This window comes from Paraburkholderia sp. J12 (assembly GCF_905220215.1).
In the GTDB taxonomy this organism is placed as follows: Bacteria; Pseudomonadota; Gammaproteobacteria; order Burkholderiales; family Burkholderiaceae; genus Paraburkholderia.
Genome location: NZ_CAJMZC010000019.1, coordinates 1 through 97,153, shown reverse-complemented (window position 1 = coordinate 97,153; position 97,153 = coordinate 1). Strand labels below are relative to the sequence as shown.

At 64.6% G+C, this 97,153-nt stretch carries 95 protein-coding genes and 3 pseudogenes; 38 read left to right on the top strand and 60 right to left on the bottom strand.

Translation table 11 applies throughout. From position 1 onward, the window contains the following. Positions 1–57: 57 nt before the first annotated feature. The gene (locus U5760_RS28480; protein ID WP_322015653.1) at positions 58–1,494 is read right to left on the bottom strand and encodes a cytochrome-c peroxidase; all 1,437 of its coding nucleotides are present in this window, start codon (positions 1,492–1,494) and stop codon (positions 58–60) included. A gap of 120 nt (positions 1,495–1,614) precedes the next feature. Then, a complete protein-coding gene (locus U5760_RS28475) occupies positions 1,615–3,294 on the bottom strand; it encodes an alkaline phosphatase family protein (protein WP_322015652.1) in 1,680 nt (559 codons plus the stop codon). A gap of 503 nt (positions 3,295–3,797) precedes the next feature. Here U5760_RS28475 and U5760_RS28470 point away from each other — a divergent pair. Next, positions 3,798–4,061, top strand: coding sequence for a hypothetical protein (locus U5760_RS28470; RefSeq protein WP_322015651.1), 264 nt, complete (start codon positions 3,798–3,800; stop codon positions 4,059–4,061). Positions 4,062–4,215: 154 nt separating this feature from the next. Here U5760_RS28470 and U5760_RS28465 read toward each other — a convergent pair whose 3' ends face one another. Further along, positions 4,216–4,620 (bottom strand): DUF302 domain-containing protein, encoded by a 405-nt coding sequence (locus U5760_RS28465; protein WP_322015650.1) that lies wholly within the window; start codon positions 4,618–4,620, stop codon positions 4,216–4,218. A gap of 120 nt (positions 4,621–4,740) precedes the next feature. Next, positions 4,741–5,280: a spermidine N1-acetyltransferase gene (speG, locus tag U5760_RS28460; protein ID WP_322015649.1), complete on the bottom strand. Its 540-nt coding sequence runs from the start codon at positions 5,278–5,280 to the stop codon at positions 4,741–4,743. Between the two features lie 256 nt (positions 5,281–5,536). On the opposite strand from speG, the gene U5760_RS28455 reads away from it, so the two are divergent. Then, positions 5,537–6,154 (top strand): LysE family translocator, encoded by a 618-nt coding sequence (locus U5760_RS28455; protein ID WP_322015648.1) that lies wholly within the window; start codon positions 5,537–5,539, stop codon positions 6,152–6,154. Positions 6,155–6,198: 44 nt separating this feature from the next. Here the strand turns inward: U5760_RS28455 and U5760_RS28450 are convergent, their stop codons facing one another. After that, positions 6,199–7,602, bottom strand: coding sequence for a PLP-dependent aminotransferase family protein (locus U5760_RS28450; RefSeq protein WP_322015647.1), 1,404 nt, complete (start codon positions 7,600–7,602; stop codon positions 6,199–6,201). A 150-nt stretch (positions 7,603–7,752) separates the two neighbouring features. Between U5760_RS28450 and U5760_RS28445 the strand changes: the two genes are divergently transcribed. Together U5760_RS28445 and U5760_RS28440 are read left to right on the top strand one after the other, a co-directional pair. Then, complete coding sequence (locus tag U5760_RS28445; RefSeq protein WP_322015646.1) at positions 7,753–9,081, top strand: aspartate aminotransferase family protein; 1,329 nt, start codon at positions 7,753–7,755, stop codon at positions 9,079–9,081. A gap of 229 nt (positions 9,082–9,310) precedes the next feature. Continuing rightward, on the top strand, positions 9,311–9,559 hold the full coding sequence (locus tag U5760_RS28440) for a hypothetical protein (RefSeq protein WP_322015645.1): 249 nt from the start codon (positions 9,311–9,313) through the stop codon (positions 9,557–9,559). A gap of 18 nt (positions 9,560–9,577) precedes the next feature. On the opposite strand, the gene pcaC is transcribed toward U5760_RS28440, so the two are convergent. From pcaC to U5760_RS28415, 5 genes are all read right to left on the bottom strand, one after another. Next, the gene (gene pcaC / locus U5760_RS28435; RefSeq protein ID WP_322015644.1) at positions 9,578–9,970 is read right to left on the bottom strand and encodes a 4-carboxymuconolactone decarboxylase; all 393 of its coding nucleotides are present in this window, start codon (positions 9,968–9,970) and stop codon (positions 9,578–9,580) included. Next, the gene (gene pcaD, locus U5760_RS28430) at positions 9,967–10,758 is read right to left on the bottom strand and encodes a 3-oxoadipate enol-lactonase (protein WP_322015643.1); all 792 of its coding nucleotides are present in this window, start codon (positions 10,756–10,758) and stop codon (positions 9,967–9,969) included. The genes pcaC and pcaD overlap by 4 nt, the downstream gene beginning before the upstream one ends. Before the next feature lie 5 nt (positions 10,759–10,763). Next, the gene (locus tag U5760_RS28425; protein ID WP_322015642.1) at positions 10,764–12,143 is read right to left on the bottom strand and encodes a 3-carboxy-cis,cis-muconate cycloisomerase; all 1,380 of its coding nucleotides are present in this window, start codon (positions 12,141–12,143) and stop codon (positions 10,764–10,766) included. Positions 12,144–12,233: 90 nt separating this feature from the next. After that, a complete protein-coding gene (locus U5760_RS28420; protein ID WP_322015641.1) occupies positions 12,234–12,893 on the bottom strand; it encodes a 3-oxoacid CoA-transferase subunit B in 660 nt (219 codons plus the stop codon). A gap of 11 nt (positions 12,894–12,904) precedes the next feature. Then, entirely contained in the window at positions 12,905–13,606 is a 702-nt protein-coding gene (locus U5760_RS28415) for a 3-oxoacid CoA-transferase subunit A (protein ID WP_322015640.1), read from the bottom strand. 315 nt (positions 13,607–13,921) lie between these two features. On the opposite strand from U5760_RS28415, the gene U5760_RS28410 reads away from it, so the two are divergent. Further along, positions 13,922–14,875 carry a LysR family transcriptional regulator gene (locus U5760_RS28410; protein ID WP_322015639.1) on the top strand — a complete coding sequence of 318 codons (954 nt, stop codon included), beginning with the start codon at positions 13,922–13,924 and terminating at the stop codon, positions 14,873–14,875. Positions 14,876–14,942: 67 nt separating this feature from the next. Continuing rightward, the gene (folE, locus tag U5760_RS28405) at positions 14,943–15,629 is read left to right on the top strand and encodes a GTP cyclohydrolase I FolE (RefSeq protein WP_322015638.1); all 687 of its coding nucleotides are present in this window, start codon (positions 14,943–14,945) and stop codon (positions 15,627–15,629) included. 52 nt (positions 15,630–15,681) lie between these two features. Here folE and epsC read toward each other — a convergent pair whose 3' ends face one another. Together epsC and U5760_RS28395 are read right to left on the bottom strand one after the other, a co-directional pair. Next, positions 15,682–16,605 carry a serine O-acetyltransferase EpsC gene (gene epsC, locus U5760_RS28400; protein ID WP_322015637.1) on the bottom strand — a complete coding sequence of 308 codons (924 nt, stop codon included), beginning with the start codon at positions 16,603–16,605 and terminating at the stop codon, positions 15,682–15,684. Between the two features lie 194 nt (positions 16,606–16,799). Beyond that, on the bottom strand, positions 16,800–17,033 hold the full coding sequence (locus U5760_RS28395; RefSeq protein WP_322015636.1) for a hypothetical protein: 234 nt from the start codon (positions 17,031–17,033) through the stop codon (positions 16,800–16,802). A 319-nt stretch (positions 17,034–17,352) separates the two neighbouring features. Here U5760_RS28395 and U5760_RS28390 point away from each other — a divergent pair, with 319 nt between their 5' ends. Both U5760_RS28390 and U5760_RS28385 read left to right on the top strand, forming a co-directional pair. After that, complete coding sequence (locus U5760_RS28390) at positions 17,353–17,715, top strand: DUF3005 domain-containing protein (RefSeq protein WP_322015635.1); 363 nt, start codon at positions 17,353–17,355, stop codon at positions 17,713–17,715. Positions 17,716–18,155: 440 nt separating this feature from the next. After that, a complete protein-coding gene (locus U5760_RS28385) occupies positions 18,156–18,860 on the top strand; it encodes a LuxR family transcriptional regulator (RefSeq protein ID WP_322015658.1) in 705 nt (234 codons plus the stop codon). On the opposite strand, the gene U5760_RS28380 is transcribed toward U5760_RS28385, so the two are convergent. Further along, entirely contained in the window at positions 18,844–19,167 is a 324-nt protein-coding gene (locus tag U5760_RS28380; protein WP_322015657.1) for a helix-turn-helix transcriptional regulator, read from the bottom strand. The two genes, U5760_RS28385 and U5760_RS28380, sit on opposite strands and share 17 nt — an antisense overlap. A gap of 174 nt (positions 19,168–19,341) precedes the next feature. Between U5760_RS28380 and U5760_RS28375 the strand changes: the two genes are divergently transcribed. Beyond that, entirely contained in the window at positions 19,342–19,932 is a 591-nt protein-coding gene (locus U5760_RS28375; RefSeq protein WP_322015633.1) for an acyl-homoserine-lactone synthase, read from the top strand. Positions 19,933–20,075: 143 nt separating this feature from the next. On the opposite strand, the gene U5760_RS28370 is transcribed toward U5760_RS28375, so the two are convergent. Beyond that, on the bottom strand, positions 20,076–21,602 hold the full coding sequence (locus U5760_RS28370; RefSeq protein ID WP_322015656.1) for an MFS transporter: 1,527 nt from the start codon (positions 21,600–21,602) through the stop codon (positions 20,076–20,078). A gap of 314 nt (positions 21,603–21,916) precedes the next feature. On the opposite strand from U5760_RS28370, the gene U5760_RS28365 reads away from it, so the two are divergent. The 3 genes from U5760_RS28365 (at position 21,917) to U5760_RS28355 (ending at position 24,779) form a co-directional block, all read left to right on the top strand. Then, a complete protein-coding gene (locus tag U5760_RS28365; protein ID WP_322015631.1) occupies positions 21,917–22,381 on the top strand; it encodes a universal stress protein in 465 nt (154 codons plus the stop codon). A 292-nt stretch (positions 22,382–22,673) separates the two neighbouring features. Continuing rightward, entirely contained in the window at positions 22,674–23,330 is a 657-nt protein-coding gene (locus U5760_RS28360) for a helix-turn-helix domain-containing protein (protein ID WP_322015629.1), read from the top strand. Positions 23,331–23,498: 168 nt separating this feature from the next. After that, positions 23,499–24,779: an SUMF1/EgtB/PvdO family nonheme iron enzyme gene (locus U5760_RS28355; RefSeq protein ID WP_322015627.1), complete on the top strand. Its 1,281-nt coding sequence runs from the start codon at positions 23,499–23,501 to the stop codon at positions 24,777–24,779. 37 nt (positions 24,780–24,816) lie between these two features. Here the strand turns inward: U5760_RS28355 and U5760_RS28350 are convergent, their stop codons facing one another. Beyond that, on the bottom strand, positions 24,817–25,023 hold the full coding sequence (locus U5760_RS28350; protein WP_322015625.1) for a hypothetical protein: 207 nt from the start codon (positions 25,021–25,023) through the stop codon (positions 24,817–24,819). Positions 25,024–25,469: 446 nt separating this feature from the next. Between U5760_RS28350 and U5760_RS28345 the strand changes: the two are divergent. From U5760_RS28345 to U5760_RS28335, 3 genes and pseudogenes are all read left to right on the top strand, one after another. Further along, positions 25,470–25,729, top strand: a pseudogene (locus U5760_RS28345) (RidA family protein). A 199-nt stretch (positions 25,730–25,928) separates the two neighbouring features. Then, positions 25,929–26,162 (top strand): hypothetical protein, encoded by a 234-nt coding sequence (locus tag U5760_RS28340; protein WP_322015623.1) that lies wholly within the window; start codon positions 25,929–25,931, stop codon positions 26,160–26,162. A 287-nt stretch (positions 26,163–26,449) separates the two neighbouring features. Then, positions 26,450–26,803 (top strand): BON domain-containing protein, encoded by a 354-nt coding sequence (locus U5760_RS28335; RefSeq protein WP_322015621.1) that lies wholly within the window; start codon positions 26,450–26,452, stop codon positions 26,801–26,803. 77 nt (positions 26,804–26,880) lie between these two features. Here U5760_RS28335 and U5760_RS28330 read toward each other — a convergent pair whose 3' ends face one another. Then, positions 26,881–28,206, bottom strand: coding sequence for an MFS transporter (locus U5760_RS28330; RefSeq protein WP_322015620.1), 1,326 nt, complete (start codon positions 28,204–28,206; stop codon positions 26,881–26,883). Positions 28,207–28,244: 38 nt separating this feature from the next. Then, a complete protein-coding gene (locus tag U5760_RS28325; protein WP_322015619.1) occupies positions 28,245–29,129 on the bottom strand; it encodes an oxaloacetate decarboxylase in 885 nt (294 codons plus the stop codon). A 190-nt stretch (positions 29,130–29,319) separates the two neighbouring features. Here U5760_RS28325 and prpR point away from each other — a divergent pair, with 190 nt between their 5' ends. Continuing rightward, a complete protein-coding gene (prpR, locus tag U5760_RS28320; RefSeq protein WP_322015618.1) occupies positions 29,320–31,299 on the top strand; it encodes a propionate catabolism operon regulatory protein PrpR in 1,980 nt (659 codons plus the stop codon). 79 nt (positions 31,300–31,378) lie between these two features. Here the strand turns inward: prpR and U5760_RS28315 are convergent, their stop codons facing one another. Both U5760_RS28315 and U5760_RS28310 read right to left on the bottom strand, forming a co-directional pair. Further along, a complete protein-coding gene (locus U5760_RS28315) occupies positions 31,379–33,025 on the bottom strand; it encodes an AMP-binding protein (RefSeq protein WP_322015617.1) in 1,647 nt (548 codons plus the stop codon). Positions 33,026–33,067: 42 nt separating this feature from the next. Further along, positions 33,068–33,664 (bottom strand): 2-hydroxychromene-2-carboxylate isomerase, encoded by a 597-nt coding sequence (locus tag U5760_RS28310; RefSeq protein ID WP_322015616.1) that lies wholly within the window; start codon positions 33,662–33,664, stop codon positions 33,068–33,070. 156 nt (positions 33,665–33,820) lie between these two features. On the opposite strand from U5760_RS28310, the gene U5760_RS28305 reads away from it, so the two are divergent. Continuing rightward, positions 33,821–34,390, top strand: a complete 570-nt coding sequence (locus U5760_RS28305) for a TetR/AcrR family transcriptional regulator (protein ID WP_322015615.1) — start codon at positions 33,821–33,823, stop codon at positions 34,388–34,390. 40 nt (positions 34,391–34,430) lie between these two features. On the opposite strand, the gene U5760_RS28300 is transcribed toward U5760_RS28305, so the two are convergent. The 3 genes from U5760_RS28300 to ampC all read right to left on the bottom strand — a co-directional run bounded on the left by U5760_RS28300 (position 34,431) and on the right by ampC (position 37,695). Then, on the bottom strand, positions 34,431–35,183 hold the full coding sequence (locus U5760_RS28300) for an SDR family oxidoreductase (RefSeq protein ID WP_322015613.1): 753 nt from the start codon (positions 35,181–35,183) through the stop codon (positions 34,431–34,433). A gap of 213 nt (positions 35,184–35,396) precedes the next feature. Continuing rightward, the gene (tehA, locus tag U5760_RS28295; RefSeq protein ID WP_322015612.1) at positions 35,397–36,392 is read right to left on the bottom strand and encodes a dicarboxylate transporter/tellurite-resistance protein TehA; all 996 of its coding nucleotides are present in this window, start codon (positions 36,390–36,392) and stop codon (positions 35,397–35,399) included. Positions 36,393–36,522: 130 nt separating this feature from the next. Beyond that, positions 36,523–37,695, bottom strand: coding sequence for a class C beta-lactamase (gene ampC / locus U5760_RS28290; protein WP_415914193.1), 1,173 nt, complete (start codon positions 37,693–37,695; stop codon positions 36,523–36,525). Between the two features lie 114 nt (positions 37,696–37,809). On the opposite strand from ampC, the gene U5760_RS28285 reads away from it, so the two are divergent. From U5760_RS28285 to U5760_RS28275, 3 genes are all read left to right on the top strand, one after another. Beyond that, complete coding sequence (locus U5760_RS28285) at positions 37,810–38,715, top strand: LysR family transcriptional regulator (protein ID WP_322015610.1); 906 nt, start codon at positions 37,810–37,812, stop codon at positions 38,713–38,715. 152 nt (positions 38,716–38,867) lie between these two features. Continuing rightward, positions 38,868–39,494 carry an SGNH/GDSL hydrolase family protein gene (locus U5760_RS28280; protein ID WP_322015608.1) on the top strand — a complete coding sequence of 209 codons (627 nt, stop codon included), beginning with the start codon at positions 38,868–38,870 and terminating at the stop codon, positions 39,492–39,494. 70 nt (positions 39,495–39,564) lie between these two features. Then, positions 39,565–40,050, top strand: a complete 486-nt coding sequence (locus U5760_RS28275; protein ID WP_322015607.1) for a MerR family transcriptional regulator — start codon at positions 39,565–39,567, stop codon at positions 40,048–40,050. Here the strand turns inward: U5760_RS28275 and U5760_RS28270 are convergent, their stop codons facing one another. Next, positions 40,051–41,382: an MFS transporter gene (locus tag U5760_RS28270; RefSeq protein WP_322015606.1), complete on the bottom strand. Its 1,332-nt coding sequence runs from the start codon at positions 41,380–41,382 to the stop codon at positions 40,051–40,053. A 575-nt stretch (positions 41,383–41,957) separates the two neighbouring features. Between U5760_RS28270 and U5760_RS28260 the strand changes: the two genes are divergently transcribed. Next, positions 41,958–42,368, top strand: a complete 411-nt coding sequence (locus tag U5760_RS28260; protein WP_322015605.1) for a carboxymuconolactone decarboxylase family protein — start codon at positions 41,958–41,960, stop codon at positions 42,366–42,368. On the opposite strand, the gene U5760_RS28255 is transcribed toward U5760_RS28260, so the two are convergent. Both U5760_RS28255 and U5760_RS28250 read right to left on the bottom strand, forming a co-directional pair. Next, positions 42,359–43,258, bottom strand: a complete 900-nt coding sequence (locus tag U5760_RS28255) for a LysR family transcriptional regulator (RefSeq protein WP_322015604.1) — start codon at positions 43,256–43,258, stop codon at positions 42,359–42,361. The genes U5760_RS28260 and U5760_RS28255 overlap by 10 nt on opposite strands. A 66-nt stretch (positions 43,259–43,324) precedes the next feature. After that, positions 43,325–43,810, bottom strand: a complete 486-nt coding sequence (locus tag U5760_RS28250) for a helix-turn-helix domain-containing protein (RefSeq protein WP_322015603.1) — start codon at positions 43,808–43,810, stop codon at positions 43,325–43,327. 183 nt (positions 43,811–43,993) lie between these two features. On the opposite strand from U5760_RS28250, the gene U5760_RS28245 reads away from it, so the two are divergent. Together U5760_RS28245 and U5760_RS28240 are read left to right on the top strand one after the other, a co-directional pair. Next, on the top strand, positions 43,994–44,782 hold the full coding sequence (locus U5760_RS28245; RefSeq protein WP_322015602.1) for an SDR family NAD(P)-dependent oxidoreductase: 789 nt from the start codon (positions 43,994–43,996) through the stop codon (positions 44,780–44,782). A 41-nt stretch (positions 44,783–44,823) separates the two neighbouring features. Then, positions 44,824–45,243, top strand: coding sequence for a tautomerase family protein (locus U5760_RS28240; RefSeq protein WP_322015601.1), 420 nt, complete (start codon positions 44,824–44,826; stop codon positions 45,241–45,243). Positions 45,244–45,276: 33 nt separating this feature from the next. On the opposite strand, the gene U5760_RS28235 is transcribed toward U5760_RS28240, so the two are convergent. Further along, positions 45,277–46,176 (bottom strand): DMT family transporter, encoded by a 900-nt coding sequence (locus U5760_RS28235; RefSeq protein WP_322015600.1) that lies wholly within the window; start codon positions 46,174–46,176, stop codon positions 45,277–45,279. 170 nt (positions 46,177–46,346) lie between these two features. Between U5760_RS28235 and U5760_RS28230 the strand changes: the two genes are divergently transcribed. Continuing rightward, complete coding sequence (locus U5760_RS28230; protein ID WP_322015599.1) at positions 46,347–47,273, top strand: AraC family transcriptional regulator; 927 nt, start codon at positions 46,347–46,349, stop codon at positions 47,271–47,273. Between the two features lie 53 nt (positions 47,274–47,326). On the opposite strand, the gene U5760_RS28225 is transcribed toward U5760_RS28230, so the two are convergent. From U5760_RS28225 to U5760_RS28215, 3 genes are read right to left on the bottom strand one after another with little or no spacing between them, the layout of a single operon-like run. Beyond that, the gene (locus U5760_RS28225) at positions 47,327–48,121 is read right to left on the bottom strand and encodes an ABC transporter ATP-binding protein (RefSeq protein WP_322015598.1); all 795 of its coding nucleotides are present in this window, start codon (positions 48,119–48,121) and stop codon (positions 47,327–47,329) included. Continuing rightward, positions 48,118–48,966, bottom strand: coding sequence for an ABC transporter permease (locus tag U5760_RS28220; RefSeq protein WP_322015597.1), 849 nt, complete (start codon positions 48,964–48,966; stop codon positions 48,118–48,120). Before U5760_RS28220 ends, U5760_RS28225 begins: the two co-directional genes overlap by 4 nt. An 11-nt stretch (positions 48,967–48,977) precedes the next feature. Beyond that, positions 48,978–49,994, bottom strand: coding sequence for an aliphatic sulfonate ABC transporter substrate-binding protein (locus tag U5760_RS28215; RefSeq protein WP_322015596.1), 1,017 nt, complete (start codon positions 49,992–49,994; stop codon positions 48,978–48,980). A gap of 271 nt (positions 49,995–50,265) precedes the next feature. On the opposite strand from U5760_RS28215, the gene U5760_RS28210 reads away from it, so the two are divergent. The 6 genes from U5760_RS28210 to U5760_RS28185 all read left to right on the top strand — a co-directional run bounded on the left by U5760_RS28210 (position 50,266) and on the right by U5760_RS28185 (position 58,159). Further along, the gene (locus tag U5760_RS28210) at positions 50,266–51,036 is read left to right on the top strand and encodes an SDR family NAD(P)-dependent oxidoreductase (RefSeq protein WP_415914192.1); all 771 of its coding nucleotides are present in this window, start codon (positions 50,266–50,268) and stop codon (positions 51,034–51,036) included. 10 nt (positions 51,037–51,046) lie between these two features. After that, positions 51,047–51,907 (top strand): CmcJ/NvfI family oxidoreductase, encoded by an 861-nt coding sequence (locus tag U5760_RS28205; protein ID WP_322015595.1) that lies wholly within the window; start codon positions 51,047–51,049, stop codon positions 51,905–51,907. A 631-nt stretch (positions 51,908–52,538) separates the two neighbouring features. Then, positions 52,539–54,857: a sigma 54-interacting transcriptional regulator gene (locus U5760_RS28200; RefSeq protein ID WP_322015594.1), complete on the top strand. Its 2,319-nt coding sequence runs from the start codon at positions 52,539–52,541 to the stop codon at positions 54,855–54,857. Then, positions 54,847–56,061: a DUF917 domain-containing protein gene (locus U5760_RS28195; RefSeq protein WP_322015593.1), complete on the top strand. Its 1,215-nt coding sequence runs from the start codon at positions 54,847–54,849 to the stop codon at positions 56,059–56,061. The genes U5760_RS28200 and U5760_RS28195 overlap by 11 nt, the downstream gene beginning before the upstream one ends. A gap of 8 nt (positions 56,062–56,069) precedes the next feature. Next, positions 56,070–56,795: an aspartate/glutamate racemase family protein gene (locus U5760_RS28190; RefSeq protein WP_322015654.1), complete on the top strand. Its 726-nt coding sequence runs from the start codon at positions 56,070–56,072 to the stop codon at positions 56,793–56,795. 1,058 nt (positions 56,796–57,853) lie between these two features. After that, positions 57,854–58,159, top strand: a complete 306-nt coding sequence (locus U5760_RS28185) for a hypothetical protein (protein ID WP_322015592.1) — start codon at positions 57,854–57,856, stop codon at positions 58,157–58,159. Between the two features lie 54 nt (positions 58,160–58,213). On the opposite strand, the gene U5760_RS28180 is transcribed toward U5760_RS28185, so the two are convergent. Together U5760_RS28180 and U5760_RS28175 are read right to left on the bottom strand one after the other, a co-directional pair. Then, positions 58,214–59,386 carry an MFS transporter gene (locus U5760_RS28180; RefSeq protein ID WP_322015591.1) on the bottom strand — a complete coding sequence of 391 codons (1,173 nt, stop codon included), beginning with the start codon at positions 59,384–59,386 and terminating at the stop codon, positions 58,214–58,216. Then, positions 59,383–59,580: pseudogene (locus tag U5760_RS28175) on the bottom strand (serine hydrolase); the annotation flags it as partial. The pseudogene U5760_RS28175 and the gene U5760_RS28180, both read right to left, overlap by 4 nt. A 263-nt stretch (positions 59,581–59,843) precedes the next feature. On the opposite strand from U5760_RS28175, the gene U5760_RS28170 reads away from it, so the two are divergent. Then, positions 59,844–60,770 (top strand): LysR family transcriptional regulator, encoded by a 927-nt coding sequence (locus U5760_RS28170; protein WP_322015590.1) that lies wholly within the window; start codon positions 59,844–59,846, stop codon positions 60,768–60,770. Here U5760_RS28170 and U5760_RS28165 read toward each other — a convergent pair. Then, positions 60,743–61,447: an SDR family NAD(P)-dependent oxidoreductase gene (locus U5760_RS28165; RefSeq protein WP_322015589.1), complete on the bottom strand. Its 705-nt coding sequence runs from the start codon at positions 61,445–61,447 to the stop codon at positions 60,743–60,745. The two genes, U5760_RS28170 and U5760_RS28165, sit on opposite strands and share 28 nt — an antisense overlap. Before the next feature lie 156 nt (positions 61,448–61,603). Between U5760_RS28165 and U5760_RS28160 the strand changes: the two genes are divergently transcribed. Together U5760_RS28160 and U5760_RS28155 are read left to right on the top strand one after the other, a co-directional pair. Next, entirely contained in the window at positions 61,604–62,533 is a 930-nt protein-coding gene (locus U5760_RS28160) for a LysR family transcriptional regulator (RefSeq protein WP_322015588.1), read from the top strand. Continuing rightward, a complete protein-coding gene (locus U5760_RS28155) occupies positions 62,530–63,120 on the top strand; it encodes a hypothetical protein (protein WP_322015587.1) in 591 nt (196 codons plus the stop codon). The genes U5760_RS28160 and U5760_RS28155 overlap by 4 nt, the downstream gene beginning before the upstream one ends. Before the next feature lie 46 nt (positions 63,121–63,166). On the opposite strand, the gene U5760_RS28150 is transcribed toward U5760_RS28155, so the two are convergent. The 8 genes from U5760_RS28150 to U5760_RS28115 form a co-directional block, all read right to left on the bottom strand. Further along, positions 63,167–63,718: a glutathione peroxidase gene (locus U5760_RS28150; protein ID WP_322015586.1), complete on the bottom strand. Its 552-nt coding sequence runs from the start codon at positions 63,716–63,718 to the stop codon at positions 63,167–63,169. Between the two features lie 63 nt (positions 63,719–63,781). After that, on the bottom strand, positions 63,782–64,585 hold the full coding sequence (locus U5760_RS28145; RefSeq protein WP_322015585.1) for a Crp/Fnr family transcriptional regulator: 804 nt from the start codon (positions 64,583–64,585) through the stop codon (positions 63,782–63,784). A gap of 142 nt (positions 64,586–64,727) precedes the next feature. Further along, entirely contained in the window at positions 64,728–66,389 is a 1,662-nt protein-coding gene (locus U5760_RS28140) for an arylsulfatase (protein WP_322015584.1), read from the bottom strand. Positions 66,390–66,440: 51 nt separating this feature from the next. Then, on the bottom strand, positions 66,441–68,075 hold the full coding sequence (locus U5760_RS28135) for an ABC transporter permease (protein WP_322015583.1): 1,635 nt from the start codon (positions 68,073–68,075) through the stop codon (positions 66,441–66,443). Between the two features lie 21 nt (positions 68,076–68,096). Further along, positions 68,097–70,514 (bottom strand): TonB-dependent receptor, encoded by a 2,418-nt coding sequence (locus tag U5760_RS28130; protein WP_322015582.1) that lies wholly within the window; start codon positions 70,512–70,514, stop codon positions 68,097–68,099. Between the two features lie 19 nt (positions 70,515–70,533). After that, positions 70,534–71,556 (bottom strand): ABC transporter substrate-binding protein, encoded by a 1,023-nt coding sequence (locus tag U5760_RS28125; protein ID WP_322015581.1) that lies wholly within the window; start codon positions 71,554–71,556, stop codon positions 70,534–70,536. Between the two features lie 163 nt (positions 71,557–71,719). Next, the gene (locus U5760_RS28120) at positions 71,720–72,655 is read right to left on the bottom strand and encodes a TauD/TfdA family dioxygenase (protein WP_322015580.1); all 936 of its coding nucleotides are present in this window, start codon (positions 72,653–72,655) and stop codon (positions 71,720–71,722) included. A gap of 142 nt (positions 72,656–72,797) precedes the next feature. Next, positions 72,798–73,598: an ABC transporter ATP-binding protein gene (locus U5760_RS28115; RefSeq protein WP_322015579.1), complete on the bottom strand. Its 801-nt coding sequence runs from the start codon at positions 73,596–73,598 to the stop codon at positions 72,798–72,800. Between the two features lie 361 nt (positions 73,599–73,959). Between U5760_RS28115 and U5760_RS28110 the strand changes: the two genes are divergently transcribed. Next, positions 73,960–74,901, top strand: coding sequence for a DMT family transporter (locus tag U5760_RS28110; protein ID WP_322015578.1), 942 nt, complete (start codon positions 73,960–73,962; stop codon positions 74,899–74,901). 57 nt (positions 74,902–74,958) lie between these two features. Beyond that, a complete protein-coding gene (locus U5760_RS28105) occupies positions 74,959–76,095 on the top strand; it encodes a glycosyltransferase family 9 protein (protein ID WP_322015577.1) in 1,137 nt (378 codons plus the stop codon). 62 nt (positions 76,096–76,157) lie between these two features. Here U5760_RS28105 and U5760_RS28100 read toward each other — a convergent pair whose 3' ends face one another. The 15 genes from U5760_RS28100 to U5760_RS28030 form a co-directional block, all read right to left on the bottom strand. Then, on the bottom strand, positions 76,158–76,502 hold the full coding sequence (locus U5760_RS28100; RefSeq protein ID WP_322015576.1) for a DUF3088 domain-containing protein: 345 nt from the start codon (positions 76,500–76,502) through the stop codon (positions 76,158–76,160). Between the two features lie 63 nt (positions 76,503–76,565). Further along, positions 76,566–77,606, bottom strand: a complete 1,041-nt coding sequence (locus tag U5760_RS28095; protein WP_322015575.1) for an LLM class flavin-dependent oxidoreductase — start codon at positions 77,604–77,606, stop codon at positions 76,566–76,568. A gap of 53 nt (positions 77,607–77,659) precedes the next feature. Further along, positions 77,660–78,631, bottom strand: a complete 972-nt coding sequence (locus U5760_RS28090; protein WP_322015574.1) for an ABC transporter substrate-binding protein — start codon at positions 78,629–78,631, stop codon at positions 77,660–77,662. Then, the gene (locus U5760_RS28085) at positions 78,631–80,388 is read right to left on the bottom strand and encodes an amino acid ABC transporter permease/ATP-binding protein (RefSeq protein WP_322015573.1); all 1,758 of its coding nucleotides are present in this window, start codon (positions 80,386–80,388) and stop codon (positions 78,631–78,633) included. The genes U5760_RS28090 and U5760_RS28085 overlap by 1 nt, the downstream gene beginning before the upstream one ends. A gap of 47 nt (positions 80,389–80,435) precedes the next feature. After that, complete coding sequence (locus U5760_RS28080; RefSeq protein ID WP_322015572.1) at positions 80,436–81,758, bottom strand: LLM class flavin-dependent oxidoreductase; 1,323 nt, start codon at positions 81,756–81,758, stop codon at positions 80,436–80,438. Between the two features lie 35 nt (positions 81,759–81,793). Further along, positions 81,794–82,795, bottom strand: a complete 1,002-nt coding sequence (locus U5760_RS28075; RefSeq protein ID WP_322015571.1) for an LLM class flavin-dependent oxidoreductase — start codon at positions 82,793–82,795, stop codon at positions 81,794–81,796. 131 nt (positions 82,796–82,926) lie between these two features. After that, positions 82,927–85,410 carry a TonB-dependent receptor gene (locus tag U5760_RS28070; RefSeq protein WP_322015570.1) on the bottom strand — a complete coding sequence of 828 codons (2,484 nt, stop codon included), beginning with the start codon at positions 85,408–85,410 and terminating at the stop codon, positions 82,927–82,929. 357 nt (positions 85,411–85,767) lie between these two features. After that, on the bottom strand, positions 85,768–86,196 hold the full coding sequence (locus tag U5760_RS28065; RefSeq protein WP_322015569.1) for a biopolymer transporter ExbD: 429 nt from the start codon (positions 86,194–86,196) through the stop codon (positions 85,768–85,770). A gap of 27 nt (positions 86,197–86,223) precedes the next feature. Then, a complete protein-coding gene (locus U5760_RS28060; RefSeq protein ID WP_322015568.1) occupies positions 86,224–86,649 on the bottom strand; it encodes a biopolymer transporter ExbD in 426 nt (141 codons plus the stop codon). A gap of 41 nt (positions 86,650–86,690) precedes the next feature. Next, a complete protein-coding gene (locus U5760_RS28055) occupies positions 86,691–87,470 on the bottom strand; it encodes a MotA/TolQ/ExbB proton channel family protein (protein ID WP_322015567.1) in 780 nt (259 codons plus the stop codon). Between the two features lie 99 nt (positions 87,471–87,569). Beyond that, on the bottom strand, positions 87,570–88,256 hold the full coding sequence (locus tag U5760_RS28050; RefSeq protein ID WP_322015566.1) for an energy transducer TonB: 687 nt from the start codon (positions 88,254–88,256) through the stop codon (positions 87,570–87,572). A 2-nt stretch (positions 88,257–88,258) separates the two neighbouring features. After that, positions 88,259–89,188: an ABC transporter substrate-binding protein gene (locus U5760_RS28045; protein ID WP_322015565.1), complete on the bottom strand. Its 930-nt coding sequence runs from the start codon at positions 89,186–89,188 to the stop codon at positions 88,259–88,261. Positions 89,189–89,235: 47 nt separating this feature from the next. Next, entirely contained in the window at positions 89,236–89,787 is a 552-nt protein-coding gene (locus U5760_RS28040) for a GNAT family N-acetyltransferase (RefSeq protein ID WP_322015564.1), read from the bottom strand. A 248-nt stretch (positions 89,788–90,035) separates the two neighbouring features. After that, positions 90,036–91,037, bottom strand: a complete 1,002-nt coding sequence (locus U5760_RS28035) for a succinylglutamate desuccinylase/aspartoacylase family protein (RefSeq protein ID WP_322015563.1) — start codon at positions 91,035–91,037, stop codon at positions 90,036–90,038. A gap of 150 nt (positions 91,038–91,187) precedes the next feature. Next, positions 91,188–91,652: a Dabb family protein gene (locus U5760_RS28030; protein ID WP_322015562.1), complete on the bottom strand. Its 465-nt coding sequence runs from the start codon at positions 91,650–91,652 to the stop codon at positions 91,188–91,190. 140 nt (positions 91,653–91,792) lie between these two features. Between U5760_RS28030 and U5760_RS28025 the strand changes: the two genes are divergently transcribed. Next, a complete protein-coding gene (locus U5760_RS28025; RefSeq protein WP_322015560.1) occupies positions 91,793–92,011 on the top strand; it encodes a hypothetical protein in 219 nt (72 codons plus the stop codon). A 246-nt stretch (positions 92,012–92,257) separates the two neighbouring features. Here U5760_RS28025 and U5760_RS28020 read toward each other — a convergent pair whose 3' ends face one another. Beyond that, on the bottom strand, positions 92,258–92,920 hold the full coding sequence (locus U5760_RS28020) for an HAD family hydrolase (protein ID WP_322015559.1): 663 nt from the start codon (positions 92,918–92,920) through the stop codon (positions 92,258–92,260). Between the two features lie 92 nt (positions 92,921–93,012). Continuing rightward, complete coding sequence (locus U5760_RS28015; RefSeq protein ID WP_322015558.1) at positions 93,013–93,372, bottom strand: winged helix-turn-helix transcriptional regulator; 360 nt, start codon at positions 93,370–93,372, stop codon at positions 93,013–93,015. Between the two features lie 84 nt (positions 93,373–93,456). Between U5760_RS28015 and U5760_RS28010 the strand changes: the two genes are divergently transcribed. Next, a complete protein-coding gene (locus tag U5760_RS28010; RefSeq protein WP_322015557.1) occupies positions 93,457–93,999 on the top strand; it encodes a carboxymuconolactone decarboxylase family protein in 543 nt (180 codons plus the stop codon). 46 nt (positions 94,000–94,045) lie between these two features. Next, a pseudogene (locus U5760_RS28005) lies at positions 94,046–94,252 on the top strand (mandelate racemase); the annotation flags it as partial. Positions 94,253–94,336: 84 nt separating this feature from the next. Here U5760_RS28005 and U5760_RS28000 read toward each other — a convergent pair. From U5760_RS28000 to U5760_RS27990, 3 genes are all read right to left on the bottom strand, one after another. Further along, positions 94,337–95,188, bottom strand: a complete 852-nt coding sequence (locus tag U5760_RS28000) for a 3-hydroxybutyryl-CoA dehydrogenase (RefSeq protein ID WP_322015556.1) — start codon at positions 95,186–95,188, stop codon at positions 94,337–94,339. A gap of 29 nt (positions 95,189–95,217) precedes the next feature. Next, entirely contained in the window at positions 95,218–96,414 is a 1,197-nt protein-coding gene (gene bktB / locus U5760_RS27995) for a beta-ketothiolase BktB (RefSeq protein ID WP_322015555.1), read from the bottom strand. Between the two features lie 42 nt (positions 96,415–96,456). Continuing rightward, on the bottom strand, positions 96,457–97,153 hold a 697-nt coding region (locus U5760_RS27990), incomplete at its 5' end, for an electron transfer flavoprotein-ubiquinone oxidoreductase (protein WP_322015554.1).

The window sequence follows — 97,153 nt, the reverse complement described above, 5'->3', positions numbered from 1 at the left end:
GGATTCGATGCGGCCTTTTTCGTGCCTGCTGGGGAAAAGTACGAAAAAGCGCGCCGTTTACTTCGTCGTCACCGGATCGTCGTTGAGCGTCTTGAGGAACGCGATGATGTCGCGGATATCGTCGTTCGTCATCGCCGGACGGTCGCCGAACTTGCGGTCGAACGGCGCATCGGTGATATCGACGTTCTTCTGCAGCGACACCGGAATGTCGTCGTACTTTTGCACCTTGCCGTCCGGGCCGCGCGGGTAGAACTTTCCCGGATCCGTGTTGCGATCGTTGTAGAACGCCATCACGTGGTCGAGGTCGTGGTAGATGCCGTTGTGGAAGAACACGGTGCGCGTGGCCGAGTTACGCAGCGTCGGCGTGAGGAACATCGCGCAGTATTGCGTCTGGTCCTTCAGGTCCTGGCGGAACGGCCCGCACACACCCAGATCGAAGAACTTCGGATCCTGGTTCTGCGCGAGCTTGCGATTGCGCGGCACGCCCAGCGCCTCGTACTGATAGTCGGTGAACATCGGCGGCAGACCGTCCTTGCCCGGCTTCGAAAGGTGGCAGCCCGCGCAGTTCGCCTTGTCCGGGTCGTTGAAGAGGCGCAGCCCGTGCAGTTCGGCCTGGCTCAGACGCGCGTGCCCTTCGAGCCAGCGGTCGTACTTGCTGTTGTACGGGTGGAACGACGGATCTTCCACCTGATAGCGCGAGATCGCGAACATCGCTTCGGAAACGGCGAGCTTCTTGTCGCTGAAGATGCGCGGGCCGAAGAGTTCGGTGAAACGCTTCGCGTACGGCAGTTTTTCGAGCTTCGCAGCCACGCTGTCGATGCTCGTGTTCGCCATTTCCACCGGGTTCAGCAGCGGACCATAGGCCTGCTGCTGGAGCGTGTCCACGCGGCCGTCCCAGAAAAGGCCGCCCTGCGGCACCATTTCGACCGAGGTCGAGGGGCCGCCCGCCGTCTTCTGCGACTTGACCACGTCGGCCGACGAAGCGGCGAGCTGCGCGACCGTGGGCGCGTCGTCGTTTTCGCCGGCGTCCGGCCCGATGCTGAAGTTGGGCTGGCGATACAGGTACATGAGCGAGGGCGGCGGACGATAGCCTTGCTGGCTCATCGCGAGGCCGCCCGACTGCACATCGAGGCCGTTCGGCGGACCGTATGCACGATCGGGGCTATGGCACGAGGCGCACGACTGCTGGCCGGAACCCGAGAGCGATTTGTCGTAAAAGAGCTCTTTGCCGAGCTGCGCCATGGCGGAAAGCGGCGCGACGGGCGGACGCTGGAGCACGACCGGGTGCGGATTCGCGCCGGTGAGATTTTCGACGATGAGGCCGACGGAATCGGGCACGTCGGCCGGATACGCGAGCGCGAAGGCGCCGAAGCCGAGCGCGGCCACGATGGCCACGAGCACGGCGCGCACCGCGATGCGCGCAGCCGAAGGCGTGCGGCGCGGCGCGGGGGAAGACGGAGAAGACGAAGAGGACGACGCGGAAAGCTCAGTCATGATGCGATCTTCTTGTGCGGAACGATATATGCAAAAAAGCCGTGCGAGCTACGCACGGCGTGAACCATCGCGGCGAGCCAGCCGGCGGCATGGCCAGCCGGTTCGCCATTTCAAGCAAGATCAGGTCGACGGCGGCGAGCTGACCTGCGTACCCTGGGTCGGGTCGAGGAACAGCACCGGGTTGTTGCCCGAGCCGCTGAAGTTGAAGAGCGCGCGCATGTCGCCTGCCGTGGCGTCGAACGAACCGCCGCCAAGACGCGAGCTGCCGAGCCAGTTGTCTTCGATGAAGCGCACGACCGAAGCCTGGTTGATGAACGTGTGGTCCACGTAGTTCGGCTTCGCCCACGGCGAGATCACGATGAACGGAATCCGCGTACCCGGGCCGCAACGGCCGTTGACCGGCGCGCCGGCAACACCCGTCGGCTGCGTGCCGCTGCCGCACACGCCGTTGCCGTTGAGCTGGTCGATCGTGTTCGACGACGACGTGACCGGTGCCATGTACTGGTGGTCGTACCAGCCGTCCGAATCGTCATAGGTCACGACGACGGCCGTGTTCTTCCAGTCCGGCTGCTGCATCAGGAAGTTCACCACCTTCGTCACGAACTGCTGCTCGTCGAGCGGATCCGAGTAGCCGGCGTGCGCGTCCTGAGCGGCCGGGGCCTTCAGGAAGCTGACCGACGGGAAGTTGCCGGCCTGCACGGCTGCGAAGAAGTCATCCGTGTCGTACTGGTGGTTCGCCGGTTCTGCCGTCTTGCCGTCCGATTCGAGGCTCGAGCCGATCGCGGCCGTCGAGCTCGGACGCGTGTGCTGCGGGTTCGCCGTGGACTTGAAGTACTGGAACCAGTTGTGGTGCGGCACGTAGTCGGCCGTCGCGGCGTTCACGGCCGTGGCGATCGTGCTGCGCTTGCAACCCGTCGTGCCGTTGCTGTTCACGGTCTGCAGGTTGAAGCCGCCCATGAAGCCGCCCCACGTGACGTTCTGCGCGTTAAGCAGGTCGCCGATGTTCTTGGCATTGATCATGCCCGTATCGGTCGTGCTCGAGCACAGGTCGTAACCCGGATCGACGTCGCCGATCAGGCCCAGACCGCCGGCGCCGTCTTCGATGAAGTACGACGCATTGGCGAGCGTCGAGATCTGCTTCGACGTGTTGACGATTTCGAAGCCGTTGGTCTGACCCGAGACCACTTCGAGCGCGCCCGGCGTGGACGGGCCGTAGGTGGCCGTCCAGGCGTTGTCGCTCATGGCGAACTTCTGCGCGTAGTTCCACAGCGCCGTCACGGTGTTGCCGTCGAAGTAGCCCATCACCTGGCCCTTCGTGCCGAACGCGCCTGCGCCGCCCGACGTGCCGCTACCCGTGAACTTCGGGAAGAGGTCGAGCGCGCCGTTGTCGCCTGCCTGCTGCTCCGCCGTGTACGCGTGGTTCTGGTCGGCGGTGGCGGCCTGGGTGCGGTCGAGACGGAACGGATTGGCTGCGCCCGTGCCGTTGGCCGTGTTGGTGAAGTTCGGGTTGGACGTGAGGAGCGAGCCCGAGAGACCATTCGGCGCTGCCGTGCCCGCAGCGGCCGTGAAGACCGGCTCGCCCGACGGATTCGTGGCGTTCGGGTAGGTCGCGAAGTAGTGGTCGAACGAGACGTTCTCGTTGTAGATCACGACGAGGTGCTTGATCGGCGTGGCGGTGGTCAGCGCGTCCTGCGCGGACACCTGAGCGGTGCTCGACCCCGAGTTCGAACTGCTTCCGCACGCGAAGAGCGCGGCGGCAAGGCCAGCGCACGGCACGGCGAGTAACACACGGCGATTCATGTTAAGTGGGCTCCATCGATTCTTCGAGTTGGTTTTTAGAGTCCTGCAAGACGCGACGAAAACGCGTGATCCATGTGGCCGCGTCAATCAGGGATTGCGCCAGACATCAGAGCGAGCGCATTACAGCATCGCAAGATGACTACATGGCGACCGTTTAATTTCTATTTCCTTTCTTAATATTTCGGTGGCAGAAAGGAAAAAAACTGATAGTGGCCGTTGCGCCCGCGAACGGGCGAGCTATAACGAAAATTGCAGTGCGGTCGTTCTCTGCGCGCTCCGCTCTCCTGCCCTCTTGCGACGCGCCGCACTGTGCCGCCCCCATTTGCGTGGGCGCGCAGCCCGTGAAGCCGTTTGCTAACACGTTCGGCAGCCTGGCCCTGCAGCCGGCATCCCGACTTTTCTTTCGAATGCGCGAGGCGCGGTGGCGCGCGCCTCGCGTGCGGCCGCCCATGCCGCGGACGACGCGCGCCATGCGGGCGGCGCTGGGAAGAAGGAGTGTTGAAATGAAGATCCGATTGGCGTTGACCGCCGTCTGCCTCGCGGCCGTGGCCGGCAGCATGCCCGGCACGGCGCAGGCGAAGGACGACACGTCCGTGCAGCAACGCGGGCATCAGAGCATGACCGACGATGCGAATGCGTCGGCCCAGGCCGAAACCGATATGTCGTATGGCGGGGTGCCCGATACGGGCAGCATGTCGGGCGGGCGCATGCACACGGGCAAGATGTGCTGGCCGCGCTCGCAATGCGAAGCGCCCGCTGGGCAGTGAGGTGGAGGTGTAGGTCGTCGACGGTGCTGTCTAAGCGTTTCTGACCGTTTCCAGGCGTTTCCGGCGGCTGTCATGCATCAGGGCATGCGGCCGCCGGACATTTCCATGGCGGCGAGTGAGCGGACTAAGCCTCGCTATACCCGGCCATAGCGAGCTATTCCAGCGCCCCCTGCAGCAACGGCGGCACGAGTCTGAGCGGTGCAAGCACATCGGCCTCGATGCCGTAGAGCGGCCCGAGCGTCTGCGCAACGTCGCGATAGTCCACGTGCGTGCCGCCCTCGTCGTCCTCCCACACCACGAGACGCAGCGGCAATTCGAGTGCCGCATGGGGGTTCGCGACCATCACCGGCGTGCCCGCTTTCGGATTGCCGAACAGGATGAGCCGCGTGCGGCGCAGTTCGAGCCCGGCGAGCGCGGCGGCCTCGCGCTGGTCCACGTCCGCGAACACGATGGCGCCGGCCGTGGCCAGCGCGGTCTTGAGCCGGGCGACGGTCGTGTCCATATCGTGGACGCTCACGAGCGTCAGCACGGATGAGGGGTGTTGCGGATGTCCGGTCATGGCGGAACTCCTTCGCAAGACGCCAGCGCCGGGCAGGCAGCCGTCGCGGCGCGCTGGATGCGTTGAGCGCGCATCCATCCCAACTGTAGCTCACGCGCGCCGCAATGCAACGCGCCGTCGTCACCCTGCCTTGCGGCGCTCGAAGAAGTCTCGCTGAAACAGGCACATGCGCAGCGCGTTGTGATACTTGCCGTTACCGAAGAATTCCTCGATCAGCTCGGCCTCGTGCTGGAAGCCGCACTTCTCGTAGACGTGGATCGCGGCCACGTTCGTGGTATCGACGATCAGATAGAGCTTGCGCAGGTTCAGCACCGCAAACGCGTAGTCGATCGCGAGCTGCGTGGCGCTTGTTGCATAGCCGCGGCCCTGCGCATGCGGCGCGATGATGATCTGGAATTCGCCGCGCCGATGGATGTAGTCGAGCTCGATCAGTTCGACGAGGCCGACGAGTTCATCCGCGCTGTCCACCGCAACGAAGCGGCGTTCGCGCTGGTCGTGCACGTGGCGGTCGTAGAGCTGCGAGAGCTCGGTGAAGGTTTCGTACGGTTCCTCGAACCAGTAGCGCATGATCTTGGCGTCGTTGTTCAGTTCATGCACGAATTTCAGGTCTTGCCGCTCGAGCGGGCGCAAGGTGAGGCGATTATCGCGTTCGACGGTCATAGCGGTTTCTCCTTTTGATTTTGCGCGTGCTCGTTGCCGAGCCGGTCGCCGGGCGCATCGTCGTTAGTCCCCGCGGGCGGCCCCGAGGTTCACGCCTGTCGCGCCGCTGCGGCGATACACCACGGCCGCCTAGACACTTCCCGCAAACCTTCCCCCAATCCGTACCGCTACACACCTCCATATCTGTACCGGTACTGTACAGTCACACCCCGCTACACTGACCCGGCATTCAACGTCTAACCGGAGTTTCCGCGCCATGCTGCCCGAACTGTTCAGCGCCCTGCCCGCCGGCATGCTTTTCGTCGTGGTCACGACCATCACGCCCGGCCCCAACAACACCATGCTGCTCGCCTCCGGCGTCAACTTCGGTTTTCGCCGCACGGTGCCGCACATTCTCGGCATCAGCTCGGGGGTGTTCGCGCTCATGCTCTGCGTAGGGTTCGGTCTTGGCGAAGCCTTCCGGCAGGTTCCGGTGCTCTTCACCGTGCTGGAAGCGGCGAGCGTCGCATATCTGCTCTATCTCGCCTGGAAGATCGGCACGTCGGGCGAACTGAAAATGAAGAAAGGCGAACACCGGCCCATGCGCTTTCACGAGGCCATAGCCTTCCAGTGGGTCAATCCGAAAGCCTGGATGATGGTGCTCACGGCCGCCACGACCATTCGCCTTTCCGCCGATTTCGGCGTCAACACCCTGGCCATGGCCGTGCTGTTCTATGTGATCGGGCTGCCCTGCATCTGCCTGTGGGCCGCTTTCGGCACCGGCGTGCGGCGCTTTCTCTCCAATCCGCAGCGGCTGCGCGCGTTCAACGTTGCGATGGCGCTCGCGCTCGTCGCCTCGATGTATCCGCTGGTCGCGCATCGGATCGCGCGCTGAGGCGCGGGCGCGGGCCTGCTCTGCCGGTCGCGTCTCTATCGCATCTATCGCACGCGGGCGATGAAGCGCCAGAGCGCGTCGTCCGTCGCGTACGGCGCGTTGAAGCGGAACCATGCGCTGGCCGCGTCGTCGGGCCGGAAGTAGGAGCCCGGCGCAAGCCAGATGCCGTCGGCGAGCGCCGCCGTGGCGATTTCTCCCGCACGGGCAGCCTCGAGCGGTAGCCTCGCCCAGATGAACAAGCCCGCCCGCGGCCGGTGGAAGACCTCGAGGCCGAGCGTATCGAGCCGGTCCTCGACGAGCGCATGCGCCGTCTTCAGGCGTTCGTTCACGAGTTCGACGTGGCGCGCGTAGCGCCCCTCCAGCAGCACCTTGTCGACGATGCGCTCGATCGTCTCCGACGAAGTGAGCCCCACGGCCATCTTCGCGCGCGCGAGTTCGCGCAGCACGTCGCGCTCCGCGACCACGTAGCCGCAGCGCAGCGAAGGCGTTACCGTCTTCGAGAATCCGCCCACGTACAGCACGCGCGAAAGCCCCTCCATTGCCGCGAAAAGCGGCGCGCCGGCGGGGGCGAGTTCGCGGCTCACGTCGTCTTCCACTACCCACATGCGCTGGCGCTCCGCGATCTGCAGGAGGCGAAACGCGTTCGCCATCGTGAAGGTGGCGCCCGTGGGGTTCTGCAGCGTCGTGTTCACGAAGATCGCTTTCGGCTGATGCGCGGCGGCCTGCTGTTCCAGCGCCTCGATGTCGAGTCCCGCCGCCGTGCGCGGCACGCCGTGCACCGTGAGGCCCGCGAGCTTGAGGATCTGCAGCAGGTTGCAGTAGCCGGGATCTTCCACCAGCACGGCGTCGCCGGGCCGCAGCAGGGTGCGCACGATCAGGTCGAGCGCCTGGGTCGCGCCCTGTGTGAGCAGCACGTTCGACATCTCCACCGGCAGCCCCTGGCGGTCGAGCTGCGCGGCAATGCGCTCGCGCAGCGGCGCGAAGCCATAGGGGTGGCCATAGTCGCCGAGGCGCACGGCCGGCACCCGGCTCGTCGCCCGCAGCGCGTGGTGGAGCCCGGTTTCGTTCACCCACTCGGCCGGCATCCAGCCGCAGCCTGCCTTGATGGGCACCGAGTGATCGGCGAACACGTCCGAGAGCAGCCAGGTAGCCGTGAGCGTGGGCGGTTGCCAGTGCGCCGGGCTCGCATTCGGGGCGGCCGCGCGCGGCGCCACCCGGTAGCCCGAACCGCGCCGCGCCACCACGAGTCCCATCGACACCAGCCGGTTATAGGCTTCCGTGACCGTATAGGTCGAAAGGCCGTGCTTCTGCGCCAGCTGCCGCACCGAGGGCAGCAGCGCGCCGCCGCGCAGCGACTGCCCCTCGATAGCCCGCGTGAAAGCGTTCACGAGCTGTTCAACGAGGGTAGACGCGGCGCGGCGGTCGCGCTCCAGTTCGAGTTCGATCATGGGAAACGGCGGCGCCCCGGGCGCCTGGTGGCCAATACAGTTGGAGGAGATCGTCCAGCACAGTTATCAGCGCAGTATAGAGACTGTCTATGCCGCCGTTCAAGTCGGAGCGCTACAGTTCCACTCAACCACTTGAGGAGGAGAACCCGTATGACTTCGCGCCCCGTCATCGACGATCTGTCGTCGTTCTGGATGCCGTTCACGGCCAACCGTCAGTTCAAGGCGGCGCCGCGCCTGCTCGAATCGGCCAAGGGCATGTATTACCGCACCTCCGACGGCCGCGAAGTGCTCGACGGCAGCGCGGGGCTCTGGTGCGTGAACGCGGGCCATGCACGCGACGAGATCGTTGCCGCCATCACCCAGCAAGCCGCCACGCTCGACTTCGCGCCCACCTTCCAGATGGCCCATCCGCTCGCCTTCGAAGCGGCCGCCAAAGTGGCCGAGCTGATGCCCGCCGGCCTCGATCGCATCTTCTTCACGAATTCGGGCTCGGAGTCGGTCGACACTGCGCTCAAGATCGCCCTCGCGTATCACCGCGCGCGCGGCGAAGGCCAGCGCACCAAACTGATCGGCCGCGAGCGCGGTTATCACGGCGTGGGCTTCGGCGGCATTTCGGTGGGCGGCATCGTATCCAACCGCAAGGCGTTCTCGGGCCAGCTGCTGCCGGCCATCGACCACCTCCCGCACACCCACAACCTCGAGCACAACGCCTTCACGAAGGGCCAGCCCGCCTGGGGCGCCCATCTGGCCGACGAACTCGAGCGTATCGTCGCGCTGCACGACGCTTCGACCATCGCCGCCGTGATCGTCGAGCCGGTGGCCGGCTCGACCGGCGTGCTGGTTCCGCCGCAGGGCTACCTGCAGCGCCTGCGCGAAATCTGCACGAAGCACGGCATCCTGCTGATTTTCGACGAAGTCATCACGGGCTTCGGCCGCCTCGGCAAGGCTACGGCGAGCGAGTACTTCGGCGTCACGCCCGACCTCATCACCATGGCCAAGGCGATCAACAACGCCGCCGTGCCGATGGGCGGCGTGGCGGCGAGCCGCACGATCCACGACACGATCGTGAACAGCGGCGTGCCGGGCGCCATCGAGCTGTTCCACGGCTACACCTATTCGGCTCACCCGCTTGCCGCGGCGGCCTGCGTGGCCACGCTCGACCTCTATCGCCGCGAAGGCCTGTTCGAGCGGGCGGCCAGCCTCGCGCCGAAGTTCGAAGCGGCAGCCCACGGCCTGCGCGACGCGAAGCACGTGAAGGACATCCGCAACCTCGGCCTCGTGGCTGGCGTCGAGCTCGAATCGCGCGACGGCGCACCGGGCGCGCGCGCCTACGAGGTGTTCCTCAAGTGCTTCGAGGCCGGCGTGCTGGTGCGCTTCACGGGCGACATCCTGGCCTTCTCGCCACCGCTCATCGTCAAGGAAGAGGAAATCGAGCGCCTCTTCGGCACCGTGCGCGACGCGCTCGCCACCGTGCAATAACGCCGCTGCGCGCCGGCTCCGGCGCGCCACGGTTGCGCTTGACCCACATGGCCCGGCAACGGGCCATTTTCTTTTTTGTGCGCCTGCAAAGCGCTAACCTCGGCGCGCGAAACGCCCCGTGAATGAACGCAACAGATGAGCACAACGAGCCTCAAGGGGGTATCTTTCGTCTATCGACGGATGCAATGTCGCCAAACGCCGCCCTCGCGCGGCTCGTGGAGAGAGTCCGATGAAAACGCCGATCCGCGTGGGGACGCATATCGAAGGCGTCCACTGGGTAGCCGAATACTTCGAGAACACGCGTGAAATCCGCGTGTTTCGCGAAGGCCAGGAAGTCGAGACATTCGATGCGCCCGCTTCGATGTTCGGCGAGGAACGCGAAGCGGGGTCCGCCAGCGACGCCGCACACCGCGCCGAAGAAGCCGCGCTCCTTGCCACGCTGCGCCGTTACGTCGCCGAAGGCGAGCCCGAAGAGTAAGCCGGCCGCGGGCGGCGCTCAGCCTTGCGCCGTGCCGTCTTCTTCGTGGAAGATGCGCTCGGCCAGATGGAACGCCGAGTTCGCCGCAGGCACGCCGCAGTAAATCGCGGTCTGCAGCAGCACTTCCTTGATTTCCTCGCGCGTGACGCCGTTGTTCTTCGCGGCGCGCAGGTGCAGCGCGAGTTCCTCGCTGCGATTGAGCGCCACCATCATCGCAATGGTGAGGAGGCTGCGCGTATGGCGCGGCATGCCTTCGCGCGTCCAGATCTCGCCCCACGCGTAGCGCGTGATGAGCGCCTGGAATTCCTCGGTGAGCTCCGTGCGGTTCGCAATCGAGCGATCGACGTGGGCATCGCCCAGCACCGTGCGCCGCACGGAAAGACCGGCTTCGTAACGCTCGTCTTCGGTCATCGCGCCTCCTGCAGAAAGTCGGCCACGGTTTTCGTGAACCGATCCGCGAGTTCGACGTTCGAGATATGCGAGGCGTCCAGTTCCACGTAGCGTGCGCCCGGCACCGACTCCGCCAGCGCGCGGCCCTGTGCGGGCGTCGCGGCGAGGTCGTGCGTGCCCGAGATCACGAGCGTCGGCGCCGTGATTGAGCGCGCTTCGCCGCGCAGGTCCGCTGCGTTGATGGCGTCGCAGTTCGAGGCATAACCTTCGTTGTCGGTGTGCACGAACACGTCGCGCGCCTGGGCGATCACAAGCGGGTTGCGCGCCATGAAGTCCGCCGTATACCAGCGCGGCAGCACGGCGTCGGCGAGCGCGAGCATCCCTTCACCGCGGGCCTTGGCCGCGCGCGGCACCCACACCTCGGGGGAGCCGATCTTTGCGGCCGTATTGCAGAGCACGAGGCGATCGATACGGTTCGCGTAGCGCGCGCCGAGACCCACGCCGGTCAGGCCGCCCATCGAAACACCCGCGAAATGCGCGCGCGCGATGCCCAGATGGTCCATCAGGCCGATCACGTCGCCCGTGAGCTGCTCGATCGTGTACGGTCCCGGCGGCACGTCCGAATGGCCGTGGCCGCGCGTGTCGTAGCGCAGCACGCGGAAATGCTTCGAGAATTCAGCCAGTTGCGGCGTCCACATCGACACGTCGCTGCCGAGCGAATTCGACAGGATCAGCCACGGCGCCGTGCTGTTCTGCGCTCCGTCGATGCGGTAGAACAGCTGCGTGTCGTTGACGGCTGCGTAGGGCATGCGGATTACTCCTCGTGAGTCTGCAATGAAGAAGGGGCGGCGGCGCGCGCATACGATGCGAGCACCGCGTCGACGAACGCGTGCGCTTCGCCCGCGTAGTTGGCCGGATCGAGCAGCGCAGCGAGGCGCGCGGCATCCAGGTGGCGCGTCACGGCGGGGTTTTCCGCCAGCACGTCGTGGAGCGTGCGGCCGGTCTGCACCGCGGTTTTCGAGGCGGCCTCGACGAGATGATGAGCGTCGAGCCGGCCGATGGCGTCGCCGAGCGCGAGCATGACCGCTTCGCCGAGAATCAGGCCGTGAGTGGCGTCGAGGTTGGCCGCGAGGCGTTCGGGCCGGACTTCGAGGCCCCCCGCGATCTGGCCGATGTGCGCGAGCGCGCCGCCCGCGAGGCGCGCGAGATCGGGCAGCGCGTCCCATTCGGCCTGCCAGCCGCCGAGCGCGCGCTCGTGCTCCTGCACCATGCCGCCGAACACCGTCGCGACGAGGCCCGGCGCCCGCGCCGCAGCGGTCAGCACGGCGGCGCAGCCTACCGGGTTGCGCTTGTGCGGCATGGTCGAGGAACCGCCCTTGCCCGCCGCCGCCGGTTCGGCCAGCTCGCCGACCTCGGTCTGCATCTGCAGCGAGATATCGCGGGCGATCTTGCCGAGCGTGCCGATCAGCATGCCGAAGAACGCCGCGGCTTCGGCAATGCGGTCGCGCTGGGTGTGCCACGGCAAGGTGGGCTGCGCGAGCGCCAGTTCCTTCGCGAGCGAGGCGCTCACGTCGGCTGCCGCCGTGCGCAAGCTCGCGAGCGTGCCGGCCGCGCCGCCGAACTGCAGCACCAGCGCTCGCGCGCGCAATGCCGCGAGCCGCTCGCGATGACGCAGCATCGCGTCGAGCCATTGCGCGAATTTCAGGCCAAGCGTGATGGGCAGCGCCTGCTGGAGCCACGTGCGGCCCACGGCGGGCGTCGAGCGATGCGTGCGCGCAAGCTCCGCCAGCGTGGCGCACAGCGCGTCGAGTTCGTGGGCGATCAGATCCAGCGCGTCGCGCAGTTGCAGCACGGTCGCCGTATCGATGATGTCCTGGCTCGTGGCGCCCCAATGCACGTACTTCGACGCTTCGGGATCGAGGTCCTTCACGCGCGCCGTGAGCTGCTTGACGAGCGGAATGGCCAGATTGCCGCCCAGCGCGGCGTCGCGCGCGAGCGCCTCGGCGTCGAGCTGCTCGGCCCGGCACGCCGCGGCGATCGCAGTCACTGCCGTTGCCGGAATCACGCCGTGCGCCGCCGATGCGCGTGCGAGCGCGGCCTCCACGTCGAGCATCCGCTGCAGCGTCGCGCGCGGCGACCAGATGGCGTTCATCGGCTCGGTGCCGCAGATCAGGCTCGTCAGGCGTTCAGTCATGGGGCGTGGGTGAGGGAAAAGCATCGCAGGCGCGGCGCCGGCAGCGGTTGCCGCCCGGCGTCGCGCCATCGGATGACACACCTCGCAAGCTTACGCCGCGCGGCGCTGTTGTGTCGCGTCGATCAGCGGCACGCCGGCCAGCTTCTGCAGCGCGTCGAAGTCGATGTCCGAATAGATCTCGCGCACGGCGAGTCCTTCGGGCGTCACGTCGAACGTGGCGAGATCGGTATAGATCCGGTCCACGCACTGCACGCCCGTCACGGGATACGAGCACTCGGCCACGAGCTTGCTTTCGCCCTGCTTCGTCAGGAGTTCCATCATCACGAACACCTGCTTCGCGCCGATGGCGAGATCCATCGCGCCGCCCACGGCGGGGATCGCATCCGGCGCGCCGGTATGCCAGTTCGCGAGATCGCCCTTGGCCGAGACCTGGAACGCGCCGAGCACGCAATAGTCGAGATGGCCGCCGCGCATCATCGCGAACGAATCCGCGTGATGGAAGTAGGCGCCGCCGGTGAGCAGCGTGACGTGCTGCTTGCCCGCGTTGATGAGTTCGTCGTCTTCCTCGCCGGGCGCCGGTGCCGGACCCATGCCGAGCAGGCCGTTTTCGCTGTGCAGGAAGATTTCCTTCTGCGGATCGAGGTGGTTGGCCACCAGCGTCGGCACGCCGATGCCGAGATTCACATACGCGCCTTCGGGAATGTCCGCGGCCACGCGCTGGGCCATTTCATCGCGATTCAACCGTTTCATTGCTTGTCTCCTCAGGCTGCCTGTCGGGCCTTTTGCACGACGTGCGCCGCTTGCGGCACCTCGACGACACGCTGCACGAAGATGCCCGGCGTGACGATCACTTCGGGATCGAGATCGCCGAGCGGCACCACGTCCGACACCTGGGCGATGGCGACCTTCGCGGCGCTCGCCATGATCGGGCCGAAGTTGCGCGCGGTCTTGCGATAGACGAGGTTGCCCCAGCGGTCGCCCTTGTAGGCCTTGATGAGCGCGAAGTCGGCATGAAGCGGCGACTCCAGCACGTAGTGGCGGCCGTCGATCAGGCGCGTTTCCTTGCCTTCGGCGAGCTTCGTGCCGTAGCCCGTGGGCGTGAAGAAGCCGCCGATGCCGGCGCCGGCCGCGCGGATGCGCTCGGCGAGGTTGCCCTGCGGCACCAGTTCGAGCTCGATCTCGCCAGCGCGGTAGAGCGCATCGAAGACGTACGAATCGGTCTGGCGCGGGAACGAGCAGATGATCTTGCGCACGCGCTTTGCCTTGAGCAGCGCGGCCAGACCCGTGTCGCCGTTGCCGGCGTTGTTGTTGACGATGGTGAGATCGCGCGCGCCCTGCTCGATGAGCGCGTCGATCAGTTCCGCCGGCATGCCTGCCGTGCCGAAGCCGCCGATCATCACCGTGGCGCCGTCGTGCACGTCGGCTACGGCGGCCTGAAGCGAGTCGAAAATCTTGTTGATCATGCCTCTTCCTGAAGACGGTGCGTCCGGCAGCCTGTGCCTGCCACTCGATCGCGAAAAGTTCTTTATACGAACACTGATTCGTTTAGCGAACGTATGGCGCATTATCGGAGTCGTTCCCGGCGCTTGTCAAGGCGTGAGGCCGGGCGCAGACGCCGTTCCGCGCGGCGGGCGGGTCATCGTTTTCCCGTACGCAGGGGCGTGCAGGCGCTTGTGCGTAGCCCTCGGCGCAATGCAAGGTATCGTGGAACCCGGGTTCTGCATTACTCTTTATCCGAATTCGATATAGTTCGCCGCTCAAGCCGCCGCGCCTTCGCCATGCAGGACCTCGACCTCAACCTGATTCCCTATCTCGTCGCCATGGAAGAGGCGCGCAACGTGAGCCGCGCCGCCGAACGGCTCGGCGTCAGCCAGCCGCGCGTGAGCACCGCGCTCGGCAAGCTGCGCGAGTATTTCGGCGACCCGCTCTTCGTGCGCACCTCGCGCGGCATGGAACCCACGCCGCGTGCGCTCGCACTGATCCCCGCCGCGCGCGACGCGCTGATCCGCATCGAGAAAGGCATGCTCGATGCCCAGGAATTCGATCCGGCCACCAGCACGCACACGTTCTCGATCGCGCTTTCCGACGTCGGCGAAATCGTCTTCCTGCCGCGCCTCCTGCAGCTCTTCGCCGAACGTGCGCCCAACGCCAATCTGCGCTCGGTCTCGCTGCCGCCGGGCCAGGTCGAGCGCGGGCTCGAATCGGGCGATATCGATCTGGCCGTGGGCTACTTTCCCGACCTCGGCGGCAACAACTTCTTCCAGCAGCGGCTCTTCACGCACCGCTTCATCTGCATGATGCGCAGCGGCCATCCGCTCGCCGGCAAGCCGATCACGCTCGAGCAGTTCCTGACGATGGGGCATGCCGTGGTGCGCGCCGAGGGCCGCAGCCAGGAAGTGCTGGAGCAGTTCCTCGAGAAAAAGCGGCTGCGCCGGCGCGCCGTGCTCGAAACGCCCCACTTCATGAGCTTGCCGTTCATCCTCGCGCGCACTGACCTGATCGCGACCGTGCCGCACGCCATCGGCTATGCGTATGTGGCCGAGCACGCCTCGATCACGCTCGTCGAGCCGCCGCTCGCCTTGCCGCATTTCGATCTCAGGCAGCACTGGCATCGCAAGTATCACAACGGCGCGCGCGCCGCCTGGCTGCGCAGCGTGGTGGCCGAGCTTTTCAACGACGCCCTCGACGAGTGGCCGAAGCCCGCCGTGCCCGTGCCGCGCGGGCGCGTCTGAATCATGGAACAATGCGCATTCGTGGTACGTGGCGCGCGGCGCACGGCCACATGACAGGAGCCGATGCATGAGCGACGGGAAGCACGCTGGAAAAGCGAAGAAGATCAAATCTCAACCGGAACGGGCGGCCGCGAGCGAGCCGGCGCGTGTGACGCATCCGGCGCGCCCCTCGCGCGCCGAAGCCGAAGACGCCGTGCGCATACTGTTGCGCTGGGCCGGCGACAACCCTTCGCGCGAAGGCCTGATCGATACGCCGGCGCGCGTGGTGCGCGCCTATGAGGAATTCTTCGCGGGCTACGACGTGGATCCGCGCGAGATCCTCTCGCGCACGTTTTCGGAAGTGGACGGCTACGACGAAATGATCGTGCTGAAGGACATCCGCTTCGAGAGCTACTGCGAGCACCACATGGTGCCGATCATCGGCCGCGCGCACGTGGCGTATCTGCCCGAGCATCGCGTGGTGGGCATCTCCAAGCTCGCGCGGCTCGTGGATGCCTTCGCCAAGCGCCTGCAGATCCAGGAAAAGATGACGGCGCAGATCGCCGATACGCTCAACGAGGTGCTGCAACCGAAGGGGGTCGGCGTGATCCTCGAAGCGTCGCACCAATGCATGTCCACGCGCGGGGTGCACAAGGCGGGCGTGGAAATGGTCACCTCGCGCATGCTGGGCACGTTCCGCACGGACCCGTCCACGCGCCGCGAATTTCTCGCGATCGTCGGCAACCCGGTGGCGATGAGCATCGCCAACACCTGAGCGCGGCTACCGCAGGATGCCTTCTGCGGCATCCTGCGTTGCTGCCCTGACTTCAGGCCCCTTCGGCGCCACGCTCGATCTCGCGGATCTTGCCCTGGCGCACGCTGCTGCCCGGCGGCACGCTATGCGTGAGCCACACGTTGCCGCCGATCACCGAACCGCGCCCGATCGTCACGCGCCCGAGTATGGTTGCGCCCGCATAGATCACCACGTCGTCCTCGACGACCGGGTGGCGCGCATTGCCCTTCACCAGCGTACCGTCGAGATCGGCGGCGAAGCTCTTCGCGCCGAGCGTCACGGCCTGATAGACGCGCACGCGCTCGCCGATGATCGCCGTCTCGCCGATCACAACGCCCGTGCCGTGGTCGATGAAGAAACTCGAGCCGATCTGCGCGCCGGGGTGAATGTCGATACCGGTCAGCGAATGGGCGATCTCGTTGATGAAGCGCGCGAGCAGCGGCACGCCCAGCCGGTGCAGTGCGTGGGCGAGCCGGTGATGCGTCATAGCCCAGACGCCGGGATAGCACAGCAGGATCTCGGTGATGTGCTGGGCGGCCGGGTCGCCCGTGAAGGCGGCCTGAATGTCGCTTACGAGCAGCGCGCGGATGGCGGGCAACTGGCGGCCGAACTCGCGGGCCACCTCGAATGCGCGCGCACGCAACGTTTCGTCGCTGGCTTCGGCGTTCTCCGGCAAGAAGCGCAGCGCGCGGCGTATCTGCTCCGCCAGCAGGCGCAGCGTGCTTTCGAGCGTATGGCCGACGTAATAGTCGACGCTCTCGTCGGTGAGATCGGGCGCGCCGTAATGCGTGGGGAACAGCGCGGCGCGCAGGCCCGTCACGATGTTGACGACGGCATCGCGCGAAGGCAACTCGCGGATCCCGAGCGGATGGCGCGTGCGATGCAGTTCTTCGCGCGACGCGCGCAGGTCGGCAACGATCTGTTCGAGGCCCCAGTCGGGGGAAGCGGCATTGGACATGGTAAAGCGTGCGCAGCGGCGCGGGCCGCCGGTAAGGTGTACAGACCCCGGAGATTACCGCGTTTTGGGCGAGTTCGCCGAAGCCCCTCGGCACGCCGCACCACGCGCGAGCGCGGCTCGACGGCCGCCGGGCGGCGCGGCGGCATCTTGGACAACCGGATCAGGAAAATCGCACAGGGAAGCGGCCGCGGCCGCTAGAGAGGCACGCTGCTCGCGTCGATCCAGCGCACCGCCCAGTCGCGCGCGTGCGCGATGGCGGCTGCTTCGTCGGGAAAACGCAGGTCTGCGGGAAAAAACCGGTTGGCAACCAGCTCGCCGTCGCTCGAACGGGAAATCACCACATAAGGTTGCCAGCTGCCATCGCCCGCGCGCGCCGGCGCGCAATTGAGCAAATAGCCGCGATGCGTGAATGCAGCGTCGAAGTGCATGTGTGTCATCCGCCCCTGACTGCCTCGTCCGTTTTTCGGTGGGCGCGTCAAGGATCGTGCGGCAAAGCCACAGCGCGGCCGCTTCTTCGGGCCGTTGATTCATAGCGCGCCAACTCGTCGAAAGAGGATCATACTCCGAGGAAAAACCGCGCTCCAAAGAAAAAAAGGTTAAATCGCTGGAGCCGTTTCCCTGGGCGCTAAGCCTTGCTTTCCGGGCCGTTCTGAGGGTGGCGGCACGCTGGCGAGGAACCGGCAAAGCACAGGATGGCGGGCCCTGCCGCACCTGCGGCGCTCCCTCAACCTCCGAGGAGGACGCATCATGAGACGCACCGACCCAGCAGAGGAAAGGCGGCGCGAACTAGCCGCCCTTGCGGCCAATGCCAACATGAGCCCCGACGAGGTCACGACGACCGACGCCACGCTCGACAACAGCGTGCCCGAGGCCGGCGACGGCATTGCGGGATTCGACAGCCGCCCCGGCGGACACCGGCTGCTGTTCGCGCTGCAGCCGGGCTACGAGGTGCTCGACAAGGGCATGGCCAGTCCGCTCGCGCCCTACACCTCCGACTGGGAGTTCGTCGATTCGGGCTCCACCAGCACACGGCGCAGCCCCGGGCGCCTGCACTATTCGCTCAACCACCTGCGCCCCACGCGCATTGTCGAGTTGCAGCGCAAGGGCTGAGGAACCTGTGCCATTCGCCGATATTTTTCGGCAAAAGGCCGACAAATTCACGGGCGCCATTGCCAATTCATGGGCGAATTGATGCGCACGCGGATTGGCCCAAAAGTGCCCGGAATCGGCGAATTGTCACAAGCTTTTTTCGGCCGCGCCGTTAATCCCGGTATCGGCTGAACGCGAGTCCCGGCGCCCCGTAGCGGGCGCCGCCGGGAAACGTCGGCCGTATTTTCGTCGAATGCCCGATACGATTCGCCCGAATTGGCGGCTAATCGGCGTTAACTCCCATTCTTGTGCTCCGTAGAATGGTAGAGAAGAACAATCAGGGCGAGATTTAGTGATAAATTGTTACATCACAAGAAGCGGGGAAACTCGCCCGGGCCTGGCTGCGAACTGGCCCATCGCCGACGGAGAGTGTTGACGTGCCTCTACATTTCATAGAGCAGATGTCGCCCGTTCTCGACGCGCCGGGAGAGGCTGCGTGGTTCGAGGCGGTGGCTGAGCTCGCCAGTTCGTGGGGATTCAGCCAGCTGATGATGGCGATCCTGCCGCGTCCAGGAATGCGGCTCGAAGATGCGTTCATTCGCACGAACTACTCCGCCGCCTGGCGGCAGACGTACAACGACCACAACATGGCGTATTTCGATCCGACCGTCGCGCATTGCACGACACGCTCGGCGCCGCTTATCTGGTCGCCCGAGCTGTTCGCCACGGAGCAGCAGCAATCGATGTATGAGGAAGCCCGTTCCTACGGGCTGCGGGCGGGTATCACGCTGCCGATCCATGGTCCGCGCCAGGAAATCGGCATGCTGTGCTTCGTCAACGACGCCAATCCGTCCGACAACTTCTGGCACGACGTCAACCGTGCCCTGCCGAATCTCGTGCTGCTGCGCGATCTCGTGCTCGACACGAGCCAACGCCACCTGAACGATCACGTCCAGTCGCTGATCCCGAAGCTGACGCCGCGAGAGAAGGAATGCCTCAAGTGGACTGCCCTTGGCAAGTCCACCTGGGAGATTTCGCACATCCTGAACTGCTCGGAAGCCGTCGTGAACTTCCACATGAAGAACATTCGCGGGAAGTTCGGCGTCAACTCACGCCGCGCGGCGGCTGTGATCGCGACCCAGATGGGTCTTATTGACCCGGGCTGAGCATCAGCGGGCCGTCGGCGCGGCGCAGCACCCGCTCGGCACGGCCGAGATCGCCGTCCGAAATCGTCTTGTTGAAATACAGACCCAGCAGGATCGACACCGGCGGCGGAATCTCCGCGCCCGATTCGAAGCGGCTGCCGCGCGACTGGGTCACGCCGAAACGGGCCCAGAAACGACGCTGGCTTTCCTTCTTCTTCTTGCGATACGCAATGATCAGGACGCGGTCGATTACCGACGACAGCTCTCCTGACGGAAGGGATTGCACGTGCGTTCCCGCCTGCCAATGATGATTTTCCATAAGTTCCATGGTGTTCTCGCTCTCGCTGTCCGTTATGCCTGATGAGTGACTACCGCCGTGCCATTCTCCAGAACTGACCCTCTCTGCGCACCTACCTACGTGGATAGGTGTCTTTTTATATTCAAAACGCATAGCTTTCGATCCGTGCTGCTGCCTTTCCTACACGCAAACGGGAGAAATGCCATGCAAGCCGTTATCCGGATTGGTCAAAGACAGGATTTCGACAACGAGGACATCAACGAGATGTATCGCCTGCGAGCCCGCGTCTTCCGGGACCGCATGGGCTGGGACATTCCCACCATCGCGGGCATGGAAGTCGATGGATACGACGCGCTCGGGCCCCATTACATGCTGATCCAGGAGACGTCGGGGCGGGTGCGCGGATGCTGGCGCATGATGCCGACCGAGGGACCGAACATGCTGCGCGACACCTTCGCGCAACTGCTGCACGGCGAGACCGCACCCGCCGGCCGGCAGATCTGGGAACTGAGCCGCTTTGCGATCGAGTCGGACAACGAGCAGGCATTCGGCTTCGCTGAACTGACGACGCAGGCGATCCGTTCGGCCATTACTTTCGCCGACCGCATGGGCATCCAGCGCTACGTCACCGTGACGACCACGCCGATCGAGCGCATGCTGCGCCGCACCGGCATGGAGATCGCCCGCCTCGGGGCGCCGCAGCGCATTGGCGTGGAGAACGCGGTCGCGCTCGATATCGCCATGAGCCAGCAGACCCATACGGCCATGTTCGGCCAGATGGCGACGGCCGCCTGAGCGTCGCGTCGATCGTCGGAGGTTGCCGGCGCCGCGCCGAGAGGAGTTTACGCTATTTGTCTGATGATTGCGCCATGGGTGGCTACCGCACGCTCGCCGGGATGCAATAGAACCTTCGGAACAGTCAGAAAAACCGTTTTCTTTTAACGGGTTACAGCCGCCGCTCCCTTGCCGAAGCGGATATGTGAAATCCGCCGCACCAGCAGCGCCGCCGCCAGCGCCGCGACGCCGGTCAGCCCGATGCCCACGTGGATGGCATCCACCAGCACATGCCGCACCGCCTCGATGAGCCCCGCTCCGTCGAGGCCCGCGGCCTTGAGCTGCGAGACGAGCGCATCGCGCAGCGCCGGGTCGACGAGTACGCGCGGATCCGCCAGTTGCGGCGCCCAGCGCGCCTGCCGGGGCGCGCCGAGCACGGCCAGCGCGTCGCCGACGCCCGCCGCATAGCGGTGATTGACGATCGTCGCGACGATGCTGGTGCCGAGCATGCCGCCCACCATCCGCGTCGATTGCAGAAGCGCGGTGGTGATGCCGAAGCGCTCGCGCCCGGCAATCTCCTGGCCGAACACATTCAGATTGTTGAGGATGAAGCCGAGTCCGATGCCGACCGCCGACATCGCGAGTTCGAGCCACAGATGCCGCGTATCTTGCGTCGCGAACGCGAGCGACGTCGAAGCGATCACGAGCAGGCCGAAGCCGACGGTGAGGATGGCCGTTGGCTTCGGCAGGCGGATCACGATGCGCGTATTGATCAGGCTGCCGAGCGCGATGCAGGCGGCAATGGGCGTGGCGAGCAACCCCGCCTCCTGGGGCGAGAGGCCAAAACCGCCTTGCAGCAGCAGCGGCGCAAAAAAGATCAGCGAGAACATCACGAAGCCCGAGAGCGTCGAGAGCGTAAACAGGGTGACGAGCTGCGGATCGCGAAAGAGATCGAGCGGGATGATGGGATGCGTCGCCCGCCGCTCGCATAACAGGAGCGCCGCCGCGCCTGCGATCACGACGGCGCCCAGCGCCAGGCTCCACGCCGAGAGCCCGTCTCTGGGCACCGCCTCGATCAGCGTCTGGAAACTCCCCAGCACGATCGCGACGAGCGCGGCGCCCGTCCAGTCGATGCGCACTTCGCCCGTGCGCACCGGCCGGTAAGCGGGCAGGTGCACCTGGATGAAGTACAGCGCGAGCGCACCGACGGGCAGATTGACGAGAAACGTGGAGCGCCAGCCGAAGTGCTCGCTGAGCCACCCGCCGAGCGAAGGGCCGGCCGCCGTGCCGATGCCGTAGGCCGCCGCCATGACCACCTGCCAGCGCACCCGCGCGCGCGGATCGGGAAAGAGATCGGGGATCGACGCGAACGCCGTGCCCACCATCATCCCGCCGCCGATACCCTGCAGCGCGCGCGCCACGGCAAGAAAGCGCATGCCGGTCGCGAGCCCGCACAGCACCGAGGCGACGGTGAACACGATCACCGCGGCGATCACGAAACGCTTGCGCCCGAAGTAGTCGCCGAGCCGGCCGAACACCGGCACGGTCACAACCGAAGCCAGCAGATAGGCACTGGCAATCCAGGCATAAAACTCGAAGCCGTGCAGTTCGGCGACGATCGACGGCAAAGCGGTGCTGACGACGGTCTGGTCGAGCGCGACCAGCATGTTGACGAGGCCGATGCCGAGCATGGCAAGGAGCGCGTCGCGAAACGGCAGGGGCCTGGGGGCGGACGGTGCGTCGGAAATCACGGCGGAGGATGCGAGGGAAATCGGGCGGGGACGGCAGTAGCAAAGAGTCGCCACGATAGCGAGATGCCGGAGCGCGTGCAAGCCTGCGTCAGATGCACGATGTTTGATCGGCATTCGGGTCGCCTCTATTTTTAATACACCGGCGCTGCATCTTTTTCAGCGATCGTTTACGCTCTCTGTCAGAGTACGCACGACGCCCGTCCAGGCCGTATCACAAGCCGTGCGCGTCCCGGTTCTATCTCAGCGGAGGTTTCATGTACAAACGCATCCTCGTCGCGGTCGATGGCAGCGATACGTCGCGCCGCGCCTTCGAAGCCGCGCTCGAACTCGCGAAGGCAATGGACGCGAGTCTGCAGCCCTACTACGTGATCGAGAACACGCCGATGTATTTCGAGGCTCCCGGTTACGACCCGTCCATCCTGCGCAACCAGATGATCGCGCAGGGCAACGAACTCGCCGCGCAGATGGACAAGATCATGCGCGAGCGCGGGGTGGAAGGCGCCATGACGACCGGCGAGGCGTCGTCGATCGACGACGTGCCGACGCTCGTGCTGAATGCGGCAAAGACGGCCGGCGCCGACCTGATCGTGATGGGCACGCACGGGCGCCGCGGGTTCCAGCGGCTCATTCTGGGCAGCGTGGCGGAGCGCTGCGTGCGCCAGTCGATGCTGCCGGTCCTGCTGATCCCGTCGGCCGCCGGCGCCACCACGAGCGTCTAATAAAGAGATATCAGGCCAATCCTGAAAATTGACAAAACTCGATTTGCGCGTGTCCCTCGACACGCGCAGCTTCTGACGCCGCGCAAAGGCGGTACATCTCAAAAGCGCGTCACTTTGCCGCCAATCAAAGGCGGAACTGCGGTGGGACAATGCTCCAGCACAAATAAACAGGAGCAGGCAGATGCTGACCCCGACCGTCGTCTCTCATACCACGGTGCGCCGCACTCACCATTCAACTGCGCGTTCAACCGCGGCTAGTCCGCGCAGTTCGGCCCGCTGCTCCAGTTGTGCGATGCGTCACCTCTGCATGCCGCAGGGCCTCACCTCGGACGACATGCCCAAGATCGAAGCGCTCATCTGCACCGCGCGCAGCGTGCGCCGGGGTGAGGCGCTCTATCGCTCGGGCGACCCGTTCGACAATCTGTACGCCGTGCGCTCCGGCTCGCTCAAGACCATCATGACGCACCGCGACGGCCGGGAGCAGGTAACGGGCCTGCGCCTCGCCGGCGACCCGCTCGGTCTCGACGGCATCAACACCGATACCCATACGAGCTCCGCCGTCGCTCTCGAAGACAGTTCGGTATGCATCGTTCCCTACGCGGCGCTTAAGCACCTGTGCCGCGAGGCCGGCGCGATGCAGGACCGCCTGCACCGGCTGATGAGCGAGCAGTTGTACCGCGAATCGTCCCAGATGATGGTGCTCGGCTCGCTTTCCGCAGACGAACGCGTGGCGGCCTTCCTGCTCGACGTGTCCGAGCGCAACGGGCAGCGCGGCTATTCGCATACGGAATTCAACCTCCGCATGACGCGCGAAGACATGGGCAGCTATCTCGGCATGACGCTCGAGACCGTGAGCCGAACCTTGTCGAGATTTCAAAAGCGCGGCCTGATCGACGCACAAGGCAAGCTCATCCGGATCGTCGATTTCGAGGGCCTGCGCCAGATCTGAGCCTCGCGGCGCCCTGCCCGCGCGCCCGTCGGCCGGCGCGCGGCCGACCTTCCCCCCGGCTTTTCCACACTTCCCCTTTTCTGCTCAGGCGTTTGGCCGGGCGTTGGCACAACTTCTGCTGCGGCGGTAAAGTCTCGAACACTGCCCCAAGCACGGAGAAATGCCGAAATGCCTCTCCCGCCCACGCCCACTTTCGCCGAGCGCCTCGCCGCCGCCCGCGCAGCGAGCGACGCGGTCTTCGACATCGTCAAGCCGGAGTTCCTGTACGAACGCCCGATCCGCGAACGGCATCGGATCGTGTTCTATATCGGCCATCTCGAAGCCTTCGACCTCAATCTGTTCGACCGGCGCCTGTTCGACCTGCCCTCGACCGATCCGCAGCTCGACCGGCTGTTCGCCTTCGGCATCGATCCTGTCGACGGCGCCTTGCTGCCGACGGACGTGCCGGCCGACTGGCCCAGCCTCGGCGAAATACGCGCGTACGGACACCAAGGCCGCCAACGGATCGACGAGCAACTGGCGCGGCTCGATCTGCCCGACGGCACGTCCCGTCCCGGTTCGCCGGCGCAGTTGCTCAACGTTGCGATCGAACATCGGCTCATGCACGTCGAAACGCTCGCGTACATGCTCCACCAGTTGCCGCTCGACCAGAAGCAGGCGAACGGCATCCCGCGCAGCCTGCCCGACCATCTTTACGCTGTAACGCCCTCGATGGTGCCGGTGCCGGCGGGCCGCACCGAACTGGGCATGACCGCCGAGCGCGGCGTATTTGGTTGGGACAACGAATTCGGCGAGCAGCAGATCGACGTGCCGGCCTTCGAGATGGACCGTTATATGGTCACGAACGGAGCGTTTCTCGATTTCGTCGAGGACGGCGGCTACCGGGACCCATCGCTATGGACCGCCGCCGACTGGGCGTGGAAGGAAGCGCTGGGCGTCACGCATCCCGTGTTCTGGTCGAGGAGTGAAGCAGGCTGGCGGCTGCGGACCATGTTCGACGACATTCCGCTGCCGTTGTCCTGGCCCGCCTATGTGAGCCACGCGGAAGCGAGCGCCTTCGCGCGCTGGCGCGGCGCGCGCCTGCCGAGCGAGGCGCAGTGGCAGCGCGCCGCGCACGGGGCCCTGCCCGGCCACACCGATAACTTCGATTTTCGCGACTGGAATCCCGTTGCCGTCGATGCGACGCCGGACAGCGCCAGCACGTGGGGCGTGGAAGGCCTCTACGGCAACGGCTGGGAATGGACCTCGACGGTATTCGGTCCGCTGCCGGGCTTCTCGGCATTTCCGTTCTACGAAGGGTATTCGGCCAACTTTTTCGACGGCCAGCACTATGCGATGAAGGGCGGATCGGCGCGCACGGCGGCGTGCATGCTGCGGCCAACCTTTCGCAACTGGTTCCAGCCGCATTATCAGTATGTGTATGCGGGGTTTCGGTGTGTGAATGAGTGAGGCGACTTGCGGTGCCTTTTAACCCCAGGGCGCCGCTTCAACCAGCACACTCCGCCCCCTTGAGGGCATCGTAGATCTCGTCCATCGGCACCTCGCCCGCTTCGCTGCGGATATAGGCGTTGAACGCCCGCTCGTACAACTCGCGGCCGCGCACGGCATCCAGCGAGAGTTCGAAGCACCCGATAGCAAACTCCGCGATCCTGTCCGCGTCGACGAGCAGGCGCTCGGCTTTCTTCTGATCCATTTCCCCACCCAACGGCGACCTTGCCGAAAAACGTCAGGCGCGCATGTTACCGCAAGCGCGTCCTCGCCGCGCCACTTGTTCCTGCGACGCAAGACTGTTTGTCCATGGTGGGTGTTCGAGATCCCGAGGGATAGGCCTACAGTCAGTCCCCATCGGATCCGTCCATTCGATCGGCCGGCAGGCCGAGCCACCTACACTGCGAGACACATCGTGAGCCATTCCAAGGTCATCATCGTTACGGGCGCGTCGCAAGGCATTGGCGCCGAAACCGCGAGGGCGGCCAGAGCGCCGGCCGCTGAGCACAATTCGATGTCGGCAGATGCGCTGCGTCTCGTTCGTTTGCGCGCGGGGTGCGCGCGGCAGAGGGCCGCATTCACGTCCACGACATCGCGCTCAAGGAGCCCGCCACGACCGTCGAATAGAAACTCGCCGAACTCGGCCTCAGGCTGCCGGTGCCGCCGCAACCGCTCGGCAGTTATACGCCCGTTAGCGATGCAGGCAACCTCCTCTTCGTCTCAGGCCAGGTGCCACTCGCCGAAGGCAAGATGTCCTATGCGGGCCGCGTGCGCGATACGCTCAGCGTCGAAGGCCACGTCAGCTGCGCCGATGGTTTCTACGACCAGGCGGCGTGGTCGACAGCGCATCCGATTTCTTCGCGGCCGTGCCGGCCAACGCCGCTGTCGTGATCGTCGTCATCGCGCTTTGACTGCCATAAAATATTCATTAGCTATACGAAAATATGAAGCATTCATTTCACCTGGATCAGCATGTACGGTTAAACCTGAATTGGCCTGAGATGCCAGGCTCTTCTTTTCCCATGAAACCTGTGTCACACACCACAGAAGACGATCCTGGCGGATAATCCCTCCTGTCGTACCCGTTTGAGATCCAGAAAGGGAGCTGCCATGAGAGGCATCTTCGGCTTGTGCGGTGTAGCTGCATTCGGCGCGGCGCTCGGCCCGCTAGGTTGGTTAGTCTGGCTTGCCTACACGCAGGCGCTGACCACCATCCTGACCTATCAACTCGTGATTGCGATTCTGACCGCCTTGCTGATAGGGGCGTGTTGTCTCGCAGCCAATTGCTCTCTGAACCGGCGGCCTACCGTGGTCCGCACTGCGCAAACTTCGCGGGGCGGCTAGGCTCAGAGGCGCGGCAAGGCACCGGGGCCTAGAGGCGGCTGATTCACGAAACGCCTGGCGCCCGCCAACCGTCGATCGAGAAGGGGATGCGCTCTCGCGCAAACGATTGCCTGACTGGCGCCAGCACCGGCCGGCCTCTGTCCAGCCTTAGGTGCAACAACGACGCACGTTACCAGACGCTCATGTATCATCCTTCGCAAGCCGGTTCGCGCGCCTCATTTTCAGTCGTTCACCGGCGACGTCTCTCCCGGATGCGGGCCCAGGAATTCAACCCCATGGAGTCTGGCATGAAACCGATCGTTGGCCGTCTCGCAGCAGTCACCGCATTATCTGCAGTCCTTACATTTTCCATTCAGCCCTTGTCCTCCTTCGCTCAAACGCCGGCTTCGAGCACGCACGCCAGCCGGGCTGCTGCAAGAAAGGCGAATCATTTGCTGGAGCGTCAGGTAATCGATGCCCTGGCGAAAGGGAAAATCGATATCGCCGACGTTCGTGTGATCGCCAAGCACGGCGAGGTCGATCTGGCCGGCGAAGTACCTCATCAGGAAGACGTCGACAACGCAGCCACGATCGCGGGCCAGGTGTCGGGCGTCACTTCGGTCAAGAACTATCTTTCGCTTTATGAGGAAGGCGGTCGATAAAGCGAATACTGGCCATTAAGGTCTGGCTTCTCCCCCGGTTCGCCCGACCATGGGGAGAAGCAAACACGCACTGAAACTCAAACGCCGTCCACCACCCGTCCGCGCGTTTCCGGCATACGCAGATAAACAGCCAGCGAAATCGCGGCACACGCCGTCACGTACCAGTAAAAATACGGCTCGTGCCCGCTCGCCTTGAAGCGCAGCGCGACGAACTCCGTCGTGCCACCGAGGATCGCCGTGGTCAGCGCATACGGCAGGCCCACGGCAAGCGCGCGAATGCGCACAGGAAACAGTTCCGTTTTCGCGAGCATATGCACGGACGTAAAGCCGCTCAGCATGACGAGTCCCGCAAACGCGAGCAGGAACGCCACGAACGGATCATGCGTGTGGCTCAATGCATTGAAGAGCGGCACGGAGAACAGCGTGGTCGAAAGCCCGAAGGCAATCAGCACGGGGCGCCGCCCGAACACGTCGGAAGCAAGCCCGAACAACGGCTGTAGCGGCATATAGAGCAGAAGTGCGCCGGCGGAGACGAGCGTCGACATCTCTTTGGAGAGGCCCACCGTGTTCACCAGATACTTCTGCATATACACAGTGAACGTATAGAAGCCCACCGTGCCGCCCACGGTAATGCCGATGGCAAGCAGGATCTGACGCCAGTGCTGGCGCAGTTGCACGATCACCGACGGCCCCGGTGCGCGTGCGCCGCGCTCGAACGCTTCGCTTTCCGTCACGTTGCGGCGCATGTAGAGCGCGAAGAGCGCAAGCGCCCCACCGATCAGGAACGGCACGCGCCAGCCCCAGCGCTCGATCTGCTGCGCCGTCATCAGCAGGTTCTGCATGACGAGCATGAGCGCGAGCGCGACGAGTTGCCCAGCCACCACGCTCACCTGCAGGAAGCCCAGGTAGAACCCGCGCCGGTTGGCCGGCGAGATCTCGCTGAGGTAGGTCGCGCTGGTGCCGTACTCCCCGCCCATGCTCAAACCCTGCAGCAGGCGCGCGGCGATCAGCACGATCGGCGCAAGCACGCCGATGCTCGCGTAATCCGGCGTAAGCGCGATCATCAGCGAGCCGACGCACATGGCCGCGACCGACCACGTCAGCGCCGACTTGCGCCCGTGGCGGTCGGCATAAAAGCCCACCAGCCAGCTACCCAGCGGCCGCGCGACGTAGCCCACCGCCGCGATTGCCGCCGTGTTCATGAGCTGCACGGTGGGCTTGTCGCCGGGAAAAAACGACTTCGCGAAGTAGATCGAAAAAATGCTGTAAGCGAGAAAGTCGTACCACTCGATCAGATTGCCCGCGAGCCCGCCCACGATCGAGCGGATGCGGGGCCGCACTATCGCCTGCGTCCCCGCTGTTTCGCGGTCTCCTTGCACGCCCCACTCTGCTCCGCTCGACATTCAGGTTTCCTCTTTTTATTTTTTCAACGTGTTGCTACTCAGTCCTTTGCCGCATATTCGCGTTCGAGCCCGTCGTAGAACGGCTTGTTCACGAGGCGCTGGCGCTCGGCAAACGGCGCGACGATGCCGGGATCTTCGTCGAGGCGGCCATTCGCCCGCAGTGTTCCGAGCGCGCGCTGCATGCCCACCACCGCGCCCTGCAGCGCCGCATTCGCGTACAGCACCAGCGCGTAGCCGAGGCCCGCGAGCGCTTCGCGCGACTGCACGGGCGTCTTGCCGCCGATCACGATGTTGATGAGCTGAGGCGCGTCGATGAGCTTCGGCAGGCGCTCGATGTCCTCGAGCTTCTCGGTCGCCTCGATGAAGAGAATGTCCGCACCGGCCTCGATGAACGCATGGCCGCGCGCGATCGCTTCTTCAATGCCGTGCACGCCGGCCGCATCGGTGCGCGCCATGATGAGCAGATTGCCGTCCTCGCGCGCATCGACTGCCGCGCGAATCTTGCCGACCATTTCGCCCTTGCCGATCACTTCCTTGTTGTTGAAGTGGCCGCACTTCTTGGGCATCACCTGGTCTTCGAACTGGATCGCGTCGGCGCCGCTGCGCTCGAGCGTGCGCACGGTCTGGCGCACGTTCAGCGCGTTGCCGAAGCCGGTGTCGGCGTCCACGATCAACGGCAGGCTCACGGCGTCGCGCACGCGGGCCGTGTGTTCGGCGACGTCAGAGAGGCCGATGAAGCCGAGGTCCGGCAGACCGAACGACATATTCGTGACGCCGGCGCCCGTGAGATACAGCGCCTCGAAGCCCGCGTCCTCGATCACGCGGGCGCTCAGTGCGTTGAAGGCACCCGGAACGAGCAGGCCGCGGCGTTCGTTGACCTTGGCACGGAAAGCGGCGCGGCGCGCGGCGGTGGAAGTCGTCATGGTGATGGCTCCTGGTGTCTTGTTGTGAGATGGGCAGACTTCTGCATGAAACATGCCAGAGAACAGAAATCTTCATGAACTCTTATAAAACAAATAGTTAGGCCTAGTCCACTTACGCCAAGTGTTTCATGCCACAATCTCCAAAACGTTCCATGAAACGTTTCAAAAAACCGTTCGTCGGAATCCCGCCATGCCGCCGCCCAGCCTCTCTCAGCCCGCCAATCGCCCGAACATTGCACTCGTCAGCATCAGCCGCTTGCGCAATCTCTGCGAGACCGTCGCGCCGCGCTATGCCGAAGAGGCGCGCTTCTTCTACGTGCGCGAAGGCTACGGCGATGCCGTCACGGCGCTGCAACCCTATATCGAGGCGGGCACGGTGGACGTGGTGCTGGCCGCCGGCTCCAACGGCGCCTACCTGCGCGACAACCTGAGCGTGCCCGTCGTGATGGTGAAGGTGAACGGCTTCGACGTGCTGGCCGCCATCACGCATGCGAACGCCGCTTGGCCCGGCGCGCCGATCGGGTTGATCCTGCACGAAAGCGTTTCGCACGAACTAGCCGACCTCGGCGCGTGGCTAAACCTGCGTCTCACGCAGCGCGCCTATCGCTCCGTCGACGAAGTGCGCGCTGCCGTCACGACGCTCGCGGGCGAAGGTTGCCGCGTCATCATCGGCCCGGGCATGGCCTGCGATCTGGCCCAGGCGGCGGGGCTCGAAAGCGTGTTCCTCTATTCCGTGGGCGCGGTCCACGAGGCCTTCGAGCGCTCGGTCGAACTCGCGCGCGTGAGCCGCCAGAAGGAATCGAAGCGCGTGCGCCTGAACACGATCGTGGCGCACCTGCGCGACGGCGTGGCCGCTTTCGACGAAGCCGGGGCTCTCGAAGCCGTCAACCCCGCGATGCTCGAGTTGCTCGGCCTCGACCGCACGCGCGACGTGAACACGCAACTCGCGCGCACGGTGGGCCCGCTGCTGCGCGAAGTGGCCGGCAGCGATGCGCCCGTGGACGAGCGCATCGAGCAGTTCGGCGTCCGCTCGGTCATCGTGAGCTGTGTGCCCATCGTCGAGCAGGGGGCGCGCTCGGGCGCCGTCGTGACCGTGCAGGATGCGCTCGTCGCGCAGCGCATCGACCGGTCGCTGCGCACGACGCAGAGGCCGCGCCATCTGGTGGCGCGCTACGAGCTGGACGATCTGGTGGGAGAAGCACCCGCAGTGGCGCGCGTGCGGCGCCTCGCGACCATGAGCGCCGCGCACGACGCCACTGTCCTCCTCACGGGCGAAAGCGGCACGGGCAAGGAACTCGTCGCTCAGGGCATCCACAACGCGAGCCGGCGGCGCGGCAATCCGTTCGTCGCCTTCAATTGCGCGGCGCTGCCCGAGGGGCTGATCGAAAGCGAGCTGTTCGGCCACGAGGAAGGCGCGTTCACGGGCGCGCGGCGCGGCGGCAAGCCGGGACTCGTGGAGATCGCCCATACGGGCACGATCTTTCTCGACGAGATCGGCGAAATGCCGGCCGCACTGCAAAGCCGTCTGCTGCGCGTGCTTCAGGAACGCGAGGTGATGAAGCTCGGCGCGAGCCGCGCGACACCCGTGGATGTGCGCGTGATCGCCGCGACCCATCGCGATCTGCGCGAGCTGGTCCAGGAAGGCGCGTTTCGTGCCGACCTGTATTTCCGGCTCAACCTGCTGCACATTACGCTGCCGCCGCTACGCGAGCGCCGCGAGGATATCCCCACGCTCGCGCGTCATCTGCTCGAACGATTGGCCGACCGATACGGTTTGCGCGCCGCCGCGATCGAGCGCGTGCTCGCACGGTTCGCGCCGCACTTCGCGAGTTATGCGTGGCCCGGCAATGTCCGCGAACTGGAGAATCTGCTCGCGCGGGCGGCAATCTTTCTCGGCGACGATACCGACGGCACGGTCATTGCTTCGTTATCCGATATATTTCCGGAATTCGATGCAAGCAATATGGCGATCGAGGCACCACAGCGCCGTCGCCGCGCTGCAACCGACGCAGATGCCAAAGCCACAGCACACCACGAGAGCACCACCGTCACACGCGCCGACATCGAGTGCGCACTCGCCGCGCACGGCGGCAATCGCGCCGCCGCGAGCCGCGCGCTTGGCATCGGCCGCACGACCCTATGGCGGCTGATGAAAGGAGCAACCGACTGAATTACCTCTTGCGAATCAGCGGGATCTGCAAGGACCTTGCCAGCTGGATCCGTTCGAGGCGCATTCGAAGAATCCTTGACTATCGCAGTGCCCGGCGCAAGATTTTCCCCACCGTGGACTTCGGCAACGCGTCGAGGAATTCGAATTGCCGCGGCACCTTGTAGCCGGTCAGCCGCTCGCGGCAGTATCGCTGCAACGCATCGGCGGTCAAGCCGGTATTGCGGGCCACCACGAACACCTTGAGCGCTTCGCCGGTCCGCTCGTCCTGCACGCCGATACAGGCGCACTCACGAACGTCGGGATGGCCGGCGACCACCCCTTCGATCTCGTTCGGATAGACATTGAAGCCCGACACCAGCACCACGTCCTTCTTGCGATCGACGATCGTGACGTAGCCGTCGGCGTCCATGACCGCAACGTCGCCGGTCCGCAGAAAACCGTCCGGCGTGAAAGACGCCTGCGTCTCTTCCGGCCGGTTCCAGTAACCGCGCATGACCTGCGGCCCCTTCACGACGATCTCCCCCGGCGTGCCGGGCTTCACGTCATGACCGAGTTCGTCGAGCAGGCGCACCTGTGTGGAGGAAACGGGCACCCCCACGGTTTGCGTGCGGCCGGCCGCGGCCGGCGGGGTCATGCAGACCGTGGGGGACGTTTCCGTGAGACCGTATGCGCCTGAGAGGCGGCATCCCGTCAACTCGAGCCATCGCGAAGCGACGATGGGCTGCACCGCCGCCCCGGCTCCACACGTATAGAGGAGGCCATCGAAATCGAGCTCGCGAAAAGGCGCATAGTCGAGCAAGGCGCTAAACAGCGTGTTGACGCCGACGAAGAACGAGAAACGATGGCGACGCCACTGCTGCACGAGATTCGGAAGATCGCGCGGATCCGAAACCAGAACGTTCTTCCAGCCGCTCACGGTGGAAAGCAGGCAGTTTCCCGTCAAGGCCATGATGTGGTACATCGGCAGCACGGTCACCACGCACACGTCCGGCCCGTCCAGAACCGGCCTGCACCAGGCGAACAATTGCAGAACGTTCGCGATCACGTTCCGGTGCGTGAGGACAGCGGCTTTGGGGCTGCCCGTCGTGCCGCCTGTGTATTGAAGGAAGGCAATAGCGTCGGCTGATAGCGGAGTATGAGGTCTTGCCTGAAAGCGCCCTTCCCGGAGCGCATGCGCGAAGGTCGAGATTTTTCCTTCCCCGATCGCTGCGCCGCCGTCATTTGCAACACCATTCTGCTCGCACCACAGCCGAGGCAATTCCGGCATCTCGTCCCCGGATGCCAGAATCAGCCGGCAGCCGGCCTGATCTGCTGCCACGCGTGCAATCGCAGCGGCCCCTTCCCAGGCCACCAGCACCGCCGCCCCGCTGTCACCCAGATGAAACGACACTTCCCGTTCGGTGTACTGCGGATTCAGGTTGACCACGGTCATCCCGGCCCGCAGCACGCCAAAAAGTGCAATGGAATACTGGAGCACGTTGGGCATCATGAGCGCGACGCGGCTACCGGCCGGAAGACGCTCGACCACCTGGAGCCAGGCCGCGAACGCTTCGCTCAGTCCATCGAGCGTGGCGTAGTCGAGCTCCACCTCGCCGCAACACACGGCGGTCCGCGCCGGGTTGGCCGCTGCCGCCCGCGTCAGAAAGTCCGTGACCGATTCGTATCCGGACGGATCGATGTCCGCCGGCACACCCGACGGATACTGCCCCAGCCAGCTTCGCTCCATGCTTGTCTCCGTGTCATGTCTCTTGTTGATGCGGCCGAACCGTCATGCCTGCCCGAGCGCTTCCTCGACGAAATCGAGCCGGTCCTGCCCGAAAAACATTTCTTTGCCCACGAACATTGTGGGCGCGCCGAAGAGACCGCGCGCGACGGCCGCCTCCGTGTCCCGCTTCAGCTTCTCCTTCACGTCTGCGTCTTCGACGAACTGGAACAACTGTGCGGCATCGAGCCCGGCGCCTTCGACCACGGCGCGGATGGTAGCCGGATCGGCCATGTTGCAGGGGCGCTCCCACATGGCCCGATAGACCGCATCGACATAGCGCAGGAACAGCGATGCGTCGTGAATCTGGGCCCCGGTGGCCGCGCGCATCAGCATGAGCGTGTTGATCGGAAAATGCGGGTTGTACGCATACACCACACCGTAGCGCCGCGCAAAGCGCGCGAGGTCCACCTGCATCCAGGCACCCTTTGCAGGGATGACCGCAGGCGACGCATTGTTCGTCGCCTTGTGGATCCCGCCTAGCAGAACGGGCCGGTAGACGAGTTCCGCCCCATGCCGGGCCGCAATGCCCGGAAGCTGCGTCCACGCGAGATAACTCGCTGGACTGCCGAAGTCAAAATAAAACTCCACCGATTTCGTCATGCCTTCCTCCCTCGTCCTTTGTTGCGGCGCTCGTTGGCGCCCGTTCGTATCCGTTGCTCTAACGGAGTAAATTGCCGGAATCAATAGTGAACTTACGTTCAGTTAACGATAGTTATGCTATTCTCGGCTTCGACTCGATCCTGTCCGAAATCGACCATGCGCTATTCAAACGCTCACAAAGAGGAAACGCGACGCAAGCTGATGGAAAGCAGTCGCGCAATTGCGAAGGAAGACGGCTTTGCCTCCACCGGCATCGACGCACTGATGGCGTCGATCGGTCTCACGGGTGCCGCCTTCTACACTCATTTCCCCTCCAAGCAGGCGCTCTTCGACGCGCTGGTCAGCGAGGAAGCCTCCAATAGCGCCGACCTGCTTGCCGTCGACGAAAACGCTCCGGCGAGCGATCTTGCCGCGCGTCTGCGCAGCTATCTGAGCACCTACCATGTCCTGCACCCCGAATCGGGATGTGCGCTGCCCGCGCTCGGGCCGGAAATTGCCCGGGCCACGCCCGAAGCGCGCAGCGAGGTCGAAAAGTCGCTCAAGCGCATCCAGAAGAGCTGGAGCGCGCACCTCGACGACAAGGACGCGGCATGGGCCATCATGGCGCAGTGTGTCGGTGCGCTGCTGCTCGCCCGCACCGTCGAAAGCGAGCGCAGCCGCCGGGAGATTCTCGCTTCCAGCCGGCGTCTTCTCGCCGACGTACTGGGCATCGACACCCTGAAGTAGCGCGCGCATGATGCGTGTACGTCCGGGGGTAAGTGCCGCTTTACCAGCGCTCCATGTACGGACGCAGATCCAGTTCGAACGTCCACGCATCGCGCGGCTGCTGGTGCAGATACCAGTAGTTCTCCGCAATATGCTCAGGATTGAGGATGCCGTCCTGGTCCTTCAACGCATAGCGTTCGGGAAACGTCGTGCGGATAAAGTCCGTGTCGATCGCACCATCGACGATCACATGCGCAACGTGGATGTTTCGCGGCCCCAGTTCCCGCGCCATGCTCTGCGCGAGCGCGCGGAGCGCGTGCTTGGCGCCAGCGAACGCCGCGAAGCCCGCTGAGCCACGCACGCCCGCCGTGGCGCCGGTAAAGAGAAGGGTGCCCCGGCCGCGCGCCACCATGCGTTTGGCCACTTCGCGGGCATTGAGAAACGCGCTGAAGCAGGCCATCTCCCAGATCTTGAAGTACTTCCGGGCCGTCTCTTCCAGAATGCTGCACGGCACGTTCGCGCCGATGTTGAACACCATCACTTCGATCGGCCCGTGCTCGGCTTCGATGCGCTCGATCAGCGCGATTACGTCTTCCTCCTTGCGGGCGTCGCTGCCGTAGCCGAACGCCTGCCCGCCCGCCTCGCGAATGCGCGACACAAGCGGCTCGAGTTTGTCCGCCGACCGGCGGCTCACGCACGCGATATACCCCTCGCGGGCAAAGCGCTGTGCAATGGCTCCACCTGTCGCGTCGCCCGCACCGATGACCAGCGCGACTTTTTGCTGAGAATTGTGCTGCGGATCGCCTGAAACCATGTCGCCTCCTTTTATAGAACGATCGTTTAGTTAACGAAAGTTAATTAAAACGGCGACCCTTGTCAACACGGAATTTCGATCGCCTGCACGGCAGGTTTGTGCGACTGGCAGGGTGATCGGAGCGGCAAGGCCCACAACGAACCAAGCCGAAGCTGGAACCATTCCAGCTTCGGCTTCGGTGGCAAGACCTTCGAGGCCGGCTTTAACCCGCCATCATGATGCGGCGCGTACCGGGAAGAGCTTACCCGCCAGGAGCAAACCAACGGTCTTCACGACCAGCAGCCCGATCACCAGGTTCGACGCCGCGAACAGCGCGAAGGCCAGTTCATGGACCCAGCCGGGGGCGCCGCGTTGCGCCATCAGCATCGCAAGCGTCGGCAACGCAGCTACGCCGAAGCTGAACGCCCAGTACGAAGGCGTGAATCCGTTAGCCCGAATCCAGGGCAACAAACGCAGCAACAGTGCCGCCTGATAGAGCCCGTAGCCCAGCAGCGCGTAAGCCACGAGGTCGGCACCGCCGCTCAGGCCAGTGTAAAAACCGCTACCCGTGACGGCCATCCACGCAACACCGCCGACCACCGGGGGCGCCAGTTGCACGCCGAACGTCGGACGCAGCGCGGGGGCGGTAGGCGCACCGTGCGCGGCCCGGTTGAGCAGCATCGATTCGATCGCGAGCCACGAAAGCGCACCGGCGCCGAAGAACAAGGCGGCCAGTTCGGGAAAACCGAACGAAGCCGCCGTCGTCGCGGCGACGAAGCCAGGCGCCACGGTCGGCAGATAGATCGCCGGCGTGACGAACTCGGCGTTTCGCGCCCCCTGCCACAGCCGGCCATGCAGCATCACGCCCACCGCCAGTTGCCCGATGGCACCGACCGCGAACAACGCGAGCGCGAAATCGTATGACCAGAGCTTGACCGCCTGCGCGGCCAGCATCGTCGAAACCGGTACCAGCGCAACGAACGAGGATTGCACCTCGTGCTGCCACTCCTTGTGCGCCGCTTCGCGGTGCACGAGCCACTTCAGCGCGTACAGCGTCATGACCGCTACCCACACCATCACGGCCACCATCGTCATGAGCATGGCCGCCTGCTGCGGGACTTGCCAGAGCTTTGCCGCCACCCGCCAGGCACCGGCCAGCGCCAGCATACCGACTGCGATGCCGAAGAAACCCGCGGGCATCGGTTCATGTTTCGTGATCCAGGCATTCATCGCACCACTCCGAAAGAGGGGACGGCCCGTGCCGTCCTTCGATGGGTGTGACTTTAGGCGCAGGCGCCGGCCGTGCGAATGCCCGGGGACCTCAAGAATATGCTCGAACGTCTCACGCCCGCGCGGGCGTTCACGGATGCATGTTTGCAAGCGAAGTCAAGATCCGGTAGGCAACGGCCACGCGGTCTTCAATCGGGAAATTCCGGTTGGCGAGGATGACAATGCCCAACCTCTGCCCCGGAACAAAGGCCACGTACGAACCGAAACCGTTGGTGGAGCCGGTCTTGTTGATCCACACGTCGTTGCGCGGCGCCTCGGGCGGGCTGATTCGGGTTACGGGCGTCGCCTTGTAGGCCATATCCGGACCGTTGCCGACCCTGAGTGCATCCAGCGACACAGGCCAGGGATACTGCTCCCACACCAGGTCCTGCGTCATGGGTCCGGCCTTGAAGTAGCCGGTGTGCGTTGCCGTGATCGCGCGCTGCAGCGACGGGTCGAGTTCGATCAGCTGCATATTGCCTTGCATGAAGCGAACCAGGTCGGCCGCGGTCGATCGCACGCCATACGCTTGCGGCGCAATCACGCCGCCGGTCAGGCGGACTGGCTTACCGTCCTTCGCATACCCCTGCGCGTAGTCGACCGTGCGCGACGCCGGCACGTCGATGAAGCTGTTTTTCATGCCGAGCGTGGGAAAGAGGCGTTGCTCGACCAGCGCGGTGTAGTCCTGCCCCATGCTCTTCGAGGCGGCGAGACCCAACACCCCGATGCCGGGATTCGAGTAGGTGCGATAGGTGCCGGGCGCATAGGTGGGATGCCAGGCCGCGAGATAGTCGAGCAGTTGCGCATCGGAGTGAATCTCGTCCGGCACCTGGAGCGGCAGGACCCCCGGCGTATGCGTGCCGAGATTGAGCAGACTCAGACTGCCGAACGGCCGATGGCTCAGGGACGGCAGATACTTCGCCACGTTATCGGACAGGGACAGCTGATTGTTCTGCCCGGCCCAGGATGCGAGTGTGGCCGCAAACGTCTTGGACACCGACCCCAGCTCGAACAGCGTCGCGTTCGTCACGGGCCGGCCGGTTTCCTTCGACATCACGCCGTAGTTGAACACCCTCGGCTGCCCCGCCACGACAATCCCGACTGCCACACCCGGGATCTGGTCTTTCTGCATAAGCGGGGCTATTGCATCGTCGACCACGGACTGAACGCGGTCCGGCGCCGCTTCGGCGGCCTGCGTGCCGGCGAGCAGCGCAACCGTCGCGCAAAACGCCTTGGCCGAGTGAGACAGGGTGTTCCCGAGCATCATTGCCAGCTTCCTTCCTGAGAGAGTGGGAAAGCCAACACTGTCGCGTTTTCGGGGCGTTGTGGCAAACGATGATAAATTGCCCAATGGCCCAGATTAACTTATGGCTCACCTATGCGCCCCCATTTACCCCTGAATGCGCTGCGCGCCTTCGAATCGGCCGCCCGGCATCTGAGCTTCACGCGTGCGGCGCAGGAATTGAACGTCACGCAGGCCGCGGTGAGCCAGCAAGTGCGGGCGCTCGAAGAGCGGCTGGGTGTCGCGCTGTTCAAGCGCCTGCCGCGCGGGCTGGCGGTAACCGACGAAGGACTCGCGCTGCGCCCGGTGCTCAGCGACGCGTTCGACCGCATCGAAACCGTGTTGCGGCAGTTCGAGGGCGGCCATTTTCACGAGGTGTTGACGGTGGGCGCCGTGGGCACCTTTGCGGTGGGCTGGCTCATGCCGCGGCTGAAGTCATTTCACGCGCTCCATCCGTTCGTCGAATTGCGCATGCTGACGAACAACAATCTCGTCGATCTGGCCGCCGAGGGCCTCGACTTTGCGATCCGTTTCGGCGACGGCGCTTGGCCGGGCTCGCATACGCTGAAACTGTTCGACGCCCCGCTCTCGCTGCTCTGCACGCCGGAAATCGCGCAGAGGTTGCGCACGCCGGCTGATCTTGCCCGGGAAACGCTCTTGCGCTCCTATCGCACCGACGACTGGATGCACTGGTTCGCCAAGGCAGGAATGGCGCCGCGGCCCGCGCGCGGGCCGGTGTTCGACTCGTCGCGGCTGATGGTCGAAGCGGCCATTCAGAGCGCAGGCGTGGCGCTCGTGCCCGCTTCGATGTTCGCGCGCGATCTCGCTCTGGGGCGCCTCGTGAGTCCTTTCGATATCGAGGTGCAGGCGGGCAGCTATTGGCTCGCCTGGCAAAAGGGCAAGCCGGCCACACCCGCCATGCAGTTGTTCAATCAATGGATCGTGAAAGAAGCCAGTGAGGGATCGGCAAACTTCGACGAGGGCGATACTATCCGTGCATGACGGCAAAGCGTCGCCTCTTTCAACCCAGGGGATTCAGTTAACGAGTTGAGCTAAATAGATCAACTTGCAAATTCTGGCTTGCGGTCTGCACCATTTTAAATTTCCTGGCCTCCCTTTATATTCGACATCACCCTTTTCATCGGAGTCCCAATATGGTCCGCCATGCCCTGCCCGCTGCCTTGCTTGCCGTGGTTCTCATGGCACCTGCTGTGGCGAACGCCCAGCAGCCGGCTCAAGCTGCCGTGGAGATCGTCGCATTCGGCGCGAGCCAGACAGCCGGCAAGGGGGTCGCGCCCGAGGAAGCCTACCCGGCGCGACTGGAGGCCCTGCTCAAGCAGGACGGGTTCAACGTCACCGTTTCGAATCAGGGCGTAAGCGGCGACACGGTGGCCGATGAAATGGAACGCCTGGACGAGGCCCTGCCGCCTTCGACGCGGCTGGTGTTGTATCAGCCCGGCTCGAACGATTGCGGAAAGAAGCACCAGTCCAGCGAGTCCAGCTTCCGTGACGGTATCGATTCGACGCTGTCATGGATGCAGCAGCATCATTTCCAGGTCCTGACTCTCGACTCCAATTGCCACTTTGGCGTGCTCGAGGACGAAACGAAGAAGTTCGGCTTTACCTACTACGGGAAGATGACTCAGGGGGTGGGCGACTTGCGCCAGGCGGACGGCCAGCATCTGACGCCCGAGGGCTATCAGAAGCTCGCGCAACGGCTGCTGCCTTCGGTCGAGCAATTGCTCAAGGCCGGGGACGCCAACGCGCCGGCGAAACAGTAGACGCCATGATTCGCAAAAAAACTGCGACGCTGGAACCTTCGTGTAACCCGAAGCTTGCTAGTCTTTGCCCATGCAGATTTCCGAACTCGCACGGCGCGCGGGCATTTCCGTGCATACCATCCGGCACTACGAAAGTCTCGGACTGATCGAGGCAACGCGGCGCCCTTCCGGCTATCGCGAGTTCGACGACAGCATGATCCGCGAATTGCGATTCGTCGTCATGTCGCGGCAAACCGGCTTTTCGCTGAAGCGGATAGCCGAAGTGCTGCCGGCTTATCGCACCGGCTCGCTCACGATCGAGCAGATGATCGCCATGCTGGAAGACCGGATCGCCGAAGTCGATGCGGAAATCGCAAAGCGGCACACACTGCGCAAGCGCCTCGTTGCCCATATCGACTGGTTTCTCGAACGGCAGAAGCGGGCCGCAAACAAACAGGGAGTCAGTGTGACGAAAACGGGCAGCCGCCTAGCGTTTGCGAGCGCGCTGATGACTTCGGCCGGAGTGACGATTGCCAGCACCCAAGCGGTCTTCATGGTACTGAGCAGTCCTGCCTAGCTAGAAGAGATCGGCATCCGTCTTGCCCGGCGCTTCCCGTTGCGCCGGGAGCACGGAGCCCGCTGGCGTCGTTGTCGTGGGCGTGCCCACCTGCAGCGGCCGCTCGGGATGCACGAACAGCCACAAGAGCGCCCCGCCCGCCGCTGCCGTGCCGATCACGACCATGCCGCTTTCCCAGCTGTGGGTGATTTTCACGGCGAACGCCACCGTCATCGGGCCTGCGACGTTGGAGAGCGCGCCCCACACATTGGTCCAGCCCGACATGACCCCGGTGTACGCCCGCCCGAGATCCTGCGTGGTGGACCACACAACGACCTGCACGAATCCCACGGCCCCGAACGAAATGCACAGCAACGCCATGACGGCCACGATCGTCTGTGCCCGCGACGCCGCGATCAGCGCAAGCGCGCTCGCAATGAACCCCGCAATGGCCACCGGCGTGCGCGCCCAGTAGATCGAACCTGTGATCCGCAGCAGCCGGTCGCACAGTACCCCGGCCACGAATACCGCCACGAACACTGCTACCCACGGCAAGGACGCATACACGCCCACCGCCTTGAGCGAGAGACCGCGCGCACGCATCAGGTAGGTGGGCAGCCAGGTCGTGTAGAAACTCTGGATCAGCACGAGCAGAAAGTACTGGACGCCGAACACCCAGAAGCGCGGCAGCTTCAGGCACTTCAGGAATTCCCCCTTCACTTGCGGGTTTTCCGGCAACTGGCCCGCGGCAATGTGATCAGCCTCGGCCTTCGTGATGAGCGGATGCGCCTGTGGCGTGTCGCGATAGCCCAGCCACCAGATCGCGCCCAGCACGAGCCCCAGCGCGCCAAACCCATAGAAAGCGGCATGCCAGCCGAAGCGCAGCATGATCCAGGCCGTGAGCGGTGCGGAAACGATCGGGCCGAGGTAGAGACCCGCGAGCAGGATGGCGTTTCCCTTCGCGCGCTCGCTGTGCGGAAACCAGCGCTTGAGCGCGACGATACCGCTCGACCAGTCCGCCGATTGTGCACCGCCCAGCAGCAGCCGGCAGCCGAAGAGCCACGCGAACGACTTGCCGATGGGGGTAACGATCATCATGAGCGACCACAACACGCTCGTGCCGAACAGCACCTTGCGCGAGCCGAAGCGTTCCGCCGCGCGCCCTGCCGGCACCTGCCCGATCGAGTAGGTCCAGAAGTACACGGTCAGGATCATCGACATCTGGACGATCGACAGACCCAGTTCGCTCTGGATCGTCGGGGCGGCCACGGCCATGGCGGCGCGATCGAGCGTCATCACGAAGGTCATCGGCGCGACCAGAAAAGCGACGATTTTCCAGCGGAGATGGTTCATGGTGTTCGACATCGGAAAATTTTTTGACTCGCACATTCTGGCGCACATCACGCGGCCCGCGCGCCAAGGGTCTGCAATCGCCGCATCGGGGCCTATCATCGCATCCCCAGTGAAAATGCACTGGCGGCTCCCGTTCCGGTGAATTGCGTCTACGCGAGCGTATGCGATCGACTTCTGCTTTACTTTTTAAAGCATGCTACCTAAGCTGTCAACCCATACGCAGGAGCGCCACGATGAAACCCCGCACGCCATGCATTCTTTTGTTCTGATTTTCTATGCTGGGTTATTCGCGGGTGCGATCAACGCGCTGGTTGGCGGAGACTCGTTCGTCAGCCTACCTGCACTGATCGCCGGCGGGCAGCGTGCGTTTTCCGCCTTTAACGAACGAAGCGGGCATCCCTCGCGTTGACGCAAGTGCCCCCCGCGGGCGTTACGCCCCATTGCCCCTGCCTTACAAATCGATTCCCCACTCCGGGTGCGAAATGAACGTACTGAAACGGCCTTTTTCGCGGTCGAGTCTCGCCACACACTGCGAATGTTCGCCGGCTCCCTGGCGATTCATCACGAGGACCACCATGACGCGCCCCCTTCTTCCGAGAGACAATACTTACGCACGAGGCCTTGCGCTTTTCGAGCAATTGCATGGCAAGCACAGCGGCAAGCAACTGGCCGAATCACGCGAAGAATTGTGCCCCGACTTCCTCACGATGACCATGCAGTGGGCCTTCGCCGGCGTGCTGGATCGCCCGGGACTCGATCTGGCGACGCGTGAGCTGGTCGTGATCGCATGTTGCGTGACACAGGGATATCTGCTACCGCAACTGCGTGCGCATATCGAAGCGGCGCTCGTTGCTGGCGCCTCGCGTGAGCAGATCATCGAGTCGATCCTGCAAACGATGTTCTATGCCGGCGGCGCAGCGGTCAACAACGCGCTGGGAGTCGCTGCGGAAGTCTTTGCCGAATCCCCTGAAACCGCTCAACCCTGATCGGCGACACCAAACCGACCGAGCGCGAACTCGACGAAGGTCCGCAGTTTGGCGGGCGCAACCGTATCCCGTGCATAAAGCAGGTAGAGGTCGCGCCCGTGCGAACGGTAATCAGCCAGCAGAAGGTGCAGCCGGCCGGCTTCGAGGTCGGTCTTCACGAGGCTGAACGGCTGCCGGATGATGCCGCCGCCCGCCAGCGCGGCTTCCCGTAGCGCGGGGCCGTTGTCGATGCGCAGGCGGTAAGTCACGGGAACTTCAACCGGCCCATCCGGCCCGTCGAAGCGCCACGCATGGCCCGGTCCCCAACGCGTATGCCCGAGGCAGTCATGGCCCAGCAGATCCTGGGGCACGGCAGGCGTTCCGCGCCGTGCCAGATACTCGGGCGCTGCACACACGACCATGCGGTAATACGAAGGCAGCGGCCGGGCGATCAACGACGAATCGGCGAGCGGCCCGATACGGAAGGCAAGATCGACACCATCCCCCACCGGATCGACACTTGCATCGGTCAGCACCAGCTCGATGTCGATGCCGGGATATTGCGCGAGAAACTGGGAAACCGCCGGCGCGAGTTGGGTGACGCCAAACGAAACAGGCGCCGCGATACGCAACTGGCCAACCGGATTGCCATGCCATGCCGAGGCCTCGTCGTTGGCGGCCTTGACTCTTTCGAGAATGTCGCGGCATCGCTCCAGATAGAACGCGCCCGCTTCGGTCAGTTGATGGCGCCGCGTCGTGCGATGCAGCAGCTTCACCCCGAGGCGCGCTTCGAGTGCATTCAGATGCTTGCCGACCATGCTCGGCGAGAGACCCAGCCGCTCGGCGGTCATGGTCAGATTGCCGGCGGTCACGATCTCGACGAACACCGACATGCTCTCAAGACTATCCATTGCGTAATGGTGGAGCCCAAAGGGGTTATAACGAGGTCAGGCCGCGCAGGCGCTACCCGGCACCGGTCATTGCGCATCGCCGCGCCGCGAGCGCGTTTTCTCCAGCCGCCAGTGCATGAGATCGTCCGCACCAAGGCCCGCCTCCACTCTCAAGTCTGGCGACGCGAGCGGTTCGCCGCTCTCGGCATCGACCAGTGCGAGCCGCACCGCATGACCCGTTCGCGCATCGACGAACTTCAACGGCGGCCCATCCAGCTCCGCGAGATTCCAGACGTCCCCCACCTGCGCGAGCGCCATCAGAACGACGCCAATGTCCTTGCCGCGCGGCGTCAGGTGGTATTCGTAACGGTCGGGTCGAGACTGGTATAGCCGCCGCTCGATCAGCCCGTTGTCTTCCAGCGTTTTCAGCCGGCTGGACAGCGTGGCATGGGTCACGCCGGTGGACTGGCGAAAGTCGTCGTAGCGCCGCAGACCGAGCGCCAGATCGCGCACGATCAGCATGCCCCATCGATCGCCTAGCGCGTCTAGCACGTTGGCGATCGAACAGGTCATGCCATCAAAACTCTTGGATTTCATTGCATCTGGCCTGGTTTGAACGGGACACCTTGCGAATCGCCCGGCGCCGCGCCGCCATCGTAACGCATCTGGAGACGCTTGACGGCGCTTTACTCGTCATTTACTCTAATTATAAGAGTTACAAGCTTGCTGTCATTGATCCCTTTCGGAGATTCACGCATGAAGCCAGCTCGAAGTGGAGTTATCGTCACCGGTGCGTCGTCGGGCATCGGCGCCGTGTATGCCGACCGTCTTGCCGCGCGTGGGCACGACCTGATCCTGATCGCCCGCCGGGGCGAACGCCTCGATGCGCTCGCTACGCGGCTTGGTTCGAAGTACCGCAGCGACGTGCAAACCGTAGTTGCCGACCTTGCGAACGACAACGATCTGACACAAGTCGAAGCACTGATAGCAAGAACTGCGAATCTTGGCGGTGTCGTCAATGCCGCCGGTCTCGGTGCGCTCGGTCTCGCTTCATCGGTCGACCCGGAGGCCGTCGATTCCCTGATCCGGGTGAACGTGCTCGCACTCACCCGGCTTTCGCTTGCGGCGGCCCGCCGCTTCGGCGCGGAGGGACATGGCACGATCGTCAACATCGGCTCGATCGTCGCGCTGATGCCGGTTGCGGGTGCGGGCGCATACAGCGGATCGAAGGCCTACGTGCTCAACTTCACGCGCGCGCTGCATGCCGAACTCGCACCGGCGGGCGTCATCGTCCAGGCCGTCATGCCCGGGCCGGTGCGTACGGAGTTCTTCGGCGACGCCCCCGCTCCGTTCCCCGACGCGCTCTTCATGACGCCGGAAACGCTCGTCGATACCGCGCTGCGCGCGCTCGACCAGGGAGAGGCCGTGTGCTTCCCTACGCTCGACGATCCCGGCACGTGGCAGACCTTCGAAGGCGCACGCGGCCAGCTCGTCAAGGCCGTTATGCAGAGCGGCCAGCCCGCCGCACGCTATAGCCGCGGCTGACCCGCGGCGGCGACACCATCCTTTTACAACGAGGTTTGCCCATGCCGCTCTGGAATATTTACCACCCGGAAAACGCGTACACGGACGCCGACAAGCGGGAAATTGCCGATCGTATCGTCGGGTTCTACGACGGGTTTCTGCCGCGCTTCTATGTGAACGTGCTGTTCCAGCCGCTGCCCGCTGCATCGTTTCTGATCGGCGGCGAGCCCACCGACGATTTCGTCCGGATCCGGGTCGAGCACATCGCGCGGCAGATCGAGGATCCGGCCGAACAGGAACGGTTCATGAATCATGTCGCACAGCGCCTCGCGCCTTTCATCGGCGAGCGCGGATTGCGCTGGGAGATGCATATCGGCGAAACGCCGTTTGGGCTGTGGACGATCTCCGGCCTCAAGCCCCCACGGCCCGGTACAGCGGCGGACCTCAAATGGCGTACGGAGAACCGGCCCTCGCCCTATTGAAGCAACGACCCGCGCGCACGGCATCGATTCCCTTCACGCCGTCCGTGCGCGCCGCACGAACAAACGCCGCGTCAGATCGAACGCCACCAGATTGCCCGCCAGCACCAGCAGGAGACCCACGACAGTCAGCCACGTCCAGCGATAGCCCTCGAACACAGTCGAAACCGCCAGTGCGACGATCGGAAACAGGACCGTGCAATAGGCGGCCCGCTCGGGCCCGATCCGCCCCACCAGCATCAGATAAGCAGTAAAGCCGATCACCGAGCCCGCCACCGCGAGATACACGAGCGCGCCGAGATAGCGCGCATCCATCTCGAGGCGAAACGGCAAGCCCGCCAGCGCGCTGCCGGCGAGCAGCACAGCGGTGCCGATCAGCATGGCCCAGCCGTTCGTGACGAGCGGATGCAGGCCCATCGACTGCATGCGGCTCGACAGCAGGTTGCCAGCCGAGAAACACAGCGTGCCGAGAAACGCGACGGCGAGGCCCAGCCACACCGTCTGATTGCCGATATTCCCGGCCATCTGCTGCAGGAACAGGCAGACGATCCCGATCAGGCCCAGCATGGCGCCGCCCACGGCGGCAGGCTGGAGCGGGCGCCCCATGAACAGGCGGCCATTGATCGAGTTGAGCAGCGGCGCCGTCGAGAACACCACGGCCACGAGGCCGCTCGGCACGATGTTTTCGGCGTAGTAGAAGCACAGAAAGTTGAGGCAGAAGAGCGCGAGGCCCTGCGCCACCAGATATCGCCATGCCGCGCGCGGCGGCAAGATGGGGCGGCGCATGGCGAGCAGCAACGCGAACATCAGGATGGCCGCCAGCCCGAAGCGCCAGGCAATCGAAACGGGCGCCGCCACCACGCCGAGCTGCCACTTGATGGCGATCCAGGTGGTCCCCCAGATCAAAACGGTCAGCACGTAAAGGAAGAGATTCATGACTGGAAAATGGCCTGGATTCGATACGCTTACTATCGCGCGCCGCGGCGCCGTGCATTTGTCCAGGATTGCGCATTTATTGCCGATAGGAAACTCCGGTGCGGGCCTGAGCGTATACTCTGCGTTCCTGCCCGCCCACCGGTTCTCGCCCGCTGCCTGCCATCCCAGCCATGAACGCCCAGCCTTCCACCGCCATGCCCGACATCGCCGATACGCCCTTCGGGCTGCATTCGGTATGCCGCACGCTGAGCGAGGCCAACGCGACGCTGGAGCGGTTTGCCTGGCTCGGCGACCAGATCGCCGTGGCCGTCTGGACCCGCGAGACGCGCGAGGCCGAGACCATCTATGAGCGGCCGGGCCATCACACGCTGTCGTGCTACCTCGACGGCGGCTACCGCACGGAGCGGCAGAAACTACCGGGGGTGTACGGCGCGCCGAGCCGCTTGTGCGCGCTGCCGGGCGATCACGAATCGCGCTGGTGGGTGCGGGGCCACATGCACTTCATGCACCTGTATTTCCTGCCCGAGCACTTCACGCAGCGCGCCATTCGCGAGCTCGACCAGGAACCCCGCGAACTCACGCTGGCCGACCGCACCTATTTCGAAGACGAACAGATCGCCGCACTGTGCCAGACGATTGCCCGCGAGGATTGGGCCGATCCAGCAGGCCTTTTGCGCAGCAATGAAACGGCCCATGAAGTGCTGAGCTTGCTGCTGAAGAGTCAAGGCATACGCCGCCCCGGCATGCAGGTGAAAGGCGGCCTTTCGGTCGCCACGCGCCGGCGTCTGCGCGACTATATCGACGCCCATCTCGGCAATCCCATGACGCTCGGCGAACTGGCGGAGATCGCCTGCCTCTCCGAATACCATTTCGCCCGCATGTTTCGCGCCTCGTTCGGGCAATCGCCGCACGCCTGGATCGCGGCCCAGCGTCTCGAGCGGGCGCGCGCCCTGCTGCGCACAGGCGACCTGCCGCTCGCGAAGGTCGCGGCGGAGTGCGGCTACGCGAATGCGAGCCACTTCAGCCATCGCTTTCGCGACGCGCTCGGCGTTGCACCGAACGCCTACCGGCAGGCGCTACAGATTCAAGGCCGCTAACGCGGCCTACTGCCCCACACGAAATGCGATGCGGCGGGTGCGCGCCGGCCCTTCTAACATGAGGGGCAAGCAGGCACCGTTCTCGCCGCGCTGGTCGCTGCCCGATCCGATCGCGCAGCCAGACGATCCAGCAAAACCCGGCGCAGCGGCGCATCTTCCGCGGCGTGACGTTCGCGCGGGCGCGTCGTCGTCACGAGCAGTTCGTGAACGATGCCGCCTCCGGCACCTGCCTCGCCGGCCTGCATCACCAGCACGCGGTCGGACAGCAGCAGCGCCTCGTCGATATCGTGAGTGACGATCAACGCAGCCATGCCGTGCGCGCGGGTCACCGCCAGCAGCAGATCCTGCAGGCGCGTGCGCGTGATCGCATCGACGGCGCTGAACGGCTCGTCCAGCAGCAGCATGCAGGGCCGCGAAAACAACCCGCGCGCAATCGCAACGCGCTGTGCCATGCCGCCCGAAAGCGCCTTCGGCAAGCTTTCTTTTATGCCTGGCAGTCCTACCTCATCGAGCAATGCCGCAGCTTGCCGTGCAGCCTCGCCGCGTGCGCGTTGAGGAAAGCTGATATTGTTCGCGACATCGAGCCACGGCAAGAGACGCGGTTCCTGAAAAATTACGCCGAGCTCCGGCGAAGGACCATCGAGCCGGATGCCACGCAACGCGACCTCGCCATCGAAATCGCGGTCCAGACCGGCCACGATGCGCAGCAGCGTGCTTTTCCCGCAACCGCTCGGTCCGAGCAGACTGACGATCTCGCCCGGGTGGATCGTTAGCCGCGTATCCGCGAGGACCGTGCGGCCGTCGTACCGCTTCGCGCGCACCCGCACGTCGAGCAACGGCTCGCTCATGCCTGCCTCCCAGCGGCGCCCGTATCGCGCCATACCAGCACGCGCACTTCGAGCGCCTTCATCAAACCGTCGGTCAGTTTGCCCATCAGAGCCAGCAGGAGGATCGCGCCGAACACGATATCGGGTCGGCCCGTTTCCCGGCCATCGCTCAGCAAATAGCCAAGGCCGCGCGTCGCGGCAATCAGCTCGGCAGCAACCACGAACATCCAGGCAAGGCTCAGGCCCGTGCGCAAACCCGTGAAAAGTTGCGGCAGCGCAGCCGGCAACAGGATGCGCGCGAGCATGCGTACCGGACCGAGACGATGGACGGCGCCCAGTTCGATAAGCTTGCGATCGACGTTGCGAATACCGGCTACGACCGCGAGATGCACCGGGAAAAAAGCCCCGATGGCAACGAGGGCGATCTTGGGCGCCTCGTCGATACCCATCCACAGCAGCAGCACCGGCACCCAGGCAAGCGACGGAATCGCGCGCAGTGCCTGAAAAGAAGGGTCCAGCAGCGCATCGAGCCTGCGGCTCAAACCCATTGCGCCGCCTACGACGAGCGCGAGCACCGCGCCGATGGCAAAACCGGCGAGCACGCGCACGGTACTCGCTGCGACGTGGCGCAGCAATCGCTCTGTGCCCATCTGCATTAGCGTCTGCGCAATCGTGGAAGGCGCCGGCACCAGATTGTCCGGCAGCACGTGCAGCCGAACCAGTATTTCGACGACGCCAAGAAACAGCACAGGCAACGCGAGTCCGGCCCAATGCCAGCGGCGCAGGCTATGGCCGGTAGCAGCAACCTGCCGGGCGCCAGGCTTAGCCTCGCGCTCGCGCAGTATCAGGGACTCGTCGGTTGCCATCGCACGATCCGTCACTGCGCGCCGGTGGCCGCGATCACGGCTTTGCCGGGCTGCACGTCGATTAGCGCGTCGATCACCTGATCGAGATTCGTGCCCGGCTTCACGAGCTCCTCCTGCGTGAGGATCGGCGCGGCGGCCTTGAGCGCCGCGATCTGGCGCGGCCCTGGCTGCGGCTGGCTGAAATCGTTGCGGCTCAGTTGCAGCTTCGCGACCGCGAGCGAAACCTTCGATTCGTCAGCGATGATCTGCGCGGTCTCCTCGGGGTGTGCCGCGATCCACAGCCGTGCCTTTTCATAAACCTTCAGCACGCGAGCCAGTGCAGCCGGATACTGCGCAATGAAGTCCTCGCGCGCGTTGAGAAAGCCCCAGGTGTTGAAGTCCACGTTCCGGTACAGCAGGCGCGCGCCGTTGTCGATCTGTGCGGCGGCCATATGCGGATCCAGCCCCGCCCACGCATCGACCTGACCATTGATCAGCGCGGTGCGGCCGTCTGGATGCTGCAGATTGACGATCTCCACGTCATCGGCAGAGAGCCCCGCCGTGCGAAGCGCGCGCAACGTGAAGAGATACGGGTCGGTGCCCTTCGTCGCCGCAATTTTCTTGCCTTTGAGCTGCGCGAGCGACTGGATATTCGAATCCTTGCGCACGACGAGCGCGGTCCATTCGGGGCGCGAAAAGATATAAACGGTGCGGATGGGATTGCCGTTCGCCTTGCCGAGCACGGCGGCGAGCCCCGCGGTGGAGCCGATCTGGATCGCGCCGCTGTTCAGGTATTCGAGCGCGCGGTTGCTGCCGAGGCTCAGCACCCACGTGACCTTCGTGTGGTCCGGCGCGAACTCCTGTTCGAGCCAGCCATTGCGGCGGATCACGAGGCTTTCCGGCGAATAGTACGCGTAGTCGAGTTTCAGCTCCGCAGGCACCGCATCCGCGGCCTGCGCGCCTTGCGGCACGAAGGCCGCCAGCGTAAAGGCGAAGACGATGGCGAGAACGCTCGTGCAGGCGGCGAGAGTCCGTCTGAGGTGTTTCATGGTGTTTCCCCGGTCGGTCGTTGTCCCGCAACGGCAGTGCATGCCAGCGGCGGCGAAACAGATCATGCTAACGGCAGCCTGTCTGGCGGCGAACTGACGATTCGAGCAAAGCAAATGACGCAACGCGCATAAGGAGACCTCGCGCTGAAGCAAATAGCCGTGCCACCCGTGTGGGCATCGGTCAGGCTTCAGCAGATATGCGTATGCACGGATAACCTTATGGCGATTGCTTCGTTTTCCCTTGAACTATCACGGTATAGGGTTGACTATCATGACCAGCACTCCCTCCTCCCATTCCGCCCTTGCATGGATTGCAGGCGTGGGCGCCAGCGCCGGTCTTGGCGCGGCGCTGGCCCGGCGCTTCGCACGCGGCGGCTTTACGGTCATCCTCACTGGCCGCACCGCGGAACGCGTGGAAGCCGTCGCTGCGCAAATTCGCAAGCAAGGCGGCCATGTACACGCGCTTGCCGGCGATATCTCCAGCGAACAGGACGTTGCCCGCATCGCCAGCGAAGTGAAAAAGTTCGGACAACTACGTAGTGCCGTTTTCAACGCAGGCAACGCCGTGCGTGCGCCTACGCTCGAACTCACCGTCGAACAGATCGAATCGGCATGGCGCACTAACGTGCTGGGCGGCTTCGCTTTCGCGCGCGCCGCGATACCGCTGCTGCTCGAAGCACCGGACGCGCTGGAGGCACCGGCGGGCGCGGGCAGCTTGATATTCACTGGAGCAACGGCATCGTTGCGCGGGCGCCCGCCGTTCGCGGCGTTCGCTGCCGCAAAGGCGGGATTGCGCTCGCTCAGCCAGACGCTCGCGCGCGAGTTCGGCCCGCGCGGCGTGCATGTGGCCCATGTGGTGATCGATGGCGGCATCGACGGCGAACGGCTGCGTACGGCCGCACCGCAGCGCGCGGAACAGGCCAGCGCGGACGGCCTGCTGCAACCCGAAGCCATCGCCGAAAGCTACTGGCAACTACATCATCAACATCGCAGCGCCTGGACGCAGGAACTGGATCTGCGGCCGTATCGCGAGGCGTTCTAGGAGAAGATCGATGGCCACAGTACTCGATGAGGCGCCGCGGACCCAGGCGGGCGACGCCGTCGTCGCTGAACTCAACTATCTGGCGCACGGCGAGAGCCGCCCCGTTTCCTGGACGTTCGAGCCGCCTGCCGGCACGCCATGGACCACGGGCGAACTCGCGCCCACGCGCGTGACGATACGCGACGCTCGGCCACTCGCGGCAGCCGGCGAGTGGTCGCTGGATGCCAATGGCTTTCAGTTCGTCTCGCATCGCAGCGCCGTCACCCCCGAAGATTTCGGCGACGAGAGCGTGATCCGGCTCGTCTACTATCCCGAGGCCGAGGCGCTGTTGCGCGACGCAACGGGTGCCGCCAAGGTGGTGATCTTCGATCACACGCTGCGCGACAGCGAAAACGGCTCGCGGGCGAACAAGGCCCTGCGCGAACCCGTGCGCCGCGTGCACAACGACCAGACCTTCGTGTCCGGGCCGCGCCGCGTGCGCGACCATCTCGACGCCGGGGAGGCCGCACAGCGGCTCCAGCATCGCTTCGCGATCGTCAACCTGTGGCGTCCCTTGAACGTGGTCGAGCAATTGCCGCTCGCGCTCTGCGATGCACGCACGATCTCGCTTGACGATCTCGTGCCCTCGGATCTGGTCTATCGCGACAAGGTGGGCGAGACTTATTCGTTTACCGCGAACCCGGCGCACCGCTGGTACTACTTCCCGCGACTGCGGCCGGACGAAGCGCTGCTGCTGAAAATCTACGACTCGCTCGAAGACGGCACCGCGCGCCTCACAGCGCATACCGCATTCGAAGATCCGACCACGGCACCGGATGCACCGCCACGGCGCAGCATCGAACTGCGCGCATTACTGTTCTGGAATACTTAATATTATCCAGATCGCTGCGCCTCCAACCAAACCGTTCACGCGCGGTCCCGCCAGGGACCGCCGGATTCGCCAGACACGACATCCCTCCCCCGCCCCCAGGCAACGGCCCTTCTCTAGACGGGCCGTCAGCATTTCTTCGTGACAGATTCGCGTCACGGCTGCGTTAATCACCCGCTTAATTGGCAAAAAAAAGCCGTCCCAAAGGGACGGCTAAAAGATTCTAGCAATTCCGAGGGCCGTGCTAGAACCTGAGAGAACCGCATTATAGACATAACGAATTGTCGTGTATCCGATTTGTATGCATGGCGAGTCAAAATTTGCATTGACAACCATTTCTTCTTTCACGCCAAAGCTTTTGCTGCCGTAAACCCGTACAGGAAACCGGCTCGCGCATGCCAATCGCATCCGCTTCGGAACCTGGCTGGCGCCAGGCAAGCTGGCTAATTTTGAAAGATCATATCGGCAACATACCTGGGCTATGCTTGGGACGGCCCCGCCCTCGCACCGGCAACCGGAATGCATCGAAAGGATCGAAAGGCACAGGATCGATGTGCCGTCTCCGATCGCGCTTTTCCGGGGTAATGCTAATTGATAAAAGACCACACGCTGGTTATCTGGAGCCCACCCGGCAATGAGTTCTTCCCCCGTCGTTCCGTTCATCCGAGACAAAGCGGACCCCGGCGCATTCATCGGCACGGCGCCCGCGTTTCGTCAGTTGGTCAGGATGATCGACCGCGTTGCGCCCACCGATCACGCCCTGCTCGTCTTCGGGCCCACCGGATCGGGCAAGGAGCTCGTCGCGCGCCGCGTGCACCTGCGCAGCATGCGCCAGGACCAGCCGTTCGTCGACGTGAACTGCGGTGCCATTCCCGAACATCTTGTCGAAGCCGAATTGTTCGGTCACGTCAAAGGGGCCTTCACGGGTGCGGCCGAAACGCGCCCTGGACTTTTTCAGCAGGTGGGCAAAGGCACGCTGCTGCTCGATGAAATCGGCGAGTTGCCGCTCGCGCTGCAACCGAAACTGTTGCGCGTGCTCGAAACCCGCACCTTTCGCCCCGTGGGCTCCACCACCAACGTCCGCTTCGAAGGGCGCGTGGTGGCGGCCACGCACCGCGACCTGCGCCAGCTCGCGCGCGACGGCGAGTTTCGCGAAGACCTCTTCTACCGGCTCGCGGTGTTCGTGCTCGCCGTGCCCGGGCTCGACCAGCGGGTGGAAGACATTCCCGCGCTCGTCACGCATTTCGCTTCGCTCCAGACCCGGCGCCTCGAATTCTCGCCGGCCGCCATCCGGCGGCTCAGCCAGCACAGCTGGCCCGGGCATATTCGCCAGCTGCGCAACCTGATCAGCCAGTTGAGCGTGCTCTCCGAAGGCACGTTCATCGACCTCGACGCACTCGAACCCTTTCTCGTCAACGAAACGACCGGGGCGGTCTCGCGCGCGAGCCTCGCCGACATGCTGTTGCAGCTCGACGGCCGCGACAAGCTCGCCGCCGCCGAAGACCTGCTGATCGACCGCGCGCTCGAACGCACGAGCGGCAACAAAAGCGCGGCCGCCACGCTGCTTGGCGTGGGCCGAAAGACCATCGAGCGCCGCCTGAAATCGCGCGAGGAGCACCACCGCGAGGCGCAAAAATGCCTCGAGCACGCCACGGCACTGGTCGAAGCGTCGAGTTTCTCCGACGCCGTCCCGCTCCTGCGCCGCTGCCTCGACGTGCTGCAGACGAGCCATGAACAGGACGCCGTGCGGCGCCTGCAGTTCGACGCTTACCGGCTGCTCGGCATGAGCCTGCGCAGCATGCACGGCTGGCTGCACGCGGAGGCCACTGCCTGTTATGCGGCCGCACTCGCCATCGGCGAAGGCATTTGCGAACAAACCGAAATCGCCGCGATCCAGTTCGGCATCTGGACCACCCAGCTCACCACGCTCCAGCTCAAGCAGGCGCGCGCGACCGCGCAGGACATGCTGCAGCGCGCGCAGAACAGCGGCGACCGGATCTCGCTCGACGAAGCCCACTTCGCCATGACCAATACGCTCTTCTGGCTGGGCGACAGCGAAGAAGCGCTCGCCTGCCTCGCGCGCGGCAATATGCTGGGCGTGACCCGCAGCGACGTGCGCACGGGCTCGCAGGGCATCGATCTGGCCAGTCTCGCATTGACCTTCGAAGGGCTCGCCGCTTACCAGATCGGCGCCTTCGTGCAAGCCCGGCGTGCGATGGAAATGCTGATCCTGCGCGCGTCCGAGCCCGGCACGCATGCCCTCGCTCACGCGGTCAACCTGCAGGGCGCCGCTTGGCTCGCCTGCCTGTTCGACGACCGCGAACGCCTCGGGCCGCTCGCCAGCGAGCTCGAATCGGTATCGATCGCCAATGGTTTCGCGTTCTATCGCGGCGTGGGTCAGATCATGCGCGGCTGCCACCTGAGTTCGGCCGGCAAGCCCGAAGAGGCCGAACTCGTCATGCTCGAAGGTTACGATACCCACTTGATGTCCAACGGCGGCGCCTTGTTCTATTCGTTCAAGACATGGCAGCACGGGGAACTGCTGCTGCGCGCCGGCCGCGCGGAAAAATGCGCGACGATACTCGCCACCGCCGTCGACGAAACCCTCGCCCGCCAGGAGCGCACCTACCTCGGCGAGCTGCTCGTCACCCGGGCCCGCGCACAGTGGGCGCTGGGCGACCTCACCGCCGCGGAGCAGGGTCTGCGCACGGCGCTCTCCACGGCGCTCGCCTTCGGTTCGGTGCCCGCACGCGTGGACGCCGCGCGCTACCTCGCGGACCTGCTCCGCCACACCGGCCGCCACGCCGAAGCGATCGACACGCTCGAACGCGGGTTGCGCGAGCTGCCACCAGGTTCCACCACCCGCATTGCCGATGCGGGCGCATTGCTGGACGAACTTCGGCACGACGTTTCCCTCGACCCAAACAAGAAAGGAACCGCAGATGGCCTATGAATTAAGCCGGGATGACCTCGAACCCCTGCTGCTCGGGGCAGCTTTTTTTGGCAGCGGAGGGGGCGGCACGATCGAATCCGCCCAGCATCTCGCAGAAAAATTCGTCGCTGGCGACTACTATCCGACCGACAAGGTCAAGGTCGTTTCGGTGGACGAAGCAACCGAAGGCGAAACCGTCATGGTCGCCTATCTCGGCGCCCCCGAAGCGATCAACAAGGCCACCCATCCGGAAGGCCCGGTGATTGCCGTGCAGAACGTGCAGGCGCGACTTGCTTCGCAGTCCAGAAAGCTTGCCTACGTGATGCCGCCCGAAAGCGGCGCGTTAGGCTTCACGGTGGCGGCGCTCGTTGCCGCGAAGCTCGGCCTCGCCGTGATCGACGCCGACGGCGCGGGCCGCGCCGTGCCCTCGCTGCCCATGCTGACCTTCGCAGCCGCGGAAATCGACCCGCGCCCCGCCTTCCTCGTGAGCCAGGGCGGCCTGTGCGTCGAACTCGACGTCACGCCGCGCCAGGGCAATCACGGCGGCAAGACGCACCAGCGCGACGTCTCGGCGATCGTCGAGCAGATGATGCGGCCCGTGGTGGCCGATCCCGAGTTCGGCCAGTTCGGCGGCCTCGCCATGTGGGTGATGACGCCGTCCAACCTCGGCCGCGCCACGCCCATTCGCGGCACGCTCAAGCGCGCGCTCGATCTTGGCCGCGCCCTGCAGGCCGGACACGTCCGCAGTGTCTCGCAGATGATCGGCTATCTCGCCGAGCGCTGCGGCATCGCTGCACGCGCGGTTTCCGATCCGGGCGAACTGGTCTCGGCGAAGGTCGACACGAGCGGCGGCTTCGACGTGGGCAAGGTGAGCATCGACGCGGGCGACCACACCTACACGGTGATCTACCAGAACGAATCGCTGCTCGCGTGGGACAGCCGGCGCGCCCAGCCCATCGTGCTGGCGCCGGACAGCATTACGTACTTCGTAGGCGGCGAAGGCCAGTCGATCTTCAGCAACGGCGACCTCGTACAGGACAACGGCAAGCTCAATCCCGCCATCGGCAAACGTCCCGTAACGCTGATCGCGTGGCGCGCCGAACCGGAACTGCAGAGCGGCCTGATCCTCGACAGTTTCATGGAACTACTCAACTCGCTCGGCTATCTGGGGCCGTACGTGCCGCTCGAGGCGAAGCACTCCGGCCGTGACGGAGGTGCCGCGTGAGCACGCCCGTGAGTTCCCCCCTGCGCATCTGCGTGCTCGTGCCGGTGAACACGTCGCAGTACAACGACCGCATCATGAAGGCCCTTGAGCCGGTGATGCCGGCGGACGTGCAGGTCGAGATCCGCAACATCACCTCGGGCCACCCCGACATCGAGAACCGCACGAACTGGCTGCAAAACGGCATGCCCGTGGTCGAACTGGCGCAGGCCATCGAAAAGGACGGCTTCGACGGCATCTGGCTGACCGACTTCGACATGTGCGGCGTCGAAGCGGCGCGGGAGGTGATCGACATCCCCATCATCGGCGGCTTCCCGGCGGCGGCCTTCGGCGCGCTGATGCTGAGCCAGCGCTTCTCGATCATCACGATCCTGCAGAGCACGCTCGCCATGCAACGCGCGCATCCGCAGACCTACGGCATCGTTGATACGTTCGCTTCGATCCACGCGATCGATTGCCCGGTGGCGCAGCTCGACAACGTGGACGTGGTCGTGGCCCGTACCTTCGAGGCCGCCATGAAAGCCATCAAGGACGATGCCGCACAGTCCATCCTGCTGGGCTGCACGGGCTTCGTGGATGTCGCGAGCCGGGTTTCGACGCTACTGACCGAAGCGCTGGGCAGCTACGTGCCGGTCATCGACCCGAACCAGGCCGGCTTCAGCTTCCTCGTCTCGCTCGTGCGCATGAAGGTGCGCCCGAGCCGCCTCACCTATAGCAAGGTCAGCCTCCAGTCCTAGCCTCGCGGCTGGCTTCCCCCTGCTCTCGCCGGTGCCTTTTTCGCGCGCCGGCGGGACCTGCCGGTTTTTCGCCGCGCGTCCCCCTCTTTCCCGCCCCTTTCCTGCCATCGCTGCCCGGTCAATTCTGCGACCTTGCCCGAATTTTGCATTCCCCGACTTTCGATATATTACGGCGGATACGGCGCCCCGTCCGTTCAGCCGCCACGCGATTGGGGCAGCGCAACATGGACGGATCGGGCACTCTCTTGATGCGCCGTGCGGCAATTGGACGAATTCGTCCAATTTCTGGAGTAACCCAGGTCGGAATCGTCCTATGGCACCTCCGCAGACCGCGCCAAGCCCCTGCTGTCGCGGCTTTCGGGTCGTTGGCACGATGATTGCTATATAGTCTCGGAATTCGGGGACGAGGAAGACCAACCCGCATCGATCGACAAGTTCAGGGTGTCGCCCATCGAGCACCAGCATCGCGTATTCAGCAAGGTGCCCGCGCGACGCCCACGAACCGGTCGCCGGGTCCGTCGAGCCTTGGCGGGCTTATGTTTGCAGCTTGATCGTTTGAAACCGGCCTGTTCGATTCGCTATCCTTACCATTAAATGACATCGAAGCCGGTTTCGTAAATTCAAAGAGGGCCGTGTTGTAGTCGTAGTACCCGTAGTGATGTGTCGATAGTTCGCGACCGGTTGCAACGATAAAGCCCGGCACGAACGCCTGACACTGAAATGGCGGCAATCGTCTGGCCACGTATCAGACGAGTCGCCCACTGGGCCGTCGCTGCTCGCATTCCGAGAGCCGGCGGCGTCGGCCCATTTTTACTGGCCTTAGCCAGTCCGTCTTCCGGGGTCGCTTTTTACTTCTCTCGAATCGCAAATCAAAACGCTGCTCCAGCCGCACGCGGTGCCTTGTTTCGTGCAGCGTCTCTTCAACTGTGTCACGCATTTTCGTCGCAACGCCCGCTGTGGCGGCACGCTCACAGGCAGCAGCATGGCTGCAGCGGCGAGCGATGTCAGGCATGGGACGTGCGCTGGACGAATGATTACGATCGCAAGGCGAAGCAACCATGATGGGCGAAATTGAACAGGACATGTATGGGCAGCCGAAATGCGCGAGCGCCGGGGGAAGACGTGCCGCAGCGGGCCGCAACACGAAAACTCCGCCTGCTGGCGAGAGCCCCTATACCGTGAAGAACCTCGACGGCGCCATTGCCCACCTCGAAGTCGCCATTGCCGTGGACGACAACATTGCCGTCTTCGGCCGGCGCTATTGGCTCGACCGCGTGCAGCAGATCGCACTGACGCCCGGCATCATGCAGAACCAGGCGCGCCGCCTCAAGCAGTTGCACGAACAACTGATGGGGAATCGATAACGCGCAGGACAGGGCCGCGCGCGACGCCGATCCCGCCATACAGACAGGCGAGCTTCACTCCACTTGTACGGGAAAGCCGCGATGCCTTGCAGACCATGCCGCGACGAACGTTGCCGTTAGCAGCAACAGCAGGATCGGAAAGAACGATCGCACACCCAGGTAGTCCAGCAATACCCCGCCCACGAGCCCGCCTCCCGCGATGGCCGTGTTCCAGGTGGTGACCAGCATGGCCTGCGCGACGTCGGCCGCCTCTCCCGCCGTCTTGGCGAGCGCGGTCTGAAACAGCGTCGCGGAACCGCCGAACGCAAGACCCCACGCCCCCACCGCCGCATAGACAAGCGCGTGCACGCTTCCCGCGACGCCCAGGGTCAGCGCGGCGATGGCGAACAGGACCGTGCTCGCGAGCGTCAACGCCCGCAGACGGCAGTCGATCAGCCTGCCGGTGATCGAGATGCCCAGCAGCGAAGTCACACCGAACATGAACAGCACGCGATCGGTCCAGTCGGCCATGCCGCTCGTGGCCAGAACGGGTGAGATATAGGTATAGAGCAGATTGTGCGCCAGCACGAAAGTCAGTACCACGAATAGAATGGAACGCACACCCGGCAAGGTGAACACGCAACGCAAGGTGAATCGCCTGCCCGCCGGCTGCCCCGGAAAATCCGGCACCGTCGCGCGCACCCAGACGAACAACAGGGCCGCCAGCACGCTCATGACGCAGAACGCCAAGCGCCAGCCTATCCAGTTGCCGAGGAACGTACCGGCCGGCACGCCCAGCGAGAGGGCCAGCGGTATGCCCGCCATCGCCACGGCGATGGCCCCGCCCTGGCGACGCTCCGGCACCATACGAGCCGCATAGCCCGCCAGCAGCGCCCAGATCAATCCCGCCGAGACGCCCGCAACGAGGCGTGCCGCCATCGTCAGCGCATAGCTGCCGGACAGCGTGGTTACGGCATTGGCCGCGACAAAACCGGAAATCGCGATGAGCAACAGCGGCCGGCGGCGCGCACGCTGCGTCATGAAGGTCAGCGGGATCGCGGCCACCAGCGACCCCATTGCGTAGATCGTGACCGTCTGACCGCTCAACGACTGCGAGACGTGCAGACTCTGCGCCATCTGCGGCAGCAGGCCCGCCGGCAGCGCTTCGGTCAGGATCGTGACGAATGCCGCCATGGCAAGCGGCAGCAATTTTGCGAGCGGCAGCCGCTCGTCGATATCCTGTGTCATTGTGTGGATTCCTGATCGTTATAGACAGCATCGCGCAGTTCGGTCACGAAGCGCCCGGACATGCCTTCGTACAGCGTATTGGTGAAGGTAACGACACTGAGCCGCTGCACCGGATCGACGAACCACGAATGGCCATACGCGCCGCCCCAGCGCCAGGTGTCGTTCGATTCGGGCGAGGCCGCCCGCACCCGGTCGCTTTCCCGGTCGGCCAGTCCGGCTGCCTGCTCGTGGATCACCTCGCCATTGTGCGCAACGAGCACGACGGCGCCAACGATACGCCGCTCCTGCAACGCTCGATGCACCGCCTCCTGAATACGCGTGGACATCATGGGTATTGTCATTAAAAGCCCCTCGTCTGAATGAACATGAACGTCAAGATAGAGGTGGCACGATCCGGGAAAAAGTGGGGTAAAGTTCCGCGTTGTGCGGAAACGAATGTCCGCAATGGAGGGAAACGGTGGACAGCCTCAATGGCTTTGTCGTGTTCGTGCAGGTGGCTCAAACGCGCAGCTTCGTGGCCGCGGGACGATTGCTGGGCGTTTCGGCATCCGCGGTCGGCAAGAGCGTTGCGCGCCTCGAAGACAAACTTGGCGTGCGGCTCTTCTATCGCAGCACGCGCAGCGTCACGCTCACGGCCGAAGGCACCCGCTTTCTCGAACGAAGCCGGCGCATCCTGGCCGAGATCGAAGCGGCCCAGACCGAGATTTCGGAGGCGACGGCCAGGCCACGTGGCCCGCTGCGCGTGAGCCTGCCGCTCGTGAGTTCGCTGCTGCTGCCGGTGCTGGGCGAATTCATGCGCGAGTATCCGGAGATCGAGCTCGATCTGGATTTCACCGACCGTGTGGTGGACGTGATCGAGGAAGGTTTCGATGCCGTGGTCAGAACCGGCGTGCCCACCGACTCGCGGCTCGCCGCCCGCAAGCTCGGCTCCTTCCGCTGGTGCGTGGTCGCCTCGCCCCAATACTTCGAGCGGCGCGGTACACCGCAGGTACCCGCCGATCTGCTCGACCATACCTGCCTGCACTACCGGGTTCCGAATACCGGCAAGCTCGAAACATGGGCGCTGCGCCGCGCTTCAGGGGAGCCGGAACTCACGCTGCCGGTCTCGATGATCTGCAACAACATCGATACGCGCGTGTGCTTCGCGCTGCAGGGAAGAGGCATTGCGTATCTGCCCGACTTCTCGATCAGGACGTTGCTGGAAGATGGGCAATTGCGTGTGGTGCTCTGCGATCACGTCGAGCGCGAGGGCGTCTTTCATGTGCTGTGGCCGGCCAGCAAGCATCCGTCGCCGAAAGTGCGGGTGCTCGTGGATTTTCTGGGCGAACACGTGTTTCCCGCGACGCAGGCGTGCGATCACCACGGCACGATGCGGCCCAGATAGTCCAGATAGTGCAAGCCCGATCGCCCTTCGTAAGTCTCGATCGTGCTCACCAGATTCGGAATGCTTTCTTCGATTCCCAGACGTGCCTCGGGACCGCCCATGTCGGTGCGAACCCATCCCGGCGCCATCAGCAGCAACGTTCTCGCATCGTCCCGGTGGCGGGCCGCAAAGCTGCGCATGAACATGTTGAGCGCGGCCTTGCTGCCGCGATACACCTCGTAGTTGCCATTCGTGTTGTTGGTCACGCTGCCCTGCCCCGACGACATCACGCCTATCGTTCCGGAGGACTGAACGATGTCCGAGAGCGCTTCGATCACGCGCATCGGACTCAAGGCGTTCGTCACCATGACACGCACGAACTCTTCGGTCGAGACATCGGCAATCGTTTCGCCGTCGTTGTTCTTGACACCGGCATTCACGAACAGCAAATCGACGCGACGGTTTTCAAGGCGGCCACGCAAAGCCGCAACCTGCCCGGGAACCGTGATATCGACCGTTTCCGTTTCGAGTGCACCGTGGGAAGACTGCGCGAGTCGCAGCAGTTTCTCCATCGAACCCGCCCTGCCGGTGGCGATCACGCGCCAGCCGCGCCTGAGGTATTCCTCGACCATGGCGAAGCCCAGTCCGCGCGACGCGCCGATCAGCAGCACGGTCTTTTGTTCAGAGGTGTCTTGCATGGGTCATGTCCTTTCAATGTTCAATGAAATGGATACCGGGGCCGAAATCCAGCATGGAAAATATATCGACCCACCCTCCACGGCGGAAGGCGCGCCAACCGCACTGATACCTTGCGTCCGACGCCATGCGTCAAGGTGGCCATGTTAGGATCGGGCATGTCCGAACCCGATTTGAATCTGCTGATTGCGCTCGACGTATTGCTCGCCGATGGCAGCGTGGTCGGCGCCGCACATCGACTGGGCCTGAGCACCTCGGCCATGAGCCGCACCCTGACCCGCTTGCGCGAAGTGACCGGCGACCCGTTGCTTGTTCGCGCGGGGCGCCACATGGTGCTGACGCCGCATGCAGAGGCCCTGCGCCAACGCACCCGCCATGCGGTCGACGAAGCGCGAGCCTTACTGCAACCTTCGGCAGCCGAGCCTGATTTTCCCGCCTTGCAGCGAACCTTCACGCTGCGCACCAACGAGGGTTTCGTCGAAGCCTTCGGCGCTGCGCTCATCGCCGCCGCAACGGCCATCGCGCCGCTCGTGCGCGTGCGTTTCGCACCCAAGACCGAAAAGACCGCCACGCATCTGCGCGACGGTTCGGCCGACCTCGAAATCGGTGTGCTGAGTGAAATGGGGCCGGAAATCCGCGTGCAGGCGCTATTCCGCGACCGTTTTCTCGGCGCGATCAGGAAAGGCCATCCGCTCGAGCAGGACGGCGAGATCACGGCCGAACGCTACGCTTCGTTCGGCCATGTGGTAGCGGCACGCCACGGCAACGGCAGCGGTCCCGTGGATGATGCATTGGCAACGCTGGGGCTGGAAAGAAGCATCGTCGCCGTGGTTCCGACCTTTCATACGGCGCTGGCCGTGGCCCGCGCTTCCGATCTGATTGCGCTCGTGCCCGCATCGTTTCTGGTCCATGCCCGCGAGGATCGGGAATCCGCGCTCTCCTCCGGCATTCGCACGTTCGAACTCCCCGTGGCGACCGAAAAAATTACCGTATCGCAGATGTGGCATCCACGCTTCGAGGCCGATCCCGTTCATCGCTGGCTCCGGCAACTCGTCCTGACCGTCTGCCGCCAAAGGGTGCCGCTGTGAGCGACTACGCGTACACGATCACGCTCACTGTCGCGGTCTTCGTGAGCGCGAGCATCGACGATTTCCTGTTTCTTGTCTGCCTGTTGACGGGAGCGAAGGCGCGGCCTTATGGCGTGATGCTGGCCAAGTTCGTGAATGCTTCCGTGGTCGTGGCGTTCGCCGCGGTGCTGGGCGCCGTACTGGCGAGCAGCGCGGCGAAGATCGGCAATGCGTTGCTCGTAGGCAGCCTGCCGCTTGCCCTGGGTCTCTACCGGCTCGTTCAGGCGAGGCTCAGCCCCAAGACCATCACCCCCGCGCCGCACGAGCAGGCGGCTGGCGAATCGTTCTGGCGCTGCTTTGTCGTTTTCGGCGCCGGCAGTCTCGACAACGCTGCCGCGTACACGTCGTTGTTCGCCGCCAGCGCCGCGTCCGTTGCGGCCACGAGCATGGCGACGATTCTTGCCCTGACTGTCGTGCTGTGCGGCGCGGCATGGCTCGTCGTCGCACAGCAGTGGCGCATCTTCCGGAATGCGTGGCGGCTGGACGGCTTCGTTCCGTATCTGCTGATCGGACTCGGCATTCGTTCGATCGCCGCCGCGCATTTGTAGGCTGCGTAGGCTGCGGGCCGGACGTGCTCCGGCCGCGCGCGGCGAACTACGCCGCTTTCGCCAGTTCCGCTTCGATGGCCGCCACGAGCGCCGGATCGTCCGCACCCACGTTCGGTGCGAAGCGCGCCACGACTTCGCCCTCGCGGTTCACGAGAAATTTCTCGAAGTTCCACAGCACGTCGGGTGCGGGATTGGGTGCGATGCCGTAGCCCTTGAGGCGCTCCCGGAACGGCCCGTCGCCCGTGGCCTGCGGCTGGGCATGCGTGAGCGCGTGATACAGCGGATGCTGGTCCTCGCCCACCACCGAGATCTTCGAGAAGAGCGGAAACTTCACGCCATAGTTAGCGGTGCAAAATTCCTCGATCTCGGCGTCCGACCCCGGCTCCTGGCCCTTGAAGTTGTTGGCCGGAAACGCCAGCACTTCGAACCCGCGCTCGCGCTTGTCTTCGTAGAGCGATTCGAGCCCTTCGTACTGCGGCGTCAGCCCGCACTTCGATGCCACGTTCACGACCAGCAACACCTTGCCCTCGAAACGCCGCAGCGTGGCAGGCGCGCCGTCGATTGCGTTCACCGGAATGTCGTAAATCGCCGTGCTCATGTTCGTCTCTCCTGTTGGATTCAAAGGGTGAAAACTGTCTTTGCTGCGCGCCCGGGTTCGTTATCACTCGCTCGCTTCGCGCACCATCAGCAACGCGGCGCTGTCGAGTATCGTGACCTGCCCATAGCGGATCTCGATCCATCCGCAGTCGGCAAACGCCCGCAGTTCCTTGTTGATGCTTTGCCGCGAGACGCCCAGCAGCGCGGCCAGGTCGTCCTGCGAGAGCTTGAGTCCGATCTCGACGCCCGCCTCGACGGGATTGCCGTAGCGATCGGCGAGGCTCAGCAGGCGCTCCGCCACGCGCGCGCGAAAATCCGCCAGGCGCGAAAACCGGAAGCGGTCGTTCAGTTCGCGGTTGCGCGAGCAGATCAGTTCGAAGAACCCGCGCATCAGCGCAGGTTGCCGCTCGAACAACTCTAACATGGCGGCGCGCGGGATGTGGAAGAGCTGTGTCGTGCCGTGCGCGTACATATCGCACAGCGATCCCTTCTGGTCGAGCGCCGGAATGATGTTGATGACCGTATCGGGCTGAATGTATTCGCCGATCACGCGCGCCCCCGAGGCGCTCACCCAGCCGGCTTCGAGCGCCCCCGCCAGCACGATATGAATCTCCTTGCATTCGGCCTGATACGGCAGCACCAGTTCGCCGTGCAGCCAGGTTTTCTCGTAGCCGGCATCGACGAGCGTGGCCGCCGCATCGGCCGACCAGTTGCTCAGGCACGGATGCTTCAGAAAAGCCTTGATGACGCGCTGACGCGTGAGCGGATCGAGCGCGCGGCGAAGCAGCGCGTCATGCGAAGGGTACGCGTACCCGGCACGACGTTCGGCGGCGAAAGTACGCGTCGGGGGCGTTGCGGTGGCAGACATGGCTCATGCTCCAGGGATCCAGGGTTCTCCGGAATTTGAGCATTCCATGCCCACTCGCCCAAACCTATTTTTTTTGCTATGCATATCACGAGGCCGCGCGAAACCCGGGTTCCGCGCGCCGGTTCATCCGTTCATCCCGCGTTCACGCGGGCCGGAATTCGAACGGCTGCACGCCGTTCTCTTCCACATAGGTCTCCCAGTGCTCGAGCAGCGCTTGCAGCCTCTCGGGTTCCGCCGGCGCCAGGTCCCGCGTTTCGCCGGGGTCGCGCGCGAGATCGTACAGCTGCCACACGCCGGAACCGACCGGCGCGGGAATGAACACGGCCTTCCAGTCGCCCTGGCGCACTGCGCGCCGGCCGAACAGCTCCCACCCCGTGACATGGCTCGCGTCGTGCACGGTTTCGGCGCGGCCCGAAAGATACGGAAGCAGCGAGCGCCCCTTCAAGGCGGCGATCTCCCTGCCGCGCCAGGCGGTTCCGGGATGCTCCACACCGGCCAGCTCCAGCAAGGTCGGCACGACGTCCATGACCGTGGCGAATGCCCCGCCGATGCTGCCGTTGCGTGCAAGGTGGGCGTAATGCGCCAGCGCCACCACGCGGATACCCCCTTCGGTCGTGAAGGCCTTGTAGAGCCGCGAAGGGGCCGTGGCAGCCTGAGCCCAGCGCGGCCCGTACCACACATACGAATTGCCCTGGCCGATATTGCCGAGACTGTTGTCGTAGTAGTCGCGAATGAAGCGTTGCAGGTCCGGGCCGAAGATCGGCAACGCTTCGAGCAGTGCCCCTTCCGCGCCATTGTCCGAGAGAAACAGCACAAAGGTGTTGTCGAATTCGCCCGTAGCCTTGAGGTGTTCGATCACGCGCCCGACGTTCCAGTCCAGCCGCTCGACCATCGCCGCGTACACCTCCATCGTGCGCGCCGAGAAGGCGCGCGCTTCGTCGCCCAGTGCATCCCATGACGGCGTGGGCGCTACCACCGGGTGCGCGGAGACGTCCGCGTCGAGCAGTCCCAGCTCCCGCTGGCGCGCGAGGCGCTGCGTGCGCAGTTCGTCCGGACCGGCGTCGTAGCGGCCCCGGTAGCGCTCGACGATCTCCGCCGGCGCCTGCAACGGCCAATGTGGCGCGGAGAACGGCAGGTAGGCGAAGAACGGACGGCCGTCGTCGGGACGCTCGTCCAGATACTGCAATAGTTTGTCCGTGAAGCTATCTGACGAGTAGAAGTCTTCGGGCAGTTGATCGACGAAGTGGTCGTCTTCCACGTACAGGGAGCGCGTCGAACGCAGGAGACGCGGCTGCTCGTCGTGCTCGCCCACGGGCTCGAATCCGTAGTGGTTCGCCGCACCCGGAAGCAGTGCGAACGATTTTTCGAAGCCGCGGGCCCACGGCGCGCGTTCGAGCGTCAGGCCCAGGTGCCACTTGCCCGCCATCGCAGTGAAGTAGCCGGCCTCGTGCAGCAGTTCCGGCAACGCCGCCACCCGCTCGTTCAGATACCCTTCGTAGCCCGGTTTGCCGGCCAGTTCGGGCGGCAACGTCTCCGCCATCGTGCCGATACCGGCCACATGGTGATCGGTGCCGCTCAGCAGCATGGCCCGCGTGGGCGAACACGCCGAGGCCGTGTGGAAATCGGTGAAGCGCACACCGGTATGGGCCAGGGCGTCGAGATGCGGTGTCGCAATCTCCCCGCCGAACGCGCCCAGATCCGAAAATCCCAGATCGTCCGCCACGATCACGAGGAAGTTGGGGCGCCTGGCCTGGCTTTTGGGCGGGCTTGCAGTCTTGTGTTGCGCAGCAGTCTGTTCCGACATTTCCTGTTTCTCTATTCCGTTGAAGGGGAGGATAAGACGTGAAGCATGGCCTCACTGCCGCGTGCGCCAGGACGTGGCCGCAGCTTCGAGCCGGGTGCCGAGCCAGGCGAAGAGCGCACCCAGCCCACCGATCAAGGCCGCCGCGCTCAGCAACCGGTCCATCCGGAACAGTTGCTGAGCATCGATCATGAAAGTGCCGAGCCCCACGCCGGAAGGCATCAGATATTCGGCGCCGATCGCGCCGAGCCACGCGTAGAGGAGCGCCAACCTCAATCCGGCGAACACGCCGGGCAGAATCGCGGGAACGACGAGCCAGCGCAGCCGCTGCCACGCATTCAACCGCAACGTGAGTGCGACTTCGTGCAGCGCGGGCGGTACCGCTTCGACGGCGCGGCTCGTTGCGAGCACAACGGGAAAGAACGCGGCCAGCGCTACGAAAATCACCTTGGCAAGATCGTCGATGCCGGCCCAAGCGGTCAGCACCGGAATCCACGCGAAGATCGCGACCTGGCGCAAGGCCGTGAGCGTGGGATTGAGCGCGCGGCCAATCCAGCGCACCGAGCCGAGCGCAAGGCCCAGGACGATCCCTGCCGCTGCCCCGCCGGCCAGACCCTCGCCCGCGCGCGCCAGCGTGTGCGCGAGCGGCACCGGCAGCGCGCCCATCCTCAAATCGTCGAGCGTGGAGGCCAGCACCGCGCCCGGCGCGGGCAGCAGGTTCGCATCGACCCAGTGCCGGTGCGCTACCACGCTCCACACCGCGAGAAGCAGCACGGGGAGCACCGCGCCGTTGAGGTAGCGCCGCCAGCCGCGCGAATGCGCGTGCCGCGCAGCACCAGGCGCTTCGTGCGGCCAGCGCACGATCCCGCTGTCGAGCAGTGCGACGCCCCGGTCGATGGCAAAGCCCGTCAAGCCGATCACCACGATGCAGACGAACACCACGTCGAGCTGGAACATCTGCCGGCCCCAGACCATGAGGTAGCCGATCCCCTCCGACGAAGCGAGCAGTTCCACGGCAATGAGCGTGAGCCACCCTTGCGCGAGCGCCTGACGCACGCCGGTCAGAAACGCCGGCAACGCCGCCGGCACGATGAGAAGACGCAAACGCTGCCACGCAGACAAACGCAGCACGCCCGCCACTTCACGCAAACGCTGGGACACGCCGCGCACGCCCACCTGAGTGTGGATTGCCACCGGCACGGCGACGGCCTTGAGGATGAGCACGATCTTCAGGGCCTCGCCGATACCGAGCACGAGCATCAGCAGCGGCAGCAACGCGAGCGGCGGTATCTGTGCAAACGCGTAGAACACGGGCGCGATGATCTCTTCGGCAATCGCACTCGTGCCCATCAGCGCGCCGAGCGCGGCGCCGCCCACCACGCCCGCGACAAAACCGATGGCGAGCCGCTCGAGACTGATGAGCAGATTCGATATCAATTGATCGTCGAACAACGCGTGCGCGGTCTGCCACACCAATTCAGGCGCCGGTAGAATCTGCGCGGACATCCAGCCGGCGTGCGAGGCCTTCCACCAGAGCAGAAACACGACTACCGGCACGATCCACGGCACTAGCGCCGACCATGAGAGCGCCCGCACGCGCACTTGACCCCTAAGCACTCCTCCTTGTTCGTCCACGCTCTCATCCGGAGCCTTGTCGTCGAGTACGGATGCTCCGGCCAGGTTTGCCATTTCGCCCTCTGCTTTTCGTGATCAATAAGTGAAGCGCAGCGTCGCGCCCACCACGCGCGGGTCGCCGGCCATCGCGGTATAGGTGTTCTGCACGCTCGCGAACGAAGCGAGGTAGTAGCGCTTGTTGAACACGTTGTGCGCCCAGATCGACAGGTCCCACTTGTGCTCGCCACTGTTCAGGCGCCAGCCGGTTGCGAGATTGAGAATGCCGTAGCCCGGCAGCTTGCCGTACTGCGAATCGTCGAGCGTGCCGAACTGGTTCGAGCGCAGCGACCACACGCCCGTGAGGTACTGGTCGATGTCGTGACCCAGGTAGAACTCGTATTGCGCGCTCAGGTTGGCGATCCAGCGCGGCGCACCCGATACCTGCTTGCCCGTGAGATTGCAGGTGGTGGCGCCGGTGGCCAGCGTGATTTCGGCGGCACACGGGCCGTCGGTGTACGAGCTGTACGTGGCATCCACATACGAAGCGTCGAAGCCCAACGTGAGTCCGCGCAGCGGCTTCGCCCGCAGATCGATTTCCGCGCCGCGCGAGCGCACGTCCGCGCCGTTCGCCAGCACCTGGGTCACGAGTCCGCTGGCCGGGACCGTGACGTAGGTCGTCGCCTGATAGCCGTTGATCTGCGTCCAGAACAGATTGGCGTTGAAGATCAGCCGGTGGTCGAACCAGTCGCTCTTGATGCCGAGCTCCGCGTCGTTCGCCCGCTCCGGGCCGAACAGCAGCGAATTCGCGCCCAGCGAAGGCGCGGAGCCCACGGCCATGTTGATGCCGCCGGACTTTTCGCCGTGCGAGAGCGTGGCGTAGGCGAGCACGTCGGACGTGAGCTTGTAGCTGAAATTGAGCATTGCCGACGGGCTCACGCCGTGCTGGCCGATCTGGCCGGACTGGTAGGGCCCCACCGCCGCGTTGCGCGCGGCCAGCAGCGCGCCCGTGAGCGGCGTGCCGCCAAACGGCGCATCGCGATTCACGTAGCCCGTCTTGTCCTCGTAGGTCCCGCGCAGGCCCGCCGTGAAGTCGGCACGCGAGGTGGCATGCCACGTGGCCTGGCCGAACAGCGCCGCGCTGTTGGTCTCGACCGAGGCCGGCGAGAGCGAGGTAACGCCGTCGAGAATCTTGCGATCCACGCCGAACTGGAACAGATCCGCGTCCGGGCCGAAATCGGTGAACGTGGTCGTGTTGGTCTGCTGGTAAAAATAGTACGCGCCCACCACCCAGTCGATCGGTCCGCCTGTGGGCGAAGCAAGACGCACCTCCTGCGAAATCTGGTGATCGTTGACGGCGACCCCGGCGTCGCTGAGGGCCGGCACCGGCAGCGAATCGCCGTCGTTCGTGGGGCTGAAATTCCAGAAGCGGGCCGCCGTGATGGAGGTCAGCGTGTAGCCGGCCGGCAGCTTGTAGTTCACCTCCGTCGAAACGCCGCCCTGGTGAACGTTCATGTGCGGCGTGGTATCGATATCCACCGCATAGCGCGACGGATCCGTGACGGGCGTGACACCGAAGAGCGCGGCGCGCGACAGGAACGTGCCGCCCGGCGGCAAGCCGTAGAGCAGCAGCGCGCCTGTATCGGCGTTTTCCGTGCTGTAATCGGCAATGAAGCGCACGCTCAGATCATTGTTCGGTTTCCATAGCAATTGTCCGCGCACCCCATAATTCGAGGTGCCGTTCAACTGGCTTCCGTTGTACAGGTTGGTGATGTCACCGTCGCTGTGCGTATGTTCGAGATCCAGCGTGCCCGCAAGCGTATCGGAGAGCGGGCCGGAGAGATGCGCCTTGGTCTGCGCGTAACCGTCCTGGCCCACCGACTGTTCGAGGTAGCCTTCGGTCTTGAACTGCGGAGGGCGTGTGGAAATATTGAGCACGCCCGCAGTGCTGTTCTTGCCGAACAGCGTGCCCTGCGGTCCGCGCAACAGATCGACCTGCTGGATGTCGAGCAGATCGAACACGGCCATGCCGGGGCGGCCGAGATACACGTTGTCGAGATAGACGCCGACGCTCGGCTCCAGATTGTCGCTGGCCGGATTGTTGCCGATACCGCGAATCGAAACGCTCGACTGGCGTGGATTGATGAACGCCACATTCAGGCTCGGCAAGGTCTGCTGCAGGTCCTGGATGCGGTAGAGCCGCTGGCGCTCCAGATCCTGTCCGCTCACGGTGGAAATGGGCGCCGGCACTTTCTGGGCGCTTTCGGAGCGGCGGCGTGCGGTCACCGTGAAGTCCTTCAGGCGCATCGAACCGTCACTCTTGACGCCGGCACTCGTGGCCGGATTGTCGTGCGCCCCGGTGTCTGCCTGCGTGTTCGACGTCGCTGCCGCGCCCGAGACGGCAACCGCTGCCGTGCTCCCCGAACCGGCGGTGTTTTCCTGCGCCCACGCAGGGGTCATGGAGAACACCGCCGCGGCGATCGCTGTCAGGCGGTAGAACGTGTGCTGTTCCATCATGTTGTTGTCGTTGTGTTTTTCAGTTCGTCTTTTCGGGCTGCCCAAACGCGCGGTAGGCTTGCCAGCGGCCCGCGAGCTTCGTGGTCTGCAACGCCTTGTCGAGCCAGGATGGGTCGACCCACTGATCGACGTCGAAGGTCTGGCGGATCATGCCGAGTTGTTTTGCCGTATCGACGTCGCGCTTGAACGCATTGACGAAATACGGATCGAGCAGCGGCGAGAAGAACGTGGCGGGATCGCTGTCGCCAATCTCGTTGCGCCAGACCGAAGCCGGAATCGCGGCGCGGTCCTGTTCGAGTTGCAGGTACGCGTCCAGATTCTTGCGGTCTGATAGCCAGTTCGAAGCCTCCAGCAGCGTTTCGACCACGCGCCCGGTCCAGTCGGGATGGGCGCGCAGGAAGGCGTTCGACGCGACGAGCCCCGCTTTGAACGTGCCTACGCCCTCGCGGCCGCGCGTGCTGACCGGGATATCGACGAGGCCCTTGTCCTTGAGAATGTAGAGCGAAGACGCACCCCAGACGGCGTCGATGCGGTGCGCGGCAATCGCTGCCGCGGCACTGTTCATGTCCAGGTTGACCACGCGGAAGTCGCGCTCGGTGAGGCCCTCTGTGCGCAGCACGCTATCGAACGACAGTTGCAGCGCGGTGCCCCGAAAGAGCGCGACCTGCTTGCCCTTGAGGTCCTTGAGATCCTTGATGCCCTGCCCCGGCGCAACCGCGAGATAGCCGTTGACGTCGCGTGCCAGCCCGGCGATCAGGCGCGTATCGAGCCCGTTCGCACGGCCGATGATGCCGGCGAGGTCGCCGAGAAACGCGAGATCGACCTGGTGGTTCGCCAGCGCTTCGTTGACGGCGGGGCCCGCGCCCTTGAAAAAGGTCCACTGGATCTGCACACCGTCCTTCTGGAATGCCTTCTCCAGCGCGTGGTTGGCATAGAGGACATCGACGACACCGCCGCCGGCAGGCTTCGGCCCCGCGCTGATATCGGGCACGGCGATCCGTATGACGTTCTGTGCGCGGGCACTGGCGGGCGCGAGAGCCATAACGGCGCACGCCATGAAAAAAAAGACGGACAGGTTGGCAAAAAGTCGGCGTCCCACTGAATCCCCCAGCACAATGCGCTTCATATGACTTCGTTCGTGCCCGGCGACTTCGGCGCCGGGCACGCCTCGCTTGCTTGTTTGCTCGACAGTTGCTTGCGGTGGCTTACGCGGCGGCGGCAAGTTTCGTGTTCTTCACCGCACTACGCGTCGTGCTCTTGCGCCCGTCCACGCTCACCGGCACGTCGCCCGCCAGCGTGACCCGACGCACGATGCGGCGTGCGTCGCCATAGTCGTTCACGGCGTAATGCTGGGTCGCGCGGTTGTCCCAGATCGCGACGTCGCCCGCCTGCCAGCGCCAGCGCACGATGTTCTCGAGACGTGTGATATAGCCCTGGAACACCTCGAACAGATGGCTCGAGACCGACGACGAGAGACCGACGAAGTTCTTGAAGAAGTGGCCGAGCACGAGCGTCTTCTCGCCGCTTTCCGGGTGCACGCGCACGAGCGGATGCTCGGTTTCGTAGCGCGTGGAAACGAACACCTCCTTGTAACGCTCGAACGCGGCCTGCGCGTCCTTGCTGCGATACTCGCGACCGGTCGCCGCATAGTCGAAGTCGTTGCTGTGCACCGCCCAGAGCTGCTCGGCCAGCGTCTTCAGTTCCTGCGGCAGGTCTTCATAGGCGCTCGCCGTATTGGCCCATACGGTGTCGCCGCCCACCTCCGGGTTAGTCACGCCGCGCAGGATCGAGGCCTTCGGATAGGCATCCACGAACGTCACGTCGGTATGCCAGGAATTCGCGCGGCCGCCGTGCAGCGAATCGAGTTCCAGCAAATATTCGGTGCCTTCCCGAACCGGCACGGTGGGATGCGCAATCGGATCGCCCAGCAGCTTCGCGAACGACTCTTGCTGCTGGTCCGTCAAATGCGTCTGGTCGCGAAAGAAGATCACCTTGTGCTTGAGGAGTGCGGCCTGGATAGCCTGAACGACCGCCGGCTGCAGATCGCCCGAAAGACGCACGCCGCGAATTTCCGCACCGACGCGCCCAGTAATGGGATGAACGGACAGTTCACCCGCTTCGACGACTTTAATATTCGACATGATGAGATCCTTGGTAATTAATCTGGAATACTTATTGTCTACGGTGGATAACGAGGTGAAAGCGATTCTGGAGTCAACCATGTTAGGGAATCCGCGCGGAAATATCTGTCTGTGGTTTGACACTCGATCGCCGACTTTTCTTCTATGCGAATTCCCTGAACGGGGAAGCACCGGGCACTACTGCAGCGTTGCTGCTCTCGCCGCCCCGGCTTTTCCCGAGGAGCCCATGCAGCCGTTCGCGTTCGCGCTGGAAGGCCGCCTCGCCCCGCACGCGCGGATGGGGCAGATCGACATCGACGATCTCGCGGATGCGCCCGGGCCTCGGCGACATAACGACAATGCGGTCCGCGAGACAGATTGCTTCTTCCACGTCGTGCGTGACGAGCAGCATGGTGAGATCCGCCGCCTCGCGCACGCGCAGCAACTGGTCGTGCATCTGCGAACGCGTGAGCGCGTCGAGCGCGCTGAACGGTTCGTCGAGCAGCAGGAAGCCGGGATGCGCGACAATCGCGCGCGCAAGCGCCACGCGCTGGGCCATGCCGCCTGAGAGCTGGTGCGGCAACGCGCGCTCGAAACCCGTCAGGCCCACGAGAGCGATGTGCTCCTGCACGCGGCGCGCAGCCTCGCGACGGTCCAGCCGGAAACGCGCAAGCCCGAGCGCAACGTTCTTCTCGACACTCAGCCACGGGAACAGCCGCGGGTCCTGGAAGACGATCCCGGCTTCGTCGTTGCCGATTCTGGGTGCGACGCCTTCTACGAGGATCTGCCCGTCGTACGTTTTGTCGAGCCCGATCAGAAGACGCAGCAATGTCGATTTCCCGCAGCCGCTCTCGCCCAGAATGGCGATGAACTCATGTCGGCGCACGTCGAGATTGAAGTCCGAAAGGATCGGCAAATCCTGGCCGCTCACGCGATACCGCTTGCTCACTGCCTGCAGTCGCACGAAGTGACTATCGCTTGCATTACCTGAATGCTGCTCGCTGGAAAGGCGGACCATGGGGACCTGATGTCTTGGGACGATGGCGCCGCGAGAGACCTACCCCGGTTGCGGCGAAGAACTTCGATTATCGGGAGGCGCCGCTGTGCTGTCTGTCAAACGGTGGTCAAATTACCCCCTGACCTGTGTCTATCGATATAACCGGCGCATGCAGTGTTACCCGACGATCGAACAGGCCAGCCCCCCCATCTCATTCGACGTTTCAGTGCACCCCGAAACGTTCTCAACCGTGTCACGCCCATACTGCGGCAGGTTCCTGCCTGAAAACCGCACGAACCTCATCCCGTTCCCCCACGCAGAGAAACCCATGAGCGGCAACCCCGGCACAACCTCCCCACGTCACAACGCCGTCGTCGATCTGCTTTTGCTGCTGACTTTATCGACCCTGTGGGGCGCTTCGTACACCTTCATACGGGTCGGTGTCGCGACGATTCCGCCCATTACGTTCATTGCGGCGCGAACCTTGATTGCAGGCCTGCTGCTTCTCGTCGGGATGAGCCTGTGCGGCGTAAAGTTGCCCCGCGAGCCGGCCATGTGGCGGCGCTTTCTCGTGCAGGCCCTGCTGAACAGCGTGGTGCCGTTTACGCTCATTGCCTGGGCCGAACGCTCGGTCGAGGCCGGTCTTGCCACCATCCTGAACTCGACGTCGCCGGTACTCGCGTTCCTCGGCACCTGGCTCGTCACCCACCACGAGAAAGTCACCGCACGCAAGCTGCTGGGCGTTATCGCGGGGCTAGCCGGAACCTGCCTCGTGGTGGGCGCCAGCGCCTTCGAAGGACTGGGGCAGCAACTCGTGCCGCAACTGGCCATTGTGGCCGCCACGGTCTGCTACGCGGGGGCAGCGCTCTATGGACGCGCCTTCAAGGGCCTGCCCGCCGCCGTACCGGCCACAGGTTCGCTGCTCGTGGGAACGGTGCTGCTCACGCCCATCAGCCTCCTCGTCGATCGTCCGTGGACACTGACCCCGTCGCTGCACTCCCTCATGGCGCTGCTGGGGTTGGCCGTTTTCTCGACCGCGCTGGCTTTCGTCGTCTATTTCCGGCTGATTCAAACCTTGGGATCCGTGGGCACTACTGCTCAGGCCTACTTAAGAGTTCCCATTGGCGTGGGAATCGGCATGGCCTTCCTGGGCGAAACGCTGTCGCCCTCGGCGTGGGCCGGACTCGCCTGCGTGGTTGCCGGCGTCGCGGCCATGACGATACCCGCATCGAGGCCGCGAACGGAGGCCGCCGCCCGATTGCGCACGTAATTTCGCGTAACCATTCAGCATGCTTTCCGTTAGCTCGGATGGGCAGAATCGTCCATCATGAGCAGACTTCACGGCCGGATCCACACCTTTGCGCGCGCCCTGCCACGGCTCGCCCTCAAGCCGCTGCGGCGCAAGCCCGTCGCGCAACCGGCACGCATTCTGATTGCGCAACACATGCTGCTGGGCGACGCGCTGCTTCTCGCCGCCTTGCTGGCGAAACTACGCGCACTGTATCCTCACGCGCAGATCGTGCTGGCCTGCCCGAAAGCGATGGCACCGCTCTATGCGAAACGCCCCTTCGGCGTCGATGCGCTCGCTTTCGACCCGCGCGACAGCGCTTCCGTAAAGCGCGTGCTGGCTTCGGGACCTTACGATCTGGGTATCGTGGCGGGCGACAATCGTTACAGCTGGCTTGCACTCGCGGCGGGTTGCCGCTGGATCGTCGCGCATGCGGGCGACCGCCCCGCGTGGAAGAACTGGCCGGTCGACGAGTCGATGCACTATCCCGCAGCGCCGGCCGCATGGGCGGATATGGCGGCGGAACTCGTGAAAGGTCCCGCACCGCGGCCGTATCACCCGACCGACTGGCCCGCGCCGCAGGCGAGCACACCGCTCCCGGCCGAATTGCGTGAAAGGCCCTATATCGTGCTGCATCCCGGCGCGAGCAGCGCGGTCAAGCGCTGGCCCGCCGAACGCTGGCGCGAGCTTGCGAAGCGTGTCGAGGCCGAAGGCTATCTGCCCGTATGGAGCGGCGGTCCGGGCGAGGCCGGACTCGTCGACGCAATCGCCCCCGATCCGGCACAACCCAATCTGGCGGGACGCTACGGCCTCGCCGATATGTGGCACGTACTGAGCGGCGCGCGCGCGGTGGTGTGCCCGGATACCGGCATCGCCCACCTCGCGCGTCTCGTGGGTGCGCCGACTGTCGCGCTGTTCGGCCCCGGCAATCCGCTGATTCACGGAGCGGGCCGTTATTGGCAAGACGCGCCGTTCGTGGCGCTGGCCGCGGACATGCCTTGCCGCGACCATGTCACGCTGTTCCGGCGCCCCGTTACGTGGGTGCGCCGGTGCAGTCGCAGCGAAGCGACCTGCCTAGACTGGCGCGACGGCCACGCCGGCTGCATGACCGGCAACTCCGTGGAGACGGTGTATCGTGCACTGCAGGACCTGCTGGTGCTCGCGACAGCACCCTGATCCAGCCGGCTCCGGTGCCGGCGCGGGGTCACTCCGCCCTCGTTACCCGTCGTTACCGTACTTCAGTGCAGTTTCGGAAACCCGTGGCGCTCGGCGAGCAGTTCGAGAATCCGCTTCGGGTCATTCACGAAGCGTTGCGCTCCCAACGTTTTGGCGTCGTCGGGAAACGGATGCTCGTCGCCCAGCACGAGTGCCGGCAGCCCCTGGTGTGCTTCGTCGAGCACCTCGATCACGACGGCACGCGGCCTGGCGAACGGCACGCGCTTGACGTCCAGCCGCGCGACGCGTTCCGGATCGCTCGCCAGCAGGCCTTCGATCGGCACGCCGTGCGGGCAGACGAAGCGTTCGCCCGGGTGGGCAGGATCGGTGAAACCGGGTTCGAGCAGCAACAGCAGATCGCGACTCATGATACGGACTATGCCTCCATAAAATTCAGGATTCTTGAATATTGAATGCAGCGCGCCGCGCGGTCAGGCTGCAACCGGCTCGCGCGTTCCCGCCGGACGCCAACCCAGTTCCGGTGCGATGCGTTCGATGAAATCCTCGAGAATCTGCCGATAGTGCTCGAACGGCAGATCGTAAGGCAGTTCAAGCCGCAGCTCGCTCACCTGGGCGACAACCGGGTCGGCCAGAAGCTGCGTCAGGATCTCGTCGGCAGTCCCGACCAGATCAGGCACGAACACCGTGCGCCGCTCGCCTTGCGGTGCCAGCGTACGCGCGCGGCGGCCTTCGTCAAACGCACGGTAGCGTTGCCGCGTGGGCGCGTCGGCGCCGTCCAGCGGCACGATTACGCGGCCGAGCGCGATCCGCGGCGGCCTGCGCTCGCTCCAGTGCGTGCAATACGCCTCCAGCTGGCGCAGTTGGGCCTCGCGATAGTCGTCGGTACCCTCGCCCGCCGTAATGTTGCCGATCAGCAAATTGAAGCCGTTGCGTCCGGCCCATTCCACCGAGCGCAGCGAGCCGCCGCCGTACCAGAGGCGGTCCGTGAGTCCTGGCGCATAGGGACTCACGCGGGGCCGCACGCGCCCGGCCGCCGATTCGACGAAACTTTCCTCGCCGCCCAGCCAGTCCCCCGCCAGGTTCCGGCGCAGACGGGCCACACGCGCCCACGAAAAATCGATCTGCCCGGGATCGACGTCGAAGAGACGCTCGCCCAGCAGGCCGCCGTGATTCGGTGCGCCTGCGCTCAAACCCACCTGTAACCGGCCACCCGATAGCACATCCACGCTCGCGAGATCCTCCGCGAGCCGGAAGGGATTCTCGTAACCCATCTGGATCACCGCCGCGCCGAGGCCGATGCGTGTCGTACGCTGGCTGGCTGCCGCAAGAAACGTCGTCGCGGAGGAAACCGCACGCTCCAGATGGCGTTGCCGCACCCAGGCACTGTCGTAACCCAGCGCTTCGCCGCTGCGAAAGAGTTCGAGCGATTGTTCGAGCCCGGCGCGCGGCGCCTCGTCGCGGTAGTTTCCCGGCGTCAGAAAAGCAATATGATCGATGTTCACCTTGCTCATTTTCTAATTATTTCGTTATCCATATTTTCTATCGGACCGCGCTATGCTCATCCTCAAGTATCGCGCAAGCCCGGCGGATTCGTTTGCGATGCGTCGAGCGCCTCCGATTGCAACCCCCATCTCGCGAGCGCCGCCCGGTACTGGCCGCCGTGTATCAATCCGTTCGTCGCCGCCGTCAAGGCGTCGGCGAGACCGCTGCCCTTGCGCGTCGCAATTGCTACGTCGGCCCGATTGGGCCAGCCGGCGTTGACCGTGCCCACCTGGCGTATACCACCCTGGGTCGCCGCCTCGTAGGCAAGCGGACCGCCGGGATCGAGAATCGCGTCGGCCCGCCCGCTGAGCAGCGCGAGCCGTTCCGAGGCGTGATCGTCGTAATACTGCAGCGTAACGGCCCGCAGTCCGTGCGCCTCGTTCTGCCGGCTCCATTCGAGCAGAATGCGCTCCTGCGCCGTGCCCGAGCCGGTGATGATGCGCAGCCCCGCGATATCGCGCGGCTCGCGAATCGCCTTGATCGCACTGCCGTTGGCCACATAGAACGCGTGCAGTCCGAGCCGATAGGTCGAGAAGTCGTACTTGCGCTTACGCGCTTCGGTAACGCCCACATTCGAAATGACCGCGTCGTACTTGCCGGAACTCAGCCCGAGCGGCCAGTCGGGCCACGCCACCGGCACGAGTTCTAGGCGCAGACCCATTGCGTCCGCCACGAGCTGCGCGTAGTCGGGATCGGCGCCCACCACGGTCCGCGCGTCGGTGGCATAAGTCGAAATGGGCGGCGAGAACGGCGCGATTGCCACCGTGAAGACGCCCGGCGCGACAAAACGATAGTTGCCGAGCGCGCGTATTGCCCCGGCATCCTTCGGCGCCCGCAGGCGCCCGGTCTGTTGCGGACTGAAATCGAATGCGCTCGCCGCCGCCCACGTAAGGCTGCCGGGCCACACCCATGCGGCCGCACCCAGCACGATCAGATTCGCGATGCCCCTTCGGCGTGTATCGGGTCGCTCGACGGCTCGCTTGCTCGAATCCATCACAGCACCTTCGAGAGGAACTCGCGCGTGCGTGGATGCGACGGTGCGCCCAGCACCTGCGCAGGCGGCCCCGATTCGACGATGCTACCGCCGTCCATGAACACGACCGTATCCGCCACTTCGCGCGCAAAACCGATCTCGTGCGTGACGACGATGAGCGTCGTCCCCGAGCGCGCGAGCTGACGTATCACGTCGAGCACTTCGTTCACGAGTTCGGGATCGAGGGCCGAGGTGGGTTCGTCGAACAGCAAGACCTTGGGTTTGAGTGCCAGCGCGCGGGCAATGGCCACACGCTGCTGCTGGCCGCCGGAGAGCTGGCGCGGCCACGCGTCGGCTTTGCCTTCGAGGCCCACGCGCGCGAGCAGCGCTCGCGCTTCGGCCTGTGCCTCGGCTCGCGGCACGCCGGCGGCGAGCGGGGCTTCGATGAGGTTATCCAGCACGCTCAAGTGCGGGAACAGGTTGAAGCTCTGGAACACCATCCCGACATCGGCGCGCCGGCGCAGCACCTCGCTTTCGTCCAGTTCGTAGAGCGTGCGCCCTTCGCGCCGATAGCCCACGAGTTCGCCGTCGATGTCGATGAAGCCGTCGTCCACACGCTCAAGATGGTTGATCGTGCGCAGCAGGGTCGATTTGCCCGACCCCGACTGGCCGAGTATGACCGTCACGCTGCCCGACGGCACGGTGAGCGAAACGTTGTCGAGCACCTTGAGGGTGCCGAAGCTCTTGGAAACGTTGTGGATCCCTACCCGGCCACCCACGCGGCGCTGCGCCCAGCCGGCGGTGGCTTCGGCTTCGGGGCCGTTCGCGGCAACCGTTCGTCGCGTGCGCCACCGGGCGGCCAGCCCGGCGAGCGGCGGACGCGCCGCCTGCTCGCGCGTGGCACCACGTGCATAGTGGCGCTCCACGTGAACCTGGATGGCCGACAAAACCGTCAGGATAACCAGGTACCAGACCGTGGCGACCAGCAGCAGCGGAATCACTTCCAGGTTGCGGTGATAGATGATCTGCACGGTGTAGAAGAGATCCGGCATCGCGAGGATATAGACCACCGAGGTTCCCTTCGCCAGCCCGATCACGTCGTTGAACGCAGTGGGCAGCACCGCGCGCATGGCTTGCGGCAAAACGATGCGCCTCGCCTGGCGCCCGCGCGGCAAGCCCAGCGCCGCAGCGGCTTCGCGCTGCCCATGATCGACGGACAAGATACCGCCGCGTATTGCCTCGGCGGCGAACGCCGCGTGATTGAGCGTGAGGCCGAGCACCGCCGCGAAGAAAGGTCCGATCAGATCCGTGGTCGGTTCGTTGAACAGCGTGATGTGCGTGAACGGCACGCCGATCCAGACGGTCTCGTACAGATAGCCGAGATTGTTCAGCAACAGGAGCAGCACGATGGGCGGAATCGAGCGAAAGAGCCAGATATACGCCCACGCGCAGCCGGATACCAGCGGCGAGCGGGAGAGCCGTGCGAGCGCGAGCGGCACCGCAAGCGCAAAACCGAACACGGCGCCGAGCGCCGTGAGTTCGAGTGTGCGCAGGAGTCCGGTGAGCACGGGCTCCGCGAAGAACCACTGCGCAAAGACGCCCCACTCCCAGCGCGGATTGCCCAGCACCGAATTGAGAACCAGGGCAATCAGCGCGATTGCCAGCACCGTTCCCACCGTGCGCGCGCGATGGCGCGCAGGCACGATACGGTAGTGCGCATAGTCGGGGACGTCCGCGTGCACCGCAGTGGCAGACGCGACGTGGGTGGTATCGCTCATGGTCTTGTGTTCCTGCTCGATCTATCGGCGGCTCGTTGCCGGGCCGCTCACTGCGCCTGGGCGAGCGCGTAGCGGCTTTCGCGTCGCGGCAGGCCCAGATGGTCGCGCAACGTCTTGCCTTCCAGGCGCCGGCTATAGCGGCCGCGCGCTTCGAGCACCGGAATCACGTGCTTCACGAAGTCGTCGAGGCCCTCCGCCTGCACCGGGAAACCCAGGATGAAGCCATCGGCAGCACCCGCGTCGAGCCAGCGGATCAGTTCGTCGGCCACCTGCTCGCCCGTGCCGAGGAACTGCGTCTTCGGCGTGGCGACTTCCAGCGCGACTTCGCGCAGCGTGGAGCCTTTGCGGCGTGCTTCGGTCTTGATGCGGTCGGTGGTCGAACGGAAGCTGTTCGTGCCCAGCTCGCCCAGTTCGGGAAACGGTGCGTCGAGCGGGTATTGCGAGAAGTCGTGATGCTCGAAGAAGCGGCCGAGATACGCCAGCGCTTCGTCGATGTCGAGCAGGTCGCGGATCGCACGATACTTCGCCTCGGCTTCGGCCTGCGTCGCTCCCACCACCGGCCCCACGCCCGGGAAAATCTTCACGTCCGTGGCATTGCGCCCGTGCGCGACGGCGCTGGTCCGCACGCGCTCGGCAAACGCGCGAGTTTCTTCGAGCGATGGCGAATGCGTGAAAACAGCGTCGGCGTATTTGCCGGCCAGATCGATACCGGAATCCGACGACCCCGCCTGAAAGATCACAGGCTGCCCCTGCGGCGAACGCTGGATGTTGAGCGGTCCCGCGACTTCGAAGAAGCGGCCCTTGTGATTCAGCGTATGCAGCTTGTCCCGATCGAAGAAGCGCCCGCTTGCGCGCTCGCGCACGAAGGCGCCATCGTCCCAGCTATCCCACAGTCCCTGCACGACGTCGAGATATTCGTCCGCGATTTCGTAGCGCAATTCGTGGTCCGGATGTTCGCCGCCATAGTTTTTTGCCGAGCCTTCGAGCGGCGATGTCACGACGTTCCAGCCTGCGCGCCCGCCGCTCAGCAGATCGAGCGAGGCGAACTGGCGGGCCACCGTGAACGGATGGCTATAGGAGGTCGAGAGCGTGCCCGCGAGGCCGATCTTCGAAGTCGCGGCGGCGAGCGCCGAGAGCACCGAAATAGGTTCAAAGCGGTTCAGAAAATGCGGAATCGACTTCTCGTTGATATAGAGGCCATCCGCGACAAAGGCGAAGGCAATGCCGTTGTCTTCGGCCTTCTGCGTGATGCCGGTCACGAAGTCGATATTGACGCTCGCATCCGCCGGCCCGGCCGGGTGCTTCCACGCGTTCATATGGCCGCCCGCGCCGTGCAGCATGATGCCGAAGGTGAGATTACGCTGGGTCATGATGGGGTTCCGTCAAGCAAAGGGAAAGAGAGAGGTCACGCGCGCGCAGTCTGCGCCGCGCCCGCGAGCCGTTCGAACGAGGCGAGCCGCAACGCGTAGTCGGCGACCGGCGTGTCGATCACGAATTCCTCCACGCCGAAGCGCTCGTGCAGCACATCGAGTTCCGCGCGCACTTCGTCGGCCGTGCCGGCGATCACGTGCGGGTGCAGTTCGTCGAGCCGGTAGTCGGAAACGCCCGTCTGCCGCGCGAATTCCGCGGCGGCCTCCGGACTCGGCAGATTGACGCTCTGCCCCGTCGCGAGCTGAAGCTTGAAGATGCGCAACGCGCCGACGTGGCGGCGCGCTTGCTCGCGCGTTTCGCCCACGAAGGCGTAGAGCGCGAGCAGCGGCGCATTGCCGGTGGCCTCGCAATAGGCTTCGATCGAACGCCCGATATTCGCTTCGTCGCCATTGAAGTGACCGGCATAGCAGAACTGCCAGCCGTGCTGCGCGGCCAGACGGGCGCTTTCGACACTGCCGCCCAGCAGTACGCGCTCGGGGGCCTCCGGCGGCGTGGGCAACGCAACGGCGCCCGCGAGCGGATGATCTTCCTCCACGCCCCACTTCAAAAATGCGTCGAGCTCCGCGAGCTGATGCGCGAAGTCGGGTTTCTTCGTCTTGTCGTGAAACCACTGAAGCGCGCGCGTGGTGAGCGGCAAGCCGCCGGGCGCCTTGCCCACGCCCAGATCGACGCGGCCCGGCGCGAGCGAGGCCAGCACGCGAAACGTTTCGGCGACCTTGAACGGACTGTAGTGCTGCAGCATCACGCCGCCGGAGCCGACGCGTATACGCAAAGTCCGTGCGAGCAGATGCGAAACCACGATCTCCGGCGCCGAACTGGCGAGGCCGGGCGCGCCATGATGCTCGGCGATCCAGTAGCGCCGGTAGCCCAGCGCTTCCGCGCGCTGCGCGAGTTTCACCGTGAATTGCAGTGCCTCGTGTGCGCTTGCGCCTTCGGCGATCGGGCTCTTGTCGAGAATCGAAAGGGACCAGGACATGTCACTCCCTTCCCGTGCGCCGGGTGCGCAGGGGAACAAGGGTTGCGGGATATACGCTCGAAGCTTCCCTCAGCATTATGTTCATGCGGCTGCGGGAACCGAACGAGCAATTTCTGCTATGCATAGCTCGATCAGAACTGATAGCGGGCGCGCAGGTAATAGAAGCCGCCGTTCACGCCGATGGTCGAGGCAAAGGCGTCGTACTGCGCGCCCTCCAGCTGCGCCGCGTAGGGCAGCTTGGTCGGATAGACATCGAACAGGTTGTTGGCGCCCGCCGCGATCTGGAATTGCTTCGTCACGTCGTAGCGCACTTCCACGTCGGTGACATAGCGTGCCGCGTTCTCGAAGTGAATAAACTGCGTGGTGGAAAACGCGTTGGGCCCGACAATGTAGGTCTCCTCGCCCGAGGTCGAGCCGAAGCGCGTTTCATGCACCGTCACGGCCCACTTGTCGCGATGCCAGGTGCCGCCGATGATGATCTTGTTCTTCGGCGTCGAGGTGGTAAGCCAGCCGATCTGCTGCGCATTCAGCTCGGGGGCGCCGTTCGTGCCGGTCGCCAGATGCGTCACGGAGGTCGTGTTGAGATTCACGCCGAAATCCCAGTCCACCTGCCCGTAGCCGCCGAAGCTCGTGTGATACGTGCCCGTGAGATCGAGGCCGCGCGTGCGGGTGCTGGCGCCGTTGGTGAAATAGCTCGCGGATACGGCCGAGGCCGGAATCGAGCTGGGCACCGAAAGCCCCGCCGCCTCCATCGCTGCAATCGCTTCGGCACCCGACGCCGTACCGCCCAATACGATGCGATTGCGGATGTCGATCTGATAGGCGTCGAGCGCGATATGCAGATTGGTTGCGGGCGTCAGCACGAAGCCGACGCTGTAGTTGGTCGATTGCTCGGACTTGAGCTGCTGGGCGCCGATCAGCCGCGCAGCCGCCGAGTTCGCGGCCAGCAGGCCGCTCGCCGAAGCGGGTGACTCGTTGATATTCGTGTAGTACTCCTCCGCGAGCGATGGCGCGCGGAAGCCCGTGCTCACGCTGCCGCGCACGGCTACGGCGGGCGTGAAGTCGTAGCGCGTCGAAATCTTGCCGTTGGTCGTGTCGCCCACGTCGTTGTAGTGCTCGTAGCGGCCGGCCAGATCGATCTGCCACTTCGGCGTGATATGCGTGGAAAGATCGATATATGTGCCGATCACATTGCGCGAGTTGTCGCTCGCGCTCACGGGCGCGAGGCCCGGCAGCGCCTGCGCACCGCCATAGACATACGAGGCCGGATCGCCCGCGCCCACCGTGTACGTCTCGCGCCGTTGCTCCACGCCGAACGACACGTGCAGCGGCGCCGGCAGCAGCGGCAGCTGGAATGCGCGCGAGAAGTCCAGGTTATTGGTGAGTTGCGTATTGCTCACCGTTGCGAGGTGAAACGCCGTGGGCGTATACCCCTCGGCTGCGTAAAGCCCTGTATTGGCCGAATCGACCATGCCGAGCACGTCGTGGTCGCCGCCATACGTTGTGCTGAGATCCCACGACCAGCCGAACAGGTTGTCGCCCTTGATCCCTGCCGTGACGGAATAGTCGTTCTCGTTCACCGTTTCCTGCGGAACGAAGCCGTTCGGATAGATCGACGGCAGAACTGAAGGCGGACGGTAGTTCTGGTACGCGCTTGCGTTGCGGTGGGCATAGGTGCCGAAACCGTAGAGCTGCACGTCGTCGCTGATGTCGTAGCCCGCGTTGAAGCCCACGGCCTCGCGCGTGCTCGACGGGTCGCCCTCGATGGGGTTGTAGAAACCGTGACCCGGCGAGAAGGTGCCGAAGTAATCGTCCGGTGCGGTTCGCACCGTGTGATTCTGGCGTGCATATTCGGCACTCAGATCGAGAAAGCCCCGGTCGCCGAGATTCAGGCCGATATTCGCCGACTCGGTGTTCTTGAGTCCGTCGCCGGCATAAGTCTGCCCCGTCGACGATTGCACTTCACCGCCATGCGACGCGCGCTTGAGAATGATGTTGATGACGCCCGCAATGGCGTCCGAGCCGTATTGCGCCGCCGCCCCGTCACGCAGAATTTCGATGTGATCGATCAGCGCGACCGGAATCATGTCGATATCGACGCCCGTCGAACCCTGATTCAGGCCGCCGTCCAACGCGATATTCGCCGTGGTGTGGCGACGCTTGCCGTTGACGAGCACCAGCACGTGGTCGGGACTCAGCCCGTGCAGCGAAAGTGCGTCGGTGAGCACGGCCGCATCGCCCGCGTAGGTCTCCTTCGCAATACTCGGCGAGAGCTGAACCAGTGCGTCGCGCAAGTTGCTCTGCCCGGTCGCCTGAAGGCGGGCCCCGCTGATTACATCGACAGGCGTGAGACTCTGGCTCGCCTTGGTGTCCGTGCGCGTGCCGGTCACGACCACCGTGTCCTGCTGCACCGTATTGTTTCCTGCACGCGGGCCTCCTGCGGCGCCCGACTGCTGCGCCGCGGGCGCGCTCGCATCGCTTGCGGAAACAGGCGGCGCTGCGCTTTGCGCCATTGCCGCGCCATTGCAGGCAATCGCCAGCACAGCGAGCGGCAATGCCTTCATGCGTACCCCGAGCACGGCCTGAACGGGCCGCTTGTTCTTGATTGCGTGCATCGATAGTTATCCGGTCGATTGTGGGTGTTGATGCGTCGTGGTGGAGTGCTTTGCGCGCGCGTCCGCCTGCTGGTCTGGCGGGACCGGCAGCCTCATCGTTGAAACGGGGAGTGAGGTATTGCGGCGCAGTAGATCAGCGCTGGGGCAGATCCAACGGCTCTCTTGCGGAAGCGGTTTTAAGGTTCGTTATTAAATTCGTATACATATGGATAACTAACCAAATTAAAGATGTTGTCGGCGCTCTAACTCCGGCTCCGCTTGGAGCGCATGCTTCAAAAGATAGCAGCCCCACCCCGCTCCGATGAACCAATCATTTTGCGCATCGTTATTCCAGATGATTCACGATGCATGCGCCGTTCACTGCATATATTGCTCGTTGCCAATCAGGCCGATCTTCGTCGCCCCTTCGCGCTGCGCCGCCGCGAGCACCTCCGCCACGGCCTTATATGGCGCGAGCCGGTTGGGCAGCAGATGAATCTCCGGCTGGTTGGCCTGCGCCCCGACCTCGGCCATATGGCGTTCGAGATCGGCATGGTTCGCGAGCGGCAAGCCGTTCCACTTCAGCGTGCCGTCGAAGTCGATATCCACTTGCACCACCGGCGGCGGCACCGCGGGCGGCGGCGGATTGCCCTCCGGCAGATTCATCTTGACCGCATGCATCTGGATCGGGATCGTAATGATCAGCATGATCAGAAGCACGAGCATCACGTCGATCAGCGGCGTCGTGTTGATGTCCACCATCACGTCCGGCTCGCTGCCTGCCCCGGAGGATCCATTGAGCGCCATCTTTCCGTTCCTTTCGACTGTCGTGGGTTAGGCGCCGCGCGCGGGCGGCTGCGTGATGAACGACACTTTGACGATCCCAGCGCGTTCGCATGCCGTCACCACGCGTCCGATGAACTCGTAGCGCGTGGTCTGATCGCCGCGCACGTGCACTTCGGGCTGGGGTGTCTGCTGCGACGCCGTCTTCAACCGTGTGAGCAGCGCGGGGCCTTCGATGGGCTGCGCATTCCAGTAAAAGCGCCCGTCCTTGTCCACGGCAATCTCGATGCTGTCCGGCTTCGTCTGCAACGGGTTCACCGTTTCCTTCGGCAACTGCACGGGCACGGTGTGCGTGACGACCGGTATCGTGATCAGAAAGATGATGAGCAGCACCAGCATCACGTCGACGAGCGGCGTGGTGTTGATCGCGGCGATGACTTCGTCGTCGTCACCGTCCTGCGCTATGTTCATGGCCATGGCATGAGCTTCCCGTTAGACTCGCCGCGCGGCGCGCAGGATCAGTTCGCGTTGACGACCGCGCGCACCGGGCGCTTGCGGGCCGAAAGCAGCACCGTATGCAACTGGGCCGCAAACGCGCGCACGCGCTCCATGAGCGACTTGTTGCGGCGCACGAGGAAGTTGTAGCCAAGCACCGCGGGCACGGCCACCGCGAGGCCGATGGCGGTCATGATGAGCGCCTCGCCCACCGGACCCGCCACCTTGTCGATCGAGGCCTGCCCGGCGATGCCGATGGCGGTCAGCGCGTGATAGATACCCCATACCGTGCCGAACAGGCCGACGAACGGTGCGGTCGATCCCACCGTCGCAAGAAATGCGAGGCCGTCCTGGAGCCGATTGGAAACGTTCGCGGTCGAGCGCTCGAGCGTCACCTGAATCCACGTGTTGCGGTCCACTTCTTCGAGCAGCGCCTCGTCGTGATGATTGGCGGCTTCGATGCCCGTCTGGGCAATGAAGCGGAACGGCGACGCGTCGTCCAGCGACTCGACGCCCGCTGCGAGCGAAGGCGCGCTCCAGAGCTGTTCGTCCGCAGATTTCGCGCGGCGGTTCGCGCGCCATTGTTCGAAGAACTTGGTGATCATGATGTACCAGCTACCCATGGACATGGCCACCAGCACCAGCAGCACGAAACGGGCGACGAAGTCACCATTCGCCCACAAGGCCCCAAGGCCATAGGGATTGGTGATGGCAGAGGCCGTATCGGCGCTGGCATACTGCGGCGCGGTCGCGGCCAGGATCAGCAACCCGGCGGCGCTAGCGGCAAACGAATGCTTCTTCATGAATGCTCCTGTGAGGCTCCGTCGCCTGTGCGACGGAGCCGATAACGTAATGCGTGTGGGGTCAAGCGCGGGGACGGCGCAAACAGTGCACGCCGCGGCTCAGTTCAGATTGAACGAGAACGGCACCTGCACGCGCACGGGTTGGCCCTGCGCAATGCAGTTGAACTTTTTCACGGCATTGAACGCCGCGCGGTCGAGTACCGGATCGGCAGACTTCTCGACTTTCTCATCCGTCACATGCCCCTCGGGATCGACCACGAACGAGATCAGCACATCACCCGTGATGTCGTTGTCCTGCGCCTCCTGCGGATACACCATGGCGCTGCGCACCTTGTCCGAATTCGGGCAGACCACGCCGGCTTCGTGGCTCACCGGCTTTGCGGGGGCCTCGACCGGTGCGGGCGCCGGCGGCGCGGGCGGTGGGGCCACCTGGGTCGGCACCGGCACGGTCTGGTGCGTGATCGTCGGCTCGGGCGGCGGTGCGACGTGCACTTCAGGCGGCGGCACGAAGGGCGGCGGCGGCGCCTTGATCTTCGGCGGCGGCAACTGGACCGTTTTCACCGGCGGAGGCGGCGGTGGCTTGACCGGCTCGATAATGCGCGTCTCTATGGGCTGCTCGACCACCTGCGCCACGCGCGTGGCGAGACCGTTGATCAGGGCCCAGACGAGCACGAGGTGAAGCAGCACCACGAAGCCGATGCCGGCATAACGCCTCAGCGCGCCTTGCTTGCGCCCGCCGTACCGGGTCTGCGGCCACGGCCGCCCCGCGAAGGCTCCGTCTGACATGATCAGCTCCTCGGCAGCCCGGGCGGATTGGTCGAGGCGTGCTCGATCGCCTCGGAGGTCAGATTCCAGCGATCGAGCACCTGGCGGTATTTGCCGTCGTCAATCAGGTCGTTGAGCGACTGCGTGAGCGGTGCGGCGAGACCACTGCCGCGCCGCGTGGTGATCGCCACTTCGGCCGTGCGCGGCCAGCCCCCGCTTACGGTACCGACAAGACGCGTCTTGCCCTGCAGCGCCGACTGGTAGGCGAGCACGGCGTTTACGCTAAAGATGGCGTCGGCGCGGCCCGACTGCAGCGCGACGGTGCTCACGGCAGGATCGTCGTAATACTGCACGGTGACGGGCTTGAGTCCGTGCGCGACGTTTTCCTTGTCCCATTCGAGCAGGATCTTTTCCTGGTTGGTGCCCGCATCCGTGATAATGCGCAGCCCCGCAACATCTTTCGGATCACGAATCGATTTAATCGGACTGTCCGAGCGAACATAGAAGCCGAGATTGTCGCGACGGTAAGTCGAGAAATCGAATTTCTCCTTGCGCTCCTCCGTCACGGTCACATTCGAAATCACCGCGTCGACTTTACCCGACTGCAAGGCGAGCGGCCAGTCCGGCCACGCGAGCGGCACCAGCTTGAGCTTGCGGCCGAGGCTGTCCGCCACCAGTTGCGAAAGGTCGGGATCGAAGCCCACGACGGTCTTCGCATCGGTCGCATAGGTGCTGATCGGCGGCAGCGCGGGGACGATGCCCACGGTCAGCGTGTCCTTCTCCGCGAAAGCGAAGTTTTGCGGAATCGCCTTGACGACAGACGGATCGGCGCTCGTGCGGATGCGTCCCTGCTGGTCGGGCGTCAGGTTGAACGAACTGGCGGCGAAGGCCATGGCGGCCACGCCCAGCGCGAGCGCGCCGGCAACCGGAATCAGTGTGCGTTTGAGTGTCATGATCGGTTCGGTGAGTTCAGTGAGCTCAGTGAGAGTAGGCAGCGCAATTAGCGCTGCAGACCGAGCGGTGCGCGCGGACGCAGGTCTTCGAGGGTGTGAACGGCGAGCGGATCGAGCAGATCCTTCGCGAACGGCAGATGCACATGAATCTCCGGCGCGATGGCGCGGTCGAAGAGCGGCGCATAGCCGGTATCGGTATAAAGGCCCCATGCCTCGGGCTGCTTGAAGCCCGTGGTCAGGTACACGCGGCGGTAGCCCTGGCGCAAAGCACGCGCTTCGAGTTCTTCCACCACCCGGCGCGCGAGCCCCTGGCGGCGCACGGCAGCGTGCGTCCAGATGCGCTTGAGTTCCGCCGTGTGCGCGTCGTAGCGTTTGAAGGCGCCGCCGGCTACGGTTTCGCCATCGCGCACGATCACGAGAAACGCGCCTTCGGGCGGCGCAAACAGTTCGGCGGGATAGCGTGCGAGCTCCTCGGCGGCCGAGGTGTCGCTATCGCGGCGGAATTCGCGGTAGCGCGTGGAATACTCGTATTGCAGCGCGTCGATCAACGGTTTCGCAACAGGATCGAGCGGCGAGGTATCGATAATGCTGTAGCTCATTTTTCTTGCATTCGGTGAGGGCTGCCAAAGCGGCTGCGTCTTTCGTTTTCCGAAAGCGCCGCGCTGATCGGGCTATCGCGGCGTCCTTGCCAACGCAAGTCCGCCGCGCATTGCCGCTAATTCGTCAGCAAGATTAGCCCTACACCGCATGCAAATTAACCAAGCATTTCGAATATCTTTATGGGCCTGATTAATTGTCTTTTAAAGCATCGATTCTGCTATTTCACCGGTTTTTATCGATGCCCGATTCAGCGTTCGTCGGGTTGCGCCAGATGGAACAGACAGTCCCCACGTTGCACGGCAGCCATCGCGCGCTGGCACACGACCTCGCCCGCCGCCGCGAAAGCGACCGTAATAGGCGGCTTCAATGGTGTGTCCGGAAAGTGAATACGGGCTGCGGGCTGGCCGGCGCTCACCTGCTCGCCCAGTTCGACGAGCGGCTCGTACACGCCACGCTCGCTCGCATAGACATAGTGAGGCGCGCCCGCCACGCGGTAAAAGTGCGTTTCGCCCGGAGGCCGCGCGGGCACGAGCGGACCGTGCAGCACGCCGATCGCGCCCAGCAAATGCAGCAAACCCTCGCGCGCTTCGCGCAAGAGCCTCGCCTGCACCACGCCGCCCCCGCCGAGTTCGGTGACGATGGACAGCGCCCCCTGGCGCCGCGCGGCGGTGGCGGAGTGAACCGGGTTCGGCGCGTGAAGAAACGCGCGGGGCAAGCCGAAGGCCGCGAGCAGCGTGCGCAGGCGGGCGTTTTCTTCGGCGTCGCGCGGTTCGATGGCCAGCATGTTCGCGCCGTGATAGAGCAGCGAACTGCCGCCCGAATGCAGATCGACGAGGTACTGTGCGCGCGCCAGCAGCGTGTGCTCGATATAGTCGGCGATCATGGCCGTGGGTGTGCCCTGAGGGTCGCCCGGAAAACTGCGGTTCAGATTGCCGCCGTCGAGCGGCGAAACACGCAACCCCGCCTCGGCCGCGGGAAAGTTGGCCATCGGGAGAAAAATCAGTTGGCCGCGCACCCATTGCGGTTCGATCTCGCGCAGGAGTTGCGATACGAGCACCTGCCCCTCGTATTCGTCGCCATGATTGCCGGCCATGAGCAGCACGGTCGGCCCCGCGCCGTTACGCACCGACCCGATGGGGATCGGTAGCCAGCCGTAAGCCGACCGATGCACGGAATGCGGCAGGCGCAGATAGCCCACCTGCCGGCCGTCCGCATCGAAATCGATTTCGCTGTGAATGGGGTTTCCCATGCTGTTTCCTCCGGTGACGTCGCGGCCATTCTCGACGATCCGCACGCGCTTCATTACGAAGCTTTTGGCAGATCGTTATGAGCTTAACCGATCGGACGTGTCGCGAGCTTGGTGAAGCGTGGCGGAGACACAGCGGAATCCGGCGCCCTTCTATAGCGTGTAGTCGAAAACCAGCACGCCCTGCGGGGCCAGCAGCGGACCGATGAGCGCCTTGAACGCGTGGTGACGACTATCGTAGTACGCGGGATCCGTGACAACCGGTTCGCCCACGTAGTAGTTACGATCGCCCTCCGAGTCGAAACTCAGCAGAAACGCATGCTCGAATGCGCCGTGAGCCCCCTCCCCACTGCTTTGCAGACCATGCTCGATCGAGCGGATATAAGGCTTGCCGTCTCGCCGGCAGTCTTCACGCAGATCCAGAAAAGCCTGCACGAGTGCGTTCTGCTGGACTTCCGAAACCGTATTCGCGAAGCACAGCAGCACGATATGTCGGACAATGCCGCGCCGGTATTCGGAGGCCGTGAAAATCTTCGGACCGTAGCGCAGAAGGTCGTCCTTGAGAGAATCGGCAGCGGAACGGGAAGCGGATTCGAAGGCAGTGTGATTCAGATTCACGGCAGGTCCTGTACGTGAGGGTGGGTCCGCCAGTATTGGCTAGCGTGGTCAGGGCGCATTGTAGAAATGCGCACGACCGTCGAGCAGCGCACGGCGCACCTGGCTGGGACTGAGGCCCGTCAACGCGCGAAACTCGTGCGTTGACGGGCCTGATCGACGTAGCCGGGGTCGAGCAAAAAGGTCAGCGTACGATCGGGCGGCGCAAGCGCGAGCGTACGCATGGCACGCTGCAATCGCGCAAGCCGGCGAAAGCGAACGGGCGTCGATCCGGTCGTAGCGCGGAAGCGATATTCGAGTTGCCGGCGGCCGAGTCCCGTTGCGCTTGCCACATCGGCAACGCGATTCTGGTCTTTTTGTAGCAGTGCAATCGCCGCTTCGATGCCGATGCCGCGAGGCGGTCTGCGTAACTGTGCGCGAAAGAACGCATCGAGCAGCGCGGTGCAATGCGATGCGCAGCACCGGGTGCGAGCGACAAGCGCCCGGGCCTGGCATGACCGGCAGCAACGCCGGCGGCGTGCCGGTGCTTTCCCAGCTCCAGTAGCGGTCGATGAACGGCCGCAGCGTGATATCGGGCAAGCGGTGATCGATGCGCATCATCGCCGTGGCTACCTCTTCTGCACGATATCGACCAGTTCTCCAATGCTCTGCATAACTGACTGCTTGCCCTGGCGCGACCATGCATCGAACGACGTCGTGCCGCTCACTACGCCGACGAACGGAATACCGGCCTGCTCCGCCGCCAGGGCATCGACGGCATGATCGCCCACATAGATTGCCGCATGCGCCGGCAAGCCCAGCCGCGTCAGTGCATACACGAGTCCTTCGGGATCGGGCTTGTGCCGCGCCACATCCTCTCCGCCCACGATCACATCGGCCTGCGACTGCAGTCCCGCTACGGCAAGAATCGCCTCGATGCGATAGCGGAATTTGCTCGAAACGATGCCGATGGCGATACCTCGCTCGTGCAGAGCGGCAAAGAGATCGAGGACTTCGGGATAGATACGCGTGGACGTAACCATGACTTCGTCGGCACGCTCGACGAAATAGCGTGCAAATGCAGCCGCGCGCACCTCGTCGCCTTCGTCGCCCTCGCCGGTCAGCGTGCGGTACATGGCGGGCAGCGCGAGCCCGATCACGGCATGGATCTGTTCGGGCCGCACCGGCGGACAGCCTAGCCGCCGCAACGCATGCCCCGTGCACTCGACAATGCCCGCGGACGAATCGGCCAGCGTCAGATCGAAATCGAACAGGACAGCGCGAACAGGCATCGGTGCATTCCGTTAAATGGCCAGGCGCAACCACGACGCCGGGCAAGCGATATCGTTGTGCCTGCAATCATGACACGAAGCAGGCCACGGGGTCATTCAGCCTGATCGCGTTCGGCCGCTTCGAATCCAGCCGGGTCGCGCGAGGCCCATTGGCCGGCCCAGGCGAGCAGCGGCTGCAGCGCCGCCTCGAGCCGGCGGCCTTCGTCCGTCATGCGGTAGCCGCCCTCGCCGTGCTCCACGAGGCCGGCCGCTCTCAGCTCCGCGAGCCGCGTATTGAGCAGGCGCGCGTTGGTGCCGCACGCTTCCTGAAGCGCGCGAAACGTCAGGGCCTCGCCGCGCAACTCCCAGAGTATGCGCAGTGCGGTGCGGCGCCCCAGCAGATCCAGCACGACCATGATGGGTCGACCGGTCTTCGAGCCGCGCACGGACTGTCCGATCTTTGGAATCTTCATGCTTTACTTTTTAAAGCAAAATACCTAAGCTGTCAACCGGCGCTACCTTGCCGCCGCCTTCGATGCAGAGGAGTTCATCGCCCTATGTCTCAGCGTATCGCTTCCGCCGCCCCGCCTTTCGCGCCCGAAATCGCCACTCAGATCGAGCGGATCATGAAGGGACGCCCTCCATTGCGCCTCTTCACCACGCTCGCTCGCGACGCGCGCCTGTTCGGGAAATTCTTCGCCGCCGGCCTGCTGGACAAGGGACATCTCGACATCCGCCAACGCGAGATCGTCATCGACCGGACCACGGCGCTGTGCCGGTCCGAATACGAATGGGGTGTGCATATCGCCGTTTTCGCGCGCGCGGCTGAGCTGACCGACGAACAGATCCGTTCGCTCGCGCAAGGCTTTGCGCACGACGCGTGCTGGAAACACGAGGAGCGGCTGCTGATCCGCCTGTGCGACGCGCTGCACCTGAACTGCGATATCGAAGATAGTCTATGGGACGAGTTGCATGCAGCCTTCAGCGAGGAAGCCTTGCTCGAACTGCTCATGCTCGCGGGCTTCTACCGGACCGTCAGCTACCTGACGAATGCGCTACGCTTGCCGCATGAAGAGCATGCGGCGCGGTTTCCGTCCTGAATGAGGAAACGCCGCATGCACCGTCCCCTGCTTGCGGGAGAAGTCGATGCGTATCCAGGAGATTCTTGAGTCGCCGCTACCCGTTTCACGCTATGCGGATCCCGCGGATCCCGCAATACCCGGCGGCGGACTGGATACGAGCCTCGTGGCCGTGATGACCGATGTCGTGCGCGAGGGGCGGCCCGTGATTGGGCTGGGTTATGGCTTGGTGGGTCGCTATGCACAAGGCGGCCTCATTCGCGAGCGTTTCGCCGGGCTTTCGGCGATCTGCTGTCCTGACGAAATGAAAACGGCACGCCAGGGTAGAAACCCAAGGCGTGCCGCGCTGCCTCCAGCGTCAGTCGTACCGATACACCCCATGCTTCGTCTTGCGCCCGAGTCGGCCGGCCGTGACCAGCTCGCGCAGCAACGGACACGCGCGATACTTCGTATCGCCGAAGTCCTTGAGAAACACGTCCATCACCGAAAGGCACACGTCGAGCCCGATCAGGTCCGCAAGTGCGAGCGGCCCGATCGGGTGATTCGCACCGAGCTTCATCGCAGCGTCGATGTCCTCGGCCGTCGAAGTGCCTTCGGCAAGCACGAAGAACGCCTCGTTGATCATCGGCACGAGAATCCGGTTCACCACGAAGCCCGGCGCATTGCGCACGGTGACCGGCGTCTTTCCGAGGCGTTCGCTCAATTCGCGCACGGCGGCCAGCGTGGCGTCGTTCGTTTGCAGCGCGCGGATCACCTCCACGAGTTGCAGGAGCGGCACCGGATTGAAGAAGTGCATGCCGATGAAACGCTCGGGACGCTCCAGCACGGCCGCGAGCGCGGTGATCGAGATCGACGACGTGTTCGAAGCGACAATCGCATCCGCATGCACCACCGACTCGATCTGCCGCAGAATGCGCAGCTTCAGATCGAGGTTCTCGGTTGCGGCTTCGATGGCGATGTCGACGTCCGCGAGGCGGGCGTAGTCGGTCGAGGTGCGGATGCGCGCGAGTGCCGCGTCGCGCGTGGCCGCATCGAGCTTGCCCTTCTCGACGAGGCGCGCGAGGCTCCCCGTGAGCGTCGCCACGCCCTTCTCGAGCGCGGCGTCGGACACGTCGATCAGCACGACGTCGAGCCCCGCGACCGCCGCGACCTGTGCGATCCCGTTGCCCATCGTGCCCGCGCCGATAATGCCTGCCGTACGGATCGTCACCGGCGCCTCCTTCGTGGGTTGCGCCGCCATCACGCGAGGTTCTCGAACACGGCCGCAATCCCCTGCCCGCCGCCGATGCACATCGTGACGAGCGCGTAGCGGCCGCCGATGCGCTTCAGTTCATAGAGCGCCTTCACGGTAATCAGCGTGCCCGTTGCGCCCACCGGGTGGCCGAGCGAGATGCCCGAGCCGTTCGGATTGACCTTGGCCGGATCGAGGCCCAGTTCCTTCGTCGCGGCGCAAGCCTGCGCGGCGAACGCTTCGTTCGATTCGATCACGTCGAGATCGGCGGCCGTGATGCCCGCGCGCTCCAGCGCGAGACGCGAGGCCGGCACCGGGCCGATGCCCATATACGCCGGATCGACGCCTGCGTGCGCATAGGAAACGAGCCGCGCGAGCGGCTTCGCGCCGCGCTTCTCGGCCACGCTGCGCTCCATCATCAGCACTGCCGCGGCTGCGTCGTTGATGCCCGAGGCATTGCCGGCCGTCACCGTGCCGTTCTCCTTCGCGAACACGGGCTTGAGCTTCGCAAAGTCGTCGAGGCTCGCCTCGTGGCGCACGTGCTCGTCGGTGTCGAACTGCACCTCGCCCTTTTTCGACTTGATCGCGATGGGCAGGATCTGATCCTTAAAACGGCCTTCGGCAATTGCCCGCGCAGCACGGCGGTGCGATTCGAGCGCGAGTGCATCCTGCGCGTCGCGCGTGATGCCGTACTTCTTCGCAACGTTCTCGGCCGTCACGCCCATGTGAATGGTCTGGAACGGGTCGTGCAGCGCGCCCAGCATCATGTCGATCAGCTTGCCGTCGCCCATGCGCTGGCCGAAGCGCGCAGCGGGCACCGTGTACGGCGCGCGGCTCATGCTTTCCGCGCCGCCGCCGATGGCGATCTCGGCATCGCCGAGCAGAATGGTCTGCGCGGCCGAAACGATCGCCTGCAGGCCCGAGCCGCACAGGCGATTCACGGTCAGCGCCGGCGTGTGCTGCGCCACACCGCCGTCGATCGCCGCGACGCGCGCGAGATACATGTCGCGCGGCTCCGTGTGGATCACGTTGCCGAACACCACGTGGCCCACTTCGTCGCCGGAAACGTTCGCACGCGACAGCACTTCGCGCACCACGCGCGCACCCAGATCGGTCGGCGCGAAGTCCTTGAGACTGCCGCCGAAATCGCCGATCGCAGTACGCACGCCGCTCACCACCACCACTTCCTTCGCTGCATTGCTCATCGTATTGCTCCAGTGTGTTCGCGCTTGCCGCGCGTGCAGGCATTACATGTTCGGATAGTTCGGTCCGCCGCCGCCTTCGGGCGTGACCCACACGATGTTCTGCGTCGGATCCTTGATATCGCAGGTCTTGCAGTGCACGCAGTTCTGGGCGTTGATCTGCAGCCGGTCGCTGCCGTCGTCGTTCTTCACGAACTCGTACACCGCCGCCGGGCAGAAGCGCCCCTCCGGACCCGCATAGGTGCGCAGGTTCACGTCCACCGGCACACTCGCGTCTTTCAGCGTCAGGTGCGCGGGCTGGTTCTCCTCGTGGTTCGTATTGGAAACGAACACCGAAGAGAGCCGGTCGAACGTGAGCTTGCCGTCGGGCTTCGGATACACGATCGGCTTGCACTGCGAAGCCGGCTTGAGCATCTCGTGGTCCTGGTGCTGGTGATGCAGCGTCCACGGCACGTTGCCCCTGAACAGCTTCTGCTCGATACCCACCATCAGCGTGCCCAGCACCAGGCCCTTGCTCATCCACTGCTTGAAATTGCGCGCCTTGTACAGTTCCTCGTGCAGCCACGAGTTCCTGAATCCTTCCGGGTAAGCCGTGAGTTCGTCCTGCTGGCGCCCTGCCTGCACCGCTTCGAAGGCCGCATCGGCGGCCAGCATGCCGGTCTTGATCGCCGCGTGGCTGCCCTTGATGCGCGAGGCGTTCAGGAAGCCCGCGTCGTCGCCCACCAGCGCGCCGCCCGGGAAT

Bases quoted from the DNA above. Each gene is read 5' to 3' on its own strand.
- U5760_RS28285 (WP_322015610.1), top strand. From the start codon at position 37,810: ATGCGCCCCCATTTACCCCTGAATGCGCTGCGCGCCTTCGAATCGGCC.
- U5760_RS28310 (WP_322015616.1), bottom strand. From the start codon at position 33,664: ATGACGAAATCGGTGGAGTTTTATTTTGACTTCGGCAGTCCAGCGAGT.
- U5760_RS28100 (WP_322015576.1), bottom strand. From the start codon at position 76,502: ATGAGTCGCGATCTGCTGTTGCTGCTCGAACCCGGTTTCACCGATCCT.
- U5760_RS28415 (WP_322015640.1), bottom strand. From the start codon at position 13,606: ATGATCAACAAGATTTTCGACTCGCTTCAGGCCGCCGTAGCCGACGTG.
- bktB (WP_322015555.1), bottom strand. From the start codon at position 96,414: ATGAGCAATGCAGCGAAGGAAGTGGTGGTGGTGAGCGGCGTGCGTACT.
- U5760_RS28355 (WP_322015627.1), top strand. From the start codon at position 23,499: ATGCCTCTCCCGCCCACGCCCACTTTCGCCGAGCGCCTCGCCGCCGCC.
- U5760_RS28015 (WP_322015558.1), bottom strand. From the start codon at position 93,372: ATGAAGATTCCAAAGATCGGACAGTCCGTGCGCGGCTCGAAGACCGGT.
- U5760_RS28180 (WP_322015591.1), bottom strand. From the start codon at position 59,386: ATGACACAGGATATCGACGAGCGGCTGCCGCTCGCAAAATTGCTGCCG.
- U5760_RS28125 (WP_322015581.1), bottom strand. From the start codon at position 71,556: ATGGCTCTCGCGCCCGCCAGTGCCCGCGCACAGAACGTCATACGGATC.
- U5760_RS28090 (WP_322015574.1), bottom strand. From the start codon at position 78,631: ATGGATTCGAGCAAGCGAGCCGTCGAGCGACCCGATACACGCCGAAGG.
- U5760_RS28300 (WP_322015613.1), bottom strand. From the start codon at position 35,183: ATGGTTTCAGGCGATCCGCAGCACAATTCTCAGCAAAAAGTCGCGCTG.
- U5760_RS28040 (WP_322015564.1), bottom strand. From the start codon at position 89,787: ATGAGCTACAGCATTATCGATACCTCGCCGCTCGATCCTGTTGCGAAA.
- U5760_RS28135 (WP_322015583.1), bottom strand. From the start codon at position 68,075: ATGGCAAACCTGGCCGGAGCATCCGTACTCGACGACAAGGCTCCGGAT.
- U5760_RS28260 (WP_322015605.1), top strand. From the start codon at position 41,958: ATGACGCGCCCCCTTCTTCCGAGAGACAATACTTACGCACGAGGCCTT.
- U5760_RS28020 (WP_322015559.1), bottom strand. From the start codon at position 92,920: ATGCCTGTTCGCGCTGTCCTGTTCGATTTCGATCTGACGCTGGCCGAT.
- U5760_RS28245 (WP_322015602.1), top strand. From the start codon at position 43,994: ATGAAGCCAGCTCGAAGTGGAGTTATCGTCACCGGTGCGTCGTCGGGC.
- U5760_RS28390 (WP_322015635.1), top strand. From the start codon at position 17,353: ATGAGACGCACCGACCCAGCAGAGGAAAGGCGGCGCGAACTAGCCGCC.
- speG (WP_322015649.1), bottom strand. From the start codon at position 5,280: ATGACCGTCGAACGCGATAATCGCCTCACCTTGCGCCCGCTCGAGCGG.
- epsC (WP_322015637.1), bottom strand. From the start codon at position 16,605: ATGTCCAATGCCGCTTCCCCCGACTGGGGCCTCGAACAGATCGTTGCC.
- U5760_RS28215 (WP_322015596.1), bottom strand. From the start codon at position 49,994: ATGAAACACCTCAGACGGACTCTCGCCGCCTGCACGAGCGTTCTCGCC.
- U5760_RS28335 (WP_322015621.1), top strand. From the start codon at position 26,450: ATGAAACCGATCGTTGGCCGTCTCGCAGCAGTCACCGCATTATCTGCA.
- U5760_RS28210 (WP_415914192.1), top strand. From the start codon at position 50,266: ATGACCAGCACTCCCTCCTCCCATTCCGCCCTTGCATGGATTGCAGGC.
- pcaD (WP_322015643.1), bottom strand. From the start codon at position 10,758: ATGCCCTACGCAGCCGTCAACGACACGCAGCTGTTCTACCGCATCGAC.
- U5760_RS28080 (WP_322015572.1), bottom strand. From the start codon at position 81,758: ATGACCCAGCGTAATCTCACCTTCGGCATCATGCTGCACGGCGCGGGC.
- U5760_RS28480 (WP_322015653.1), bottom strand. From the start codon at position 1,494: ATGACTGAGCTTTCCGCGTCGTCCTCTTCGTCTTCTCCGTCTTCCCCC.
- U5760_RS28035 (WP_322015563.1), bottom strand. From the start codon at position 91,037: ATGGGAAACCCCATTCACAGCGAAATCGATTTCGATGCGGACGGCCGG.
- U5760_RS28325 (WP_322015619.1), bottom strand. From the start codon at position 29,129: ATGACGACTTCCACCGCCGCGCGCCGCGCCGCTTTCCGTGCCAAGGTC.
- U5760_RS28160 (WP_322015588.1), top strand. From the start codon at position 61,604: ATGTCCGAACCCGATTTGAATCTGCTGATTGCGCTCGACGTATTGCTC.
- U5760_RS28105 (WP_322015577.1), top strand. From the start codon at position 74,959: ATGAGCAGACTTCACGGCCGGATCCACACCTTTGCGCGCGCCCTGCCA.
- U5760_RS28280 (WP_322015608.1), top strand. From the start codon at position 38,868: ATGGTCCGCCATGCCCTGCCCGCTGCCTTGCTTGCCGTGGTTCTCATG.
- U5760_RS28045 (WP_322015565.1), bottom strand. From the start codon at position 89,188: ATGACACTCAAACGCACACTGATTCCGGTTGCCGGCGCGCTCGCGCTG.
- U5760_RS28470 (WP_322015651.1), top strand. From the start codon at position 3,798: ATGAAGATCCGATTGGCGTTGACCGCCGTCTGCCTCGCGGCCGTGGCC.
- U5760_RS28240 (WP_322015601.1), top strand. From the start codon at position 44,824: ATGCCGCTCTGGAATATTTACCACCCGGAAAACGCGTACACGGACGCC.
- U5760_RS28455 (WP_322015648.1), top strand. From the start codon at position 5,537: ATGCTGCCCGAACTGTTCAGCGCCCTGCCCGCCGGCATGCTTTTCGTC.
- U5760_RS28010 (WP_322015557.1), top strand. From the start codon at position 93,457: ATGTCTCAGCGTATCGCTTCCGCCGCCCCGCCTTTCGCGCCCGAAATC.
- U5760_RS28395 (WP_322015636.1), bottom strand. From the start codon at position 17,033: ATGCACTTCGACGCTGCATTCACGCATCGCGGCTATTTGCTCAATTGC.
- U5760_RS28385 (WP_322015658.1), top strand. From the start codon at position 18,156: ATGTCGCCCGTTCTCGACGCGCCGGGAGAGGCTGCGTGGTTCGAGGCG.
- U5760_RS28095 (WP_322015575.1), bottom strand. From the start codon at position 77,606: ATGAGCAAGGTGAACATCGATCATATTGCTTTTCTGACGCCGGGAAAC.
- U5760_RS28475 (WP_322015652.1), bottom strand. From the start codon at position 3,294: ATGAATCGCCGTGTGTTACTCGCCGTGCCGTGCGCTGGCCTTGCCGCC.
- U5760_RS28255 (WP_322015604.1), bottom strand. From the start codon at position 43,258: ATGGATAGTCTTGAGAGCATGTCGGTGTTCGTCGAGATCGTGACCGCC.
- U5760_RS28445 (WP_322015646.1), top strand. From the start codon at position 7,753: ATGACTTCGCGCCCCGTCATCGACGATCTGTCGTCGTTCTGGATGCCG.
- U5760_RS28070 (WP_322015570.1), bottom strand. From the start codon at position 85,410: ATGCACGCAATCAAGAACAAGCGGCCCGTTCAGGCCGTGCTCGGGGTA.
- U5760_RS28225 (WP_322015598.1), bottom strand. From the start codon at position 48,121: ATGAGCGAGCCGTTGCTCGACGTGCGGGTGCGCGCGAAGCGGTACGAC.
- U5760_RS28370 (WP_322015656.1), bottom strand. From the start codon at position 21,602: ATGCTCGGCATCGGCCTCGTCAACATGCTGGTCGCGCTCGACCAGACC.
- U5760_RS28360 (WP_322015629.1), top strand. From the start codon at position 22,674: ATGCGTCACCTCTGCATGCCGCAGGGCCTCACCTCGGACGACATGCCC.
- U5760_RS28440 (WP_322015645.1), top strand. From the start codon at position 9,311: ATGAAAACGCCGATCCGCGTGGGGACGCATATCGAAGGCGTCCACTGG.
- U5760_RS28305 (WP_322015615.1), top strand. From the start codon at position 33,821: ATGCGCTATTCAAACGCTCACAAAGAGGAAACGCGACGCAAGCTGATG.
- U5760_RS28185 (WP_322015592.1), top strand. From the start codon at position 57,854: ATGATGGGCGAAATTGAACAGGACATGTATGGGCAGCCGAAATGCGCG.
- U5760_RS28315 (WP_322015617.1), bottom strand. From the start codon at position 33,025: ATGGAGCGAAGCTGGCTGGGGCAGTATCCGTCGGGTGTGCCGGCGGAC.
- U5760_RS28110 (WP_322015578.1), top strand. From the start codon at position 73,960: ATGAGCGGCAACCCCGGCACAACCTCCCCACGTCACAACGCCGTCGTC.
- U5760_RS28200 (WP_322015594.1), top strand. From the start codon at position 52,539: ATGAGTTCTTCCCCCGTCGTTCCGTTCATCCGAGACAAAGCGGACCCC.
- U5760_RS28375 (WP_322015633.1), top strand. From the start codon at position 19,342: ATGCAAGCCGTTATCCGGATTGGTCAAAGACAGGATTTCGACAACGAG.
- U5760_RS28195 (WP_322015593.1), top strand. From the start codon at position 54,847: ATGGCCTATGAATTAAGCCGGGATGACCTCGAACCCCTGCTGCTCGGG.
- U5760_RS28465 (WP_322015650.1), bottom strand. From the start codon at position 4,620: ATGACCGGACATCCGCAACACCCCTCATCCGTGCTGACGCTCGTGAGC.
- U5760_RS28220 (WP_322015597.1), bottom strand. From the start codon at position 48,966: ATGGCAACCGACGAGTCCCTGATACTGCGCGAGCGCGAGGCTAAGCCT.
- U5760_RS28120 (WP_322015580.1), bottom strand. From the start codon at position 72,655: ATGTCGAATATTAAAGTCGTCGAAGCGGGTGAACTGTCCGTTCATCCC.
- U5760_RS28250 (WP_322015603.1), bottom strand. From the start codon at position 43,810: ATGACCTGTTCGATCGCCAACGTGCTAGACGCGCTAGGCGATCGATGG.
- pcaC (WP_322015644.1), bottom strand. From the start codon at position 9,970: ATGACCGAAGACGAGCGTTACGAAGCCGGTCTTTCCGTGCGGCGCACG.
- tehA (WP_322015612.1), bottom strand. From the start codon at position 36,392: ATGAATGCCTGGATCACGAAACATGAACCGATGCCCGCGGGTTTCTTC.
- U5760_RS28065 (WP_322015569.1), bottom strand. From the start codon at position 86,196: ATGGCGCTCAATGGATCCTCCGGGGCAGGCAGCGAGCCGGACGTGATG.
- U5760_RS28340 (WP_322015623.1), top strand. From the start codon at position 25,929: ATGAGAGGCATCTTCGGCTTGTGCGGTGTAGCTGCATTCGGCGCGGCG.
- U5760_RS28050 (WP_322015566.1), bottom strand. From the start codon at position 88,256: ATGTCAGACGGAGCCTTCGCGGGGCGGCCGTGGCCGCAGACCCGGTAC.
- U5760_RS28425 (WP_322015642.1), bottom strand. From the start codon at position 12,143: ATGACTGAACGCCTGACGAGCCTGATCTGCGGCACCGAGCCGATGAAC.
- U5760_RS28365 (WP_322015631.1), top strand. From the start codon at position 21,917: ATGTACAAACGCATCCTCGTCGCGGTCGATGGCAGCGATACGTCGCGC.
- U5760_RS28140 (WP_322015584.1), bottom strand. From the start codon at position 66,389: ATGTCGGAACAGACTGCTGCGCAACACAAGACTGCAAGCCCGCCCAAA.
- U5760_RS28230 (WP_322015599.1), top strand. From the start codon at position 46,347: ATGAACGCCCAGCCTTCCACCGCCATGCCCGACATCGCCGATACGCCC.
- U5760_RS28330 (WP_322015620.1), bottom strand. From the start codon at position 28,206: ATGTCGAGCGGAGCAGAGTGGGGCGTGCAAGGAGACCGCGAAACAGCG.
- U5760_RS28410 (WP_322015639.1), top strand. From the start codon at position 13,922: ATGCAGGACCTCGACCTCAACCTGATTCCCTATCTCGTCGCCATGGAA.
- U5760_RS28055 (WP_322015567.1), bottom strand. From the start codon at position 87,470: ATGAAGAAGCATTCGTTTGCCGCTAGCGCCGCCGGGTTGCTGATCCTG.
- U5760_RS28350 (WP_322015625.1), bottom strand. From the start codon at position 25,023: ATGGATCAGAAGAAAGCCGAGCGCCTGCTCGTCGACGCGGACAGGATC.
- prpR (WP_322015618.1), top strand. From the start codon at position 29,320: ATGCCGCCGCCCAGCCTCTCTCAGCCCGCCAATCGCCCGAACATTGCA.
- U5760_RS28145 (WP_322015585.1), bottom strand. From the start codon at position 64,585: ATGTCTGCCACCGCAACGCCCCCGACGCGTACTTTCGCCGCCGAACGT.
- U5760_RS28060 (WP_322015568.1), bottom strand. From the start codon at position 86,649: ATGGCCATGAACATAGCGCAGGACGGTGACGACGACGAAGTCATCGCC.
- U5760_RS28270 (WP_322015606.1), bottom strand. From the start codon at position 41,382: ATGAACCATCTCCGCTGGAAAATCGTCGCTTTTCTGGTCGCGCCGATG.
- U5760_RS28075 (WP_322015571.1), bottom strand. From the start codon at position 82,795: ATGTCCTGGTCCCTTTCGATTCTCGACAAGAGCCCGATCGCCGAAGGC.
- ampC (WP_415914193.1), bottom strand. From the start codon at position 37,695: ATGCTCGGGAACACCCTGTCTCACTCGGCCAAGGCGTTTTGCGCGACG.
- U5760_RS28165 (WP_322015589.1), bottom strand. From the start codon at position 61,447: ATGCAAGACACCTCTGAACAAAAGACCGTGCTGCTGATCGGCGCGTCG.
- folE (WP_322015638.1), top strand. From the start codon at position 14,943: ATGAGCGACGGGAAGCACGCTGGAAAAGCGAAGAAGATCAAATCTCAA.
- U5760_RS28085 (WP_322015573.1), bottom strand. From the start codon at position 80,388: ATGAGCGATACCACCCACGTCGCGTCTGCCACTGCGGTGCACGCGGAC.
- U5760_RS28130 (WP_322015582.1), bottom strand. From the start codon at position 70,514: ATGATGGAACAGCACACGTTCTACCGCCTGACAGCGATCGCCGCGGCG.
- U5760_RS28450 (WP_322015647.1), bottom strand. From the start codon at position 7,602: ATGATCGAACTCGAACTGGAGCGCGACCGCCGCGCCGCGTCTACCCTC.
- U5760_RS28205 (WP_322015595.1), top strand. From the start codon at position 51,047: ATGGCCACAGTACTCGATGAGGCGCCGCGGACCCAGGCGGGCGACGCC.
- U5760_RS28275 (WP_322015607.1), top strand. From the start codon at position 39,565: ATGCAGATTTCCGAACTCGCACGGCGCGCGGGCATTTCCGTGCATACC.
- U5760_RS28150 (WP_322015586.1), bottom strand. From the start codon at position 63,718: ATGAGCACGGCGATTTACGACATTCCGGTGAACGCAATCGACGGCGCG.
- U5760_RS28235 (WP_322015600.1), bottom strand. From the start codon at position 46,176: ATGAATCTCTTCCTTTACGTGCTGACCGTTTTGATCTGGGGGACCACC.
- U5760_RS28420 (WP_322015641.1), bottom strand. From the start codon at position 12,893: ATGAAACGGTTGAATCGCGATGAAATGGCCCAGCGCGTGGCCGCGGAC.
- U5760_RS28380 (WP_322015657.1), bottom strand. From the start codon at position 19,167: ATGGAACTTATGGAAAATCATCATTGGCAGGCGGGAACGCACGTGCAA.